Origin of the sequence: Streptomyces sp. AM6-12 (genome assembly GCF_044327085.1) — a bacterium.
Taxonomy (GTDB): Bacteria; Actinomycetota; Actinomycetes; order Streptomycetales; family Streptomycetaceae; genus Streptomyces.
On the sequence record NZ_JBIQWN010000001.1, the window covers coordinates 1071390 to 1184382 of the forward strand.

Annotated in this window: 103 protein-coding genes, 1 tRNA gene and 5 pseudogenes (2 of these 109 only partly in view); 54 read left to right on the forward strand and 55 right to left on the reverse strand. The window is 72.3% G+C overall.

Annotated features, from left to right (window positions below):
• The 11 genes from hpnE to ACE4Q9_RS04840 all read right to left on the reverse strand — a co-directional run.
• On the reverse strand, positions 1–423 hold the start of the coding sequence (hpnE, locus tag ACE4Q9_RS04790) for a hydroxysqualene dehydroxylase HpnE (RefSeq protein WP_397982962.1). It extends 1002 nt beyond the left edge of the window; only the first 423 of its 1425 coding nucleotides appear in the window; its start codon is at positions 421–423; its stop codon lies beyond the left edge, outside the window.
• The gene (locus tag ACE4Q9_RS04795; protein WP_397982963.1) at positions 420–548 is read right to left on the reverse strand and encodes a DUF6380 family protein; all 129 of its coding nucleotides are present in this window, start codon (positions 546–548) and stop codon (positions 420–422) included. Before ACE4Q9_RS04795 ends, hpnE begins: the two co-directional genes overlap by 4 nt.
• Positions 548–1510 carry a presqualene diphosphate synthase HpnD gene (hpnD, locus tag ACE4Q9_RS04800; protein ID WP_397982964.1) on the reverse strand — a complete coding sequence of 321 codons (963 nt, stop codon included), beginning with the start codon at positions 1508–1510 and terminating at the stop codon, positions 548–550. The genes ACE4Q9_RS04795 and hpnD overlap by 1 nt, the downstream gene beginning before the upstream one ends.
• Positions 1507–2403: a squalene synthase HpnC gene (gene hpnC / locus ACE4Q9_RS04805; protein ID WP_397982965.1), complete on the reverse strand. Its 897-nt coding sequence runs from the start codon at positions 2401–2403 to the stop codon at positions 1507–1509. The genes hpnD and hpnC overlap by 4 nt, the downstream gene beginning before the upstream one ends.
• Positions 2404–2764: 361 nt before the next feature.
• On the reverse strand, positions 2765–3577 hold the full coding sequence (locus ACE4Q9_RS04810) for an ABC transporter ATP-binding protein (protein ID WP_397982966.1): 813 nt from the start codon (positions 3575–3577) through the stop codon (positions 2765–2767).
• Positions 3570–4499 (reverse strand): ABC transporter permease, encoded by a 930-nt coding sequence (locus tag ACE4Q9_RS04815; protein WP_397982967.1) that lies wholly within the window; start codon positions 4497–4499, stop codon positions 3570–3572. The genes ACE4Q9_RS04810 and ACE4Q9_RS04815 overlap by 8 nt, the downstream gene beginning before the upstream one ends.
• 55 nt (positions 4500–4554) lie before the next feature.
• Positions 4555–5439: a glycosyltransferase family 2 protein gene (locus tag ACE4Q9_RS04820; protein WP_397982968.1), complete on the reverse strand. Its 885-nt coding sequence runs from the start codon at positions 5437–5439 to the stop codon at positions 4555–4557.
• Entirely contained in the window at positions 5436–6215 is a 780-nt protein-coding gene (locus ACE4Q9_RS04825) for a CDP-alcohol phosphatidyltransferase family protein (RefSeq protein ID WP_397982969.1), read from the reverse strand. The genes ACE4Q9_RS04820 and ACE4Q9_RS04825 overlap by 4 nt, the downstream gene beginning before the upstream one ends.
• The gene (locus ACE4Q9_RS04830) at positions 6193–7254 is read right to left on the reverse strand and encodes an iron-containing alcohol dehydrogenase family protein (RefSeq protein ID WP_397982970.1); all 1062 of its coding nucleotides are present in this window, start codon (positions 7252–7254) and stop codon (positions 6193–6195) included. The genes ACE4Q9_RS04825 and ACE4Q9_RS04830 overlap by 23 nt, the downstream gene beginning before the upstream one ends.
• Positions 7242–7994, reverse strand: a complete 753-nt coding sequence (locus ACE4Q9_RS04835; protein ID WP_397982971.1) for a sugar phosphate nucleotidyltransferase — start codon at positions 7992–7994, stop codon at positions 7242–7244. The genes ACE4Q9_RS04830 and ACE4Q9_RS04835 overlap by 13 nt, the downstream gene beginning before the upstream one ends.
• Positions 7991–9793, reverse strand: a complete 1803-nt coding sequence (locus tag ACE4Q9_RS04840) for a DUF5941 domain-containing protein (RefSeq protein ID WP_397982972.1) — start codon at positions 9791–9793, stop codon at positions 7991–7993. Before ACE4Q9_RS04840 ends, ACE4Q9_RS04835 begins: the two co-directional genes overlap by 4 nt.
• 346 nt (positions 9794–10139) lie before the next feature.
• Between ACE4Q9_RS04840 and galE the strand changes: the two genes are divergently transcribed.
• From galE to idi, 3 genes are all read left to right on the forward strand, one after another.
• A complete protein-coding gene (galE, locus tag ACE4Q9_RS04845; RefSeq protein WP_397982973.1) occupies positions 10140–11111 on the forward strand; it encodes a UDP-glucose 4-epimerase GalE in 972 nt (323 codons plus the stop codon).
• A gap of 168 nt (positions 11112–11279) precedes the next feature.
• Positions 11280–12221, forward strand: a complete 942-nt coding sequence (locus ACE4Q9_RS04850) for a cation diffusion facilitator family transporter (RefSeq protein ID WP_397982974.1) — start codon at positions 11280–11282, stop codon at positions 12219–12221.
• A gap of 238 nt (positions 12222–12459) precedes the next feature.
• Entirely contained in the window at positions 12460–13053 is a 594-nt protein-coding gene (idi, locus tag ACE4Q9_RS04855; RefSeq protein ID WP_397982975.1) for an isopentenyl-diphosphate Delta-isomerase, read from the forward strand.
• Positions 13054–13098: 45 nt separating this feature from the next.
• Here the strand turns inward: idi and ACE4Q9_RS04860 are convergent, their stop codons facing one another.
• Both ACE4Q9_RS04860 and ACE4Q9_RS04865 read right to left on the reverse strand, forming a co-directional pair.
• A complete protein-coding gene (locus ACE4Q9_RS04860; protein ID WP_397987121.1) occupies positions 13099–13590 on the reverse strand; it encodes an ATP-binding protein in 492 nt (163 codons plus the stop codon).
• 172 nt (positions 13591–13762) lie between these two features.
• On the reverse strand, positions 13763–14344 hold the full coding sequence (locus tag ACE4Q9_RS04865) for an HdeD family acid-resistance protein (RefSeq protein WP_397982976.1): 582 nt from the start codon (positions 14342–14344) through the stop codon (positions 13763–13765).
• Positions 14345–14453: 109 nt separating this feature from the next.
• Between ACE4Q9_RS04865 and ACE4Q9_RS04870 the strand changes: the two genes are divergently transcribed.
• From ACE4Q9_RS04870 to ACE4Q9_RS04880, 3 genes and pseudogenes are all read left to right on the forward strand, one after another.
• The gene (locus tag ACE4Q9_RS04870) at positions 14454–15203 is read left to right on the forward strand and encodes an enoyl-CoA hydratase/isomerase family protein (RefSeq protein WP_397982977.1); all 750 of its coding nucleotides are present in this window, start codon (positions 14454–14456) and stop codon (positions 15201–15203) included.
• Between the two features lie 18 nt (positions 15204–15221).
• Positions 15222–15585, forward strand: a pseudogene (locus ACE4Q9_RS04875) (kinase); the annotation flags it as partial.
• Positions 15586–15810: 225 nt separating this feature from the next.
• Positions 15811–16101 (forward strand): hypothetical protein, encoded by a 291-nt coding sequence (locus ACE4Q9_RS04880; protein ID WP_397982978.1) that lies wholly within the window; start codon positions 15811–15813, stop codon positions 16099–16101.
• Between the two features lie 29 nt (positions 16102–16130).
• On the opposite strand, the gene ACE4Q9_RS04885 is transcribed toward ACE4Q9_RS04880, so the two are convergent.
• Both ACE4Q9_RS04885 and ACE4Q9_RS04890 read right to left on the reverse strand, forming a co-directional pair.
• Positions 16131–16766, reverse strand: a complete 636-nt coding sequence (locus ACE4Q9_RS04885; protein WP_397982979.1) for a DJ-1/PfpI family protein — start codon at positions 16764–16766, stop codon at positions 16131–16133.
• A gap of 548 nt (positions 16767–17314) precedes the next feature.
• Positions 17315–18274: a GlxA family transcriptional regulator gene (locus ACE4Q9_RS04890; RefSeq protein ID WP_397982980.1), complete on the reverse strand. Its 960-nt coding sequence runs from the start codon at positions 18272–18274 to the stop codon at positions 17315–17317.
• Between the two features lie 194 nt (positions 18275–18468).
• Between ACE4Q9_RS04890 and ACE4Q9_RS04895 the strand changes: the two genes are divergently transcribed.
• Positions 18469–20922: a Tex family protein gene (locus ACE4Q9_RS04895; protein ID WP_397982981.1), complete on the forward strand. Its 2454-nt coding sequence runs from the start codon at positions 18469–18471 to the stop codon at positions 20920–20922.
• A 220-nt stretch (positions 20923–21142) separates the two neighbouring features.
• On the forward strand, positions 21143–21814 hold the full coding sequence (locus ACE4Q9_RS04900; RefSeq protein ID WP_397982982.1) for a hypothetical protein: 672 nt from the start codon (positions 21143–21145) through the stop codon (positions 21812–21814).
• 56 nt (positions 21815–21870) lie between these two features.
• Here ACE4Q9_RS04900 and ACE4Q9_RS04905 read toward each other — a convergent pair whose 3' ends face one another.
• On the reverse strand, positions 21871–23511 hold the full coding sequence (locus ACE4Q9_RS04905) for an ABC-F family ATP-binding cassette domain-containing protein (protein ID WP_397982983.1): 1641 nt from the start codon (positions 23509–23511) through the stop codon (positions 21871–21873).
• 185 nt (positions 23512–23696) lie between these two features.
• Here ACE4Q9_RS04905 and ACE4Q9_RS04910 point away from each other — a divergent pair, with 185 nt between their 5' ends.
• The gene (locus tag ACE4Q9_RS04910; RefSeq protein WP_397987122.1) at positions 23697–24614 is read left to right on the forward strand and encodes an FAD-dependent oxidoreductase; all 918 of its coding nucleotides are present in this window, start codon (positions 23697–23699) and stop codon (positions 24612–24614) included.
• Between the two features lie 28 nt (positions 24615–24642).
• Here ACE4Q9_RS04910 and ACE4Q9_RS04915 read toward each other — a convergent pair whose 3' ends face one another.
• Positions 24643–26619, reverse strand: coding sequence for a Xaa-Pro dipeptidyl-peptidase (locus ACE4Q9_RS04915; protein ID WP_397982984.1), 1977 nt, complete (start codon positions 26617–26619; stop codon positions 24643–24645).
• 241 nt (positions 26620–26860) lie between these two features.
• On the opposite strand from ACE4Q9_RS04915, the gene ACE4Q9_RS04920 reads away from it, so the two are divergent.
• Positions 26861–28366, forward strand: a complete 1506-nt coding sequence (locus ACE4Q9_RS04920; RefSeq protein WP_397982985.1) for a M1 family metallopeptidase — start codon at positions 26861–26863, stop codon at positions 28364–28366.
• Positions 28367–28487: 121 nt separating this feature from the next.
• On the opposite strand, the gene ACE4Q9_RS04925 is transcribed toward ACE4Q9_RS04920, so the two are convergent.
• Complete coding sequence (locus ACE4Q9_RS04925) at positions 28488–29954, reverse strand: amino acid permease (protein WP_397982986.1); 1467 nt, start codon at positions 29952–29954, stop codon at positions 28488–28490.
• A gap of 255 nt (positions 29955–30209) precedes the next feature.
• Between ACE4Q9_RS04925 and ACE4Q9_RS04930 the strand changes: the two genes are divergently transcribed.
• Positions 30210–30941, forward strand: a complete 732-nt coding sequence (locus ACE4Q9_RS04930) for a MerR family transcriptional regulator (protein WP_397987123.1) — start codon at positions 30210–30212, stop codon at positions 30939–30941.
• Here ACE4Q9_RS04930 and ACE4Q9_RS04935 read toward each other — a convergent pair.
• The 3 genes from ACE4Q9_RS04935 to ACE4Q9_RS04945 form a co-directional block, all read right to left on the reverse strand.
• Positions 30930–33122 carry a 3-hydroxyacyl-CoA dehydrogenase NAD-binding domain-containing protein gene (locus tag ACE4Q9_RS04935; protein WP_397982987.1) on the reverse strand — a complete coding sequence of 731 codons (2193 nt, stop codon included), beginning with the start codon at positions 33120–33122 and terminating at the stop codon, positions 30930–30932. The genes ACE4Q9_RS04930 and ACE4Q9_RS04935 overlap by 12 nt on opposite strands.
• A 41-nt stretch (positions 33123–33163) precedes the next feature.
• Entirely contained in the window at positions 33164–34378 is a 1215-nt protein-coding gene (locus ACE4Q9_RS04940; protein WP_397982988.1) for an acetyl-CoA C-acetyltransferase, read from the reverse strand.
• 63 nt (positions 34379–34441) lie between these two features.
• Positions 34442–35593 (reverse strand): CaiB/BaiF CoA transferase family protein, encoded by a 1152-nt coding sequence (locus ACE4Q9_RS04945; RefSeq protein WP_397982989.1) that lies wholly within the window; start codon positions 35591–35593, stop codon positions 34442–34444.
• A gap of 265 nt (positions 35594–35858) precedes the next feature.
• Here ACE4Q9_RS04945 and ACE4Q9_RS04950 point away from each other — a divergent pair, with 265 nt between their 5' ends.
• Together ACE4Q9_RS04950 and ACE4Q9_RS04955 are read left to right on the forward strand one after the other, a co-directional pair.
• The gene (locus ACE4Q9_RS04950; protein ID WP_397982990.1) at positions 35859–37028 is read left to right on the forward strand and encodes a saccharopine dehydrogenase family protein; all 1170 of its coding nucleotides are present in this window, start codon (positions 35859–35861) and stop codon (positions 37026–37028) included.
• A gap of 82 nt (positions 37029–37110) precedes the next feature.
• Complete coding sequence (locus ACE4Q9_RS04955; RefSeq protein WP_397982991.1) at positions 37111–37299, forward strand: hypothetical protein; 189 nt, start codon at positions 37111–37113, stop codon at positions 37297–37299.
• Here the strand turns inward: ACE4Q9_RS04955 and ACE4Q9_RS04960 are convergent.
• The 3 genes from ACE4Q9_RS04960 to ACE4Q9_RS04970 all read right to left on the reverse strand — a co-directional run bounded on the left by ACE4Q9_RS04960 (position 37248) and on the right by ACE4Q9_RS04970 (position 39587).
• Positions 37248–37997, reverse strand: coding sequence for an endonuclease V (locus ACE4Q9_RS04960; RefSeq protein WP_397982992.1), 750 nt, complete (start codon positions 37995–37997; stop codon positions 37248–37250). The two genes, ACE4Q9_RS04955 and ACE4Q9_RS04960, sit on opposite strands and share 52 nt — an antisense overlap.
• A 68-nt stretch (positions 37998–38065) precedes the next feature.
• Entirely contained in the window at positions 38066–38404 is a 339-nt protein-coding gene (locus ACE4Q9_RS04965; protein ID WP_397982993.1) for a plasmid stabilization protein, read from the reverse strand.
• 73 nt (positions 38405–38477) lie between these two features.
• Positions 38478–39587, reverse strand: coding sequence for a WD40/YVTN/BNR-like repeat-containing protein (locus ACE4Q9_RS04970; protein ID WP_397982994.1), 1110 nt, complete (start codon positions 39585–39587; stop codon positions 38478–38480).
• 205 nt (positions 39588–39792) lie between these two features.
• On the opposite strand from ACE4Q9_RS04970, the gene ACE4Q9_RS04975 reads away from it, so the two are divergent.
• The 4 genes from ACE4Q9_RS04975 (at position 39793) to ACE4Q9_RS04990 (ending at position 44190) form a co-directional block, all read left to right on the forward strand.
• The gene (locus tag ACE4Q9_RS04975; RefSeq protein ID WP_397982995.1) at positions 39793–40206 is read left to right on the forward strand and encodes an SsgA family sporulation/cell division regulator; all 414 of its coding nucleotides are present in this window, start codon (positions 39793–39795) and stop codon (positions 40204–40206) included.
• A gap of 346 nt (positions 40207–40552) precedes the next feature.
• Positions 40553–42172: an ABC-F family ATP-binding cassette domain-containing protein gene (locus tag ACE4Q9_RS04980; protein ID WP_397982996.1), complete on the forward strand. Its 1620-nt coding sequence runs from the start codon at positions 40553–40555 to the stop codon at positions 42170–42172.
• Between the two features lie 126 nt (positions 42173–42298).
• Positions 42299–43075, forward strand: coding sequence for a dimethylargininase (gene ddaH, locus ACE4Q9_RS04985; RefSeq protein WP_397982997.1), 777 nt, complete (start codon positions 42299–42301; stop codon positions 43073–43075).
• A 137-nt stretch (positions 43076–43212) separates the two neighbouring features.
• Positions 43213–44190, forward strand: a complete 978-nt coding sequence (locus ACE4Q9_RS04990) for an acyl-ACP desaturase (protein ID WP_397982998.1) — start codon at positions 43213–43215, stop codon at positions 44188–44190.
• 67 nt (positions 44191–44257) lie between these two features.
• Here the strand turns inward: ACE4Q9_RS04990 and ACE4Q9_RS04995 are convergent, their stop codons facing one another.
• A complete protein-coding gene (locus ACE4Q9_RS04995; RefSeq protein ID WP_397982999.1) occupies positions 44258–44503 on the reverse strand; it encodes a WhiB family transcriptional regulator in 246 nt (81 codons plus the stop codon).
• A gap of 256 nt (positions 44504–44759) precedes the next feature.
• Between ACE4Q9_RS04995 and ACE4Q9_RS05000 the strand changes: the two are divergent.
• A pseudogene (locus tag ACE4Q9_RS05000) lies at positions 44760–45514 on the forward strand (VOC family protein).
• Positions 45515–45554: 40 nt separating this feature from the next.
• Here ACE4Q9_RS05000 and ACE4Q9_RS05005 read toward each other — a convergent pair.
• Positions 45555–46682, reverse strand: a complete 1128-nt coding sequence (locus ACE4Q9_RS05005; protein WP_397983000.1) for a LacI family DNA-binding transcriptional regulator — start codon at positions 46680–46682, stop codon at positions 45555–45557.
• A gap of 72 nt (positions 46683–46754) precedes the next feature.
• Positions 46755–47774 carry a non-homologous end-joining DNA ligase gene (gene ligD / locus ACE4Q9_RS05010; protein ID WP_397983001.1) on the reverse strand — a complete coding sequence of 340 codons (1020 nt, stop codon included), beginning with the start codon at positions 47772–47774 and terminating at the stop codon, positions 46755–46757.
• A 97-nt stretch (positions 47775–47871) separates the two neighbouring features.
• Here ligD and ACE4Q9_RS05015 point away from each other — a divergent pair, with 97 nt between their 5' ends.
• The gene (locus ACE4Q9_RS05015) at positions 47872–48942 is read left to right on the forward strand and encodes an ATP-dependent DNA ligase (RefSeq protein WP_397983002.1); all 1071 of its coding nucleotides are present in this window, start codon (positions 47872–47874) and stop codon (positions 48940–48942) included.
• Positions 48943–48983: 41 nt separating this feature from the next.
• On the opposite strand, the gene ACE4Q9_RS05020 is transcribed toward ACE4Q9_RS05015, so the two are convergent.
• A complete protein-coding gene (locus tag ACE4Q9_RS05020) occupies positions 48984–50174 on the reverse strand; it encodes a zinc-dependent alcohol dehydrogenase (protein WP_397983003.1) in 1191 nt (396 codons plus the stop codon).
• A gap of 219 nt (positions 50175–50393) precedes the next feature.
• Between ACE4Q9_RS05020 and ACE4Q9_RS05025 the strand changes: the two genes are divergently transcribed.
• The gene (locus tag ACE4Q9_RS05025; protein WP_397983004.1) at positions 50394–51317 is read left to right on the forward strand and encodes a DUF3048 domain-containing protein; all 924 of its coding nucleotides are present in this window, start codon (positions 50394–50396) and stop codon (positions 51315–51317) included.
• 22 nt (positions 51318–51339) lie between these two features.
• Here the strand turns inward: ACE4Q9_RS05025 and ACE4Q9_RS05030 are convergent, their stop codons facing one another.
• Positions 51340–54018 (reverse strand): ATP-binding protein, encoded by a 2679-nt coding sequence (locus ACE4Q9_RS05030; protein WP_397983005.1) that lies wholly within the window; start codon positions 54016–54018, stop codon positions 51340–51342.
• Positions 54019–54255: 237 nt separating this feature from the next.
• Here ACE4Q9_RS05030 and ACE4Q9_RS05035 point away from each other — a divergent pair, with 237 nt between their 5' ends.
• From ACE4Q9_RS05035 to ACE4Q9_RS05050, 4 genes and pseudogenes are all read left to right on the forward strand, one after another.
• Positions 54256–55533, forward strand: a complete 1278-nt coding sequence (locus ACE4Q9_RS05035; protein ID WP_397983006.1) for an MFS transporter — start codon at positions 54256–54258, stop codon at positions 55531–55533.
• Positions 55524–56732, forward strand: a complete 1209-nt coding sequence (locus ACE4Q9_RS05040) for an anhydro-N-acetylmuramic acid kinase (RefSeq protein WP_397987124.1) — start codon at positions 55524–55526, stop codon at positions 56730–56732. The genes ACE4Q9_RS05035 and ACE4Q9_RS05040 overlap by 10 nt, the downstream gene beginning before the upstream one ends.
• A gap of 72 nt (positions 56733–56804) precedes the next feature.
• Positions 56805–56921 (forward strand): annotated as a pseudogene (locus tag ACE4Q9_RS05045) (DUF2510 domain-containing protein); the annotation flags it as partial.
• Between the two features lie 309 nt (positions 56922–57230).
• Positions 57231–58472 carry a hypothetical protein gene (locus ACE4Q9_RS05050; RefSeq protein WP_397987125.1) on the forward strand — a complete coding sequence of 414 codons (1242 nt, stop codon included), beginning with the start codon at positions 57231–57233 and terminating at the stop codon, positions 58470–58472.
• 170 nt (positions 58473–58642) lie between these two features.
• Here ACE4Q9_RS05050 and ACE4Q9_RS05055 read toward each other — a convergent pair whose 3' ends face one another.
• Positions 58643–59257, reverse strand: coding sequence for a TetR/AcrR family transcriptional regulator (locus ACE4Q9_RS05055; RefSeq protein WP_397983007.1), 615 nt, complete (start codon positions 59255–59257; stop codon positions 58643–58645).
• A 219-nt stretch (positions 59258–59476) separates the two neighbouring features.
• Between ACE4Q9_RS05055 and ACE4Q9_RS05060 the strand changes: the two genes are divergently transcribed.
• The gene (locus ACE4Q9_RS05060) at positions 59477–60286 is read left to right on the forward strand and encodes a phosphatase PAP2 family protein (protein WP_397983008.1); all 810 of its coding nucleotides are present in this window, start codon (positions 59477–59479) and stop codon (positions 60284–60286) included.
• Positions 60283–61278 (forward strand): hypothetical protein, encoded by a 996-nt coding sequence (locus tag ACE4Q9_RS05065; protein WP_397983009.1) that lies wholly within the window; start codon positions 60283–60285, stop codon positions 61276–61278. The genes ACE4Q9_RS05060 and ACE4Q9_RS05065 overlap by 4 nt, the downstream gene beginning before the upstream one ends.
• Positions 61279–61401: 123 nt before the next feature.
• Here ACE4Q9_RS05065 and ACE4Q9_RS05070 read toward each other — a convergent pair whose 3' ends face one another.
• The 3 genes from ACE4Q9_RS05070 to ACE4Q9_RS05080 form a co-directional block, all read right to left on the reverse strand.
• A complete protein-coding gene (locus ACE4Q9_RS05070) occupies positions 61402–62280 on the reverse strand; it encodes a phospholipid scramblase-related protein (RefSeq protein ID WP_397983010.1) in 879 nt (292 codons plus the stop codon).
• Between the two features lie 66 nt (positions 62281–62346).
• The gene (locus ACE4Q9_RS05075; protein ID WP_397983011.1) at positions 62347–64395 is read right to left on the reverse strand and encodes a phosphocholine-specific phospholipase C; all 2049 of its coding nucleotides are present in this window, start codon (positions 64393–64395) and stop codon (positions 62347–62349) included.
• Positions 64396–64545: 150 nt separating this feature from the next.
• Positions 64546–65217, reverse strand: a complete 672-nt coding sequence (locus ACE4Q9_RS05080; RefSeq protein ID WP_397983012.1) for a hypothetical protein — start codon at positions 65215–65217, stop codon at positions 64546–64548.
• A gap of 261 nt (positions 65218–65478) precedes the next feature.
• Between ACE4Q9_RS05080 and ACE4Q9_RS05085 the strand changes: the two genes are divergently transcribed.
• Both ACE4Q9_RS05085 and ACE4Q9_RS05090 read left to right on the forward strand, forming a co-directional pair.
• A complete protein-coding gene (locus ACE4Q9_RS05085) occupies positions 65479–66135 on the forward strand; it encodes a helix-turn-helix domain-containing protein (protein ID WP_397983013.1) in 657 nt (218 codons plus the stop codon).
• A 120-nt stretch (positions 66136–66255) separates the two neighbouring features.
• Entirely contained in the window at positions 66256–66486 is a 231-nt protein-coding gene (locus tag ACE4Q9_RS05090) for a hypothetical protein (RefSeq protein ID WP_397983014.1), read from the forward strand.
• Positions 66487–66566: 80 nt separating this feature from the next.
• On the opposite strand, the gene ACE4Q9_RS05095 is transcribed toward ACE4Q9_RS05090, so the two are convergent.
• From ACE4Q9_RS05095 to ACE4Q9_RS05105, 3 genes are all read right to left on the reverse strand, one after another.
• Positions 66567–67250, reverse strand: a complete 684-nt coding sequence (locus ACE4Q9_RS05095; RefSeq protein ID WP_397983015.1) for a 4'-phosphopantetheinyl transferase — start codon at positions 67248–67250, stop codon at positions 66567–66569.
• A complete protein-coding gene (locus tag ACE4Q9_RS05100; RefSeq protein ID WP_397983016.1) occupies positions 67198–68103 on the reverse strand; it encodes a metallophosphoesterase family protein in 906 nt (301 codons plus the stop codon). Before ACE4Q9_RS05100 ends, ACE4Q9_RS05095 begins: the two co-directional genes overlap by 53 nt.
• 83 nt (positions 68104–68186) lie before the next feature.
• A complete protein-coding gene (locus ACE4Q9_RS05105) occupies positions 68187–69524 on the reverse strand; it encodes a 6-phospho-beta-glucosidase (RefSeq protein WP_397983017.1) in 1338 nt (445 codons plus the stop codon).
• 233 nt (positions 69525–69757) lie between these two features.
• Between ACE4Q9_RS05105 and ACE4Q9_RS05110 the strand changes: the two genes are divergently transcribed.
• On the forward strand, positions 69758–70600 hold the full coding sequence (locus ACE4Q9_RS05110; protein ID WP_397983018.1) for a hypothetical protein: 843 nt from the start codon (positions 69758–69760) through the stop codon (positions 70598–70600).
• A gap of 137 nt (positions 70601–70737) precedes the next feature.
• Here ACE4Q9_RS05110 and ACE4Q9_RS05115 read toward each other — a convergent pair whose 3' ends face one another.
• Positions 70738–71640 (reverse strand): helix-turn-helix domain-containing protein, encoded by a 903-nt coding sequence (locus ACE4Q9_RS05115; protein WP_397983019.1) that lies wholly within the window; start codon positions 71638–71640, stop codon positions 70738–70740.
• 146 nt (positions 71641–71786) lie between these two features.
• Here ACE4Q9_RS05115 and tkt point away from each other — a divergent pair, with 146 nt between their 5' ends.
• The 8 genes from tkt (at position 71787) to ACE4Q9_RS05155 (ending at position 81477) form a co-directional block, all read left to right on the forward strand.
• On the forward strand, positions 71787–73862 hold the full coding sequence (gene tkt, locus ACE4Q9_RS05120) for a transketolase (protein WP_397983020.1): 2076 nt from the start codon (positions 71787–71789) through the stop codon (positions 73860–73862).
• A 19-nt stretch (positions 73863–73881) separates the two neighbouring features.
• On the forward strand, positions 73882–75027 hold the full coding sequence (gene tal / locus ACE4Q9_RS05125) for a transaldolase (protein ID WP_397983021.1): 1146 nt from the start codon (positions 73882–73884) through the stop codon (positions 75025–75027).
• Positions 75024–76610 (forward strand): glucose-6-phosphate dehydrogenase, encoded by a 1587-nt coding sequence (gene zwf / locus ACE4Q9_RS05130; RefSeq protein WP_397983022.1) that lies wholly within the window; start codon positions 75024–75026, stop codon positions 76608–76610. The genes tal and zwf overlap by 4 nt, the downstream gene beginning before the upstream one ends.
• On the forward strand, positions 76607–77533 hold the full coding sequence (opcA, locus tag ACE4Q9_RS05135) for a glucose-6-phosphate dehydrogenase assembly protein OpcA (RefSeq protein ID WP_397983023.1): 927 nt from the start codon (positions 76607–76609) through the stop codon (positions 77531–77533). Before zwf ends, opcA begins: the two co-directional genes overlap by 4 nt.
• A 1-nt stretch (position 77534) precedes the next feature.
• Positions 77535–79193, forward strand: coding sequence for a glucose-6-phosphate isomerase (gene pgi / locus ACE4Q9_RS05140; protein WP_397983024.1), 1659 nt, complete (start codon positions 77535–77537; stop codon positions 79191–79193).
• Between the two features lie 2 nt (positions 79194–79195).
• Positions 79196–80074, forward strand: coding sequence for a phosphogluconate dehydrogenase (NAD(+)-dependent, decarboxylating) (gnd, locus tag ACE4Q9_RS05145; RefSeq protein ID WP_397983025.1), 879 nt, complete (start codon positions 79196–79198; stop codon positions 80072–80074).
• A gap of 2 nt (positions 80075–80076) precedes the next feature.
• Complete coding sequence (locus tag ACE4Q9_RS05150; RefSeq protein WP_397983026.1) at positions 80077–80670, forward strand: histidine phosphatase family protein; 594 nt, start codon at positions 80077–80079, stop codon at positions 80668–80670.
• Positions 80671–80802: 132 nt separating this feature from the next.
• Complete coding sequence (locus ACE4Q9_RS05155) at positions 80803–81477, forward strand: TetR/AcrR family transcriptional regulator (RefSeq protein ID WP_397983027.1); 675 nt, start codon at positions 80803–80805, stop codon at positions 81475–81477.
• Between the two features lie 13 nt (positions 81478–81490).
• Here the strand turns inward: ACE4Q9_RS05155 and ACE4Q9_RS05160 are convergent, their stop codons facing one another.
• Complete coding sequence (locus ACE4Q9_RS05160) at positions 81491–82087, reverse strand: TetR/AcrR family transcriptional regulator (RefSeq protein WP_397983028.1); 597 nt, start codon at positions 82085–82087, stop codon at positions 81491–81493.
• 113 nt (positions 82088–82200) lie between these two features.
• Between ACE4Q9_RS05160 and ACE4Q9_RS05165 the strand changes: the two genes are divergently transcribed.
• Positions 82201–83097 (forward strand): NAD(P)-dependent oxidoreductase, encoded by an 897-nt coding sequence (locus tag ACE4Q9_RS05165; protein WP_397983029.1) that lies wholly within the window; start codon positions 82201–82203, stop codon positions 83095–83097.
• 20 nt (positions 83098–83117) lie between these two features.
• Here the strand turns inward: ACE4Q9_RS05165 and ACE4Q9_RS05170 are convergent, their stop codons facing one another.
• Complete coding sequence (locus ACE4Q9_RS05170; RefSeq protein ID WP_397983030.1) at positions 83118–83432, reverse strand: DUF6980 family protein; 315 nt, start codon at positions 83430–83432, stop codon at positions 83118–83120.
• Between the two features lie 127 nt (positions 83433–83559).
• On the reverse strand, positions 83560–83994 hold the full coding sequence (locus ACE4Q9_RS05175) for a winged helix-turn-helix transcriptional regulator (protein WP_397983031.1): 435 nt from the start codon (positions 83992–83994) through the stop codon (positions 83560–83562).
• A 103-nt stretch (positions 83995–84097) separates the two neighbouring features.
• On the opposite strand from ACE4Q9_RS05175, the gene ACE4Q9_RS05180 reads away from it, so the two are divergent.
• Positions 84098–84949: an alpha/beta fold hydrolase gene (locus tag ACE4Q9_RS05180; RefSeq protein ID WP_397983032.1), complete on the forward strand. Its 852-nt coding sequence runs from the start codon at positions 84098–84100 to the stop codon at positions 84947–84949.
• Positions 84950–84985: 36 nt separating this feature from the next.
• Here the strand turns inward: ACE4Q9_RS05180 and ACE4Q9_RS05185 are convergent, their stop codons facing one another.
• The gene (locus tag ACE4Q9_RS05185) at positions 84986–85423 is read right to left on the reverse strand and encodes a PPOX class F420-dependent oxidoreductase (RefSeq protein WP_397983033.1); all 438 of its coding nucleotides are present in this window, start codon (positions 85421–85423) and stop codon (positions 84986–84988) included.
• Positions 85424–85533: 110 nt separating this feature from the next.
• Here ACE4Q9_RS05185 and ACE4Q9_RS05190 point away from each other — a divergent pair.
• Positions 85534–85749 (forward strand): annotated as a pseudogene (locus ACE4Q9_RS05190) (TetR/AcrR family transcriptional regulator); the annotation flags it as partial.
• 83 nt (positions 85750–85832) lie between these two features.
• Positions 85833–86432, forward strand: a complete 600-nt coding sequence (locus tag ACE4Q9_RS05195; protein ID WP_397983034.1) for a hypothetical protein — start codon at positions 85833–85835, stop codon at positions 86430–86432.
• A gap of 9 nt (positions 86433–86441) precedes the next feature.
• Here ACE4Q9_RS05195 and ACE4Q9_RS05200 read toward each other — a convergent pair whose 3' ends face one another.
• The 7 genes from ACE4Q9_RS05200 to ACE4Q9_RS05230 all read right to left on the reverse strand — a co-directional run bounded on the left by ACE4Q9_RS05200 (position 86442) and on the right by ACE4Q9_RS05230 (position 93567).
• Positions 86442–87152, reverse strand: a complete 711-nt coding sequence (locus ACE4Q9_RS05200; RefSeq protein ID WP_397983035.1) for a YcnI family protein — start codon at positions 87150–87152, stop codon at positions 86442–86444.
• Between the two features lie 42 nt (positions 87153–87194).
• The gene (locus ACE4Q9_RS05205; protein WP_397983036.1) at positions 87195–87818 is read right to left on the reverse strand and encodes a hypothetical protein; all 624 of its coding nucleotides are present in this window, start codon (positions 87816–87818) and stop codon (positions 87195–87197) included.
• Between the two features lie 197 nt (positions 87819–88015).
• On the reverse strand, positions 88016–89416 hold the full coding sequence (locus tag ACE4Q9_RS05210; RefSeq protein ID WP_397983037.1) for a GH1 family beta-glucosidase: 1401 nt from the start codon (positions 89414–89416) through the stop codon (positions 88016–88018).
• Entirely contained in the window at positions 89413–90252 is an 840-nt protein-coding gene (locus tag ACE4Q9_RS05215; RefSeq protein WP_397987126.1) for a carbohydrate ABC transporter permease, read from the reverse strand. Before ACE4Q9_RS05215 ends, ACE4Q9_RS05210 begins: the two co-directional genes overlap by 4 nt.
• A 7-nt stretch (positions 90253–90259) precedes the next feature.
• A complete protein-coding gene (locus ACE4Q9_RS05220; RefSeq protein ID WP_397983038.1) occupies positions 90260–91249 on the reverse strand; it encodes a carbohydrate ABC transporter permease in 990 nt (329 codons plus the stop codon).
• 5 nt (positions 91250–91254) lie between these two features.
• Positions 91255–92565 carry an ABC transporter substrate-binding protein gene (locus tag ACE4Q9_RS05225; protein ID WP_397983039.1) on the reverse strand — a complete coding sequence of 437 codons (1311 nt, stop codon included), beginning with the start codon at positions 92563–92565 and terminating at the stop codon, positions 91255–91257.
• A 390-nt stretch (positions 92566–92955) separates the two neighbouring features.
• Positions 92956–93567, reverse strand: coding sequence for a TetR/AcrR family transcriptional regulator (locus tag ACE4Q9_RS05230; protein ID WP_397983040.1), 612 nt, complete (start codon positions 93565–93567; stop codon positions 92956–92958).
• Positions 93568–93689: 122 nt separating this feature from the next.
• Here ACE4Q9_RS05230 and ACE4Q9_RS05235 point away from each other — a divergent pair, with 122 nt between their 5' ends.
• Entirely contained in the window at positions 93690–94703 is a 1014-nt protein-coding gene (locus ACE4Q9_RS05235) for a zinc-binding dehydrogenase (RefSeq protein ID WP_397983041.1), read from the forward strand.
• 122 nt (positions 94704–94825) lie between these two features.
• On the opposite strand, the gene ACE4Q9_RS05240 is transcribed toward ACE4Q9_RS05235, so the two are convergent.
• Complete coding sequence (locus ACE4Q9_RS05240; protein WP_397983042.1) at positions 94826–95308, reverse strand: hypothetical protein; 483 nt, start codon at positions 95306–95308, stop codon at positions 94826–94828.
• A 73-nt stretch (positions 95309–95381) separates the two neighbouring features.
• Positions 95382–95633 (reverse strand): TrmB family transcriptional regulator, encoded by a 252-nt coding sequence (locus ACE4Q9_RS05245; protein WP_397983043.1) that lies wholly within the window; start codon positions 95631–95633, stop codon positions 95382–95384.
• Positions 95634–95953: 320 nt separating this feature from the next.
• On the opposite strand from ACE4Q9_RS05245, the gene ACE4Q9_RS05250 reads away from it, so the two are divergent.
• The 6 genes and pseudogenes from ACE4Q9_RS05250 to ACE4Q9_RS05275 all read left to right on the forward strand — a co-directional run bounded on the left by ACE4Q9_RS05250 (position 95954) and on the right by ACE4Q9_RS05275 (position 101345).
• On the forward strand, positions 95954–97138 hold the full coding sequence (locus ACE4Q9_RS05250; RefSeq protein WP_397983044.1) for a S8 family serine peptidase: 1185 nt from the start codon (positions 95954–95956) through the stop codon (positions 97136–97138).
• A gap of 146 nt (positions 97139–97284) precedes the next feature.
• On the forward strand, positions 97285–97704 hold the full coding sequence (locus ACE4Q9_RS05255; RefSeq protein WP_397983045.1) for an ASCH domain-containing protein: 420 nt from the start codon (positions 97285–97287) through the stop codon (positions 97702–97704).
• Between the two features lie 259 nt (positions 97705–97963).
• Complete coding sequence (locus ACE4Q9_RS05260) at positions 97964–98851, forward strand: squalene/phytoene synthase family protein (protein ID WP_397983046.1); 888 nt, start codon at positions 97964–97966, stop codon at positions 98849–98851.
• Between the two features lie 984 nt (positions 98852–99835).
• Positions 99836–100678: pseudogene (locus ACE4Q9_RS05265) on the forward strand (sensor histidine kinase); the annotation flags it as partial.
• 182 nt (positions 100679–100860) lie between these two features.
• On the forward strand, positions 100861–101043 hold the full coding sequence (locus ACE4Q9_RS05270; protein ID WP_397983047.1) for a hypothetical protein: 183 nt from the start codon (positions 100861–100863) through the stop codon (positions 101041–101043).
• A gap of 101 nt (positions 101044–101144) precedes the next feature.
• Positions 101145–101345: a hypothetical protein gene (locus ACE4Q9_RS05275; RefSeq protein WP_397983048.1), complete on the forward strand. Its 201-nt coding sequence runs from the start codon at positions 101145–101147 to the stop codon at positions 101343–101345.
• Positions 101346–101480: 135 nt separating this feature from the next.
• Here the strand turns inward: ACE4Q9_RS05275 and ACE4Q9_RS05280 are convergent.
• Positions 101481–101568, reverse strand: a tRNA-Leu gene (locus ACE4Q9_RS05280).
• Between the two features lie 159 nt (positions 101569–101727).
• Positions 101728–102675 (reverse strand): beta-ketoacyl-ACP synthase III, encoded by a 948-nt coding sequence (locus tag ACE4Q9_RS05285; protein WP_397983049.1) that lies wholly within the window; start codon positions 102673–102675, stop codon positions 101728–101730.
• Between the two features lie 252 nt (positions 102676–102927).
• On the opposite strand from ACE4Q9_RS05285, the gene fdhD reads away from it, so the two are divergent.
• Entirely contained in the window at positions 102928–103782 is an 855-nt protein-coding gene (gene fdhD, locus ACE4Q9_RS05290) for a formate dehydrogenase accessory sulfurtransferase FdhD (protein WP_397983050.1), read from the forward strand.
• A 32-nt stretch (positions 103783–103814) separates the two neighbouring features.
• On the opposite strand, the gene ACE4Q9_RS05295 is transcribed toward fdhD, so the two are convergent.
• On the reverse strand, positions 103815–104702 hold the full coding sequence (locus ACE4Q9_RS05295) for a LysR family transcriptional regulator (protein WP_397987127.1): 888 nt from the start codon (positions 104700–104702) through the stop codon (positions 103815–103817).
• Positions 104703–104849: 147 nt separating this feature from the next.
• Between ACE4Q9_RS05295 and ACE4Q9_RS05300 the strand changes: the two genes are divergently transcribed.
• Positions 104850–105569, forward strand: a complete 720-nt coding sequence (locus tag ACE4Q9_RS05300; RefSeq protein WP_397983051.1) for an SDR family oxidoreductase — start codon at positions 104850–104852, stop codon at positions 105567–105569.
• Between the two features lie 24 nt (positions 105570–105593).
• Here the strand turns inward: ACE4Q9_RS05300 and ACE4Q9_RS05305 are convergent, their stop codons facing one another.
• Positions 105594–106034 carry a MarR family winged helix-turn-helix transcriptional regulator gene (locus ACE4Q9_RS05305; protein WP_397983052.1) on the reverse strand — a complete coding sequence of 147 codons (441 nt, stop codon included), beginning with the start codon at positions 106032–106034 and terminating at the stop codon, positions 105594–105596.
• A gap of 138 nt (positions 106035–106172) precedes the next feature.
• Between ACE4Q9_RS05305 and ACE4Q9_RS05310 the strand changes: the two genes are divergently transcribed.
• Together ACE4Q9_RS05310 and ACE4Q9_RS05315 are read left to right on the forward strand one after the other, a co-directional pair.
• Positions 106173–107090, forward strand: coding sequence for a zinc-binding alcohol dehydrogenase family protein (locus tag ACE4Q9_RS05310; RefSeq protein WP_397983053.1), 918 nt, complete (start codon positions 106173–106175; stop codon positions 107088–107090).
• 249 nt (positions 107091–107339) lie between these two features.
• On the forward strand, positions 107340–109199 hold the full coding sequence (locus ACE4Q9_RS05315) for an exo-alpha-sialidase (protein WP_397983054.1): 1860 nt from the start codon (positions 107340–107342) through the stop codon (positions 109197–109199).
• Here ACE4Q9_RS05315 and ACE4Q9_RS05320 read toward each other — a convergent pair.
• Positions 109149–110285, reverse strand: coding sequence for a bile acid:sodium symporter family protein (locus ACE4Q9_RS05320; protein WP_397987128.1), 1137 nt, complete (start codon positions 110283–110285; stop codon positions 109149–109151). The two genes, ACE4Q9_RS05315 and ACE4Q9_RS05320, sit on opposite strands and share 51 nt — an antisense overlap.
• Positions 110286–110471: 186 nt before the next feature.
• On the opposite strand from ACE4Q9_RS05320, the gene ACE4Q9_RS05325 reads away from it, so the two are divergent.
• Positions 110472–111341, forward strand: a complete 870-nt coding sequence (locus ACE4Q9_RS05325; protein WP_397983055.1) for a LysR substrate-binding domain-containing protein — start codon at positions 110472–110474, stop codon at positions 111339–111341.
• A gap of 318 nt (positions 111342–111659) precedes the next feature.
• Positions 111660–112993: the 5' portion of an AMP-dependent synthetase/ligase gene (locus ACE4Q9_RS05330; RefSeq protein WP_397983056.1), read on the forward strand. It continues 493 nt past the right edge of the window; 1334 of the gene's 1827 nt are visible here — the first part of the coding sequence; it begins with the start codon at positions 111660–111662; the stop codon falls past the right edge of the window.

Genomic DNA, 112993 nt, shown 5'->3' on the forward strand with positions numbered 1-112993 from the left:
GAGCGAGAGGTGCGGATAGGCGGCCAGGCTGCGCCCCAGGTGCAGGGGGACGGGCAGCGGGTCGCGCCGCAGCCGGCCGAGCCGCCTGCCCTCGGGCTTGGCGAGGTCCACGACGGGCACGTCCAGGCGGTCCTGAAGCGGTGCCAGCGCCGCGCCCTCGATCCGGTCGAGGAACCAGCGGTAGGCGGTGCAGCAGCGCAGGTACACGTGCTGGCCGTTGTCGACGGTCAGTTCGCCGCGCTGGAAGGAGAAGGCGAGGCCGCCCAGCCTGGGCCTGCCTTCGAGCAGGGTGACGCGGACACCCGCGTCGGCCAGGGCGAGTGCCGCGGTGATGCCGGCGAGGCCGCCGCCGATCACGACGGCGCCCCGGGGTGCGCTGTCGGGGGTGCGGCGGCCCGGTGCGGGGCGTGCGCCGTCGCTCATGGTGCGTCCTTCCGTGCGTGCCGGCCGTGCTGGTTGAACGGTGCACGTACGGTCGTCGCAGTCAGGGACGCCACGCCGGGGCGCGGGGTTGCCCGGTGGAAGTCCCCTGGTTCGGTGAGGTCCATCAGGCGCGCCTCCCGACGGGCCGCCCGGCGCCGTGACGGGTGACCTGCCGGGTGTCGAGGCCGGACAGGCCGCGCACCGCGACGTACGCCTTCTCGTGTCCGGGCAGCGAGACCCGGCCGCGCAGGACGGCCTCGGGGTCCCGCGCGATGCGGTCGAGGAGGCGGCGGTAGATGCCGGCCATGGCGGCCACGCAGGCGCCGCTGCGCCGGTCGAGCATGGGCAGTAGCTGGTAGCCCTCGGCGAAAAGGGCGCGGGCGCGGCGGACCTCGAAGTGCACGAGGCCCGCGAAGTCGGAGCCCTCCGGAGGCGTCGGCCGCTCGAACCCGGCCGAGCAGCCGAACTTGGCCAGGTCGTCGGCGGGCAGATAGGTACGGCCGTCCTGGGCGTCCTCGCGGACGTCCCGGAGGATGTTGGTGAGCTGGAGCGCGAGGCCGAGCGTGTCGGCGTACTCGGCGGCGCGCTCGGCGCCGCGGGCGCCCGGTTCGGTGCCGAACACGCCGAGCGAGAGGCGGCCGATGGCACCGGCGACACACCGGCAGTAGACCTTCAGGTCGTCCCAGGTCTCGTAGGTCTCCCCGCGCGTGTCCATCTCGACGCCGTCGATCAGCTCGTCCAGGCCGCCGAGCGGGATCGGGAAGGCGTCGGCGGCGTGCGCGAGGGCGACGGCCACCGGGTCGGTGTGGTCCTCCTCGATGCGGCCCTCGCGGATCCGGGCGAGCAGGGCGCGGGTCTCCTGGAGCCGTGCCACCTTCACGTCGTCGGCCAGGTCGCCGTCGCCGATGTCGTCGACACGCCGTGAGAACGCGTACAGCGCCGACATGGCGCGCCGCTTCGGTGTGGGCAGCAGCCGGATGCCGTACGCGAAGTTACGGGCCTGCTGGCCGGTCACCGTCTCGCAGTAGCGGTAGGCGGCGAGCACCGGTGCGGACACGTGCGACGCAGACTCCACGGTCCGGATCACCCCTCTCCTCGCAGAATCACGCCCGCCTCACGCAGCAACTGGACCTTGCCTGGCTTGGGCGGGCCGGGAAGTACGTCGTATTCGGCGGCGGCGATCGCGCGGACCGCCGCCCTTCCCCCCGCCACGAACCCTGCGAGCAGCAGCTTCAACCTGCCGTGGACGCTACCCACCAGGGGGGCGCCTTCATTCAGCAGATCGCGGGCGCGTTGTGCTTCGTATGCAACCAGGGCGCGCGCCGATGCGCCCGCGGTTTTCGCGGAAAGATCGGTTTCCGTGACATGGAAGCGTTTCATGTCCTCGGCCGGAAGGTAGATCCGGTCGCGGCGGAGGTCCTCGGCGACGTCCTGGAGGTGCTCCACGATCTGGAGCGCGGTGCAGATCGCGTCGGAGAGCCGGATCCGCTCGGGGGTCGAGGTGCCGGTGACGGCGAGGACGAGGCGGCCGACGGGGTTGGCGGACAGTTCGCAGTAGGCGAGGAGGTCGTCGTACGTCTCGTACCGGGAGACGAGCTGGTCCTGGCGGTTGGCGGCGATCAGGCCGAGGAACGGCTCGGGGGTGAGCCCCCGGCGGCGTACGACGGGCTGGAGGCGGCGCAGCAGGGGATGGCGCGGGGTGGCGTCGAAGACCCGGCGCAGATCGGCCTCGAAGGCGTCGAGCAGGAGCAGCCGGTCACCGGCCTCGGTGGCCGACACGCCGAGCAGTTCCGCGTCGGCCCCGCCGGGGGCGAGGTCGCCGTCGCCGATGTCGTCGACCAGACGGGCGAAGCCGTAGACCGCCATGAGGTCGTCGCGCCAGTCGCGGGGCAGGAAGAAGGGGGCCACGGGAAAGTTCTCGCTCGCGGCCTTGTCGAGGGTGGCGCGTTCCAGGTCCGGCGCCGCTTGAGTGGCCGTCATCGGGCGGCGCCCGGAGCGGCGACGGCACATGCTGCGTTGAGCTGGGGAGTTTCCGTAGCCATTGCCGTCACATCTCCCGTTCTACACTGCCGATCCAATACACACTATTTCGGACACGCCGCCCGGCAATTCACGGGGCGTGGCCTGGCGCAGGGTGTCGCGCATTATCGCCCCACTTGCCGCTTTCCGGCACCGGTACAGCTTACGTTGTACAACGCATCTAGCTTCCGGGGGGTGTCCCGCAGATCACAACAACACACCGATCGGCGTCAAGATTCCTGGCAGCCTTCGGAGTTGACGCTTCCTTTGCAGACGCGGAGCCCCGCCGGAAGGTTGCCGGCGGGGCTCTGGCCGAAACAGTTCACTTGCCGGTGAACTTCTCGTACTCCTTGAGCACCTCTTCGGTCGGCCCGTCCATGCGCAGCTCACCGCGTTCCAGCCACAGCACGCGGTTGCAGGTGTCGCGGATGGACTTGTTGTTGTGACTGACCAGAAAGACCGTGCCCGCCTCCTTGCGCAGTTCCCGGATGCGTTCCTCGGAGCGCTTCTGGAACTTGCGGTCACCGGTGGCGAGGGCCTCGTCAATCATGAGGACATCGTGGTCCTTCGCGGCGGCGATGGAGAAACGCAGCCGCGCGGCCATACCGGAGGAGTAGGTGCGCATCGGCAGCGTGATGAAGTCGCCCTTCTCGTTGATTCCCGAGAAGTCGACGATGTCCTGATAGCGCTCCTTGATCTGCTCGCGCGACATGCCCATGGCGAGGCCGCCCAGGATGACGTTGCGCTCGCCGGTCAGGTCGTTCATCAGGGCCGCGTTCACGCCCAGCAGGGAGGGCTGGCCGTCGGTGTAGACCTTGCCCCGCTCCGCGGGCAGCAGCCCGGCGATGGCACGCAGCAGGGTGGACTTGCCGGAGCCGTTGGAGCCGATCAGACCGATGGCCTCACCGCGGTAGGCGACGAAGGAGACCCCGCGCACGGCGTGCACCTTGCGCACGCCCCGCTCCTCGCCGCGCCGCAGGATCCGGCTGAGGGCGGCCGTCGCGCTGCCCTTGCCGGTCTTGGCGCCGTTGACCCGGTAGACGATGTGCAGGTCGTCCGCGATGACCGTCGGGCGGCGCTCGCCGGTGCCCGTGGCGCCCTGCTGGGGGTTCCGCTCGGCGTTCTGCTCAGCCACGGCCGTACCGCTCCTCCGCCTTCCAGAAGTACACGAAGCCGCCCGCGAAGACCGCCACGGCCCAGAACGCCGCGATCGCCCACACGTGCGGGGGCAGGTTCGAGGCGCCGTAGCCGTCGATCAGCGCGAAGCGCATCAGGTCCATGTAGATCGCGGCCGGGTTGACCTGGAGCAGCCGCACCGCCCACTCCGGGCGGTCCGCCATCATCGTGCTGATGGAGAACATCACGCCGGAGGTGTACATCCAGGTGCGCAGCACGAACGGCATCAGCTGCGCCATGTCCGGCGTCTTGGCGCCCATCCGGGCCACGATCAGCGCGAGGCCGGTGTTGAACAGGAACTGGAGCGCCAGCACCGGCACGATCAGCAGCCAGGACATGCCCGGATAGCTGCCGAAGCCGATCGCCACGATGAACAGCACGATCATCGAGAACAGCAGCTGCTGGAGCTGCTGGAGCGAGAAGGAGACGGGCAGCGAGGCGCGCGGGAAGTGCAGGGCGCGCACCAGCCCGAGGTTGCCGGAGATGGCACGCACGCCCGACATGACCGAGCTCTGCGTGAAGGTGAACACGAAGACGCCGGTGACCAGGAACGGGATGTACACGTCATGCGACATGCCGCGGCTGGCGTGCAGGATGACGCCGAAGATGAAGTAGTACACGGCCGCGTTCAGCAGCGGGGTGGCGACCTGCCACAGCTGGCCCAGCTTGGCCTGGCTGTACTGCGCCGTCAGCTTCGCCTGCGAGAAGGCGAGGATGAAGTGGCGCCGGCTCCACAGCTGACGGACGTACTCCACCAGCGAGGGACGGGCGCCGCTGACGGCGAGCCCGTACCGGGCGGCCAGCTCGGCCGGCGTCAGCCCCTCGTCGGGCACCGGTATCGCGCCCACCGCGACACCGGCGTCATGCGTTGTGTGACTCACGAGTAAGAACCCGGACTCTCTCGGTAAGAAGCTTGCTGTTCAAGTAAGAAGCTTCTCAGATGACCGGAGGACGGCCCAGCCGGGTGAGCCGCCAGACCGTGCGCCAGCGCATCGGACGGCGCGGACCGCAGGACGTGGTCCAGCCCTCCTTGAACCCGCCGAACCAGGCCTTCAGGGCCGGCCGCGAGGGGCGGCGGGCCAGCGTCAGCAGCAGCCAGACCCCCAGGTAAACGGGGATCAGCGGGGCGGGGAGGTTGCGCCGGGCGAGCCAGACGCGGTTGCGGGCCACCATGCGGTGGTAGACGGCGTGCCGGGAGGGCGCGGTCGTCGGGTGGTACAGCACCATGTCGGAGCGGTAGTCGATCAGCCAGCCGGCGTCCAGCGCCCGCCAGGCCAGATCGGTCTCCTCGTGGGCGTAGAAGAACTCGTCGGGCAGCCCGCCGACCTCGGCGAACACCTTGGTGCGCACAGCGTTGGCGCCGCCCAGGAAGGTGGTCACGCGCGAGGAGCGCATCGGGTCCGAGGCGCGCAGCCGGGGCACATGGCGGCGCTGCGTCTCGCCGGTCTCGGGGTCGGCGATGCGGAAGCTGATGATGCCCAGCTCCGGGTCGGCGGCGAAGGCCTCGCGGCACAGCTCGGCGGTGTCGTGCCGGGCGAGCAGGCCGTCGTCGTCCAGGAAAAGCAGGATGTCGACGTCCTGGCCGCCGGGGCCGAACGCCTCTATGCCGACATTGCGGCCACCCGGAATGCCGAGGTTCTCCGGCAGTTCGACGGTGCGCACGCCCTCGGGCACCTCGGGCACCGGGGAGCCGTTGCCGACGACGACCACCTCGACCCGGTCCCCGTCCTGCCCGGCGACCGAGTCGAGCAGGGCGCGCAGTTCCCCGGGCCGGTTGCCCATGGTGATGATGACGGCGCCGACCCGCATGGCCGCGCTCACTTCAGCCTGCTGGAGGCGAGGATGGACACCAGGTGCAGCAGCGTCTGGAGCAGGGCGATGCCGGCGAGGACGGCGGTGCCGAGCCGGGTGAAGAACAGGTCGCCGTGGATGTGGTCCGCGATGGCGAGGAGCACGATCAGCAGCGAGGCCTCGATGCCGAGGATGAGCCGGTGGAACTTCAGCGCCGAGGCGGCCCGGCGGGCCAGCGCCATCCCGGAGGAACGCGGCTCGGCGGCGGCCTCCTGCACCGGCGGCCTGCCGGTCTGGTGCCGGGCCACGCCGACCAGGTCGGTCTCCGCCTTGATCAGGATCGCGCCGAGCGCGGCCAGGGTGCCGAGGAAGGCCCACAGCCAGTCGATACGGCCGCCGCCCCACAGGTCGGCGGCGCGCAGCCCGAGGCCGACCAGCACGGCCGCGTCGGTGAGGTAGGCGCCGACGCGGTCCAGGTAGACACCGGCGAGCGAGTACTGCTTGCGCCAGCGGGCGATCTCGCCGTCGACGCAGTCCAGCAGCAGGTAGAGCTGGGTGGCGACGACGCCGAGGATCGCGCCCCAGATCCCCGGCACCAGCAGGGCCGGAGCCGCGAGCACACCGCACAGGGTCATCAGGTACGTGAGCTGATTGGGCGTGACCCTGGTGTTCACCAGGTAGCGGTCGATGCGCAGGGAGACCTCGCGCATGTAGAGGCGTCCCGCCCAGTGCTCACCGCTGCGCCGGTCCTTCACCCCTGCGGGGTGGACGACCGGACGGAGTTCAGCTACCGATGGCCTTGACATAGTCGGCGTAGATGTCCTTGATCTGGGTCGGCTTGAGGTCGAGGTGTTCGAGGATGGTGTAGCGGCCCGGCCGGGTCTCCGGCGCGAACTCCACGGCGCGGACGAACTCGTCCACGGTGAAGCCGATCTCCTCCGGCAGCACCGGAAGTCCGTGCCGGCGCAGCACCCCGGCGGTGTGCGCGGCCTCCTCGTGGGCCCCGCGCAGATACATGGCGAAGGCCGCGCCGAGCCCGCACTGCTCGCCATGGGCGGCGGCGCGCTTCGGGAACAGCAGGTCGAAGGCGTGGTTGATCTCGTGGCAGGAGCCGGAGGAGGGCCGGGAGTCACCGGAGATCGACATCGAGATGCCGCTGAGCACCAGCGCCTCGGCGAGCACCTGGAGGAAGCCGTTGTCGCCGATGCCGCCGGGGTGCCGCAGCACCGCCTCGCCGGCCTGACGGGCCATGGCCGCGGCGAGACCGTCGATCTTCTCGCCGTTGACCCGGTGGGACAGCTCCCAGTCCGCGATCGCGTTGATGTTGGAGATGGCGTCGCCGATGCCGGCCCGGACGAAGCGGGCCGGGGCCGCGCGGATCACGTCCAGGTCGATGACGACCGCGATCGGGTTGGGCACGCCGTAGGAGCCGCGTCCCGCGTCGTTGTCCAGGGTGGCGACCGGCGAGCACAGGCCGTCGTGCGCGAGGTTGGTGGGCACGGCGACCAGGGGCAGGCCGATGCGGGCCGCGGCGAACTTGGCGCAGTCGATGATCTTCCCGCCGCCGAGCCCGACCACCGCGTCGTAGTGGCCGGACTTCATCTCGCCGGCCAGCCGGATCGCGTCGTCCAGGGTGCCGCCGCCCACCTCGTACCAGGACGCGCCGGGCAGCGAGGGGGCGAGGCGTTCGCGCAGCTGGGCGCCGGAGCCGCCGCTGACGGCGACGGCGAGGCGTCCCGACTGGGAGATGCGCTCGTCGGCGAGGACACCGGCCAGGTCGTCCAGGGCACCCGGACGGATGTCCACGACGACCGGCGAGGGGATCAGCCGGGTCAGTAGCGGCACGCGATCTCCCGCCCCTTGGCCAGGTCGTCGTGGTTGTCGATCTCGACCCAGTCGACGTCGCCGATGGGCGCCACGTCGATCCGGAAGCCGCGGTCGACCAGTTCCTGGTAGCCGTGCTCGTAGAACTGCTGCGGGTCGGTCTCCCAGACCGTCTTCAGCGCGTCGCCCAGCGCCTCGGCCGCGTCGCCCTCGATCAGCGTCACACCGATGTACTCGCCGGTCGCCTCGGCCGGGTCCATCAGCTTGGTGATCCTCGTCATCCCCTTCTCGGGGTCGACGACGACCTTCATCTCCTCGTCCGCCAGCGACTTCACGGTGTCGAGCGCGAGGATGATCTTCTTGCCGTCACCGCGCGCGGCCAGCAGCGTCTCCTCGACGGAGACCGGGTGCACGGTGTCGCCGTTGGCGAGGATCACGCCGTCCTTGAGCGCGTCCCGGCCGCACCACAGGGAGTAGGCGTTGTTCCACTCCTCGGCCTTGTCGTTGTCGATCAGCGTCAGCTTCAGGCCGTACTTCTCCTCCAGGGCGGCCTGGCGGGCGTAGACGGCCTCCTTGCGGTAGCCGACGATGATCGCGACCTCGGTGAGGCCGATCCGGGCGAAATTGCCGAGGGTGAGGTCGAGAACCGTGGGCTCGCCCTCTATGCCCGCGGGCCCCACCGGCACCAGCGCCTTGGGCAGGGTGTCCGTGTAGGGGCGCAGACGCCGTCCGGCGCCGGCCGCCAGCACGAGGCCGATCATGCGGTTTCTCCTTCATCGTGTACGGCGGGCGCCCCTGCGGACACCCAGAACCGGATGCTCTCCGCGAGCACCACCAGGGCGACGACCACGGCGAGTACCGTGAGCGCGGCCGTGAACTGCGCGGCGGTGAGCGCCGCGGCCAGGACGGTGACGAGCAGGGTGCGCCCGTCGTGCCCCCCTATGGAGCGCACCAGCCAGGCCGGCGGCGCTCCGGCGTTGCCGCGGATGCGGTACACCGTGTCGTAGTGATGGTAGGCGACCGCCGCCACCAGCCCGAAAGCCGCGGGAAGCGCTCCGTTCACGTCCGCTTTGCACGCGAGCGCGAGGACGGTGCCGTACTCGGCGGCGCGGAAGAACGGCGGGACCAGCCAGTCGAGGGCGCCCTTGAGCGGGCGGGCGACGGCGAGGGCCGAGGTGAGGACGTAGACCAGGGCGCCGATCACCGGCAGCGCCGAACCGTGGCCGCAGAAGGCCGAGCAGGCGACGACCGCGGCGCCGCCGAGCAGGGCGACGACGGGCACCGCGAGACCGGGCAGTCCGCGCCGGGCGAGGCGCCGGACCGCCTCGGTGAGCGGGCCGCAGTCGGCGAGGTCGGCCAGCGCCTGTGCGGCGCGGTCGGTGCGGTGCGCCCTGCGGGTCAGCGAGCGCAGCACCCGGCCGGCGGTGGTGTACGCGGCGGCGAAGGCGCAGCCGACGAGCAGCGCGTAGAAGGTGATCCGGGGGGTGGTGAACGCGGTCAGGACCGCGATCATCGCCCAGCGCTCGCCGATCGGCAGCACGATCATCCGGCGCACCCACACCGTCCAGCCGACGCTGTCCAGCTTGTCGGAGAGGGCGGCGGTGGGGCTGGTGTTGGCGGTGGCGTCGTGGTTGGCCTCGTTGAAGGAGAAGTCGACCACGTGCCGGCAGGTCTGGAGGACCATGGCGCCGAGCGCGAGCGCCCAGACGTCGTCATGGCCGCCGCGGGCTGCGCCGAGGGCGAGTCCGGCGTAGTAGGCGTACTCCTTGGCCCGGTCGAAGGTGGCGTCGAGCCAGGCGCCGAGCGTGGAGTACTTCAGGGCGTAGCGGGCGAGCTGGCCGTCGGTGCAGTCCAGGGCGAAGGAGGCGATCAGCAGCACGCCGGCGGCTATGAAACCGCCGCGGCTGCCGGTGGCCGCGCAGCCGGCCGCGATCAGCGCGGTGAGCAGCGAGGCGGTGGTGACCTGGTTCGGGGTCAGGCCGCGGCGCGCGCACCAGCGGGCGATGTAGCGCGAGTACGGGCTGACGCAGTACGTGGTGAAGAAGCCGTCGCGGGACTTCACGGCCGACTTCAGACGTACGGCCTCGTCGTCCACGGCGGCGACGGCCTGCCGCGCCTCGTTGCGGGCCTGCGGGTCGGCGGGTACGACGGCGACGAGGCTGCCCAGCTCGGGGCGGTGGACCTCGCTGCCGTCGGCGTCCAGCTCGGTGACGATCCGGTCGGCGAGGCTGCCGACGGTGACCGCGGTGCCGCCGCCCGAGGAGGTCTCGCGGGCCACGGCGCGGGTCAGCGCCTGCCGGGCGGCGGGCTGGGCGGTGACGGCGCCGGGTACGGCGGCGAGCGGGAAACGGGGGTCGGTCAGGCCGAGCCGCAGGGCGTGCACATGACCGACGAAGCCGGCGTCGACCACGGCCACGCGGTCACCGGCGGGGGCGGCGGCCAGCAGGGCCTCGGTCTCGGCGGTGCTCTCCGCCATCCGGACGTCGAAGCCGAGGAACCGCAGATCGCTTTCGAGCGACGATCCGGGGACCGGCTGACCGGTGACGATGGCGGTCGGCAACCGTACTCACTCCCTGGGTGCCGGCGCGTCGGCGCCGGTCTTCTGCATGGTGGGGCGCCCCTTGCCTGCGGCAGCCGGGCGGCATGTCGGCAGAGGGTATCGGATGAACCGAAGCCCGTGTTCACCGGCCGTTCACGGCCTGTCCCGCGTCCGGGGACCGGCCCTTTGCCGCGATCATCATGGGCGATCCGGCCCCGCCGCCACAAACCGCGGCCGCAGATTCGGGCATCCGGGACAGGGGCGTCGACGTGGGGTACGCGAACGGTCGCCGAGGGCTACCGGGCCGGCCGCCGATCACCCGCACGGCCACGAGCGGCCGACCCCGCGGAGCATAAGGTGGGGAAGCATGACCTGGCTGATCACCGGCGGTGCCGGATATATCGGGGCGCACGTGGCACGCGCCATGGCCGGCGCCGGCGAGAAGGTCGTCGTACTGGACGACCTCTCCACCGCCGTCCCCTCCCGGCTCCCCTCCGGCATCCCGCTCGTCACCGGCTCCACCCTCGACGCGCCCCGCCTGCGCGAGGTCTTCGCGGCGCACGGGGTCACCGGCGTCGTCCACCTCGCCGCCCGCAAGCAGGTCGCCGAGTCCGTCGCCGAGCCCACCCGCTACTACCGGGAGAACGTCGGCGGCCTCGCCACCCTCCTGGACGCCATGGCCGCCTCGGACGTGCGCCGGCTGCTGTTCTCCTCATCCGCCGCGGTGTACGGCAACCCGGACGTGGACCTGATCACCGAGGACACCCCCTGCGCCCCGGTCAACCCCTACGGGGAGACCAAGCTGGCCGGCGAGTGGCTGGTCCGGGCGGCCGGGCGGGCGTACGGCATCTCGACCGTGTGCCTGCGCTACTTCAACGTGGCGGGCGCGGCGGCGCCGGAACTCGCGGACACCGGGGTGTTCAACATCGTGCCGATGGTCTTCGACCGGCTCACCCGCGGCGAGGCCCCCCGGATCTTCGGCGACGACTACCCGACGCCGGACGGCACCTGCGTACGGGACTACATCCATGTGGCCGATCTCGCCGAGGCCCACCTCGCCGCGGCGCGCCGCCTCGCCGGTGCCGGTCCGGCCGGTGATCTGACGCTGAACATCGGCCGCGGCGAGGGCGTTTCGGTGCGGGAGCTGATCACGGTCATCGGCGAGGTCTCCGGCGACCGCCGGGAACCGGTCGTGGAGCCCCGCAGGCCCGGCGACGCGCCCCGCGCGGTCGCCTCGGCCGAACGCGCCGCCCGGGAACTGGGCTGGCGCGCCCGCCGGGACGTCCACGAGATGGTGCGCTCGGCCTGGGAGGGCTGGCGACTGCACCACGCGAAGTAGCCCGCGAGGAGTCTCCCAGGCGACCCGCACCGCCCTGACCAGGCCCTGACCAGCGGATCGTTTCCGCAGGTCAGAGCACATGACAACGGTGTTCAGTGCCGCGTTGCCCCATACCCCCCGCCCGTAGTTGACTGGGCTCCCGGACGACCACGGAAGGACGGTTCCGCCATGGGGGCTGGGCACGATCACGGGCACGCACACACCCACGCACCGCCCACGGGCACGGCCGCGGCCGCCTACCGCGGCAGGCTGCGGATCGCCCTCGGCATCACGCTGACGATCATGGTGGTGGAGATCGCCGGCGGTCTCCTCTCGGACTCCCTCGCGCTGATCGCGGACGCCGCGCACATGGCGACCGACGCGGTGGGCCTCGGCATGGCGCTGCTGGCGATCCACTTCGCCAACCGCCCGGCGAGCGCCAACCGCACCTTCGGCTACGCCCGCGCCGAGATCCTCGCCGCCCTGGCCAACTGCCTGCTGCTGCTCGGCGTCGGCGGCTATGTGCTGTACGAGGCGGTCCAGCGGTTCGTCACCCCCGCGGACACCCACGGCGGTCTGATGATCCTGTTCGGCGCGATCGGCCTGGTGGCGAACTCCGTCTCGCTCGTCCTGCTGATGCGCGGACAGCAGGAGAGCCTGAATGTGCGCGGCGCCTTCCTGGAGGTCGCCGCCGACGCGCTGGGCTCGGTCGCGGTGATGATCTCGGCCGCGGTGATCCTGCTCACCGGCTTCAGGGCCGCCGACCCGATCGCCTCGCTGGTCATCGGTCTGATGATCGTGCCGCGCACGCTGAAGCTGCTGCGGGAGACGCTGGACGTGCTGCTGGAGGCGGCGCCGAAGGACGTCGACATGGCGGAGGTCCGGGCGCACATCCTGGCGCTGGACGGCGTGGAGGACGTACACGACCTGCACGCCTGGACGATCACCTCCGGGATGCCGGTGCTCTCCGCGCACGTGGTGGTCAGCTCGGAGGCGCTCAGCGCCATCGGGCACGAGAAGATGCTGCACGAGCTCCAGGGCTGCATCGGCACGCACTTCGACGTCGAGCACTGCACCTTCCAGCTGGAGCCGGGCGGACACGCGGAGCACGAGGCGCGGCTCTGCCACTGAGCCGGAGCCGCGGGCGCCGGGCGGCGGGCGGGATCGGCAGGGCCGTGCGACCCGGAAGCCGTTCATCCGTTCGACGGCACCCGGACGGTTCCCTTCCGCGAGGTGGGGGCACGATGATCTACCGGGTCCCCCTTCCGGCGCCGTCGCACGCTCTGACATGCGGGTGTGCCGGGAAGTGCCGGGAGTGCCGGATTCGTACGGCAGACTTGGGGGGCGAAGACCGAGGCGAAGGATGGGTATGCCGATCACACCTGCCACCGAGACGCACAGCTCGACGAACGGCGCCGCTCAGGCGATCCTGCTGGAACTCGTCGACGAAAAGGGCGTGACCATCGGCACCGCGGAGAAGCTCGCCGCCCATCAGGCTCCGGGGCAGTTGCACCGCGCGTTCTCGGTGTTCCTCTTCGACGAGCAGGGCCGGCTGCTGCTCCAGCAGCGGGCGCTCGGCAAGTACCACTCCCCCGGCGTGTGGTCCAACACCTGCTGCGGCCACCCCTACCCCGGTGAGGCGCCGTTCGCCGCCGCCGCCCGGCGGACGTACGAGGAGCTGGGCGTGTCGCCCTCGCTGCTGGCCGAGGCGGGCACCGTGCGCTACAACCACCCGGACCCGGCCTCGGGCCTGGTGGAGCAGGAGTTCAACCACCTGTTCGTCGGCCTGGTGCAGACGCCGCTCGCGCCGGACGCGGAGGAGGTCGCCGCGACCGCCTTCGTGACCGCGCAGGAGCTGGCCGAGCGGCATGCCCGCGACACGTTCTCGGCCTGGTTCATGACGGTGCTGGACGCGGCCCGCCCCGCGGTCCGGGAGCTGACGGGCCCGGCCGCGGGCTGGTGACGCCTTCCCGGCGCCCGCGGCCTCGGCGGTGTCCGCGGCGTCGGTCTAAGGGGACGCGGGCTTGAGCGGCAGGGCGGCCCAGATCACCTTGCCGCCGCTCGCCGTGTGCTCCACCTCGACCACCCCGCCCGCCTCTCGGGCCACCTCGCGCACCAGGAGCAGCCCCCGCCCGCCGGTCCGGCCGTGGTCGGCCTCCAGGGCCGTCGGACGGTAGGGGTGGTTGTCCTCCACGGCCACCCGCACCCACTCGGCGCCGACCGCGACCTCCACCGCCAGCACGGGCGACAGCAGGGCCGCGTGCTTGACCGCGTTCGTCACCAGCTCCGAGACGATCAGCAGCAGGCCCTGCACCAGGTCCTCGGAGACCGGCACGCCCTGGCGCAGCAGCAGGTCCCGCACCGCGTGCCGGGCCTGCGGAACCGAGGCGTCCACCGCGGCCGCGGTGAACCGCCAGACGCCCTCGTACGGCAGTGGGCGGGGCGCCCGCTCGGCGCCTCCCGCTGGGCGCGGACCGTCCTCGCGCCCGTGGTTGTCCATCGTCTGGTCGCCACCCTCGCGCTCGATTGTCACCACGCACCGAGTGTTGGCAACGACCGGCTCCGCCCCGGACACCTGAACAGAAGTCGCCGGGTATCGAGCGCTTTCCGACCGACTGCTACCGACTGTTTATGACAACGTCACGTGTCGGACTGCTTTTCACGCCTGCTTCTCACGGCTGCCGCTGCTCGCTGACGAGGCCGACGATCCGGCGGCCGCCGTAGCCGGTGGCGACCAGGCCGAGGCCGTCGAACAGCAGGGCGAGCGAGAAGAAGGCACCGATGACGTACTGGCTGCTGCCGGGCCAGTGGGCGAGGACCAGGATGCCGAGCAGCAGGTCGAAGACGCCGAGCAGGAGGGTCCAGCCGAACTGGGGGCCGCGCACGACCATGCTGCCGACCATCCGGAAGAGGCCGGCGGACAGGAACAGCAGCGCGGCGAACATGGTGAGCGCGGCGGCGGCCGCGTGCGGCAGCCGGATGACGACGACGCCGGCCGCGATGTTCAGGGCGGCCACGATCACGCCGAGCCAGAAGTAGCTGGTGCCACGGGCCTGGATCGCGTGCAGCAGGCCGACGATCCCGCCGATCAGCAGCAGCCAGCCGAACAGCAGCATCGAGGTGAGCGTGGCGACCCCGGTGTAGACGAGCCCGACGATTCCGGCGAGGACGAGGATCACGCCGAGCACCGCGAGCAGGCCGAACCCCTGGCGCATCGATGCCGCCCTGTCCTTGGGCTTTCGCGCCCTGGCCATCGCCACCTCCTCGGCAATCCCCCAGGCCCCCGCTACGGGCATTCTCCCCCTTTGTCCCCCTCCCCGGCGGGGTCGTAACTCCGGGAGGCGGGCGGATAGCATCCCGCGCATGGAGCCCCAGCTGTCCCACCAGGTCACCGACTCCGTCGCCACGGTCGTGATCGCCCATCCGGCCAAGCGCAACGCCATGACGGCCGGCATGTGGCGGGCGCTGCCGCCGCTGCTGGCCCGGCTCGCCCGCGATCCCGCGGTACGGGCGCTGGTGCTGACCGGCGAGGGCGGCACCTTCTGCGCGGGCGCGGACATCTCCACGCTGCGGGGGTCGGCCGGACCGGCGCAGGGGCTCGCGGTGGCGGCGGAGGAGGCGCTGGCCGCGTTCCCGAAGCCGACCGTGGCCGCGGTGCGCGGGTACTGCGTGGGTGGCGGGGTGCAGCTCGCGGCGGCCTGCGATCTCCGGCTGGCCGAGGAGGGCGCCCTGTTCGGGGTGACCCCGGCGCGGCTCGGCATCGTCTACCCCTCCTCCTCGACCCGCCGTCTGGTGTCCCTGGTGGGCCCAGCGACCGCCAAGTACCTGTTGTTCACGGCCGAGTTGATCGACACGGAGCGCGCGCTGCGCACGGGTCTGGTGGACGAGGTGCTGCCCGAGGGCGAACTGGACAAGCGGGTCGCCGAGTTGACGCGGACGCTGGTCGCCCGTTCGGGGCTCACCCAGGCCGCCGCCAAGGAGTTCGCGGACGGCCGCGAGGACCGGGACGCCCACTGGACGGAGCAGGCCCGCACCGCGGGTGACACCGCGGAGGGCGTGAGCGCCTTCCTGGAACGCCGCTCCCCGCACTTCACCTGGACCCCGCCCGCGTGAGGCGGCCGCGCCGCTCATCTGGCCGGCGTGCGGGTGGGGAACGAGCGGACACGGCTGATCGTGCTGCGCGGCAACAGCGCCTCGGGCAAGTCGTCGGTGGCGGCGGGCGTGCGCCGGACCGTGCTGCGGGAACGGGACCCGGCCGGGGGCGGCGAACATCGGGCTGATCGAGCTGACCGCCCGGTACGCCCTGGACGCCGGGCACCACGTCGTCGTGGAGGGCATCCTGGACGCCGGCCGGTACGGCGCGATGCTCGCCCGGCTGCGCGCCGACCACCGCGGGCCGACGTACGGCTACTACCTGGACCTGTCCTTCGCCGAGACCCTGGCGCGCCACGCGACCAGGCCGATCGCCGGGGAGTTCGGCGAGGAGCAGTGGCGCACGGCCGTTACTCACTTTCGGGTGAGCGCGGGGGCGCGCAGGGGCGCGAAACCGCAGGAAGAGGGCGCATTCAGGGCATAAATGGTTGCTACAGGCGACTGTTACGGAAGTCCCTTATATACGTAATGCCACCCGCGTGTCCCCCGTGTCGGCAGGGCGCGGGTCGCAGGGTGTGGTCGTGCGGCCGACCGGTCGCACGACCACACCCTTGTGAAGGGGGACCTCGTGTCCGTTCTCGCCTCTGTCCGCAGACTGACCGCCGCCGGTGTCCTGGCCGCCGCCGTCGTGGGCACGGCCGCCCTGCCGGCCGCCGCCGCACAGCCGGTGGCCCGCCCGCACCAGGCCGCCGCCACCGACGCGCGGCACTTCCCGTACCCCGGCGACCGCTGGGGCCGCGACCACCGGCGCGGCGGGGACCACCGCGGCGACGGCCGGCGGTTCGGCCACCGGCACGGCGGCGACGGCCGCTTCGGCGACCACGACCACCGAGGGCATCGCGAGCACCGCGGGTACTGATCCTCCGCGTGTGCGGAGCCCCTTGGCGGCTATGAAAGGTTGAAACGCCCGCCCGCCCGCAGTTCCTCGACGAGATGGGCGGGCGCCTTCTCGGGAGACCCGGCGTCGTAGGGCGGCTGCGGGTCGTACTCGGTCCACAGCTGGACGGCCTGGGCGTGTTCGTCGCCCGCGATCCGGCCGACCAGGGTGAGCGCCATGTCGATGCCGGAGGAGACCCCGGCCGCGGTGACGTACTTGCCCTCGGTCACCACCCGCTCGCCGGTGGGCCGGGCGCCGTACTTCTCCAGCATCGGCAGCACGGTCCAGTGGCTGGTGGCGCGGCGGCCCGCCAGCAGCCCGGCGGCGGCGAGCAGCAGCGAGCCCGAGCACACCGAGGTCGTCCACGTGCTCGTGGTGTCGGCGGTGCGCAGCCAGCCCAGCAGGACCGGGTTCTCCAGCTGGGCCAGGGTGCCGAGGCCGCCGGAGACGACGACGATGTCCGGGTCCGGCAGCTCGTGCAGGGCCCGGTCCGCGGTGAGGGCGAGGAAACCGGTCTCGGTGCGGACGGGCCCGGCCTGCTCGGCGACGAAGGTGAGGCGCACGTCCGGAAGGCGGCTGAGGATCTCGTAGGGCCCCACGACATCGAGGGCGGTGAAGCGGTCGTAGACGACGACGGCGATCTGCACGGTGAGTCCTTTCGTGGTCCGGCCGACAAGAGTGGCGGTCGGCCGACGGTGATCGGCGGTGACGGTCGGCCGACGGTGATCGGCGGTGACGGTCGGCCGACGGTGATCGGCGGTGACGGTCGGCCGACGGTGATCGGCGGTGGGTGGTGGCGCTCGGCCTGCGGTGGTCCGCGGTCGACGGCGATGATCTCCGGCCGTCGGTGGCGGTCCCCGGCCGATTGGTGGCCCCCGGTCGGTGGTGGTCTCTGGGCGTCGTTGGTGGCCCCGGGACGGTGGTGGTGATCCCCAGTTGTCGGCGGTGGTCTCTGCGCGTCGTTGGTGGCCCCCGGTCGGTGGTGGGGATCTGCGGCCGGTGGTGGCGATCCCCAGCCGGTGGTCTCTGGCCGTCGGTGGCGGTCCCCAGCCGGTGGTGGCGATCCCCAGTTGCCGGCGGTGGTCTCTGGCCGTCGGTGGTGGCCCCCGGCCGGTTGGTGATCCCCAGTTGTCGGTGGCGGTCCCCGGCCGATTGGCGGTCCGCGGTCGGTGGTGGTCCCCGTCGACGTCGGTGTTCAGTCGACGGCGGCCGGGCGGAAGCGGCGGCGGTATTCGGCCGGGGCGGTGCCGAAGGCCTTGAGGAAGGCGCGGCGCATGGCCTCGGGGGTGCCGTAGCCGCTGGACCGGGAGATCTCCTCGATGCCGTCGGGGGTGTCCTCCAGCAGCCGGCGGGCGTGTTCCAGGCGGACCCGGTCGACGTAGCGGCCCGGTGTCACGCCGGTCTCGTCGCGGAAGGCGCGGGCGAAGTGGCGCGGGGAGAGCGCGGCGCGGGCGGCCAGGGCGTCGACGCTCAGATCGCCGTCCGGGTGCTCGGCGATCCACCGCTGCACGTCCCGCAGCGGCGCGCGCAGCGCGGTCTGGGCGGCCAGCTGGACGCTGAACTGGGCCTGGTTGCCGGGGCGGCGCAGGAAGACCACGAGATGCCGGGCGAGGCAGAGCGCGACGTCCCGGTCCAGGTCCTCCTCCACCAGCGCGAGCGCCAGGTCGATGCCCGCGGTCACCCCCGCCGAGGTGGCGACGCGGCCGTCGCGGACGTAGATGGGCTCGGGCTCCACGCGCACGGCCGGATGCTCGCGCGCGAGCCGCTCGCAGTAGGCCCAGTGGGTCGTGGCCCGGCGGCCGTCGAGCAGGGACGCGGCGGCGAGCAGGAACGCGCCGGTGCACACCGAGACCAGCCGTGCGGGGCGCGGGCCGTGGACGCGCAGCCAGTCGACCAGCCTCGGGTCGGGAGCGCGGGTGCCCTCGCCGCCGGGGACCAGCAGGGTGTGCGGGTCCGCCGCCGCGGTGAGCGCCTCGTCCGGTACGAGCGTCAGCCCGCTGGACGTGCGCACCGGGCCGCCGTCCAGCGAGGCCGTGCGGATCCGGTAGGTGCCGGGGGTGTGCGCCTCGGCACCGGCGAACACTTCGAGCGGCCCGGTGACGTCCAGGCTCTGGACCCCGTCGAAGACGGCGAAGAGAAGGGTGCGCTGCGGCATGCCCCCGATTCTTCGGGCGCGGCCGGATGGCCGCAATGACGAATTTCCCACCTTTTCCGCCATGGCCCGCGCGTGCGGCGCGTCGGGCCCGGCGCCGCGGCCCGCGCCCCGCCGGAAGCCGCCCTGATCCACGGTTGTCGGTGTCACCTGCCACAATTGCCGCGCAACCTCAGTGGAGAAGGCGGTACGGGATCGTGACGACACCCGGGTCCATCGAAGCAGGATCCATCGAAGGCAGGATCGCCGAGGAACTCGGCGTACGGGAGCGGCAGGTGAAGGCCGCGGTGGAACTGCTGGACGGCGGTTCGACCGTGCCCTTCATCGCCCGCTACCGCAAGGAAGCGACCGAGATGCTCGACGACGCGCAGCTGCGCACGATCGAGGAGCGGCTGCGCTATCTGCGGGAGCTGGAGGAGCGGCGGACCGCGATCCTGGAGTCGGTGCGCGAGCAGGGCAAGCTGACCGAGGAGTTGGCGGTCCGGATCCGCGGCGCCGAGACCAAGGCGCGCCTGGAGGACATCTACCTCCCGTACAAGCCGAAGCGGCGCACCAAGGCGCAGATCGCCCGCGAGGCGGGCCTGGAGCCGCTGGCCGAGGGCCTGCTCGGCGACCCGTCGGTGGAACCGCTGTCGGCGGCCGCCGCGTTCGTGGACGCGGACAAGGGCGTCGCCGATCCGGCGGCCGCCCTGGAGGGGGCGCGGGCGATCCTCACCGAGCGCTTCTCCGAGGACGCCGACCTGATCGGCGAGTTGCGCGAGCGCATGTGGGTGCGCGGGCGGCTCGCCGCGAAGGTGCGGGAGGGCAAGGAGGAGGCGGGCGCCAAGTTCGCCGACTACTTCGACTTCGCCGAGCCGTTCACCGAACTCCCCTCGCACCGCGTCCTGGCGATGCTGCGCGGCGAGAAGGAGGAGGTGCTGGACCTCGTCCTGGAGCCCGAGGAGGCCACCGAGGGCCCGTCCTCGTACGAGGGGATCATCGCCCACCGCTTCGGCATCGCCGACCGCGGCCGCCCGGCCGATAAGTGGCTGACGGACACCGTCCGCTGGGCCTGGCGCACCCGCATCCTGGTGCACCTCGGCATCGATCTGCGGCTGCGGCTGCGCACGGCCGCCGAGGACGAGGCGGTGAACGTGTTCGCGGCCAACCTGCGCGACCTGCTGCTCGCCGCCCCGGCCGGCACCCGCGCCACGCTGGGCCTGGACCCCGGTTTCCGCACCGGGGTGAAGGTTGCCGTGGTCGACGGCACGGGCAAGGTCGTCGCCACGGACGTGATCTACCCGCACGTCCCGGCCAACAAGTGGGACGAGGCGCTCGCCAAGCTGGCCCGGCTCGCCAAGGAGCACGCGGTCGAACTGGTCGCGATCGGCAATGGCACCGCCTCCCGCGAGACCGACAAGCTCGCCGCCGAACTCATCGCGAAACACCCGGAGTTGAACCTCACCAAGGTGATGGTCTCGGAGGCCGGCGCCTCGGTGTACTCGGCGTCCGCGTACGCCTCCCAGGAGCTGCCCGGCATGGACGTGTCGCTGCGCGGCGCCGTGTCCATTGCCCGGCGCCTCCAGGACCCGCTGGCCGAGCTGGTGAAGATCGACCCGAAGTCCATCGGCGTCGGGCAGTACCAGCACGACCTGTCCGAGACGAAGCTCTCCCGCTCGCTGGACGCGGTGGTCGAGGACTGTGTGAACGGCGTCGGCGTGGACGTCAACACCGCGTCCGTGCCGCTGCTGGCCCGCGTGTCGGGCGTCTCGGCCGGGCTGGCGGAGAACATCGTGGCGCACCGGGACGCGAACGGCCCCTTCACTTCGCGCTCGGAACTGAAGAAGGTGCCGCGGCTCGGCCCGAAGGCGTTCGAGCAGTGCGCGGGCTTCCTGCGCATCCGCGGCGGCGCTGACCCGCTGGACGCCTCCAGCGTGCACCCGGAGTCGTACCCCGTGGTGCGGCGCATGGTGAAGACCTCCGGCCAGGAGGTGGCCTCCCTCGTCGGCAACACGGGCGTGCTGCGCTCGCTGCGTCCCGCCGACTTCGTGGACGACACCTTCGGTCTGCCGACCGTCACGGACATCCTCAAGGAGCTGGAGAAGCCGGGCCGCGACCCGCGTCCGGCCTTCAAGACGGCCACCTTCAAGGAGGGCGTGGAGAAGATCTCCGACCTCTCCGCCGGGATGGTCCTGGAGGGCGTGGTGACGAACGTGGCGGCCTTCGGCGCGTTCGTGGACATCGGCGTCCACCAGGACGGCCTGGTCCATGTGTCGGCGATGTCCAAGACGTTCGTCAAGGACCCGCGGGACGTGGTGAAGCCGGGTGACATCGTCAAGGTGAAGGTCCTGGACGTGGACATTCCGCGCAAGCGGATCGGACTGACCCTGCGCCTGGACGACGAGGCGGCGCCGGCGGACCGGTCCGGCGGCGGCAAGCGCCAGCGCGGCGGCGCGCGCCCGCCCCAGCAGCGGCAGGGCGGTCAGGCCGGCCAAGGACAGAGCCAGGGGCAGGGCCAGCGGCAGGGCGGCCAAGGCCAGCGGCAGGGCGGTCAGGGGCAGCGGCAGGGCCGCGGCGGCGACCGGGGCGGGCGGCAGGCGCCGGCCCCCGCGAACAGCGCCATGGCCGACGCGCTGCGCCGCGCGGGCCTGCTGGACCCCGGAAAGCGCTGACCCGCGCGGAGCCAATCCGCTGTCGGAGAAGGGCCGGAGCCCCCGTGGCTCCGGCCCTTCGGCGTCTTGCGTACCAGTGGGCACCGGCGGAAACAGACTTTTCCCCGTATCGGGGGGTTTGGATCAACGAAAGACACGAAGCGGGCACAGCGCCCACCTACCCCCTCCACACTCGCTTCTGTGCACGTGTCCCTGCGTGCGAAGCAATGGGGAGGACTCTGTGTTCCGCACCACCAAGCAGCGCCTGGCGGCTTGCACGGCCGCCGCCGCCGTCGCCGCCGCGGCGGCCTCGTTCGCCGCTCCGACGGCCGCCACCGGCGCCGCGGCCCGAGGCGAGCTGACCTACGGCAGCATCATCCTGCTCCAGAACCAGTACGGCGGTGACGGCGGCTACCTCGATACCAACGGCCTCTCCCGCCAGTCCGGTGCCACCTACGACGTGAGCACCAACCACCGGCCCGACAGCCGCGGTCCGGCCACCTCCCGGTGGCGGGTCGTCTCCGCCACCGGCAAGGCCACCGGCGCGCGGGTGCTCAGCGGTGACGTCGTGTACCTGATCAACCAGTACGGCAGCCACCACGCCTACCTCGACACCAACGGTGTCTCCTCCCAGGCGGGCGCCAAGTACAAGGTCTCCGCCACCACGACCAAGGACCGGGGTCCGGGCACCGGCAAGTGGCACATCTTCGGCGTACGGTCCTCGCCGAACGACGGCCACATCCGCAGCGGCGACATCGTGCATCTGCTCAACGACTACGGCTCCGCCAACGGCGGCTTCCTCGACACCAACGGTGTCTCCTCGCAGGGCGGCGGCGCCAAGTACGGCGTCTCCACCAGCCCCTACGCCGACCGCGGCACCGGCACCGGTTCCTGGAAGGTGCTGCCTTCCTGACCTGACGCCTCGACCGCCGGGCCCCCGAGGATGCCGTTCCCCGGGGCCCGGCGCCGTCAGTGTTCGGTCACCTTGCCCGCCACGACCTCCCAGCGCCTGCTCACCCGCACCGCGTCGAGCATCCGGCGGTCGTGGGTGACCAGCAGCAGGGTGCCCGTGTAGGCGTCCAGGGCGGACTCCAGCTGCTCGATGGCGGGCAGGTCGAGGTGGTTGGTCGGCTCGTCCAGGACGAGGAGGTTGACGCCCCGGCCCTGGAGCAGGGCGAGGGCGGCGCGGGTGCGCTCGCCCGGCGAGAGGGTCGCGGCCGGGCGCAGCACATGGTCCGACTTGAGGCCGAACTTGGCGAGCAGGGTGCGGACCTCCGCCGGTTCGGTGTCGGGGACGGCCGCGCAGAAGGCGTCCAGCAGCGCCTCCGGACCGTGGAAGAGGCCACGGGCCTGGTCGACCTCGCCGACGAGCACGCCCGAGCCGAGGGCCGCGTGTCCCCGGTCCAGCGGGAGGCGGCCGAGCAGGGCGGCCAGCAGGGTCGACTTGCCGGCGCCGTTGGCCCCGGTGACCGCGATCCGGTCGGCCCAGTCGATCTGGAGGCTGACCGGCCCGAAGCCGAACTCGCCACGCCGCACCTCGGCGTCCCGCAGCGTGGCCACCACGGCGCCCGAGCGCGGGGCGGACGCGATCTCCATCCGCAGCTCCCACTCCTTGCGCGGCTCCTCGACCACCTCCAGGCGCTCGATCATGCGCTGGGTCTGCCGGGCCTTGGCGGCCTGCTTCTCGCTGGCCTCGGTACGGAACTTGCGGCCGATCTTGTCGTTGTCGTTGCCCACCTTGCGCCGGGCGTTCCTGACGCCCTTGTCCATCCAGGCGCGCTGCGTCTGCGCCCGCTCCTGGAGCGCGGCCTTCTTGTCGGCGAACTCCTCGTACTCCTCGCGGGCGTGCCGACGGCCCGTCTCGCGCTCCTCCAGGTAGGCCTCGTAGCCGCCGCCGTAGAGGTTCACCCGCCCCTGGGCCAGGTCGAGTTCGAGGACCTTGGTGACCGTGCGGGTGAGGAACTCGCGGTCGTGGCTGACGAGGACGGTGCCCGCGCGCAGCCCGGTGACGAACCGCTCCAGGCGCTCCAGGCCGTCGAGGTCGAGGTCGTTGGTGGGCTCGTCCAGGAGGAAGACGTCGTAGCGGGACAGCAGCAGGGAGGCGAGCCCGGCGCGGGCCGCCTGGCCGCCGGAGAGGGAGGTCATCGGCTGGTCCAGGCCGACGGCGAGGCCGAGCGAGTCGGCGACCTCCGCCGCGCGCTCGTCCAGGTCGGCGCCGCCGAGGTCGAGCCAGCGCTCCAGGCTTACCGCGTAGGCGTCGTCCGCGCCCGGCGCGCCGTCGACCAGTGCCTGGGTGGCCTCGTCCATGAGCCGCTGCGCCTCGGCGACACCGGTGCGGCGGGCCAGGAACTCCCGCACGCTCTCCCCGGCCCTGCGCTCGGGCTCCTGCGGCAGATGGCCGACGGTCGCGGTGGGCGGGGACAGGCGCAGTTCGCCCTCCTCGGGCGCGAGGAGTCCGGCGAGCATCCGCAGCAGGGTGGACTTCCCAGCGCCGTTGGCGCCGACCAGCCCGATCACATCGCCGGGCGCCACGACGAGGTCGAGCCCGGAAAAGAGCGAGCGGTCGCCGTGCCCGGCGGCGAGGTTCTTGGCGACGAGGGTGGCAGTCATCAGGAGGCCGATCCTAGTGCGCCCCGCCGCCCGGACCGGTCCCACCGGGGGCTTGCCGGTCCCGGCGGCTGTGAGCATCCCCACGTCAGCCGATCCGCGCCGGGCCCTGACGGGGGCGGCGGGGCAGGGCCTATGGTCCACCCGTGAGCAGCGTGAGCGGCGTGGACCGTGAGACGGATGACGAAGTGATCGTGGTCGGCGGCGGGGTCGTCGGCCTCACCACGGCCGTCGTGCTGGCCGAGGCCGGGCGCCGGGTGAGCGTATGGACGCGGGAGCCCGCCGAGGAGACCACGTCGGCGGTCGCGGGTGGCCTGTGGTGGCCGTACCGCATCGAACCGGAGCGGCTCGTCGGCGCCTGGGCGCTGGAGACCCTCGAGGTCTACGAGGAGCTGGCCACCGCCCCCGGGGAGACGGGCGTACGGCTGGTCGACGGCGTCCATGAGGGGGCGCGCCTGGATCAACTGGGCGACTGGGCGGGCCGGGTGCCGGGGCTGCGGGCGGTGCCGGACGGGCTGGCGGCTCGGCTGCCGGTGATCGACATGCCGGCGCATCTGGCGTGGCTGCGGCGGCGGCTGGTGCGGGCCGGGGGCACGGTGGCGCGGCGCGAGGTGACCGACCTCGCCGGGGTGCCCGCCGAGGTGGTGGTCAACTGCTCGGGGCTCGGGGCGCGTTCGCTCGCCGGGGACGACGGGGTGCGGCCGGTGCGCGGACAGCTGGTGCTGGTGGAGAACCCCGGAATCGACACGTACTACACGTCCGTCGACCATTCCTCGCCGGTCGCCGCGTACTTCATCCCGCAGCCGTACGGGCTGATCCTCGGCGGCACCGCGCAGGAGGACGACTGGTCGCTGGAGCCGGACCCGGCCACGGCCGAGGAGATCATCGCCGGGTGCGCGCGGGTGCGGCCGGAGATCGCGGGGGCGCGGGTGCTGGCCCACAGGGTGGGGCTGCGGCCGTACCGGGACGCGGTACGGCTGGAGCGGGAGCCGCTGCCCGGCGGCCGGACCGTGGTGCACTCCTACGGCCATGGCGGTGCCGGGGTGACGGTGGCGTGGGGCTGTGCGCGCGAGGCGGCCGGGTTGGTGCTGGACCCGGCCGCGTAGGCGCGGCTGAGGGAACTCCCGTCAGTCGTCAGTCACCGGGCACGCGGCCCGGCCTGCGCGGGGTGCTCAGGCCCCGCAGCCGCTGGGCTGCCGGGGCCTTCGCCGTCGTACCGGAGGTCGCGCGGGTGAACGCCTGGGCGCCGCCCACCAATGGCAACTGGGCCGAGGTGGCGCCCAGTCGCACCGTCACGGTCGGCTTCGTGGACGGCGGGTCGATGAGGTCGCGGTCGGTGCCCGCGATGATCAGGGCGAGGCGGTGGCCCTTGGGGACGACGTGGTCGGTGGCGGCCAGGGTGAGGGTCATCGTGTAGGACCTGCCCGGCGTGAGCGGGACGCCCTTGGCGAGGGAGGCGTAGTGGCCGAGGTCGGCCCAGCCTCGGCTGAAGACGGTGTAGTCGACCTTGGTGGTCTTCGCGGCGGTCTCCAGGTAGCAGGCGCTGTCGCCGGCCGTGCTCGCGCCCCAGCAGGTGCGGTTCTTCAGGGTGGTGATGCCCTCGGCCTCGTCGGAGTAGTCGCGGATGGTGTCCGGGCCGACGTCCACGAGCACGGCGGACAGATGGGCCGAACTGGTGGTCGGGGTCGCGGTGATCGTCACCCGGGACATGCCGGACAGGCGCAGGTCGTGGGTGAGGGGCCCGGTGAGGAAGCCGGTCTTCTCGGGTGTGGACGTGGTCAGGCTGGCCGCCCAGTCGCTCTCGCCGAGCTTGGGGTCGTCGGTGAAGGTCTCGGTGCCGGTGGCGCGGCGCAGGCCGAGCACCCCGACGCCGGGCGCGGTGCCGGGGGCCGGGCGCAGGGTGGTGGCGCGGGTGCCGGCGGGCGGCCAGGTGGCGGAGGTGACCCACTGGTCGGGGTGGCGTTCGATGTCGGCCACCGGCTCGCGGTCGATGCCGTTGTCGTAGTCGAGGAGTTGATGGTCGAACCAGCGGTGCAGGGTGTCGACCCAGGCGCCGCGCCGGTAGTCGAAGGGGTCGACATGCCCGGTCTGGGACAGCCAGAGCTTGCGCTCGACGCCGTTCCGGGCGAGGGCGTCCCACCACTGGCCGAAGTGCTTGGTGCGGACGTTGAGGTCCTGCATGCCCTGCGCCACGAACACGCTGGCGCGCACCTTCGCCGCGTCCTTGACGTAGTCCCGTTCGGTCCACAGCGGGGTCCAGTCGCCGCTGCGGGGGCTGCCGTCGGCGAGTTTCTTCTGCTCGGCCGCGCAGTGCGCCTGGGCCGCGTCGCTCTCGACGTATCCGGCGAGGTCATCGGGACCGCCGTCGTAGAGCGGGGCGCCCTGGGCGAAGTAGTAGTCGTACCAGGAGGAGATGGCGCTGATCGGGACGATGGTCTTCAGGCCCTTGACGCCGGTGGCGGCGACGCCGTTGGCGATGGTGCCGTCCCAGCTCTTGCCGATCATGCCGGTTCTGCCGTTGGTCCACGTGGCCTTGACGGTCTGTGTGCCGGTGCGGCTCGTGTAGGCGGTGGCGCGGCCGTTGAGCCAGTCGATCACGGCCTTCGCGGACTGCACGTCGGAGCGCCCGCCGACGTCGACGCAGCCGTCGGAGCGGTCGGTGCCGGCCAGGTCGACGCCGACGACGGCGTAGCCGCGGGGCACGAAGTAGTTGTCGTAGAACAGCGGCATCTGGACGATGTGGCCGCTCGCGTCGTACGTCTTGACCTGGCTCTCGTTGCCGCGCCCGCAGCAGGAGTAGTACGGGCTGGCGTCCATGATGACCGGCACCTTGCGGCCCTCGCGGGCCGGTTCGGCGGGGCGGACGATGTCGGCGGCGACCCGGTCGGGCCTGCCGTCGCCGTCCTCGTCGAGGCCGGTGTCCACCCACACGGACTCGCGGACGGCGTGGGCGTAGGAGTAGACGGGGGCGCTCTCGCGGGGCGGCGCGGCCTGGGCGGCGGCCGGGGTGAGGAAGGCGGCCAGCAGGGCGGCGACGGCCGCCGTCGCGAGCGCTCTCCACAGGACGAGGCGCGTGCGCAGCGGCGCTCGGACAGATGTGCTCTTGGGCATGCGCGGACGATAGTCCCGTCAACTCCCGTACAGAAGAGTGCGTTACGGCACGCGGGTGGCTCATTGCGGCCGAATGGCGATCGTGTGACAGCAGGGGTCATGGACAGGGCAAGGGGCACAGGGGGTGAATAGGCTCCGGACAGAGACTTCCGGGCGGGGTACTCCGAACGAGTGCTCGGCACAGGGTGTTCCGCGCGGAGTCTCGTGAACGGACCCGCAGTCCCGACGACTTGGAGCTGACGTGTACCGCAGAATCATCGCGCCGGGCGCACTGGCGGCGGCCTCCCTCCTGCTGGCGATCCCGGCATCGGCCGCGAGCTACTCCCCCGGCGCGCCGGGCATCGGCGACCCCTACTACCCGTACTACGGCAACGGCGGCTACGACGTCTCGCACTACGGTCTGCGGCTGCGCTACCAGCCGAAGACGGACGAGTTGCAGGGCACCGCGACGATCCGGGCGCGGACCACCCAGGACCTGTCCAGCTTCGACCTGGACTTCCTGCTCGACGTGAGCGAGGTGCGGGTCAACGGCGTCAAGGCGTCCTTCACCCACGCCGAACAGCACGAGCTGGTGATCACGCCGAAGAAGCCGCTGGCGAAGGGCACGCCGATCACGGTGGTGGTCCGCTACAGCGGGGTGCCCTCCACCAAGAGCGCCTACGGCTTCACCACCTGGCACCGCACACCTGACGGCGCGGTCGCGGCGGACGAGCCCGAGTCGGCGTGGTGGTGGTTCCCGAGCAACGACCACCCGAGCGACAAGGCGACGTACGACGTGTCGGTCGCCGTGCCGCAGGGCACACAGGCGATCTCCAACGGCGCGCTGGAATCGGCCGTCTCGAAGCGGGGCTGGACCAGCTACTCCTGGCGGCAGGACAAGCCGCAGGCGACCTATCTGGCCACGCTCGCGATCGGCAGGTTCGACGTCACCCGGAGCCGCTCGAAGCACGGGGTGCCGGTGATCAACGCGTACAGCAAGGACCTGGGCGCCACGGACACGGCCGCGCGGGCGAGTGTGGAGCGCACCGGGGAGATCGTCGACTGGCTGAGCAACTATTTCGGGCCGTATCCGTTCGCCACGGCGGGCGGGTACGTCCCGAACACGACCACCGGGTACGCGCTGGAGACCCAGACCCGTGTCTACTACAGCCCCAAGCAGTTCGCGAAGGGCGCCAACCCCTCGGTGGTGGTGCACGAGCTGGCCCACCAGTGGTACGGCGACGACGTGTCGCTCGACGGCTGGAAGGACATCTGGCTGAACGAGGGCTTCGCGACCTACGCGCAGTGGCTGTGGTCGGAGCACGAGGGCCAGGGCACCACCCGGCAGCTCGCCGAGCAGGTGTACTCCTCGCATCCGGCTGACGACCCCTTCTGGACCGTCAAGCCGGGCGACCCCGGTCCGGACGACCAGTTCGCCGACGCCGTCTACGACCGGGGCGCCGCCGCGATCCAGGCGCTGCGCGAGGCGGTGGGCGACCGGGCCTTCTTCCGCATATTGAAGGGCTGGCCGAAGGCGCACGCCTACGGCAACGCGTCGGTGGCCGACTTCGAGAAGTACGCCGAACAGGTCTCCGGCAAACCGCTGGCGGGCCTCTTCGACACCTGGCTGTACCAGCCGGTGAAGCCGGCAGCGTCGGCGGCGCGCGGGTTCGCAGCCGCGGGGGCGGCGGTCTCGCCGCCGAAGTCCTGGAAGCAGATCGAGGCCGCGCACCAGGGGCACGCGGCCCAGGGGGCGCACCGGGGCTGATCCCGGCCCAGGCCCATGCCCTCCCGGCTCGTCGCGTGCGCGTGGTGAGCCGGGAGGGCGGCAGGCCGCGAGATGTCCGCGGGCCGTGCGGGGCGGCCCCGCTCCCTCTGGAGGGGCGCGGCTACTTCGCCGGGGCGGCCTGTTCCTGGTCGCCGGCGGCGGTCACCCGGCGGCGGACGCCGAACCAGCCGGCCACCAGCATGACGGCGATCACCGGGATCAGCAGCAAGGTCTTGCGGCCGACCTCGTGGTCGTCCCACATCATGCCGAGGCAGACCAGCAGGAAGACGATCGTGACGATCTCGGTGACCGGGGAGAACTTCAGCTGGAAGTGCGGCCGGGTCACCAGGCCCGCGCGGGCGCGGCGGACGAAGATCGCGTGGCAGACCATGATGATCACCCAGGTGCTGATGATCCCGAGCGAGGCGACGTTCAGCACGATCTCGAAGGCCTGGCTCGGCACCAGGTAGTTCAGGCCGACACCGAGGATGCAGATGCCGCAGGTCAGCAGGATGCCGCCGTAGGGCACCTGGCTGCGGCTCATCACGCGGGTGAACTTGGGCGCGGAGCCCGCCATCGCCATGGAGCGCAGGATGCGGCCGGTGGAGTAGAGGCCGGAGTTCAGCGAGGACATGGCGGCGGTGAGGACCACGAGGTTCATCACGTCGCCGGCCGCGGGGATGCCGATCTTGGACAGCACGGTCACGAACGGACTCTGGTCGGCGGAGTACACCGAGCCGGGCAGCAGCAGCGCGAGCAGTACCACCGAGCCGACGTAGAACAGGCCCACGCGCCACATGATCGAGTTCACCGCGCGCGGGACGACCTTCTCCGGCTGCTCGGTCTCGCCCGCGGCGACGCCGACCAGCTCCAGGGCCGCGTACGCGAAGATCACGCCCTGCATGACGAGGACGACCGGCATCAGGCCGTGCGGGAAGACGCCGCCGTGGTCGCTGATGAGGTTCAGTCCCGGCGTGTAGCCGTCGACATGGTGCTGGGTGGCCAGCAGGAAGATGCCGATGAACATGAAGGCCACCAGGGTGGCGACCTTGATGATCGCGAACCAGAACTCCATCTCGCCGAAGATCTTCACCGAGATCAGGTTCACGGTGAGCACCACGGCGAGCGCGATCAGCGCCAGCACCCACTGCGGGATGGGCGTGAAGAAGCTCCAGTAGTGGGTGTAGAGCGCGATCGCGGTGATGTCCGCGATGCCCGTGGTCGACCAGTTCAGGAAGTACATCCACCCGGCGACGTAGGCACCCTTCTCGCCGAGGAACTCACGCGCGTACGACACGAAGGACCCGGAGGAGGGCCGGTACAGGACCAGCTCGCCCAGGGCGCGCACGACGAAGAAGGCGAAGATGCCGCAGACCAGGTAGGCCAGGGCGAGCGCGGGGCCCGCGTTGTGCAGGCGCCCTCCGGCGCCGAGGAAGAGGCCGGTGCCGATGGCGCCACCGATGGCGATCATGTTGACGTGGCGGGCCTTGAGGTCCTTGCTGTAGCCGGCGTCGCCCGCGTCGGCGGGCGTCTGCGCCGTCTGCGTAGGGGCGGCGGCCTGTGCCGATTCCACGGCGTCCTTGCTCACGGGTGGTACCACTTCCTGGTGCGCCCGGACCTTCGGGTCCGGGGGTCGTGCAGGGCTCGGCCCGCACCACCCCGGTGAGTCGCGGTACAGACCAAGCCAGCAGCTTCTCAGACACGCCGGGCCTTACGCGGTGGCCTACGTCACAGAGCGTTGCTTCTCACACGATCTTCTCAGCGTCCACATGATGTTCACCACGTGGCGTCCGGGGCGGTCGGCAGGTTTCACAGTACTGGTGTGACAGCGATACTGCTGCGCATGACGACCGATGCCGGGGAGATGAGCCTCACCGTCGACGAACTGGCCGCGCGGGCGGGTGTGACGGTGCGGACCGTGCGCTTCTACGGGAGCCGGGGACTCCTGCCGCCGCCGGTGATCGGACCCCGGCGGGTGGGCCGGTACGGGGCGGAGCACGTGGCGCGGCTGGCGTTGATCGAGGAGTTGCAGCGGCAGGGGATGACGCTGGCGGCGATCGAGCGGTACCTGCGGCAGCTGCCGTCCGACCTGTCCGCCTACGACCTGGCCATCCACCGGGCCGTGGTCGCCTCCTGGGCGCCGGACTCCGTGGAGACGCTCTCGCGCGCCGAGCTGGAGCGGCGGGCGGGACGGGCGCTGGCCGACGAGGAGCTGGAGCGGCTGGCGGCCTCCGGGGTGCTCGTCCCGTGCGACGCGGGTGGCGGGAGCGAAGAGGGCGGCTTCCGGGTCGACTCCGGGCTGCTGCGGCTCGGGCTCGAACTGCTGGACGTGCCGTTGTCGCAGGGCACGATCCTCGCGGCGCGCGAGGTACTCCTGGAGCACTCGCGCGCCGCGGCCCGTGAGCTCGCCCGGCTCTTCCGCGGCGAGGTGGCCGAGCGGGACACCCGCGATGTGCGGGACCTGTCGGCGCACATCCACCCGCTGGTGGTGCAGGCGCTGCTGACCACGTTCCAGCGTTCGCTGCGCGAAGAACTGAGCGAGCTGCTCAGCGGGGAGGGACGGTCAGGCGGCTGAGTCCGTGAAGGTCTCGCCCCGCTCCGCCTTCTCCACCAGCAGCGCGGGCGGCTCGAACCGCTCGCCGTAGGTCCCGGCGAGTTCCCGCGCGCGGGCCACGAAGCCGGGCAGGCCGACACCGGCCCCGCCCTCGTAGCCGTTGATGTACTGGAGCACGCCGCCGGTCCAGGCCGGGAAGCCGATGCCGAGGATGGAGCCGATGTTGGCGTCGGCCACGGAGGTCAGCACGCCCTCCTCCAGCAGGCGCACGGTGTCCAGCGCCTCGGCGAACAGCATCCGCTCCTGCATGTCCTTGAACGGGATCTCGTACCCGGCCTTGGTGAAGTGCTCGCGCAGGCCCGGCCAGAGCCCGGCGCGCTTGCCGTCCTCCGCGTAGTCGTAGAAGCCGGCGCCGCCGCTGCGGCCGGGGCGTCCGAACTCGTCGACCATGCGGTCGATGACGGCCTCCGCCGGGTGCGCGCTCCAGGTGCCGCCGGCCTCCTCCACGGCCCGCTTCGTCTCGTTGCGGATCTTGCGCGGGAGGGTGAGGGTCAGTTCGTCCATCAGGGAGAGGACCTTGGCCGGGTAGCCGGCCTGGGCGGCGGCCTGCTCGACGGAGGCGGGCTCGATGCCCTCGCCGACCATGGCGACGCCCTCGTTGATGAAGTGGCCGATCACCCGCGAGGTGAAGAAGCCGCGCGAGTCGTTGACGACGATCGGCGTCTTGCTGATCTGGCGGACCAGGTCGAAGGCGCGGGCGAGGGCCTCGTCGCCGGTGCGCTCGCCCTTGATGATCTCGACCAGCGGCATCTTGTCGACCGGCGAGAAGAAGTGCAGACCGACGAAGTCCGCCTGGCGCTGCACGCCCTCGGCGAGGGTGGTGATGGGCAGCGTGGAGGTGTTGGAGCACAGCAGCGCGTCGGGCGCGACCACGGACTCGATCTCCTGGAAAACCTTGTGCTTGAGCGCGGTGTCCTCGAAGACGGCCTCGATCACCGCGTCGCAGCCGGCCACGTCGGCGGCGTCCCCGGTGGGCGTGATCCGGGCGAGCAGCGCGTCCGCCTTCTCCTGGCTGGTACGGCCGCGGGAGACGGCCTTGGCGCACAGCTTCTCGGAGTAGCCCTTGCCCTTGAGCGCGGCCTCCAGGGACACGTCCTTGAGGACGACCTCGATGCCGGCGCGGGCGCAGGAGTAGGCGATGCCCGCGCCCATCATGCCGGCGCCGAGCACGGCCACCTTGCGGACCTGGCGGGAGGCGATGTCCTTGGGCCGGTTGGCGCCGGAGTTGACCGCCTGGAGGTCGAAGAAGAACGCCTGGATCATGTTCTTCGCGGTCTGCCCGGTGACCAGCTCGGTGAAGTAGCGGGTCTCGATGGTGCTCGCGGTCTCGAAGTCGACCTGGGAGCCCTCGACCGCCGCGGCCATGATGTTGCGCGGCGCCGGGTAGGGCGCGCCGCCCGTCTGCTTGCGCAGGTTGGCCGGGAAGGCGGGCAGGTTGGCGGCGAACTTCGGGTGGGCCGGGGTGCCGCCGGGGATCCGGTAGCCCGGCACGTCCCAGGGCTGCTGGGACTCGGGGTGCTCGTCGATGAAGGCGCGGGCCTTGGCCAGCATCTCCTCGGGCGTCTCGGCCACCTCGTGGACCAGCCCGTTCTCCAGGGCGCGCCGCGGGTTGTACTGGGTGCCCTGGAGCAGCACCTTGAGCAGCGCGTCGGTGATGCCCATCAGGCGCACGGTACGGGTGACGCCGCCGCCCGCGGGCAGCAGACCGAGGGTGACCTCGGGCAGGCCGATCTTGGAGCCGGGGGCGTCCAGGGCGATGCGGTGGTGGGAGGCGAGCGCGATCTCGTAGCCGCCGCCGAGGGCCGCGCCGTTGACGGCGGCGACGACCGGTTTGCCGAGGGTCTCGATGCGGCGCAGCGCGTTCTTGATCGCGGTCGCGGTGTCGAAGACGGCCTGCGCGTCCTCGGGGCCGGCCTGGATCATCTCCTTGAGGTCGCCGCCCGCGAAGAAGGTCTTCTTGGCGGAGGTGTAGATGATGCCCCGGATGGAGTCCTTCTCGGCCACCGCGCGGTCCGCGATCGCCTCGATGGAGGCCTTGAAGGCCTGGTTCATCGTGTTCGCGGACTGGTTGGGGTCGTCCAGGACCAGGGTGACGACTCCGGTGTCGTCCTGCTCCCAGCGGATGGTGGTGCTCTCGGTCATGACAGTCGTCTCCGTTGAAGTCGCTTGGTTCCGCGGGGAGTTCAGATGCGCTCGATGATGGTGGCGATGCCCATGCCACCACCCACGCACAGGGTGACCAGGCCGTAGCGCTTGTCCTGGCGCTCCAGTTCGTCCACGAGCGTGCCGACGAGCATGGCGCCGGTCGCGCCGAGCGGGTGGCCGAGCGCGATGGCGCCGCCGTTGACGTTGACCTTCTCCAGCGGCAGGCCCATCTCCTCGACGAAGCGCAGCACGACGGCGGCGAACGCCTCGTTGATCTCGACCAGGTCGATGTCGTCGATGGTCAGGCCGGCCTTGGCGAGCGCCTTGCGGGTGGCGGGGGCGGGTCCGGTGAGCATGATGGTGGGCTCGGAGCCGGAGACGGCGGCGGAGACGATCCGGGCGCGCGGGGTGAGGCCGTAGCGCTCGCCGACCTCCCTGGAGCCGATGGCGACGAGCGCGGCGCCGTCCACGATGCCGGAGGAGTTGCCCGCGTGGTGGACGTGGTCGATCTTCTCCACCCAGTGGTACTTCTGGAGCGCCACGGCGTCGAAGCCGCCGAGTTCGCCGATGTCCGCGAAGGACGGCTTGAGCTTGGCGAGGGAGTCGGCGGTGGTACCGGGGCGCGGGTGCTCGTCGCGGTCGAGGACGACCAGGCCGGCGCGGTCCCTGACCGGGACCACGGAGCGGTCGAATCGGCCCTCCTTCCAGGCGTTGACCGCGCGCTCCTGGGACAGCGCCGCGAACTCGTCCACGTCCCGGCGACTGAAGCCGCCCAGGGTGGCGATGAGGTCGGCGCCGATGCCCTGCGGCACGAAGTTGACGGCGAGGTTGGTCATCGGGTCGTTGAACCAGGCGCCGCCGTCGGAGGCCATCGGAACGCGGGACATCGACTCCACGCCGCCCGCGAGGACCAGGTCCTCCCAGCCGGAGCGGACCTTCACCGCGGCCAGGTTGACGGCCTCCAGGCCCGAGGCACAGAAGCGGTTCTCCTGCACGCCCGCGACGGTGTCCGGCAGTCCGGCGGCGATGGCGGCGATGCGGGCGATGTCGGAGCCCTGGTCGCCGACGGGGCCGACGACGCCGAGCACGATGTCGTCGATGGCGGCCGGGTCGAGGTCCGGGAAGCGGTCGCGGATCTCGTGGATGAGGCCGACGACCAGGTCGATGGGCTTGGTGCCGTGCAGGGCGCCGTTCGACTTGCCGCGGCCGCGCGGGGTGCGGATCGCGTCGTACACGTACGCTTCGGTGCTCACTGGGGTGCCTTTCGGGAGGGTCGGCCGAGCGGGTTCGGGTCGCGCAGCTAGGGAGCGGTGGGCTCAGTCGGCGCGCGCGTCCGGCTGGTCGCGCGCGCGTGCGGGCAGGCCCCAGTCCCGTGTCACGGCCTCGGTGTCGGCGCCGGGCAGCGCGGGTCCGGTGCGGACGGCGGTCGGGGTGGCGGAGAAGCGGGGCGCGGGGCCGGGCTGGGTGATGCCGCCGTGGTCGGTGAAGGTGGAACGGGCGGCTAGGTGCGGGTGGTGCGGGGCCTCGCCCAGCGACAGTACGGGGGCCACGCAGGCGTCGGAGTCCGCGAACAGGGCGGTCCACTGCTCGCGGGTGCCTTCCCGGAAGCGGGCGGTGATCGCTTCGCGCAGTTCCGGCCAGCGGGTGAGGTCGGTGCGGGCGTCCTGGAGGTGGTCCAGGCCGAGCAGGCGCAGGAACTCGGCCGAGAACCGCTCCTCCAGGGCGCCGACCGCCATGTATCCGCCGTCGGCGGTCTCGTAGGTGCCGTAGTAGGGGCAGCCGCCGTCCAGCAGGTTGGCGCCACGCCGGTCCTGCCAGGCGCCGGCGGACAGCATGCCGTGGATCATCGCGGACAGGTGGGCGGTGCCGTCCACGATGGCGGCGTCCACGACCTGGCCGGTGCCGGTGGCGCGCGCGTGGTGCAGGGCGGCGAGGACGCCGACGGCCAGGTAGAGCGAGCCGCCCGCGTAGTCGCCCAGGAGGTTGGCGGGGACGGCCGGGGGCTCGCCGGGGCGGCCGATCATGCCGAGGGCGCCGGTGAGGGCAATGTACGACACGTCGTGACCCGCGCGCCGGGCGAGGGGGCCGTCCTGGCCCCAGCCGGTCATCCGGCCGTAGACCAAACGGGGGTTGCGGGCGTGGCAGTCGGCGGGGCCGACGCCGAGGCGCTCGGCGACGCCCGGCCGGTAGCCCTCGACGAGGATGTCGGCGCGTTCGGCGAGGTCCAGGACGCGGGCGGCGCCGTCCGGGGACTTGAGGTCGACCACGATCGAGCGCTTGTTGCGGTTGGTGATGTCGTGGGCGGGGTCGATGCCGAGGCCGGGGCCGCCGGGGCGGTCCACCCGGACCACGTCGGCGCCGAGGTCGGCGAGCAGCATGGCGGCGAACGGGCCCGGCCCGATGCCGGCCAGCTCCACCACGCGCACGCCGCCGAGCGGGCCCCGCTCTGCCGCTGCCGCCGTGCTCATGCCGTCCCCCAAGCGTGTGACACAACTGATGTAACACCGGTGATGCTATGAACGCCGTCCATCCGGCACAAGACCTGAACGAGCAAGCGCTTAGCCAAGTGCCCGTACCGGCTGAACATCACCCGGCCGCCCGCGGCACCCGGTTCTCACGCTAGCCTCGGCCACCGACAGCGGCGCGGGCTGCGCGACCGAGGGGTTGTCATGGCGTGACCGAGGGGTGGGTCATGACGCGATCGAGGGGTGTCATGGACAGGCGAGGTGGGTCATGAGCGGGCTGGACCGTCCCTACGACGTGGTGCTCTACGGGGCGACGGGCTTCGTCGGCGCGCTCACCGCGCACTACCTGGCGGCGCACGCGCCACGGGGGCTGCGCTGGGCGATCGCCGGGCGCGACGAGGTGAAGCTGCGGCGGCTGCGGGACGGGTTGCCCGCGGGCGCGGACCCCGGCGTGCTGCGCGCCGACGCGGCCGATCCCGCCTCGCTGCGCGCCCTTGCCGGGCGGGCGCGGGTGGTGGCCACGACCGTCGGGCCGTACCTGCGCCACGGCGAGGGACTCGTCGCCGCCTGCGCGGACGCCGGGACGGACTATCTGGACCTCACCGGCGAGCCGGAGTTCGTGGACCTGATGTACGTACGGCACGACGCACGCGCGCGGGAGACCGGCGCGCGCCTGGTGCACGCCTGCGGCTTCGACTCCGTGCCGCACGACCTCGGCGTGTACTTCACGGTGCGGCAGCTCCCGGAGGGCGTGCCGCTGCGGGTGGACGGCTATGTGACGGCCGACGCGGCGTTCTCCGGCGGCACGCTGGCCTCGGCCCTCGACCAGTTCGCGCGCGGCCGGGAGATGCTGGCCGCCGCGCGTGACCGGGCCCGGCACGAGCCGCGGCGCCACGGGCGCCGGGTGAGCGCGCCGGTGGGGGCGCCGCGGTTCGCCCCGGAGGTCGGCGCGTGGGCGCTGCCGCTGCCCACCATCGACCCCCGGATCGTGAGCCGTTCGGCACGCGCCCTCGACCGGTACGGGCCCGACTTCCGCTACCGGCACTTCGCGGCGGTCCGCCGGCTGCCCGTCGCGCTCGGCGGGACGGCCGCGGTCGGCGCGGCGGTGGCCGCCGCCCAGTTGCCGCCCTTGCGCCACTGGCTGTCCGGGCGGCTCCGTCCGGGTGAGGGGCCCAGTGCCGAGAAGCGGGCCAGGAGCTGGTTCTCGGTCCGCTTCGTCGGCGAGGGCGGCGGCCGGCGTGTCTACACCGAGGTCGCGGGCGGCGACCCCGGCTACGACGAGACCGCCAAGATGTTCGCCGAGGCCGCGCTCTGCCTGGCCCTCGACGACCTGCCGAAGACGTCCGGCCAGGTGACGACGGCCGAGGCGATGGGCGACGCGCTGACGCGGCGGCTGCGGGCGGCGGGGATCACGTTCCGGGTGGCGGCCCGGCGGTAGCGGCCGGAACCAAGCGGTGCGCGGGCGCCCCCGTGCGACGATCGGCGCTCCGACCGGATGAGCCCAAGGAGGCGCGAGAACCGTGAAGTTCGTGCTCGAAGTGACCGTGGACGAGAACGCGACGGCGCAGGAGCGGGCCACCGAGCTGGGCCGGATCCTGCGCTACTGGGGCGGCAATCTGCACCACTACGCGCTGGAGCCCGGCGACGGCTCGCCCGTCTACGACTCCGAGTACAAGGAGGTCGGTGTCTGGCGGCTCGCCGCCGACTGAGCGGCCGTTTCCCGCGCCGCCTCCTTGAGCGCCCTGCGGCACAACCCGTCCGCGTGCCGGGTGGTCTCGGGGAGGCGGTAGGCCGGGGTGAGGGCCAGCGTGTGGGCGAGGGCGTTGGACAGCGACACGCGGTGGCCGACGGAGACGAAGACGGGTTTGACGGCGTCGCGCGTGCGAAGGGCGCGGCCGACCTCCTCGGCGCCGGCGAGCAACGGGGCGGAGCTGCCGCGGGCGGTGGCGGGGTCGTCGTAGGTGAAGGTGAACGGGTTCTTGGCGACGCCGATGGCGGGCAGGCCGGTGAGCACGCCCAAGTGGCTCGCCAGGCCGAAGCGGCGGGGGTGGGCGAGGCCGTAGCCGTCGCACACGACCAAGCCGGGCGCGCAGGGCAGGGAGTCGAGCGCGGCCAGGACCGCGGGCAGTTCGCGGAAGGCGAGCAGACCGGGTACATACGGGAAGGAGACCCGGCCGACGGCGGTCGACTCGGCGACGACGCCGAGCGTGGCGGCGTCCAGGACGACGGCCGCGGCGGCGACCAGGTCCCGCTCGTCGTCGTAGGCCACGTCGACCCCGGTCACATGGCCCTCGCCGGGCGGCGGGCCCGGCTCGTCGAGCACCACCCGGCCGCGCAGTTCGTCCTGGACCGCGCGGGCCTCTTCCTCGCTGGCGGGCCAGCCCGCCGGTACGCCTACGGTCGTCATGACGGCCGACTGTACGTGCCCGCGCCGGACCGTCCCGCCGCCGGGGTCGCTGCGTTCTCCGCGCCGGCTCAGCCCTTCTTGGCGTTGAGCGCGCGCTGCAACTGGTCCTTGTTCATGTTCGAGCGGCCCTCGATGCCGCGCTGCCTCGCCTCGTTGTACAACTGGTCGCGGGTCGGGCCCTGCGGGCCGGTGCGGTTGCCCGACCGCTGCCCGCCGCGCCTGCTGGACGACATGTCCTGGGTGGAGGTGCGGCTCGCGGTCTTGGACTCGCCGGACCGTGCGCGCTCCTTGTTGACGGTCCGCGCGGCGATCTCCTTGGCGCGTCCCGCGCTCTCGCCCCGCTCCTGCGCGCTCTCCTTGATGTGCTCGTACTGGCGTTCGCGCTTGGGCCTGGAACCGGCTGGCATGATCGCTCCTTTCACCTCGAAGGCTCGTACGACGCCTTCGGGGCGCGAGTACCCGGCTCCCGGCGCGCCTACCTCACCGTTCCAGCCGGGCCACCCTGCCCTGCTCACCGGCCGCCCAGCAGCCGAGGTCGGGGGTGCAGGAGACGGTGTCGTACGAGCCGGAGTCGATCGTGCGCCAGGTGCGGCCGCCGTCCGTGGTCAGATCGGTGCCGGTGGGCCCGACGGCGAGCGCCGCGGCGCGGCTGTGCGGCAGCCAGGCGACGCCGGAACGGTAGGCCGGCGGGGGTGTGGCGGCGGGCTGCCAGGTGCGTCCGCCGTCACGGGTGACGGCCGCGGCCCGCGGCGAGGGCTCGCCGGCGCGGTAGTCGCCGCCGACGGCGAGGCCGTGGACGCGGTCGCGGAAGGCGAGCGCGAACACCCCGCGGGCCGGGTCACCGGCCGGGACCGGGGTGTCGGCGGCGGTCCAGGTCAGCCCGCGGTCGGCGGAGTGCAGCACGCGCGCGCGGGCGCCGCCGCCGGTGGCCAGCCAGACGTCCTTCGGGCCGGCGGTGACCAGGCACTGCCCGCTCGCCGCGAAGCCCGCCTCGCCGTCCAGGGCGGCCGGCATGCCGGCCGCGGGCAGCACCCGCCAGGAGCGGCCGCCGTCGCTCGTGGACAGGAGGCGGAACTTCCCGTCGACGGGGTCGCCCATCGCGAGGCCGTGGCGGCGGTCGAAGAAGGCCAGGCAGTCGTAGAACGCGTCCGGGTCGGTGTTGCGGAAGGACTCCGTCCAGCTCGCCCCGCCGTCGTCGGTGCGGTAGATCCGGGACGCCTCGCCCTCGCCGATGGCCAGGACCACGGCGTGCCGCGCGTCGGACGCCTCGACGTCCCGGAACTCCAGGCCGGACGCGCCGGGCGGGGAGACATCGCGCCAGGAGGTGCCGCCGTCGCGGGTGAGCAGGACGGTGCCGCCGGTGCCGGCCAGCCAGGCGGTGTGCCGGTCGACGGCGGCCAGGCCCCGGAAGCGGACCTGGGGGGTGCCGGGGTCCTTCGCCGCCCAGTGCACGTCCTGGGGGCGGGCGGGTGCCGCGGCCGACGGGACGGTCAGCGCGGCCAGCGCCGCGCCGCACGCGACTCCCGCCGCCGTCAGCCTGCCCGTCCGCCGGACGCCCCTTGTGTCCCTCTTGTCCCTCGCGTTCCCCATGCGCCTCATGGCGGGCGAAGCTAGCCCACGGCCGGGGCGCCGTCCAGAGGGCCAACTGCCGTACGTAGCAGGGGCGGCCGCGGGGGCATGAACGCGGTGACCGAGGTCACTCGTCTCCCAGGTGCACGCCCCGGCCCGTTCCGTCGTCTCCTCCAGTGCCGGGAGTCACTTGGCCGCAGTCCAGCCGTCACGAGGGAGCAAGGCGTTGTCCACCGTCATCGAGCAGCCCGTAGAAGCCCGCCTCGTCGCCGCCGCACCGCGCATGCCGAGCATTCCCGCCACCCTGTGCTACGACCGCCGCGACCCGTTCGCCGTGCGGATGACCTTCCCGGCCCCGGCCACCCTGGAAGGCGTCGAGGTCTGCTGGACCTTCGCCCGCGAACTGCTCGCCGCCGGGCTGCTCGCGCCCGAGGGCCACGGTGACGTACGGGTGCGGCCGTACGGCTACGACCGCGTCGTGCTGGAGTTCCACGCCCCGGAGGGCACCGCCGTCGTCCATGTGCGCGCGGGCGAGATACGGCGCTTCCTGGAGGCGACCGGCGAACTGGTGCCGGTCGGCCTCGAACACCTCCAGCTCGACCTGGACCACCACCTCGCGGAACTGATGCGGGACGCCTGACGGCGGGAGATCGGGAGAGCGTGGCCCGCGTCCGGGCGGTCGGCAATCCCGGCTGGGGCACGCGCACACCGCGCCGGTAAATGCTTTGACTCCCGTCGGCGCTGCCCCTACCGTTGGTCCTGGTTCTGTTGCCGTCGATTGGAGAAGGACGTTGCTCGTCTGAGGTTCGAAGACACCGCGTCGCACCGGTGAGGTGTGCGTGGCGTACGACCCTCGGCGTTCGAGCCGTCCTCCGGCACAGGCCCTTTTTTCTTTCCGTACGGCCTCCGGGTGACCCTTCGGTTCCCGCCCCGCGGTGTCTTCAGACGCGTCCGCGAAACCGCACCCACTCCCCCGCGAGGCCCGCATGTCATCTTCCTCCCTCACCTGTACGTCCCTGTCCTTCGCCTGGCCCGACGGCACCACCGTGTTCGAGGGGCTCGACCTCTCCTTCGGCCCCGGCAGGACCGGGCTCGTCGGCGTCAACGGGTCCGGTAAATCGACCCTGTTGAAACTGCTCGCCGGTGAACTCACCCCGACCGACGGCACGGTCAAGGTCACCGGAGACGTCGGCTACCTCCCGCAGAACGTCACTCTGGACACCACGCTCCGCGTCGACGCGACCCTCGGCATCGCCGAGCGGCGGGCCGCGCTGCACGCCATCGAGGCGGGCGACGCGGCCGAACGGCACTTCGAGACGGTCGGCGACGACTGGGACGTCGAGGAGCGCGCCCTGGTCACCCTGGGCGAACTCGGTCTGGGCCACATCGACTTGGACCGGACCGTCGGCGAAGTGTCCGGCGGCGAGTCGGTGCTGCTCCGGCTCGCCGCACTGCTGCTGCGCCGCCCGGACGTGCTGCTCCTGGACGAACCCACCAACAACCTCGACCTGTACGCGCGCCGCCGTCTCCACCAGGCCGTGGCCGCCTGGTCCGGCGTGCTCGTGGTGGTCAGCCACGACCGCGAACTCCTCGACTCGGTCGACCAGATCGCGGACCTGCGCTCCGGCGAGGTCGCCTGGTACGGCGGCAACTTCTCGGCCTACGAGCAGGCACTGGCCGTCGAACAGGAGGCGGCCGAGCGGATGGTGCGGGCCGCCGAGGCCGATGTGCGCAAGCAGCAGCGCGAACTGTCCGACGCACAGGTCAAGTTGGCCCGCCGCAAGCGGTACGGGCAGAAGATGTGGGACTCCAAGCGCGAGCCGAAGATCGTGATGGGCGCCCGTAAACGCGCCGCCCAGGTGTCGGCGGGCAAGCACCGCATCCTGCACGAGGAGCGCCTCGCCGAGGCAAGGGAGCGCCTGGACGACGCGGTGGACGCGGTGCGCGACGAGGACGAGATCCGCGTCGACCTGCCGTTCACCGCCGTACCGCCGGGCCGGCAGGTGCTCACCCTGGAGAACCTGGCGATGGCCTACGGGGCGCGGGTCGAGGGGATCCTCGATCTGCGCGGCCCGGAGCGGATCGCGCTGGTCGGGCGCAACGGCGCGGGCAAGACGACGCTGCTGCGCACCATCGCCGGACAGCTGGCTCCCGTAGCGGGCACGGCCACCGCGCACGTCCCGCTGCGGTTCCTGCCGCAGCGGCTCGACGTGCTGGACGACGAGCTGACCGTCGCCCAGAACGTGGCCCGGTTCGCACCCGGCGCCACCAACAACCGGGTCCGGGCGCGGCTGGCCCGCTTCCTGTTCCGGGGCGCGCGCGCCGACCAGCGGGCGGCCACCCTGTCCGGCGGCGAGCGCTTCCGGGCCACGCTGGCCGCGCTGATGCTGGCCGAACCGGCGCCCCAACTGCTCCTGCTGGACGAGCCGACCAACAACCTCGATCTGGCGAGCGTCCGGCAGCTCACCTCGGCCCTGGCGTCGTATCAAGGCGCACTGCTGGTGAGCAGCCACGACCTGCCCTTCCTGGAGTCGATCGGCATCACCCGCTGGCTGCTGCTGGCGGACGGGGAGCTGACGGAGATCGCGCCGGAGGAGGTGAGCTAGATGTTCTGTCCGGGGCGCGGCGGACCGGGGGCGGGGGTTTTGTGCCGGACGCGCCGGGCTGCATGATGGCGGACCAGTGCCGCACCCGCGGCGCAGGCACCCCGTCCCCGACCGGAAAGGCCCGTCGTGCCCAGCAAGAAGGCCCTCGTCCGCCGCCCGAGCCCGCGTCTCGCCGAGGGCCTGGTGACGCATATCGAGCGGCAGCAGGTCGACGTCGAACTCGCCACCGAGCAGTGGGAGGCGTACGTCGGGGCGCTGCGGGCGCACGGCTGGGAGACGTTCGAGGTCGAGCCGGCCGACGACTGCCCGGACTCGGTGTTCGTGGAGGACACCGTCGTCCTGTTCCGCAACGTCGCGCTGATCACCCGGCCGGGCAGTGCGTCCCGCCGCCCGGAGACCGCCGGTGTGGAGGAGGCGGTGGCCGCCCTCGGCTGCTCGGTGAACTGGATATGGGATCCGGGCACCCTGGACGGCGGCGACGTACTGAAGGTCGGCGACACGGTCTACGTGGGCCGCAGCGGGCGCACCGACGCGGCCGGAGTGCAGCAGCTGCGGGCCGCGTTCGAGCCGCTGGGCGCGCGGGTGGTGGCCGTGCCGGTGAGCAAGGTGCTGCATCTGAAGTCGGCCGTGACCGCGCTGCCGGACGGCACCGTCATCGGGCACATCCCGAGGGTGGACCGGCCCTCGCTGTTCCCCGGCTTCCTCTCGGTGCCCGAGGAGTCCGGCGCGCACGTGGTGCTGCTCGGCGGGCACAAGCTGCTGATGGCGGCGAGCGCCCCGAAGACCGCCGAGCTGCTGACCGACCTCGGCTACGAGGTGGTCACCGTCGACATCGGCGAGTTCGAGAAGCTGGAGGGCTCGGTGACCTGTCTGTCCGTACGGCTGCGGGAGCTGTACGCCTGACCGGGACTCTCTTACGGCGCCTTAACCTACGGTTTCGTAACCTACGGATTCGTAGCTTACGATCTCGTAGGTTTCCCGGCCCCGCTCGCCGGTACCCCCCGCTCGTGCTCCCTGTTCGGCGTCCCCCTGGAGTTCCCGTGACGATCACCTCCCCCCATCTCGCCGGCCCGACCGCCGCCTGGACCGACGCCCGGCTGCTGTACGCGCTGGAGGAAGTGGTCGAGGGGGAGCTGAACCGGCATCTGAAGGTCGCCAAGGACTGGATGCCGCACGAGTACGTGCCCTGGGGCGACGGGCGCAACTTCCCGGCCCTGTTCGAGGACGGGGAGGCCTGGGCGAAGGACCAGTCCAAGGTGACCGACATCGGCCGCACCGCCCTGGTCGTCAACCTGCTGACCGAGGACAACCTGCCCAGCTACCACCACGAGATCGCCAGCCTGTTCGGCCGCGACGGCGCCTGGGGCACCTGGGTGCACCGCTGGACGGCCGAGGAGGGCCGGCACGGCATCGTGATGCGCGACTATCTGCTCGCCTCGCGCGCGGTGGACCCGGACCAGCTGGAGCGGTTCCGCATGGCACACATGAGCGAGGGCTTCGAGTCCGACAACCGGCACTCGATGCTGCACTCGGTCGCCTATGTCGCCTTCCAGGAGCTGGCCACCCGCGTCTCGCACCGCAACACCGGCCATCAGTCCGGTGATCCGGTGTGCGACCGGATGCTCGCCCGGATCGCGACCGACGAGAACCTGCACATGGTGTTCTACCGCAACCTGCTCAAGGCCGCGTTCGAGCTGGCGCCCGATCTGACGATGCGGGCGGTCCGGGACGTCGTCGTCAACTTCCGGATGCCCGGACACGGCATCCCCGGTTTCGAGCGGGCCGCCGCGCAGATGGCGATCGGCGAGGTCTACAACCTGCGCATCCACCACGACGACGTGCTCCAGCCGGTGCTGCGCTTCCTGAAGGTCATGGGGATCGACGGCCTCGGGCCCGAGGGGCGCCGGGCGCAGGAGGAACTCGGCCTGTTCATGGGCGGCCTGGACCTGGAGGCCTCACGGTTCGACGAGAAGCTGGCGGCACGCAAGGCGCGGATGGCGGCGCGAGCCGCGGGCTGAGCGAGACGCCCGCCGGGGCAGCAGCGGTTCTGGTCAAGGACGGCGGCCGGTCGTATGCGGCGGCCGGTCAGCCGGAGGTGCGGCGCAGGGCGAGGCGTTCCTTCTCGGACAGCCCGCCCCAGACGCCGAAGCGCTCGTCGTGGGCGAGGGCGTACTCCAGGCAGGCCGGGCGCAGCTCGCACATCCCGCAGATGCGCTTCGCCTCGCGGACCGAGCTGCCCGGCTCGGGGAAGAAGAAGTCCGGCCCCGTCTGCGCGCACAGGGCCTGCGCCTGCCAGGTCGGGTCGGCCGGGGTGAGGGTGTCGAGGTGCATGACCAGGAGCATGCCGACCGGCGAAAAACGTTCGATCAACGTGCGCTCAACGCCGGCGCCGGGGCCCCCGGCCGCATCGATGATGCGCTGCGGTGCTGTCCGGTTGCACGGCGGCGCGCGGAATTTCCGGGAACCCGATCGGGCCTGCGGGGTCACCGAGGGTGAGGGCGCGCCCGGCGGTGCTCCGGCGGCGAGCGCCGGTGGGCGGTGCCAGACTCGGCAGTGCACGGCACGGCACCCCGCGAGGAGGGCGGCCATGCTGACCACCGATTTCGCCGAGGGCGCCCCGAACTGGCTCGATGCCGGCACGCCGGACATCGACGGCGCGCGGTCCTTCTACGGCTCCCTGTTCGGCTGGCGCTTCGAGTCGGCGGGCCCGGAGGCCGGGGGGTACGGCTTCTTCCGGCTGGACGGGAAGACCGTCGCCGGTGGTATGCGGTGCGAGCCCGGGCAGGGGCCGCCGGCCTCGACGCTGTACTTCCGGACCCAGGACGCGGCGGCGACCGCCCGAGCGGCCGAACAGGCCCATGCAGGTGCTGTTCGGGCCGGTCGACGTGATGGGCCAGGGACACATGGCCGTGCTGCGCGACCAGGCCGGTGTGCGGTTCGGGGTCTGGGGGCCCGGCCGGATCAGGGGCGTGGACCTGGCGAACGTGCCGGGCGCGCTGTGCTGGGCCGAGCTGCACACCCCGGACATCGCGGCGGCGGCCGCCTTCTACCACCGGGTGCTCCTTCCCGGACGGCGTGTACACGTGCGTCCATCCGGCGGGCGCCGGGGAGGACGCGATGTTCGGCGGGATGGTGCCGCTGGACCGGGCGGGGGACGAGCCGTACTGGCTGCCGTACTTCGCGGTGGAGGACACCGACGCGGTCGCGGCCGGGGTGGGGCGGCTCGGCGGGTCGGTGAGCGCCCCGCCGGTGACGGTCGAGGGCGTGGGGCGCATCACCGGGCTGGCCGATCCGTACGGGGCACGGTTCGCGGTGCTCAGGAGCGAGCGGGCGCGGGGGTGAGGCGGTAAGGCGGGTGGCAAGAAGGCGGCCGGGGGGCGGCTCAGGCGGATGCCCGGCGTACCAGCGTGGTCGGCAGGATCACGCCGGGCCCCGGAGTCAGCCCCACCGGATCGGCGCCGTCGAGGACGGAGGTCACGTCCAGGGCGGCGGCGCCAGGCGAGCCGAAGGCGCCGTGCGCGGCGGAGGTGCCGCGCAAGCCGGAGGTACCGCGCAGCAGCAGGCGGGCCATCAGGCGGCCCATCTGCTCGATGTCCTGACGGACCGTGGTCAGCGGCGGGTCGGACTGCTCGGCCAGCGGCAGCATGTCGTCGAAGCCGACCACCGCCACGTCCTCGGGCACCCGCAGCCCCCGCTCCCGCAGCACCCGCAGCGCGCCCAGCGCGGTGAGGTCGTTCGCGGCGAACACGGCGTCCACATCGGGGCGGCGGTCGAGGAGTTCGCGCATGGCCCGTTCCCCGCCCGCCGGGGTGAAGTCGCTCTCCACGACCAGCAAGGGATCGCCGTCCCGGCCGGCCGTCTCCGCCATGACGTCCCGGTAGCCGTCGAGCCGGTCCACGGCCGAGGTCTGGTCCAGGGCGCCGGTGATGTGCGCGATCCGGGTCCGGCCGAGCCCGGCGAGATGGCGCACGGCGGTGCGCGCGCCGCCCCGGTTGTCGGTGTCCACGTACACCGGCGTGCCGGTACGGTCCCGCCAGCCCGGCCGGCCGCCGAACACGGTGGGCACCCCGGCGTCGTGGATGAGTCCGGGCAGCGGGTCGTCCAGGTGCAGGGAGAAGACCAGCGCGCCGTCGACATGGCCCCCGGCGAGATACCGGGCGACTCGGGTGTGGTCGTCCCGGCCCTCGGTGAGCAGCAGCACCAACTGGTTGTCGTGGGCGGTCAGTTCCTTGCTGATACCGCGCAACTGGAGGGCGAAGAAGGGGTCGGTGAAGACGCGGGTCTCGGGTTCGGCGATGACGACGGCGACGGCGTCGTGCCGCTTCGTGACGAGGCTGCGCGCCGCCTGGTTGGGCACGTAGCCGAGTTCGGCCACGGCCCGCCGGACCCGCTCGGCCAGCGGCTGCCGCACGCCGTACCCGCCGTTGACCACCCGTGACACGGTGGCTCTGGACACCCCGGCGCGGGTGGCCACGGCCTCCAGGGTGGGACGCGACACTGCCTCGGGCACCACGGGACTCCTCATCGGCCGGTTACCGCCAGGATAACGAGCGTTCGGCGTCCGGCGGGGTGCCGTACGCGATCAGGGCGCCGGGTTCTCGCGGGCCCGGCTCGGCTGGACGCGTTTGGGCTCGCCGGGCATCTTCGGGTACTCCGGGGGGTACGGCAGGTCGCCGAGCCCGTGGTCGTGCTCGTCGCGGCGGGCGAGTTCCAGGAGGGCGTCCAGGGAGTAGGCATGGTCGTCCATGTCGGCGTGCACGTCGCCGAGTTCGGCGAACCGGGCCGGCATGCTGGTCAGATCGAAGTCGCGGGGGCGGGCGGAGCCGACCTCCGTCCAGCGCAGCGGCGCGGAGACGGTGGCCTCCGGGCGGGGCCGTACCGAGTAGGCGGAGGCGATGGTGCGGTCACGGGCGGTCTGGTTGTAGTCGAGGAAGATGCGGGCGCCGCGCTCCTCCTTCCACCACTTGATGGTGACGTGCTCGGGCATCCGGCGTTCCATCTCCCGGCCGACGGCGATGGCCGCGCGCCGCACCTGGGTGAAGGTCCAGCGGGGTTCGATGGGCACGAAGACGTGCAGTCCCCGGCCGCCGGAGGTCTTCGGCCAGCCGCGCAGCCCGCCGAACTCGTCGAGGACGGCGCGCAGTTCATGGGCGGCGCGGACGGCGTCCGTGTAGTCGGTGCCGGGCTGCGGGTCGAGGTCGATGCGGAGTTCGTCGGGGTGGTCGACATCGCCCGCGCGCACCGGCCAGGGGTGGAAGGTGAGCGTGCCGTACTGCGCGGCCCACACCACCGCGGCTTCCTCGGTGGGGCACATCTCGTCGGCGCTGCGGCCGCTGGGGAAGGTGATGTGGGCGGTCGGGATCCAGCCGGGCATGCCCTTGGGGGCACGTTTCTGGAAGAACCACTCCCCCTCGATGCCGTCCGGGTAGCGCTCCAGGGTGGTGGGGCGGTCGCGCAGGGCGCGCAGGATGCCGGGGCCGACCGCGACGTAGTACCGGGCGAGGTCCAGCTTGGTGAAGCCCCGCTCGGGGAAGAACACCTTGTCCGGGCTGGACAGCCGTACGGTCCGCCCGGCCACCTCCAGTTCCACCGCTTCGGCCATGCGGCCACCGTAGGCGCCCCCCGCGCGGCTCGCACACCGGGCGCGCATGGGTGCGCACGCCGGGCGCGCGCGACCGAGCGCGCGCAGAATCGGAGCCATGGAGCTGCCCGTCATGCCACCCGTGAAGCCGATGCTCGCCAAGTCGGTGGCGAGGATCCCGCCGGGCATGCACTACGAGGCTAAGTGGGACGGCTTCCGGTCGATCGTGTTCCGCGACGGCGCCGAGCTCGAGCTGGGCAGCCGCACCGGCAAGCCCCTGACCAGGTACTTTCCCGAACTGGTCGAGGCGCTTCGGCAGCGGGTGCCCGAGCGGTGCGTGCTCGACGGGGAGATCGTGATCGCGCGGGACGGGCACCTGGACTTCGACGCGCTGACCGAGCGGATCCATCCGGCGGCCTCGCGGGTGCGAACGCTGGCGGAGCGCATCCCGGCCTCCTTCGTCGCCTTCGACCTGCTGGCGCTGGACGACCACGCCCTGCTGGACGTGCCGCTGACCGACCGGCGCACGCTGCTGGAGCGGGCCCTCGCGGACGTCACGCCGCCGGTGCACGTGGCGCCCGCGACGACGGATCTCGCGGTGGCCGGGCAGTGGTTCGAGCGGTTCGAGGGCGCCGGGCTGGACGGGATCGTGGCCAAGCCGCTCGACCTGCGCTACCGGCAGGACGAGCGGGCCATGTTCAAGATCAAGCACGAACGCACGGCGGACGTCGTGGTGGCCGGTTACCGGCTGCACAAGAGCGGCCCGGTGGTCGGCTCGCTGCTGCTCGGGCTGTACGACGGGGAGGGCAGGCTCCAGCATGTGGGCGTGTCGGCCGCGTTCCCGATGCAGCGGCGCGCCGAACTGGTGGAGGAACTGGCGCCGCTGCGGATGGACGACGTCACCGGTCATCCCTGGGCGGCCTGGGCCGAGGAGGCGGCGCACGAGAGCGCCCGGCTGCCGGGCGCGCCGAGCCGCTGGTCAGGCAAGAAGGATCTGTCCTGGGTGCCGCTGCGGCCCGAGCGGGTGGCCGAGGTCGCCTACGACCACATGGAGAACGGGCAGCGCTTCCGGCACACCGCCCGCTTCCGCCGCTGGCGCCCCGACCGGACGCCCGAGAGCTGCACGTACGCCCAGCTGGACGAGCCGGTGCGGTACGACCTCGCGGAGATCCTCGGGGAGAAGGGCTGAGCCCTCCCCCGCCGGGGATCTCCGGAACTCACGAGGTGCCGTTACGGCTTCATGAGGATCTTGATCGCGCCCTCCTCCTTGCGCTGGAACATCTCGTAGGCGTGCGGCGCCTCGGACAGCGGCACGCGGTGCGTGGCGAAGTCCTCGACGCCGAGCGGGTCCTCGTCGGTGAGGTACGGCATGATCTGGTCGCTCCAGCGGCGCACGTTGGCCTGGCCCATCCGCATCTGGATCTGCTTGTCGAACAGGGTGAGCAGCGGGAGCGGGTCGGCCATGCCGCCGTAGACGCCGCTGAGGGAGATGGTGCCGCCGCGTCGCACCAGGTCGATCGCCATGTACAGGGCGCCGAGCCGGTCGACGCTGAAACGTTCCGCGAAGGGTGCGGCGACCGCGCGCGGCATCAGGGCGGTGGCCTGCTGGGCGAGCCGCGCCGCCGCGCTGCCGTGGGCCTCGGTGCCGACGGCGTCGATCACCGCGTCCGGGCCCCGGCCGCCGGTCTCGTCCTTGATGGCGTGGATCAGCGCCTTCTCGTCGTCGAAGGCCCGGAGGTCGTACGTCTTCACACCCCGCCGGTTCGCCCGTGCGAGCCGCTCGGGCACGAGGTCGATGCCGAAGACCCGTTCGGCGCCGCGCGCCATGGCGATGCGGCAGGCCATGTCGCCGATCGGGCCGAGGCCGAGGACCGCGACGCTGCCGCCGGGCGGGATCGCGGCGTACTCGACGGCCTGCCAGGCGGTGGGCAGCACGTCGGAGAGGTAGACGAAGCGGTCGTCCGGCGGGCCGTCGGGCACCTTCATCGGGCCGAACTGCGCCTGCGGCACCCGCAGATACTCGGCCTGGGCGCCCGGCACGGCGCCGTACAGCCGGGTGTAGCCGAACAGGGCCGCGCCCATCCCCTCGCCGGTGACCTGGGTGGTCTCGCACTGGGTGGTGAGCCCGGAGTCGCACATGAAGCAGTGGCCGCAGGAGATCTGGAACGGCACCACGACCCGGTCGCCGGGCTTCAGTTTGGTGACCTCCGAGCCGACCTCCTCCACGATGCCCATGGGTTCGTGGCCGAGGATGTCGCCCGGTGTCATGAACGGGGTGAGTACTTCGTACAGATGCAGGTCCGAGCCGCACAGCCCGCTGGAGGTGATGCGGATGACGGCGTCGGTGGGTTCCTCGATCTTCGGGTCGGGTACGTCCTCCACCCGCACGTCCCGCTTGCCCTGCCAGGTGACTGCCTTCATGAGGTCGCGCTCCCTTGGTCGCGTACGTCCGTTTTGCGGTAGCGGCCGGGTACCCGTGTGTCCGGGGGCCGAACGTCCTGGTGGGCGCGGTGCGGGTGCCGGTCGGGGCGGCGGCGGGTATGACCCGTGTGGGCGCCCGCCCGGACGCGGGACGGCGGACGCCCGACGACGGACGGGGTGGCGAGGGTGGGCGGGAGACGCGGTGCCCGAAGGGGCCGGGTGGCGGCGGGTGTGCTGGTCGCCGTCCTGGCGTCGGGCTGCGGCGGGCCCGGCGGACGGCAGGACGAGCACCCGGTGCCGACCCCGCCCCCGGCTTCCACCACCGCGGGCGGCTCGCCGCTCGCGGTGAAGATCGACAATGTGCCCGCGGCCCGCCCGCAGACCGGTCTCGACGCCGCCGACGTGGTCTACGCGGAGCAGGTCGAGGGCGGTCTGAGCCGGCTGATGGCGGTGTACGCGAGCCGGCTGCCGGGCGCCGTCGGGCCGGTGCGCAGCGCCCGCGAGTCCGATCTGGAGCTGCTCGCCCAGTTCGACCGGCCGTATCTGGCCTTCTCCGGCGCCCAGCGCAAGCTGCTGCCGCTGATCGGGCGGGCACCGGTGCGGCCCGAGTCGCCCGGCGAGGCGCCCGGCGCCTACGAACGGGACGGCTCGCGGGCCGCGCCGCACAACCTCTATCTGCGCCCCGTGCGCCTGCTGCGTTCCGCTCCGGGCCGGGGCGCGCTGACCACGGGCTTCCGCTACGGCCCGGCCCCCGCCGGGGGCACCCCGGTGGCCTCGCGCACCGTGCGCTACCCGTCGGCCCGCTTCACCTTCACCTGGTCACCGGCCCGGCACGGCTGGCTGATCGCGATGGACGGCACCCCCACGACCGACACGGACGGCCCCCGGCCCGCGCCACCGACGGTCGTCGTGCAGTACGTCGGCATCCGCGACTCGCGGTACCACGACGTGCTCGGCAACCCCACCCCCTACACCGAGACGGTCGGCTCCGGGCGGGCGGAGGTGCTGCGCGACGGGCGCTCCTTCGCCGCCACCTGGTCACGGCCGGCGGCGCCCGACGGTACGACGTTCACCGCGGCGGACGGCCGGCCGCTGGACTTCGCCGCCGGCCAGGTGTGGGTGGTGTTCGCGCGGGCGAGCTGAACCGCCGTACCGCGCCCAGGAGTCAACGCATCCCTCCCTCGTCGAGCGCCGCCCGCGCCTGTGCCACCAGGCCGTCCGCGCCGCAGGAGCGGGCCAGGTCGAGGCCCCGGTTCAGGTCGGCGGCGGAGCGGGCGAGGATGCCGTACTCGACGCGGGCCGCCGCGTGTTCGTACTGGGAGGGCGATGCCTCCAGATAGGTGACGGCGCGGCGGGCGAGCTGGAGTGCTCGGCCGCCGGTCTCCAGGGCGGCGGCGCAGCGCAGGGCTTCGCCGATGGCGGTGTCGGTGCCGAAGCGCTCGGCCTGCCGGCGGGCGTCGGCGGCGAGCCGCTTGCTGCGGGCCGGGTCCTGTCCGGCGAGGGCCCTGGCGAGGTCGACCGACCAGGGTGCGAGGACCGGGTTGTGGCCGCCGCGGGAGACGGCGGTCTTCTCGGCGGCCTCCAGCTCGTTGACGCCCTCCTCGGTACGGCCGACGGCGAGCAGCAGCCGGCCGCGCACCGAACGGACGTCGGGCAGCACGATGGTGGACGGGTACGGCGGGGCGAAGCCGTACTGCTCGGCGACCGACCACGCGTCCTGGACCCGGCCGCGGGCCAGCAGGGTGTCGACCAGACCACAGGTGGCCGACCAGTGCAACGGCAGGCGTCGGCCCACCCGTTCGGCCAGCACGAGGGCCTCGCGCAGGGTGGTCTCGGCGTCCCTCAGGCGGCCCTGCCTGCGGTAGGCGAGACCCAGGTAGGCGTTGGCCAGGGAGAGGTGGCCGCCGTGCCAGCCGGCGCCGGTGTACACGCGCAGGGCCTCGGCGAACAGGCTCTCGGCGCGGTCGAGCCGGTCGGTGTAGACGTAGGCGCTGCCGAGCATCATCAGCAGCTCGATGCCCCACTCCCGGTCGGTCCAGCCGAGGCCGGGCGCGAGCCGTCCGTTGACGAGGGCCCGGTCGCACAGTTCGACGATCTCGGCCGCGCTCTCGCCGTGCGTCATGGCGTCGAAGCCGCGCAGGATCAGCAGCGCGCGCTCGGTGTTGTCGCGGCCGGTGCAGGTGGCGGCGAGTTCGGCGAGGCTGCGGGAGCGGGCCGGTGCGGCGCTCTCGCCGTGGATGCCCTCCCACATGTACTGGAACGCCTGCAACCGCATCCGCACGGGCCCCGGTTCGTGCCGGGCGGCCTCGGCCTCGACGGTGCGGACGGCCTCCTCCAACTGGTCGTTGTGGAGCAGGGCCTGGGAGAGGCGGACCACGGCGTCGACGCGTTCGCCACCGTCGAGCCCGCGCATGCCGAGGGCGCTGCGCAGATGGCCGATGGTGACGGCGGGCGCGGTCAGCAGGGTGGCGCAGCCCAGTTCGTACAGGACATGGGCGTGGATGTCGGGGCGGGGCGGCTCCTGGAGGGCGCGTTCGAGACAGACGCGGGCGGCGTCGGGCGCGCCGACGGCGAGGTGTTCGCGGGCGGCCTCGCGCAGCCGCTCGACCAGTCTCTCGTCGGCCTCCGGATGGACCAGCAGCAGGTGCCGGGCCGCTTCGGCGGCGCCCCGGCCCAGCTCGGTGACGATCTCGGCGGCGACGCCGTGCATGGCGGTGCGCACGCCCGCCGGGATGGAGTTGTAGACGGCGGAGGCGATCAGCGGGTGCACGAACTCCAGGTCGGCGCGGCGGTGTTCAGCGGCCGTGGGGGCGGGCGTGGTGAGGATACGGGCGGTGCGCAGCAGTTCGGCGCAGTGCCGGGCGTCCTCCTCGTCCATGGTGGCGAGGCGGGCGGCCGAGCCGAGGGTGATGCCGGTGCCGAGGACGGCGGCGGCCCAGGCGAACTGGGTGGCCTGGAAGCCGAGTTCCCTGATCCGGTCGACCAGTCCGCCGCCGCGGGCCGCGCGGTTGAGGGCGCGCAGCTCCCCGGCGCGGGCCTCCACCGGTGACACTTCGCTCTCCTGCACCTTGGCGAGGAGTTCGACGGCGTCGTACGGGTTGCCCGCGGTGACGGCCCAGACCTCGCGGCAGAACGCGTCGTCGGCGTGCCGGCCGAGGGCGGCGCGGGTGAGTCCGGCCGCGGCGTCCGGGGTGAGCGCGCGCAGGTTGTTCACGGGGCGGCCCGCGGCCTCGGCGACCGCGTCGAGGTGGCGGGCGCTCTCCCCGCTGACCTCGCCGGGCCTCCGGGCCACCACGACGAGGACGGACAGGTCGTCCAGGCGTTCGGCGAAGGCGGCGAGCCAGCGCAGGGTCTCCTGGTCGGCCCAGTGCGCGTCGTCGATCAGCAGCACGAGCGGCCATTCGCGGCGGGCGAGCCGGCGGACGGCGGCGACGAGACCGTCGCACACGTACTGCGGGTCGGCGCTCTCCTCCTGCGGTTCGGCTATGCCGAGGGCGGGACCGGCGATGTCGTACCAGTCGCCGAGGTACTCGCGGGCCTCCTCGGGCAGCAGCGACAGCAGCGCGGGCTGGAGCAGCTGCCGTACGACGTTGAAGGGCACGGATCTCAGGGTCTCGGCGCCGCGTGCGTACCACACGGTGCAGCCGCGGCCCTCGGCCATACGGCGGATCTCGGCCAGCAGCGCGGTCTTGCCGAGGCCCGCCTCGCCGCGGAAGACCAGCAGGCCGCCCGCGGAGGACCTGTCGGCGCGCAGCTCCTCGATGGCCCGCGCGACGGTGCCGATCTCCGCGTCCCGCTCCCACAGGGGAGCCGAAGCGGCCGCCGCCGGCCGTCCCTCCGTCATCCCGTTCCCTCCCCAAGGTCGCCCGAATGACGTACAGACCCCGAGCGTAGCCGTCCGGTGGGATATGTGGTGGACGGTCGGGGCAGCTGTTGCACAGCCGAGTGAAAGTCCGGGCGGCCGGGCGACGCGGACCCGCCCCGATCAGCGGTGTAGTCGGCGGACGGAGTGTCAGCAGTGACTCGTACGGGGCGCGTTGCGCGCGGGAGTACGACACGAGGGGCTCCCGGAGCGCGGGCGGTGGCAGCGGGATCGGCCGGGAACTTCGTGGAGTGGTACGAGTTCGCGGTCTACGGCTTCCTCGCGACCGTGCTCGCCGAGCGCTTCTTCACCCCGGCGGGCGGCGGTGCGGTACAGGGCCTGGTGCGGACGTACGCCTCCTTCGCGCTCGCGTTCTTCTTCCGGCCGCTCGGCGCGGTCCTGTTCGGCAGGCTGGGCGACCGGTACGGGCGGCGGCCGGTGCTGATCGGGGTGGTGGCGCTGATGTCGGGCGCGACGGCACTGATCGGGGCGCTGCCGACGTACGGCGCGGTGGGCGCCCTCGCGCCCTGGCTGCTCACGCTGCTGCGGATCGTCCAAGGGCTGGCCGCAGGCGGGGAGTTCGGCGGCGCGGTGGCGGTGCTGACGGAGTTCGCCCCGCCGGGGCGGCGCGGGGTGTACGGGGCGTGGCAGTCCTTCACGGTGGCGCTGGGGCTACTGGGCGGCGCGGGGGTCACTGCGGTGACGGCGGCGGTGCTGGGCATGGAGCGGCTCACCGCGTGGGGGTGGCGACTGCCGTTCCTGCTCGCCGTGCCGCTGGGCCTGCTGGCGCTGTGGCTGCGCACCGGCCTCACGGAGACGCCGGAGTTCCTGGAGCGTCCCAAGTCGCCTGTTGTGAGGCTCGGTTGGGGCGCGATCGGGCTGGCCGCGGCGCGGGTGACGGGCTGGTCGGCGGCCGGGTACACCTTCCTCGTGGTACTCCCCTCCTACCTCCAGAGCGCGCTGCACGCGGGGTTCGCGCAGGCGCTGGTGGCCGCGGCGGTGGCCAACGCGGGGTTCGCCGCGGCGATCCTGCCCGCGGGGGCGCTCAGCGACCGGGTGGGCCGGCGGCCGGTGCTGCTCGCGGGCGCGCTGCTGGTGGTGGCGGGCGCGCTGCCGGTGCTCGACCTGCTCCAGGATCCGGGCGCCCCGGTCCTGGCGAAGGCCCTCGCGCTGGCCGGCGCCGGCGCGGTGGTGGGCCTGCTGGCGGGCCCCGGCCCGGCCCTGCTCGCCGAGATGTTCCCCGCCCACGTCCGCTGGACCGGCCTGGGCCTCGCCTACGCGCTGTCCAACGCGGTGTTCTCCGGCTGCGCGGGCCTGATCATCACGGAGGCGGTGCGCCGGACCGGCAACCCGGACGTGCCGGGCTATTACGCGGCGGCGGCGTGCGCGGTGAGCGGGCTCGCACTGCTGAAGGGGACGCCACAGGAGCGGAGTCGGCGGGACCCGTCACCGAACAGGACTTTCCGGAACGCTGGTTGGAGGAAGCGGTGCGGGTGATCGGGCTGATGTCCGGGACGTCGTACGACGCCGTGGACGCGGCGGCCGGTGAACTGCGGCTGGTCGGCGACACGTTGACGCTGCGGCCGCTCGGTATGGTCAGCGCGCCGTACGAGGAGCCGCTGCGCACGACGCTCGCGCGGGCAATGCCGCCCGCGGCGTGCGGGTTCGACGCGGTGTGCCGCCTGGACACCGGGATCGGGCAGGCGTTCGCGGCGGCAGCGATGCGGGCGAACAGGGAACTGTGCGCGGGCCAGGCCGAGTTGGTGGCCTCGCACGGGCAGACGGTCTACCACTGGGTGGCGGACGGACGGGTGCGCGGCACCCTTCAGCTCGGGCAGCCCGCGTGGATCGCGGAGGCGACCGGGCTGCCCGTGGTCGCCGACTTCCGGGCGCGGGACGTCGCGGCGGGCGGCCAGGGGGCGCCCCTGGTCAGCCTGTTCGACCTGCTGTGGCTGCGGGGCCGGCCGGGGCGCCCGGTGGCGCTGAACATCGGCGGCATCGCCAACCTGACCGCACCGGACGGCACCGCCTTCGACACCGGGCCCGGCTGTGCGCTGCTGGACGCGGCGGTGCGGGAGTTCAGCGGCGGACGGCTGGCCTACGACGCGGACGGCGCCCTCGCCGCGCGCGGCCGCCCCGACCCCCGGCTGCTGGCACGGCTGCTCGCGGAGCCGTACTACGCGCGGCAGGCGCCGCGCACCACCGGCAAGGAGCTGTTCCACGCCGGGTATCTGCGGGCCGCCGGCGCCTTCGACGGGGCCCGCCCGCAGGACGTCCTCGCCACGCTCGCCCTGCTGACCGCGCGGACGGTCGCGGACGCGGTGCGGTCCGTCGGCGCGAGCGAGGTCATCGCGTCCGGCGGGGGCGTGCGCAACCCGGTGCTGGTGCGTCTGCTGCGGGAGCTGCTCGGCCGGGTCCCGCTGCGCTCCTCGGACGAACTCGGGCTGCCTGCCGCCGCGAAGGAGGCGTACGCCTTCGCCGTCCTCGGCTTCCTCACCGTGCACGGCCTCGCGGGCACCGATCCGCGCAGCACGGGGGCGCGGCGGCCGAGCGTGCTGGGGTCGGTGACACCGGGGCGGGACGGGTTCCGGATGCCGGAGCGCGCGGCGTGCGCGCCGGTGCGGCTGGTGGTGGAGGGCATGGAGGGGGGCAGGGCGGGAGACCGGACCGGGGCGGCCGAAGAAATCGAGAGGTGAAATGTCCGGGGACGAGGGATTGGCGGCAGATCCTCTCATCGCACTTTCACGGTTGCCTCATACGGTGGGGCCATGACGCAGGTGACTCCTCCCGGGTGGTACCCCGACCCCGGGCAGACGCATGACGGTCCGCCCACCGAGCGCTGGTGGGACGGCAGGGCATGGACGGACCGGATCCGCCCCGCCGGGACGGCCGCGACGTGGGGTCCCCCGACAGCGGCAGCGCCCGGCGACGAGCCCGCCCCGCCCGTGGACACGGCCGCGACCACGGGCCCGGCCGCCCAGGCTCCGGCCGCCGGCAAAGCGTCGGAGCCCGGTCAGGCGCCGGACGGCCAGGCGGCGGAGGGCGGCCGGGCACCGGGGACCGGCGAGGCGGCACGGGCCGACACGGCGGCGGGTTCGGGCCCGGCGACGCAGACCGCCCCGACGGCACAGGCAGACCCGGCCGCTCAGAACGGCGACCCGACGGCACCGGCAGGCCCCGTGCCGCCCGAGCCCGTGGACACGGCCGCGACCACGGGCCCGGCTACGCGGGCCGCCCAGGCTCCGGCCGCCGGCAAAGCGTCGGAGCCCGGTCAGGCGCCGGACGGTCAGGCGGCGGAGGGCGGCCCGACGGCACAGACGGGCCCGGCCGCTCAGAACGGCGACCCGACGGCACCGGCAGGCCCCGTGCCGCCCGCCGGCCAAGCCCCCTTCGCCGGTCCGGCGCCGGGGGCCACTCCCCCGCCGCCCGCCGGTCAGGCGCCCTCCACCGCCCACGGCCACGGCTATGGCTATGGCTATGGCTATGGCTATGGCTACGGCGCCTACCCCGGCCATCAGCCCCCTCCCGGCCAGCCCGGCTACCCCGCGTACACCGGCTACCCCTCTTACCCCGCCCCGCCACCGTCCTCCTCCCGGAGCGGGCTGCGCACCGGCATCGCCGTCGCCGCGGCGGTCGCGGTGCTGGCCTGCATCGGGGTCGGGGTGTACGCGCTCACCGACGACGGCAGCGGCCAGGGCGGCGACCGCGCCGGGGCGCAGCACAGCGCGGGCGGCGGGCAGAACGGCGGCGGGTTCGGCGGCCCGGAAGGCCCCGGCGGGTCCGACGGCTCCGGCGGTTCCTCCGGCGGGCAGGACGGCTCGGGCGGCCTCGGCGGACCGGGTGGTTCCAACGGCTCGGGCGGCTCCGGCGGTTCCTCGCCTTCACCCGCGCCCAAGATCAAGGGCGGCGGGTCCGTGCCCGACGCGGTCGACGGCGTCAGCCTGCCCGTGCCGAAGGGCTGGACCGGGCAGGCGATCAGCGTCGGCGCGCAGGTCACCTCGGACGACTCCTACAAGTGCCCCGGCAACAGCTCCCAGACCTGCACCGCGGGCGGCGCCTACACCGCGCCCGCCGTGGCCCTGGGCACGGACGGCGACACCGCGGAGCAGGTCGCGAAGGCGGACATCGCGGCGAACGCGAAGGAGTCGTACGGCGGCAGCACCTACGGCAGCATCACCTCGCACCAGCAGCTTGCCGCCCAGGCGGTGACGGTGGCCGGGCAGAAGGGCTACATGGTGCGCTGGAAGGCCGTGACCAGCAAGGGCTCCGACGGTCTGGTCGAGTCGGTCGCCTTCCCCTCCCCGAACGACTCCCGGCAGATGGTCGTCGTGCGCTTCGGCATCGACGTCGGCCAGGACACCGGGGTCATCGACGAGATCCTGAAGGGCATCAAGGTCTCCTCCTCCGGCGGCGGCAGCAGCGGCCAGAACGTCTGACCCCTCTCCGGCGCCCGGAATCCCCACCGGGTGCCGAAGAGTTCGGCCGGGCGGGATCCCCCTCCGCTCAAGGGGAACCCCACCCGGCCGGGGGTGCGCGCCGCCCCCGTCCCCACGGTGCGGCGCGGGCAGGCCGCCGTTCAGTCATCCCGTGAACGGCGGCCTGGGTCTCATCTCAGTCCGAGCGCGGGCAGCACGGTGGCCTCCACGAACCGGAGCAGGTAACCGGCGTCGGCGTACTGGCCGCTGAGCACGGGCCGCACGCGCAGCACGCCGAACATCATGGCGGGGATGAACTCCAGCGCGGGGTGGTCCCCGGGGATCTCGCCGCGCGCCACGCCGCGGTCGAGGATCTCCTGGAGCGCGGCGATCTCCGGGTGCACCAGCGCCTCGCGCAGCGCCTGGGCCAGCTCCTGGTCCTGGGTGACCGCGGAGCCGAGCGCCTGGAGCAGCTTGGTGTCCTTGCCGGACCAGTCGCCCGCGGCCCGCGCGGCCTGCCGCAGGTCCTCGGCGAGCGAGCCGGTGTCGATGCCGGCGAAGCGCACCCGTCCGCGGGCCCGCAGCGCGGCGGCCACGAACTGGGGTTTGTTCTTCCACTGCCGGTAAAGCGTGGACTTGCTGCACCGGGTGCTGGAGGCGATGCCCTCCATGGTCACGGACTCGTAGCCGCACTCCCGGATCTGTTCCAGCACGGCGTCGAAGAACTCCCGCTCACGCTCCGGCGTGATCTTGGAGCGGCGCGAGGCGACGACCGTCTCCGGTCCCTCCGCGGCCTGCGACGTCATGTTCGCGCTTCCCCTCACTCAAGGGCGCCCTCCGCGGGCGCCCTGTGCCCGGATTCCAGTGTGTCGCACTTCAATCGATACGCCAGTGTACCGGTACCCAATCGTATCGGTACACTGGCGTATCGGTACACCAACGTACCGGTACGGACACGTACCAAAGAGGTGCCACACCGTACCGAAGCGTTGCCACACACGATCGTCAGCGAAGGGGGCCGGGAGATGACTGCGCTCACCGAGCCTGCCGGGGCGAGAACGGGCCCGGACGCCTCCGCGCGGCCGGGTCTCCTGCGCGAGTTGCTGCTCGTCGCGGGACTCTTCCTCGTCTACAAGCTCGGCCGGCAGCTGGCCACCGGCCACACCCTGCGCGCCTTCCACAACGCCCATCACGTCTGGCACCTGGAGCGGGCCCTGCACCTGCCGCGCGAGACCGCCGTCCAGTCGGCGCTGCTCCACGGCGACGTGCTCGTGCGGGTGGCCAACACCTACTACGCGACGGTCCACTTCCCGGCCACGCTCGCCTTCCTGGTCTGGCTCTACCTCCGGCGGCCCGCCCACTACGTCTGGGCCCGCCGGGTCCTCGCGGCGGTCACCGCGGCGGCCCTGGTACTGCCCTTCACGTTCCCACTGGCCCCGCCGCGCATGCTGGCCGGGACCGGCCTCGTGGACACCGCCCGGATCTACGGCCCCTCCGTGTACGGACCGCCGGCCCACGACCATCTCTCCAACCAGTTCGCCGCGATGCCCTCGCTGCACTTCGGCTGGGCGCTGATGGTGGCGATCGGCCTGATCACGGCCACCCGCTCCCGGTGGCGCCGGCTGTGGCTGCTGCACCCGCTGGTCACGCTGCTGGTGATCGTGGGCACGGCGAACCACTACTGGCTCGACGCGCTCGCCGCGACCGCCATGCTGGGCATCGCCCTCGCGCTGCTCCGTCCCCCGCACCGCGCCACCACCACGGCGTCGGGCCACGGCACCGGCCGGATCGTCCCGCGCCAGCGCCAGCGGGTCCTGGCGGGAGCGGGCCGATGAGCGCCGCCGAGCTGCTCGCCGTCGCGCTGTCCCTGGTCTCGGCGGTGGCCTACGCGCTCGCCGCGGTCGCCCAGGAGCGGCTGGCCGCCCGTGCCCCCGGGGCCGGGCTGCTGCGGCTGCTCGGCACCGGCGCCTGGTGGTCGGCGGTCGGGCTGAACGCGGCGGCCGCGCTGCTGCACGTGGTGTCCCTGAAGTACGGCCCGCTGACCGTCGTACAGCCGCTCGGCGCCCTCACCCTGGTGGCGGCCGTGCCACTGGGCGCGCGGGCGGCCGGGCGGCGGGTCAGCGCGGTGGAGTGGCGCGGTACGGCGCTCACCCTGCTCGGTCTCGGCGCGGTCCTGGTCACCGCGTCCGGGCCCGCGCCCGCGCGGGTGCTGAGCCTGCCGGAGGCGGTGGCGGTGGCCGGTACGACGGCCGCGCTGATCGGCGCCCTGTCCTGGCCCGGCGCCCGGCCGGGGCTGCGGCACGCGACCGCGTCCGGGTTCGCCTCGGGGGTGGCCTCCGCGCTCACCCAGACCGTGACCGTGGCCGCGACCGACCGCTCGGGGCCGGTGCTGAGCACCGAGGTGATCGTGGTCGCGGTGCTGGTCGCGGCGTTCGCCGTGGGCGGGCTGCTGCTGTCGCAGACCGCCTACCGCGGGGGCCTGGGCGCCCCGCTGGCGGTCGTCACGCTGGCCAACCCGGTGGCCGCCGCCCTGATCGGGCTCACCCTGCTCGGACAGGGTCTGACCGGGGGCGCGGGCGGGGTGCTGCTGGCGCTCGCCGGGGCAGTGCTCGCCGCCCGTGGGGTGGTGCTGCTCACCCGCGTCACCGAGCCGCGGGACACCGGGAAGAACGGGGAGAGCGCGGACGGCGGGGAGCCGGGCGACCATCCGGTGGCCGCGGTGCTCGCCCTGCGACCGGGGACCGCGGCGGCCGAACCGGCCCTGCGCCCGCGGCTGCCGGAGCAGCCCGGACGGCCCGACCAGCCGGGGCATCTCACGGCGCTGTGACCGTGACGCGGACAGACGTCGGCGGCCGGTGCGCGCGTTTCCGCGTGTCCCGGCCGCCATCGCCGTATCCGGCGTTCCGCCGTGCTGTGTGCGCTGTGCCGCGTGCCCCCGTACGGGAGGGGGTCAGTTCCAGCCTCGCGAGTCCTGCTTGAGCGCGGTGTCGACGGTCAGGGCCGTGGCGACCACCAGGCTCAGCAGCGGCTCGGGCAGCTGGTAGTGGATCTGGAGGACGTAGTTGTCCGCGGAGGTGAACAGCGTCTTGGCGAGGCCCTCCCAGGTCTTGGTGATCCGGGCGACCTCGTTGTCCGCGTGGTCGACGATCGCGAAGTTCCACGCCCGCCAGTTCTCCGCCTTGATCGCGCCGACCTGCTGGCCGTTCACGTTCATCGCGAAGTTGATCTTGCCGATCATGTTCTGCTGGACGATCTCGCCGACCTGCGAGCCGTCCGGGCGGGACACGATCACCCGCGACTTGAAGATCTTCGCGGGCCGGGTCAGCAGCAGCTGCGGCTGGCCGTAGGCGTCGCGGATCTCCAGCTTGTGGGTCAGGAACTGGTCCCAGCTGGAGACGAAGCGAAGGATCTTGCGCAGCGCGCCCTGCCCGACCTCGGTGACCGAGCCGAGCTCGCGGCCGTTCTGATCCATGACCTTGTACTCGTTGGTCAGCTCGATCAGCTTGGCCTTCTGGTTCACCACCAGCACCGGCTCGGTGAACAGGGTGCCGCCGCCGGGGCCGCCGGCCACGACGCCCGCCTGCTGCTGCACCTGGCGCTGCACCCGGGCGTCGGGAGCGGCCTGCTGCTGCGGGAACTGCTGCTGCGGCACGGCCTGCTGGGCCTGCTGCTGCGGTATGCCCGGCTGGGCACCCGCGGCCTGCTGGCCCTGCTGGGTCTGGTTGTTCGTGTGCTCGGTCCACTGGCTTCCGTCCCAGTAACGGAGCGTCTGCGGCGCGCCGTGCGGGTCCGGGTACCAGCCTGCCGGGGTGTTTGATTGCGTGGTCACCGGGGCACACTACCCTGCTCTGACCGGTACCTGACCAGCTCGGCGGCGGCGGTGTTCATCGCCCGATCACTGCGTCCCGAGCGCCGGGTCGCTGACGCCGGGCCGTCCGTTCTCCACGTGCCCGGCGAAGCCGCGCAGGAAGGCCGGGTCGTCCGCCGAGGTCACCGTCAGGTCGTACCAGAGGTGGCTGTGCGTGAGGTCCACGGTGTGCCGGACGCTCGCGCCGGGGCGTACGGACACGGTGACCGGAGCGCCGCCGTAGCCGTCGGCTATCTTCAGCCGGGCCGTGCCGGACCCCCGGTTGGTGAGGGTGAGTTCGACGTGGTCGCCGGTGTGCCGGGCGGTCACCTCGGGGCCCGCCGCCTTGTTGCGGCCCTTGAAGACGCGCAGGAAGCCGTTGGGACCGTGCACGGCGAGGTCGTAGGAGCCACCGGAGTAGGCCGAGTTCCAGGTGTCGGAGAGCGTCTTGCCGGCCTCGGTGGTGTAGGACCAGGGGCCGTCGGTGCGGTTGCCGGAGGTGACCAGGAAGACCGCGCCCGCCTGCGCGCCCGAGGCGAAGGTGAGGGTGAAGGTGCCGGCCGAGGTGTCCGCCGCACCGTCCACGAGGGGCGCGTACTTCAGCGGGCGGGTGGGCCGGCTGCCGCGCTCCTGCCGGGGCAGCGAGGGGTTCGCGGGCGGCTTGGGCACGTAGTCGGGGTGCCGGTCGTGGTCCGGCGGCAGGTAGCCGGCGGTCGAGGGCAGCGAGACGGGCCCGGTGTCCTTGCGGGAGAAGTCGAAGGCGCTGGTGAGGTCACCGCACACGGCGCGCCGCCAGGGCGAGATGTTCGGCTCGCGCACCCCGAAGCGCTGCTCGATGAAGCGGATGATCGAGGTGTGGTCGAAGGTCTCGGAGCAGACGTAACCGCCCTTGCTCCAGGGCGAGATCACCAGCATCGGCACCCGCTGGCCGAGACCGTACGGTCCCGCCGTGTATCCGGCGCCGCCCTGGTACAGGTCGGCCGAGGCGTCGACCGTCGACTTGCCCTGGGCCCCGGAGGCGGCCGGGAAGGGCGGCAGGACGTGGTCGAAGAAGCCGTCGTTCTCGTCGTAGGTCAGGAACAGGGCGGTCTTCGCCCACACCTCGGGGTTGGAGGTGAGCGCGTCCAGGACCTGGGAGACGTACCAGGCGCCGTAATTGGCGGGCCAGTTGGGGTGCTCGGTGAACGCCTCGGGGGCGGCGATCCAGGAGACCTGCGGGAGCGTCCCGGCCTTGACGTCCGCCTTCAGCCGGTCGAAGAAGCCCTCGCCCGCCTTGGCGTTCGTGCCGGTGCGGGCCTTGTCGTACAGCGCGTCGCCGGGCCGGGCGTTGCGGTACGCGTCGAAGTAGAGCAGCGAGTTGTCGCCGTAGTTGCCCCGGTAGGCGTCGTCTATCCAGCCCCAGCCGCCGTTCGCGTCCAGGCCGTCGCCGATGTCCTGGTAGATCTTCCAGGACACGCCCGCCTGCTCCAGGCGCTCGGGGTACGTCGTCCAGCCGTAGCCCTTCTCGTCGTTGCCGAGGACCGGGCCGCCGCCTTTGCCGTCGTTCCCGGTGTAACCCGTCCACATGTAGTAGCGGTTGGGGTCGGTGGAGCCGATGAGGGAGCAGTGGTAGGCGTCGCACACGGTGAAGGCGTCCGCGAGCGCGTAGTGGAAGGGGATGTCCGCGCGGGTGAGGTACGCCATCGTCGTCGCGGACTTGGCCGGTACCCACTTGTCGTACTTACCGCCGTTGAACGCGGTGTGCCCGTCGTTCCAGCCGTGCGGCAGGTCCTGGATGAAGGCGAGACCGAGGTCGTCGGCGTCCGGGTGGAAGGGCAGGATGTCGCGGGTGCCGTCCGACTGCTGCCAGACGGAGCGGCCGTTCTGGCTGACCGGGCGCGGGTCGCCGAAGCCGCGCACGCCCCTCAGCGAACCGAAGTAGTGGTCGAAAGAACGGTTCTCCTGCATCAGGACGACGATGTGCTCGACGTCCTCCACCGATCCGGTGCGGTGGTTCGCGGGCAGGGCGGCCGCGCGCTGGATGCTGCTCGACAACGCCGTGAACGCCGTCGTGGCGCCCGCGATCTGGAGGAAGCGCCGGCGGTTGACTCCGGTCATGGGGGGTTGGGTCCTCTCGTCCTGACGTCCGTGACTGCCGCGCCGAGTGTGCCAAGCGCGGCGAACGTCAGGGAAGGGTGAGGTGTCACCTGTGTGAAAGGTGCGGGGCCCGCGAACGGTGGCCGGACCCCGGGTGCCGCTCCTGTGGCCTCAGTCCTCGGGCGGCGGTACGACCGTCAGGTGCGCCGGCGTGGCGCGTTGCCTGCGCGGGCGGCGCACCGGGGCGGCGGCCCGGCGGGCATCGCGCGGGACCAGGGTCAGGCGCCGGCAGCCCAGTTCGCGCAGGGCCTGCGGGGTCTCGTCCACGATCCGGCACTCGCTGGGGCCCCGGCGCGGGTCGGGGTGCAGCAGCAGCCGTACGGCACCGTCGAGCCGGGTGCCGCGCTCGCCGACGGCACGGATCCAGTGCGGCAGACCCTGCCGGTAGGCGGCCTCCATGAGCGGGTCCTGGCCGATGTCCCGGCGGATGGCCTGGAGTTCGGGATCGTGGCCGTACGCGTCCATGGCGACCTTGAGCTGGGCCAGCATGGGCAGGCACCAGCCCGCCTCGTGGTCGCCGAGGACGAGCCCGGCGTCCGGGTGGAACAGCACGAACCGCAGGAAGTTGTCCCCCGGCATGGCCGTGGGGTGCGGGCGCGCCCCGCCGAACAGCGTGGCGTAGGCGTAGTTGGCCAGCACCACGTCCCAGCGGTGGTCCACCACCAGGGACGGGAAGGGCACGGCGTCCAGCAGCACGCCGTAGTCCTGTAGGTACGAATGGGTCTCGGAGGTCTCGGGGACGGGCCGCGGCGCCGGCCGCTGCCCTCCTGCCTGATGTGCCATCGGGAGGTCACCCCTCTTGCCTCTGCGGCCTTCACGCGGCGATGTGATCCTGCTTCCCCGCGAGGAGTGATGTCAACTATCGTGGCATTCCAGGCCGGTTGACGGCTGAAATTCGCCACAGTTGTGGCGACACCTGGATGTGGGTTCACGGCACCGGCTAATCTCCGGGAAGTTCACGGCGACCGCCGGTCCCGGTACCGGGCATGCCCTATGCACGGACGCACCTGTTGCCCTTGCTCGAGAGACGTAGGAGTTCTGTCGGTGACGGATGGCTACGAGGATCCGGGCGCCGCGGCGACCGCCCAGCTGCCGGCCGTCGTCGCCCGCGTCACCGCGCTCGCCGAGCGGCTCGGGGTGTCCCAGGCCGAGGTCTTCGACGTCGCGCGGCTCTCGGTCGCCTGCGGGGTGCCCGAGCCGGTGGTCAAGGCCCTGCTCAGCGGGCGCCCGGCGGGCGAACCCGATGTCCAGGCACGGTTTTTGCAGCGCCTCGGGCTGCTGCGGCGCACCCGGCTGAAGCCGAACGGCCGCAAGTACACCCAGCAGGAGATCGCCGACGGCGCGGGCATGTCCCGGCAGCAGGCCGGCGCCCTGATCAACGGCGACCGGCGGCCCACCATGGAGCACTGCGACGCGTTGCAGCGCTTCTTCCGGGTGCACGCCGGGTTCCTGACGGCGGAGGACCCGGAGGCGCTGGCGGGCGCGCTCCAGCGCACCGAGCAGGAGCTGCTCCAGAAGCTGGCCGACCGGGAGCGGGCCGCGGCCGGGCCCGCCGAGGATCCGCTGGAGCGGCTGCTCCAGGACCACGGGGTGCGCGGAATAGCCTGGCGGGCCGCGCAGTTGCCGACCGACCAGCACCGGGACAAGGTCGCGGAATGGCTGGACATGCTCCTGGAGAGCGTGAAGCGGCCGGAGTCCTGAGGGCGGTCCGGGGCGCGGCGCCGGGGGCGGTTTCGCCCGATTGTCAGTGGTGGGCGGCAAGCTGGTATGCGTGCGCCGTAGCGCGCGTGACCGTGACGCCTATCCGGGGAGAGCCGACCGATGCCGACCGCCGTCCTGACCGACCATGAGCGCACCGCCGTCCAGGCCTACTTGCGGCTGTTGCACACGGTGCGCGCCGCCTTCGACGGTCCACCGCAGGGAGCGCCGCCCGCCCTGGTGCCGCCCTCGGTGCTCGCCGAGGCGGAGACGGCCCTCGCGAAGGCGGGTCTCGCGGGCAATGAGGCGGAGTTCTTCCGGATGCTGGGCGAGTGGTGCCCGTCGGCAGGCTGAACGGACGCAGGGCGGTGGCCGCCGTCGCCGGGATCCGGCCGCGGTGACGGCGGCCGCCGGGGCGCGGGTGCCGAGGCTCGTCAGGCGGGGTGCGGGATGACGATCGTGGTGGTCACCAGCGCGTTTCCGGCGGCCCAGCGGCCGTCGAGGACCTGGAGGCGGCGGCCGCCCACGAGCGGTCCGGGGACCAGGAGTTCGGCGTGCAGGGTGCCGTGCGGGGCGCCGTCGGGGGACGGGCGCAGGGTGATGTCGGCCTCGGAGAAGTCCAGCCAGGCGCGGGTGAGCGGGAACCACGCCTTGTACACGGACTCCTTGGCGCTGAACAGGATGCGGTCCCAGTGCACGGCGGGGTCCTGTTCGGCGAGCCGCCGCAGGCGTTCCGTCTCGGCGGGCAGGAAGACGGAGGCGCCCACGCCGTCGGGCAGCGGGCCGTGCGGTTCGGCGTCGATGCCCAGCGAGACGAGGTCGGTGGCGTGGACCAGCGCGGCGGCGCAGTAGCCCGCGCAGTGGGTCATGCTGCCGACGATGCCCGCGGGCCACCGCGGGGCGCCGCGCTCGCCGCTGACCACGGGCGCCGCCGGGACGCCGAGCTTCTCCATGGCGCGCCGGGCGCAGCCGCGCACGGCGGCGAACTCGCGGCGCCGCTTGCCCACGGCGCGGGCGACGAGCACCTCCTCCTCCGGGTGGAGCGGGGAGTCCCACAGCGGGTCGTCAGGGAGTGCCTCCACGGCCACGACCGACTCCGGGAGCAGCTGCTCGATCACCGGTTTCCACCTCCATCGGCAGGATGCGGCGCGCCGTGCCCGGCGTCGCCGTGCGCTTGCGCCACTCGCGGGGGTAGCCCACGGAGACCTCGGTGAAGCGGACTCCGTCGTGCCAGGTGGTGCGGGGGATGTGCAGATGGCCGTAGACCATGGTGGCGACGCGGAACCGGCGGTGCCAGTCGGCGGTCAGCTCGGTGCCGCACCACATGGCGAACTCGGGGTGCCACAGCACCTCGGTGGGGTGCCGGTGCAGCGGGTAGTGGTTGGCCAGCACGGTCGGCAGGTCGCCGGGCAGCGCGGCGAGCCGCTCCTCGGTCCACGCCACCCGGTCCCGGCACCACGCCTCGCGGCTCGGGTAGGGGTCCGGATGTAGCAGGTACTCGTCGTTGCAGATGATGCCGGTGCCCTCGGCGTAGGCGAGGCCCTCGGCCTTGGTGGTGCAGCCGGCGGGCAGGAAGCTGTAGTCGTAGCCGAGGAACAGCGGGGCGACGGCGGCCGGGCCGCCGGGACCGTGCCACACCGGGTAGGGGTCCTCGGGGGTGAGGACGCCGAGTTCGCGGCAGACCTGGACCAGGTGCTCGTAGCGGGCGACGCCGCGCAGCTGTACGGAGTCCTTGGGGTGGGTCCACAGGTCGTGGTTGCCGGGGGTCCACAGGACCTTGCGGAACCGGGCCGCGAGGGTGGCGAGGGTCCAGCGGATGTCCGCCACGGTCTCCGCGATGTCGCCGGCGACGATCAGCCAGTCCTCGTCGCCCGTCGGGTGCAGCTGCTCCACCAGCGCACGGTTCTCCGGGTAGGAGATGTGCAGGTCGCTGATGGCCAGCAACTGGCCGGGACCGGCCGTCGGCTCCACCCCGTGTCCCCCTTCCGATCAGCGCATTGTCTGGTCCACAAGAACATAATCACGTGCGCCGTTCAAGAGCCTTTCGGGTCGGCCTATTTGAGGTAGGCCAGCCCTGGATGGGCGGCGAGGTAGCCGTCCGTCAGCCGGCGGGCCACGGCCACGGAGTCGATCAGAGGGTGCAGGGCGAAGGCCTTGACCGCGGTGGCCCGTGAGGCGGTCTCGGCGGCGGCGAGCACCTCGCGCTCCACCGCCTTGACCGAGGCGACCAGGCCGGCCGCGTGGGCGGGCAGCGGGGCGGCGGCCAGCGGGTGGGCGCCGTTCGCGTCCACCAGGCAGGGCACCTCGACGACCGCGTCGGCGTCGAGGTCCGGGAGGGCGCCCTGGTTGCGGACGTTGAGGATGAGGGTCGTACGGGCGTCGCGGGCGATGGCGCGCATCAGGGCGAGGGCCACCTTCTCGTAGCCGCCGGAGAGGTCCTCCTCCTCGCGTTCGCCGGCGCCCGCGGTCTCGCGGTTCTCCGCCATGTACGTCGCCTCGCGCTCGGCGCGGGTGCGGTTCCAGGCGCGCAGCGCGGAGACGTCCGGGCGCCCGGCCTCCGCGTAGAAGCGGGCCTGCTGGTCGCGCAGGAAGGCGCCGCGGGTCAGGTCCGCGTCCTGGTAGGCGCGGACGGTCTCCCGGTTGAAGTAGTAGTAGTGCAGGTACTCGTTGGGGATCGCGCCGAGCGAGCGCAGCCAGTCCGGGCCGAAAAGCCTGCCCTCCTCGAAGGAGCCGAGCAGTGCGGGGTCGGCGAGCAGCCTCGGCAGTTCGTCGCGTCCGTCGATGCGCAGGCCGCGGACCCAGCCGAGGTGGTTGAGGCCAGCGTAGTCCACGAAGGCGTCCTCCGGGTCGGCGCCGAGGACGCGGGCGAGCCGCCTGCCGAGGCCGACCGGGGAGTCGCAGATGCCGATCACGCGGTCGCCGAGGTGCCGGGACATCGCCTCGGTGACCAGTCCGGCCGGGTTGGTGAAGTTGATCACCCAGGCATCAGGGGCGAGGCGGGCCACACGGCGGGCGATGTCCGTGGCGACGGGCACGGTGCGCAGCCCGTAGGCGATGCCGCCCGCGCCGACCGTCTCCTGCCCGAGCACGCCCTCGGCCAGCGCGATCCGCTCGTCGTCCGCACGGCCGTCGAGGCCGCCGACGCGGATCGCGGAGAACACGAAGCCGGCGCCGCGCAGGGCCTCGTCGAGGTCCGTGGTGGTGCTCACGCGGGGTGCGTCGGTGGTCCCGGCGGCCTGCTCGGCGAGGACGCGGGAGACCGCGTGCAGCCGGCCGGCGTCCAGGTCGTGCAGGACGACCTCGGTGACCCGGCCCTCGGCACGGTCGGTCAGCAGCGCGCCGTACACGAGGGGCACGCGGAAGCCGCCACCGCCCAGAATCGTCAGCCTCACGTCCCACGCACCTTTCCCGAGTCCCGTAAGCCCTGCCAGGGCACATCATCCCCGCCCGCCACCTCCCGGCGCACGCTCCCGCCCCTTCCTGTCCCGGAAAGCACGGGGACAGCGGACCGGAATACGCCCCGTCGTCGACCGGAACCGGCGCACCGGACGCACCCCCGTCACCCGGTGGCCGCCGATCCGTGGTTGCATGCGGTTTCCGACCGCACGCAAGTGACAGGAGCCTGATGAAGCGTCAACTCGCCGCGCTCACCGCCTTGGTGGGCGCCCTCGTGTGTGCCGCCCCGAGCGCGTCGGCGTCCGAGCCGGCCCGGTGGACGGCGGCCGGGACGTCGTACACCGACACCCTGGGCGGCGGCCAGGGCCTCGCCAGCCGGGCCGACGGCTCGCTGCTGCACCGCGGACTGCTCGACATCCCGCTGGATCTGCGGGTCAAGGGCTGGAACCACGTGGGTGATCCGGACATCGCGCGCGGCTATGTCTTCGACGCCTACCAGGGCGCGGACACGGCCACGTCGAAGATGTACGAGGTGACCACGCCGGACGGCAAGCGGTACGACTACGTGCACCCGCTGGACGCGGGCGAGAAGGTGAACAACTCCTTCGCCGCCGTCTCGCCCGACGGGCAGTGGCTGGTCTCCGGCGAGTGGGAGGACCAGGACCGGCTCCAGGTGTTCCCCGCGCCGCTGCTCAACCCGGCCACCCCGCGCACCGGCGGGACGCTGGCCCAAGCCGGGCAGATCAGCCTGGACAAGCCGGTCCGCGACATCCAGGGCTGCGACTTCGTGACCGCCACCCGGCTGGTGTGCGCGTCCGACGACGCCTCGGGCGAGCTGTTCCCGCAGAGCAGGCCGCTCCTCCAGGTCGATCTGCCGCACCCGCTGGACGGCAGGCCGGTCACCGGCCACGTCTCCAGCCTCTTCGGGCTCCCCCAGCACAGCGTGTGCAAGGGCACGTTCGAGGCCGAGGGCGTCGACTACGACCCCGCGACGCGCACCCTGCGCGCCGAGGTGGTCGCACCGGGCGTGTGCGCGGTGGCGACGACCGTGTACGCGTACCACCTGGATTAGGACCACGCGGTGGCGGGCGGCAGCCGCCCGCCCGTCCCCGACGCGCGGGCGGCGCAGGCTCCCTCCGACGCCCGCGCGGATGTTCATGCGGCCCGTGCTCGGATCCGGAGCGCGCTCCAGGTCAAGAGCCCTGGCGGTTACCGCAGTTCGGCGCGGAAGGCCGCCGGCGTTCTCCCGGTGTGCAGTTGGAAGAACTTGGAGAAGTTCGCCGCGTCCGGGAAGCCGACGGCCGCGCCGACCCGGCCGATGGGCAGCTCGGTGTGGGCGAGGAGGCGCTTGGCCTCCAGGACGACGCGTTTGTCGATGAAGCCCTTGGGGGTCTCGCCGGTGGCCGCGCGCACGGCCCGCACCAGGGTGCGGCGGGAGTAACCGAGGGCGTCGGCGTAGGCGCTGACGCTGTGGTTGGTGGCGAAGCCCTGCTCGACCGCGTCCCGGAACAGCGTGAAGGTGTTGTCCGACTGCTGCCGTGAGCCGGGCGCGGAGCTGGCGGCGAGGTGGGCGAGGCGCAGCAGGAACGCGGTCAGGTCGTGCCGCAGGACGGCCGTGTGCAGGCTGGGCGGGAGGGTCGTCGTGTCCTCGTACTCGCGGCGCAGCTGCTCCAGGGCCGCCCGCAGCGCTTCGAGCTGGGCCGCGTCGGGGTGCAGCAGCGGCGGCAGGTCGTAGCGGTACAGCCCGGTCGCCTCGACGGTGGCGCGGGGCAGGAAGCCGGGTTGCATGGTCAGCACGGTTCCGCGGTACACGCACTCGCGGGAGAAGCGGTGGACCTGTCCGGGTCGTATCCACAGCAGGTCGCCGGCCGCGGCCTCGTACTCGGTGAAGTCGACCATGTGGCGGACGGGGCCCTCGGCGAACAGCAGGACGACGTGGAAGTCGATGCGGTGGACACGGTCCAGCGGGATGTCGGTCCGCCAGGAGCGGTCGGCCCCCATCCGGCCGATCCGCATGCCGACACCGCCGACGGCCAGCTCGGTCGGGAAGGGGAGGGTTCTGATGCCGTCGTCGCCCGCCGCGCCGCCCTCTTGGGGCGTTGTGTCAGCCATGTCCTTTTCGTGCCGTCCCTGCTCCGCGATCACTGTCCCAGATTCACCACAGGGTGACACATCCCGCCCTTCCGTCGAAAAAGTCAGACTTTTAAGTTTGAACGCGTCCGGCCAGCCCTTCCGTACTGAACGAGGACTTCTTGAAGATGAGCACGCACACTTCCAGTGGCTTCGAGTGGACCGATCTCGACCGGCGGGCCGTGGACACCGCCCGTCTGCTGGCGGCCGACGCGGTGCAGAAGGTGGGCAACGGCCATCCGGGCACCGCGATGAGCCTGGCGCCTGCCGCGTACACGATCTTTCAGAAGGTGATGCGTCACGACCCGGCGGACCCGGAGTGGACCGGCCGTGACCGGTTCGTCCTCTCCCCCGGCCACACCTCGCTGACCCTGTACACCCAGCTGTTCCTGGCCGGGTACGAGCTGGAGCTGGACGACCTGAAGGCGTTCCGCACCCACGGCTCGCGGACCCCCGGCCACCCGGAGTACGGGCACACCGCGGGCGTGGAGACCACCACCGGGCCGCTCGGCCAGGGCGTCGCCAACGCGGTGGGCATGGCGATGGCCGCCCGCTACGAGCGCGGCCTGTTCGACCCCGAGGCCCCCGCGGGCACCTCCCCCTTCGACCACACCGTCTGGGCGATCGTCTCCGACGGCGACCTGGAGGAGGGCGTCTCCGCCGAGGCGTCCTCGCTCGCCGGCCACCAGAAGCTCGGCAACCTGGTCTTCCTCTACGACGACAACCACATCTCCATCGAGGGCGACACCGCGACCGCCTTCTCCGAGGAGGTGCTGAAGCGGTACGAGGCATACGGCTGGCACACCCAGCGCGTCGAGCCCACCGCCGACGGCGACGTGGACGTGGCCGCCCTGTACGCGGCCCTCGATGCGGCGCGGAACGAGACCGGGCGGCCCTCGATCATCGCGATGCGCACGATCATCGCGTGGCCGGCCCCGAACGCCCGCAACACCGAGGCATCCCACGGCTCGGCGCTCGGCGCGGAGGAGATCGCGGCCACCAAGAGCCTCCTCGGCTTCGACCCGGAGCGGTCCTTCCAGGTCGAGGACGAGGTCCTGAAGCACGCCCGGCGGGCCCTGGACCGGGGTGCCGAGGCGCACGCGGCCTGGGACAAGCGGATCGCCGAGTGGCGCACCGCGGAGCCGGCGCGGGCCGCCCTGTTCGACCGGATCAGCCGGGGCGAGCTGCCCGCGGGCTGGGAGGACGCCCTGCCGGTGTTCGAGGAGGGCAAGTCGGTCGCCACCCGCGCCGCCTCCGGCAAGGTGCTCCAGTCGCTCGGCCCGGTGCTGCCGGAGCTGTGGGGCGGCTCCGCCGACCTCGCCGGCTCCAACAACACCGACATCGACAAGTCCAGCTCGTTCCTCCCCGAGGGCAACCCGCTGCCGACCGCCGACCCCTATGGCCGTACCGTGCACTTCGGCATCCGCGAGTTCTCCATGGCGGCGGAGATGAACGGCATCGCCCTGCACGGCAACACCCGCGTCTACGGCGGCACCTTCCTGGTGTTCTCCGACTACATGCGCAACGCGGTGCGGATGTCCGCGCTGATGCAGCTGCCGGTGACGTACATCTGGACGCACGACTCCATCGGCCTCGGCGAGGACGGCCCGACCCATCAGCCGGTCGAGCACCTGGCCTCGCTGCGCGCCATTCCGGGCCTGAACGTCGTCCGCCCGGCGGACGCCAACGAGACCGTGATCGCCTGGGCCGAGATCCTGAAGAGGCACGCCACCAGCCCTGCCCCGCACGGGCTCGCGCTCACCCGCCAGGGCGTGCCGGTGTACGCGCCGAACGAGGACGCGGCCAAGGGCGGCTATGTGCTGTGCGAGTCCTCGACGGAGGTCCCGGAGGTGATCGTCATCGCGACCGGCTCCGAGGTGCAGCTCGCCGTGGCCGCGCGCGAGCGGCTGGAGGCCGAGGGCATCGGCACGCGGGTGGTCTCGATGCCGTCCGTGGAGTGGTTCGAGGAGCAGCCGCGCACCTACCGCGAGCGGGTGCTGCCGCCGGCCGTGAAGGCGCGGGTGGCGGTGGAGGCCGGCATCGGGCTGACCTGGTACCGCTATGTGGGTGACGCGGGCCGGATCGTATCCCTGGAGCACTTCGGCGCCTCCGCCGACGCCGGGACCCTGTTCACCGAGTTCGGCTTCACCCCCGAGAACGTCGCCGCGGCGGCCCGCGAATCGCTCGCCGCCGCGCGCGCCTGACACCGACACACAAGGAAAGATGATCACTGTGACCGAAGCAATCGCGACTCCGGGAGCCCTCAAGCGCCTTGCCGACGAGGGTGTGTCCGTCTGGCTGGACGACCTGTCGCGGGGGCGGATCACCTCGGGCAGCCTCGCCGACCTGGTGGCGAGCGGCAGCGCCGTCGGTGTCACCACCAACCCGTCGATCTTCCAGGCGGCCATAGGCTCCGGTGAGGGGTACGAGGAGCAGCTCACCGAGCTGGCCGTGCGCGGCGTGACGGTCGACGAGGCCGTACGCATGATGACCACCGCCGATGTGCGGGACGCCGCCGACATCCTCGACTCCGTGTACCGGGCGACGGACGGCCGCGACGGCCGGGTCTCCATCGAGGTCGACCCCCGGCTGGCCCACCGCACGGCGGCGACCGTCGCCGAGGCCAAGCAGCTGTTCTGGCTGGTCGACCGCCCGAACGTGATGATCAAAATCCCGGCGACCAAGGCGGGGCTGCCGGCGATCACCGAGGTCGTCGGGCTCGGCATCAGCGTCAACGTGACCCTGATCTTCTCCCTGGAGCGCTACCGCGAGGTCATGGCCGCCTACCTGGCCGGCCTGGAGAAGGCCCGCGAGCGCGGCATCGATCTGTCCACCATCCACTCGGTGGCCTCGTTCTTCGTCTCCCGCGTGGACTCCGAGATCGACAAGCGGCTGACCGCGCTCGGCACCGACGAGGCCCTCGCGCTCAAGGGCCGCGCGGCCCTGGCCAACGCGCGGCTGGCCTACGAGGCGTACGAGGAGGTCTTCGCGTCGGACCGCTGGCTGGCGCTCGCCGGGGACAAGGCGAACAAGCAGCGTCCGCTGTGGGCGTCCACCGGTGTGAAGGATCCCGCGTACAAGGACACCCTGTATGTGGACGACCTCGTCGCGCCGGGCACGGTCAACACCATGCCGGAGGCCACCTTGCTCGCCGTCGCCGACCACGGCGAGATCACCGGCGACACGGTGACCGGCGGCTACGCGCAGGCCCGTGCCGACCTCGGCGCGATCGAGCGGCTCGGCATCTCCTACGACGAGGTCGTCCAGCAGCTGGAGGACGAAGGCGTCGCCAAGTTCGAGACGGCCTGGCAGGACCTGCTGGACGCGGTGACGAAGTCCCTGGAGAGCAAGGGAGTTGACGCGCGATGACCGAGAAAGCGAGCCCGGCCCCGGCACCCGAGGAGGTCCGGGTGCCCATCGCCCCGGCCGCCGACTGGGTGAACCCGCTGCGGGACACCCGCGACCGGCGTCTGCCGCGCATCGCGGGTCCGTCGGGTCTGGTCATCTTCGGGGTGACCGGTGACCTGTCCCGCAAGAAGCTGATGCCGGCCGTGTACGACCTGGCCAACCGCGGTCTGCTGCCGCCGGGCTTCTCCCTGGTGGGCTTCGCCCGCCGCGAGTGGGAGGACCAGGACTTCGCGCAGGTCGTCCACGACTCGGTGCGCGAGCACTCGCGCACCCCGTTCCGCGAGGAGGTGTGGCAGCAGCTCGCCGAGGGCATGCGCTTCATCCCCGGCGACTTCGACGACGACACCGCGTTCAAGCAGCTCAAGGACGCCGTGGAGGAGCTGGACGCCTCCCGCGGCACCGGCGGCAACTTCGCGTTCTACCTCTCGGTGCCGCCGAAGTTCTTCCCGAAGGTCGTGCAGCAGCTGAAGAAGCACGGCCTGGCGAGCCCGCCCGAGGGCTCCTGGCGGCGCGCGGTCATCGAAAAGCCGTTCGGCCACGACCTGGCCAGCGCCCGGGAGCTGAACGCGATCGTGCACGACGTGTTCGAGCCGGACCAGGTGTTCCGCATCGACCACTACCTGGGCAAGGAGACGGTCCAGAACATCCTGGCGCTGCGCTTCGCGAACCAGATGTACGAGCCGATCTGGAACCGCAGTTACGTCGACCACGTCCAGATCACCATGGCCGAGGACATCGGCATCGGCGGCCGGGCCGGCTACTACGACGGCATCGGCGCCGCCCGTGACGTCATCCAGAACCACCTGCTCCAGCTGATGGCGCTCACCGCCATGGAGGAGCCCATCGCGTTCGACGCGGAGGCGCTGCTCACCGAGAAGCTGAAGGTGCTCAAGTCGGTGCGGCTCCCGGAGGACCTGGGCCGGCACACCGTGCGGGCCCAGTACGCGGGCGGCTGGCAGGGCGGCGAGAAGGTCGTCGGCTATCTGGAGGAGGACGGCATCGACCCCCAGTCGAAGACCGACACCTTCGCCGCGATCAAGATCGGCATCGACAACCGGCGCTGGGCGGGCGTCCCGTTCTACCTGCGCACCGGCAAGCGGCTCGGCCGCCGGGTGACGGAGATCGCGGTGGTCTTCAAGCGGGCCCCGCACTCCCCCTTCGACTCCACCGCCACCGAGGAGCTGGGCCAGAACGCGATCGTGATCCGCGTCCAGCCGGACGAGGGCATGACGGTCCGCTTCGGCTCCAAGGTGCCGGGCACCTCGATGGAGATCCGGGACGTGTCCATGGACTTCGCCTACGGCGAGTCGTTCACGGAGTCCAGCCCGGAGGCGTACGAGCGGCTCATCCTGGACGTGCTCCTGGGCGACGCCAACCTGTTCCCGCGTCACCAGGAAGTGGAAGAGTCCTGGAAGATCCTCGACCCGATCGAGCAGTACTGGGCGGCGCACGGCCGTCCGGCACAGTACGCGTCGGGCAGCTGGGGACCGCGGGAAGCCGACGAGATGCTCGCACGAGACGGACGGAGCTGGCGCAGGCCATGAAGATCGACCTGACCGACACCACGGCAAGCAAGATCAACAAGGCGCTGGTGCAGGGCCGCCGAGCGATCGGCACCCCGGCCGTGGGCATGGTCCTGACGATGGTCATCGTCACGGACGAGGAGAACGCCTACGACTCGATGCGGGCCGCCGAGGAGGCCTCGCACGAGCATCCCTCGCGCACCCTGGTCGTCATCAAGCGGCACCCGCGCACCCTGCGCGACCGCACCCACTCGCGCCTGGACGCCGAGGTCCGGGTCGGCTCGGAGGCCGGCACCGGCGAGACGGTGGTGCTGCGCACCTACGGCGACGTGTCCGACCACGCCGACTCGGTGGTGCTGCCGCTGCTGCTGCCGGACGCCCCGGTGGTCGTGTGGTGGCCGGTGGACGCGCCCGACAACCCGTCCAAGGACCCGCTCGGCGCGCTCGCCCAGCGCCGGATCACCGATCTGTACGCGGTGGAGCGACCGATGGAGGTCCTGGAGGCCCGCGCCCGCAACTACGCGCCCGGCGACACCGACCTCGCCTGGACCCGGCTGACGCTGTGGCGCTCGATGCTGGCCGCCGCGCTCGACCAGGCGCGGGCGAAGGTGACGTCGGCGGCCGTGGAGGCCGAGGCGGACAACCCGAGCGCCGAGCTGCTGGCCCGCTGGCTGGAGGCGCGGCTCGGGGTGAGCGTGGACCGGGTGGTCACCGAGGGCCCGGTGGTCACGGCCGTACGGCTGGGTACCCGCGACGGCGAGATCGTCGTGGACCGCCCCGAGGGCCCGCTCGCGACGCTCACCCTGCCGGGCCAGCCGCCGCGCACCCTCGCCCTGAAGGTCCGCCCCACCTCCGAACTCATCGCCGAGGAGCTGCGCCGCCTCGACGCCGACGAGATGTACGCCATCGCCCTGCGGGGCGAGGCCGCCAAGGAGAACGCCTGAGATGGCCGACGTCCATTATCCCAACCTCACCCACCGGCCGGAGTGGACGGCGCTCGCCGCCCACCGCGCCGAGGGGCCGCTGCACCTGCGCGAGCTGTTCGCGTCGGATCCGGGCCGCGCCGAGCGGTACGTGGTCCGGGCCGGTGATCTGTACATCGACTACAGCAAGCACCTGATCACGGACGAGACCCTGTCCCTGCTGCGGGAACTCGCCGCCGCCACCGATGTATGCGGGCTGCGGGACGCCATGTTCCGCGGCGAGAAGATCAACGTCACGGAGGACCGGGCGGTGCTGCACACCGCGCTGCGCGCGCCGCGGGACGCGGTGATCGAGGTGGACGGCGAGAACGTGGTGCCCAAGGTGCACGCCGTCCTCGACAAGATGAGCGACTTCGCGGAGCGGGTGCGCTCGGGCGCCTGGACGGGTCACACCGGCAAGCGCATTCGCAATGTAGTCAACATCGGTATCGGCGGCTCCGACCTCGGGCCCGCGATGGCGTACGAGGCGCTGCGCAGCTTCACCGACCGGGACCTGACCGTCCGCTTCGTGTCGAACGTGGACGGCGCCGACCTGCACGAGGCCACCCGCGACCTGGACCCGGCCGAAACGCTGTTCATCATCGCGTCCAAGACGTTCACGACGATCGAGACGATCACCAACGCGACCTCCGCGCGATCGTGGCTGCTCGAAGCGTTCGACGGGGACGAGAAGGCCGTGGCGAAGCACTTCGTGGCGCTGTCCACCAACGCGGAGAAGGTGACCGAGTTCGGCATCGACCCCGACAACATGTTCGAGTTCTGGGACTGGGTCGGCGGCCGCTACTCGTACGACTCCGCGATCGGCCTCTCCCTGATGATCGCCATCGGCCCGGACCGGTTCCGGGAGATGCTGGACGGCTTCCGGCTGATGGACGAGCACTTCCGCACCGCGCCCGCCGAGGCCAACGCCCCGCTGCTGCTGGGCCTGCTGGGCATCTGGTACGGCAACTTCCACGACGCCCAGTCGCACGCCGTACTGCCGTACAGCCACTACCTGTCCAAGTTCACCGCCTACCTCCAGCAGCTCGACATGGAGTCCAACGGCAAGTCGGTGGACCGGCACGGACGCCGGGTGGAGTGGCAGACGGGTCCCGTGGTCTGGGGCACGCCGGGCACCAACGGGCAGCACGCGTACTACCAGTTGATCCACCAGGGCACCAAGCTCATCCCCGCCGACTTCATCGGCTTCGCCGAGCCGGTGGCCGAGCTGAGCGGTGAACTCAAGGCGCAGCACGACCTGTTGATGGCCAACTTCTTCGCCCAGACCCAGGCGCTGGCCTTCGGCAAGAGTGCCGAGGAGGTCCGCGCGGAGGGCGTGCCCGAGGAACTGGTGCCGCACAAGACCTTCCAGGGCAACCGGCCCACCACCACCATCCTGGCGAGGGCACTCACCCCGTCCGTGCTGGGCCAGCTGATCGCGCTGTACGAGCACAAGGTGTTCGTGCAGGGCGCGGTGTGGGACATCGACTCCTTCGACCAGTGGGGCGTGGAGCTGGGCAAGGTCCTCGCCAAGCGCGTCGAACCCGCCCTCACCGAAGGCGCCGAGGTGCCCGGCCTCGATCCCTCCACCACGGCCCTCGTCGCCGCCTACCGCACTCTCAAGAACGCATCGGAGAACTGATCATGCAGCTCGGTCTCATCGGTCTCGGCAAGATGGGCGGCAACATGCGCGAGCGGATCCGCCGCGCCGGCCACACCGTCATCGGCTACGACCGCAACCCTGAGGTCTCCGACGTCAAGAGCCTCGCCGAACTGGTCCAGAAGCTGGACGCGCCCCGCCATGTGTGGGTGATGGTCCCGGCCGGCACCGCCACCCAGACCGTCGTGGACGAGCTGGGCGACCTGCTGGAGCCCGGCGACACGGTGATCGACGGCGGCAACTCCCGCTGGACGGACGACGAGAAGCACGCCGCGGCGCTCGGCATCAAGGGCATCGGCTTCGTGGACGCCGGCGTCTCCGGCGGTGTGTGGGGCCTCCAGAACGGCTACGCGCTCATGGTCGGCGGCGAGAAGGAGAACGTGGACCGGCTCCAGCCGATCTTCGACGCGCTCAAGCCGGAGGGCCCGTACGGCTATGTGCACGCGGGCCGGGTCGGCGCCGGGCACTTCTCCAAGATGGTCCACAACGGCATCGAGTACGCGATGATGCAGGCGTACGCCGAGGGCTGGGAGCTGCTGGAGAAGGTGCACTCCGTGGAGAACGTCCGCGAGGTGTTCCGCTCCTGGCAGGAGGGCACGGTCATCCGCTCCTGGCTGCTCGACCTCGCGGTCAACGCGCTGGACGAGGACGAGCACCTGGAGAAGCTGCGCGGCTACGCGGAGGACTCCGGCGAGGGCCGCTGGACCGTCGAGGCGGCCATCGACAACGCGGTGCCGCTCCCGGCGATCACCGCCTCGCTGTTCGCCCGGTTCGCCTCCCGGCAGGACGACTCGCCGCAGATGAAGATGGTCGCGGCGCTGCGCAACCAGTTCGGCGGCCACGCGGTCGAGAAGAAGGGCTGACCGTGGCGGACCTTCTGCTGGTCCGCCACGGGGAGACGGAGTGGAGCAGGTCGGGACAGCACACCAGCTACACCGACCTGCCCCTGACCGACCACGGCGAGGAACAGGCCAAGTCCCTCGCCCCGCTCCTGTCCGGCCGGACCTACTCGCTCGTACTGAGCAGCCCGCTCGGCCGCGCCCAGCGCACCGCCGCCCTCGCGGGCCTGACCGGCGTCGAGCCCGAACCCGCCCTGCGTGAATGGGATTACGGCGGCTACGAGGGCATCACCACCGCCGAGATCCACCGCACCCGCCCCGACTGGGACCTGTGGACCGACGGGGTGGTGCCGGGGCCCGAGGGGCATCCGGGCGAGTCGCCTGCCGAGGTCGGCGCCCGCGCCGACCGGGTGCTGGCCCGCGTGGAGAGCGCGCTCGCCGGGGACGGCGGCGATGTGGTGCTCGTCGCCCACGCCCACGTCCTGCGGGTCCTGACGGCCCGCCGGCTGGGCCTCGCGCCCGCGGAGGGCCGGCTGTTCCAGCTGGCCACCGGCACCGTCAGCCGGCTGTCCACCGAGCACGGGCACCCCGTGATCACCGAGTGGAACCGGCGGCCGTAGCACCGCACGCACCGTGGTCCGGGTCACCCCGTGTGACCCGGACCGCGGCATTCGCGCTGTCATGTTCGCGTCTTAGAATCGGGTGCACCGAGCGCACCACCGCGGCGGTCCGAGGCCCTGAGGAAACCCCCGATGACCAGCGTCGAAGAACCAGTACGACCCGGCGGGCGGGTGCGGGACGCCGCGCGCACCAGGGCCGAGATCCTCGACGTGGCCACCCGCGAGTTCGCGCGGGCCGGTTACGAGGGCGCCCGGGTGGAGGAGATAGCCGCCCGCACCCGCGCCACCAAGCGGATGATCTACTACTACTTCGGCGGCAAGGAGCAGTTGTTCACCGCCGTCCTCGAACGGGCCTACGGCGCCCTGCGCAACGCCGGGCACCGGCTGGACGTCGCCCACCTCGACCCGGTCGCGGCGGTCCGGCACCTGGCCGAGACGGTCTTCGACCACCACGAGCAACACCCGGACTACGTTCGCCTGTTGAGCACCGAGAACATCCAGGGCGCGGAACACGTCAGGGCCTTACGGAGACTCGGCGCGACCGGCTCCCCCGCGCTCGACGCGCTGCGGGAGATCCTCGCCGCCGGGCAGGGCTCGGGGGTGTTCAGGACGGACGTGGACGCGGTCGACGTACACGCGGTGATCAGCTCGTTCTGCTTCTTCCGGATGGTCGGCCGGCGTACGTTCGGCGCGCTGTTCGGGCGGGACCTGACCGATCCGGAGCGGCGGGGGCACTACCGCAGGATGGCCGGGGACATGGTGATCGGGTACCTCACGGCCGACGGGACGGAACCGGTCGGCCGCTGACGGCCGGACCGGCTCACTCGGGCCGGGTGACCGCGGCGTCGAGCAGCGGGCCCAGTTCGCGCACCACCGTGGTCAGCGGCCGTACGTCCTGCTCGGCCCGTGCCATCAGGATCGCGCCCTCCAGGGTGCTGATCATCAGCGTGGCCAGGGCCGCGGAGCGGTCCGCCGGTACGCCCAGGGCGGTGAGGGCCCCGGCGAGCGGGGTCCGCCAGGCGGTGAAGGCGGCGGCCACGGCGGTGCGGGTCGCCTCGTCGCAGGCGGCGCGGTCGACGGTGGCGGCGGCGACCGGGCAGCCCGCGGCGAAGCCGTCCCTGTCGTACTCGTCCGTCCACTGCGCGGCCATCGCCGCGAACAGGGCGCTCGGCACCGGCTCGGGCAGCTGCTCGACGAAGCGCGCGATCCGCTTGCCGGCGTACCGTCCGGCCCAGGCGACGGCCTCACCGACCAGTTGCTCCTTGCCGCCAGGGAAGTAGTGCTGGAGGGAGCCGCGCGGGGCCCCGGCGTGCGCGGCGACCTCGCGCATGCCGGTCGCGGTCACCCCGTCGCGCCGGATGAGCTGGGCCGCGCTGAACACCATCCGCTCCCGCGGGCCGCGCTCCCGCTCGCTCATGTCCCGCCTCCGTGTCTCTCTGACATCCCCTCGGACAACTCTATGACCGGCGTCATAACGCCCGCTACTATGACGACCGTCATAATCGGTCGGCACAGTGAAGGACGGCTCCCGTGCGCGTCGGATTCATCGGTCTCGGAGTGATGGGCGGGCCCATGGCCCTGCGCCTGGTGGCCGCCGGCACACCGCTGGTGGTCTGGAACCGCACCCCGCACCGCGCCGAACCGCTGCGCGCGGCCGGTGCCGAGGTCGCCGCGGACGCCGCCGGGGTGTTCGCGCGGGCCGAGGTGGTGCTGCTGATGCTCGCCGACGAGCCGGCCCTCGACGCGGTCCTCGGCCGCGGCACCCCGGATCTGGCCGCGCGGGTCGCGGGGCGGACCGTGGTGCACATGGGCACGACGTCCCCCGAGTACTCGCGCGCCCTGGAGGCCGACATCCGCGCCGCCGGTGGCCGCTATGTCGAGGCGCCGGTGTCCGGGTCGCGGGTCCCCGCGGAACAGGGGCGGCTGGTGGCCATGCTCGCGGGCGAACAGGCCGCCGTGGACACGGTACGGCCGCTGCTCGCAACGCTGTGCGGCGAGGCGTTCGGGTGCGGGGCGGTGCCCGGCGCGCTGCTGATGAAGCTGTCGGTCAACCTGTTCCTGATCACCCTGGTGACCGGGCTGGCCGAGGCCTTCCACTTCGCCGAGCGGCAGGGCCTGGACCCCCGCCTGTTCCTGGACGTCCTCGACGCGGGTCCGATGGCCAGCCCGGTCTCCCGGATGAAGGCGCCCAAGCTGCGCGAGCGGGACTTCGCGGTGCAGGCGGCCGCGCTCGACGTGCTGAAGAACAACCGGCTCGTCGCCGAGGCCGCCCGCACGGCCCGCCTGGCGTCCCCGCTCCTCGACGTCTGCCACGCCCTCTTCCAGGAGACGGTGACCCAGGGGCACGGCAAAGAAGACATGATCGCCGTACTCAGGGCGATCGAGGCACGGACGGAGAGCGCGGCCCAGGTCGTGGAGCGGAAGTGACTCGAGAGGCTGGGGGTCGGTCAGTCCCGTGGCAGGCCGGCGAGCCAGCGGTCGTCCTGGAACTCGGTGGGGACTTCGTCCTCCCACGGATCGATCCCGCGGCGTTCGAGTTCGTCGAACCATCGGTCCCGCTGCGACTCGGGGAGGCGCCGTCCGCACCAGGGACAGAAGTGGATGGTGATGCTCGATGTGCCGCCGTCGTGGATGATCAGCCCGTACTCCTGGAACGTGGCGCTGAAGTCGATCAGCGCGTCCGGGCAGGCGAAGGGGTCGTCGTGCTCGTCGCAGCGCACGTCCACGTGGCGGCTCATCGCCTCGCAGCAGTGGTTGGTCATGACCTCGGCTTCTCATTCATCGGCACCAGGCTCCGATGTTCTTCGCGGTTTGTGAGGATGCCCCATCCGCTGCACCATCCCGGACGAGGCGGCCGTCCTCGTCGCGGCCATCAGCGAGTGGCTGTGATCAACGCACCCGATCCGTGGCCTCGTCGGGGGCCGACTCGTCGGTGAGTCGGTTGTTGCGGTCGATCTCCGGCATGTGTGTCTCGGCCCAGACCCGCAGGGCGGAGAGCGGTTCTTCGAGGGACAGGCCGAGCCCGGTGAGCCGGTAGTGGACGGCGGGCGGCACGGTGGGTTCCACCCGGCGCGCGACCAGACCGTCGCGGACCAGGCTCCGCAGGGTGACGGACAGCATCTTCTGCGAGATGCCGGGGATACGACGCCGCAGTTCCGCGAAACGGAGTTCGTCCGGAGCCTCCTCGGCCAGCACCTTGACCGCCATGGACGTCCACTTGGTGCCGATACGGTCGAGCAACTGACGGGTCGGGCAGCGCGGATCCAGCAGATCGCCCCGCGCACCGGGCCGCCTACCGGGCTCGCCGCGCCTCGATGTGGTCACTTTGGGCTCACCACCTGAAGGGATAGTGCCGTCTTGGACGGACCAGAGTAGTTCCCTAACGTGACCTGGTCACCATCTCTCACCACACATCTGGAGCCTCTCCATGCCCGAACTGCGGCGCGTCCCCGTCAACGGTGTCGAACTGAATGTCGCGCTCGCCGGATCGGGCCCGGCCGTACTGCTGCTGCACGGTTTCCCGCACACCTGGGAGCTGTGGACGGACGTCATGGCCGACCTGTCCGGCCGCTACCGCGTCATCGCGCCGGACCTGCGCGGGTTCGGCGCGAGCAGCCCGGCCGCCGCCGGGTACGACGCGGGCACCCTGGCCGAGGACGCCACGGCGCTTCTCACCACGCTCGGTGTGTCCTCGGCCGCGGTGGCGGGCATCGACGCGGGTGCCGCGCCGGCCTTCCTCCTCGCCCTGCGCCGCCCCGGTCTCGTCCGGCGCCTGGTCCTCATGGAGTCCCTTCTGGGCAGGCTGCCCGGCGCCGGGGACTTCCTCACCGACGGGCCGCCGTGGTGGTTCGGCTTCCATGCCGCCGCGCCCGGCCTCGCCGAAACCGTGCTGGAGGGCCACGAGGCCGCCTACGTCGACTGGTTCCTGCGCGCCGGCACACTCGGCGACGGGGTGCGCCCCGCCCTCCGGGACGCCTTCGTCCGCGCGTACACCGGCCGCCCGGCGCTGAGCCGCGCGTTCTCGTACTACCGGGCGCTGCCCGAGAGCGCCGTACAGATCGAGCGGGCGGTCGCCACCGCCCGCCTGACGGTGCCGACGATGGCATTGGGCGCCCGGACCGTCGGTGCCGCGCTGGAACGCCAGCTCCGCCCGATCACCGACCGTCTCACCGGACACGTCATCGAAGACTGCGGCCACATCATCCCGCTGCACCGCCCGCGCGCCCTGCTCACGCTGCTGCACCCCTTCCTGGCCGGTGAGGACACGAAAGCAGCGTGAGCAGGGGCCGATTTTCGATGCGGGCCCCGGTTCGCCTCAGCGCTTGGGGATGCCGTACACCCGTGCGACGTGCAGCCGGACGACCAGCCGGCGGTCGCGGACCATCGCGGCGCGGTACTCGTCCCAGTCCGGGTGCTCGCCGAGCACCGCGCGGTAGAGCCGGATCAGCTCCTCCACGGTCTCGTCGTGGGGGTCCTGCGCGACCGGGGACAGCTCGGCCATGCCCTCCGCGACGGTGTACGCCCAGCGGTCGTCGCTGGTGACGTGGTAGGAGGCGCGGGGATCGCGGCGCAGATTGCGGGTCTTGGCGCGGTCGTCGGTGACGGAGATGCGGATGATCCGCTCGTCCGGGTCGTAGGCGTGGCTGACGTTGGACAGCTGGGGGCGGCCGTCGCGGCGGAGGGTGACGAGTACGCCGCCGTGTCCTTCGGAGAGCAGCGGGAGGAGCGCGTCCTGCGTGGAGTCCTGGGTCATGCAGGGGTCAACCGCGCGTGGTCCGGACCGCATTCCCCGGCCGTCCGCGGTCCGAGGGCGCTGGGCAGCGGCGGTAGACAGTGTCTACGGCGCCCAGGTAGACACTGTCTATGGCTGAGTCGGACAAGAGCCTGCGGGAGCGTCTCGTGGACGCGGGCGCGCAGTTGCTGGCCGCCGAGGGGGTACAGGCGCTGACCCTGCGGGAGATCGCCCGGCGCGCGGGCGTCTCGCACGGGGCGCCGCGCCGCCACTTCCCCACCCATCGGGAACTGCTGTCGGCCATCGCCCGGCGCGGCTTCGGCGAACTGGCCGGGCGGGTGGAGACGACGAGACCGAGACAGCACACCTGTTCGACCTGGCGCGTGCCGCCGCCGCGGCGAAGGCCGGCCAGGGCCGGGGGCGGCGCCGGGTGGCCGCCCGGCAGGCGCCCGTCCCCGTCCCGCCCGGCGTGCAGGCCCTGATGGACGCGCTGGTCGAGGCGCCCGCGGTGGTCCAGAACGGGCGGCTGGACATCCTCGGCGGCAACGCCCTGGGCCGCGCCCTGTACGCCCCGGTCTTCGAACGGGCCGGCGACGCGCCGCCCAACCTGGCCCGGTTCCTCTTCCTGGACGAGCGGGCCGGGGAGACGTTCCCCGAGCGGGAGGACGCGGCCGATGTCGCCGTCGCCCTCCTCCAGGTGGCGGCCGCGCGCTCGCCCTGTTCCAGGGCGGTCACCGGCCTCGTCGGCGAACTGGCCACCCGCAGCACGGAGTTCCGCACCCGGTGGGCCGCGCACGACATACGGGCCCACCGGCGCGGCAGCAAACGGTTCCGGCATCCCGCGGTCGGCGATCTCACGCTCGACTTCGAGGCCCTGGAGATCGCCGGCGGCGACGGACTCACCCTCTTCGGCTACACCGCGCTCCCGGACACCCCCGCCCGCGAGGCCCTGCGGCTGCTGGCGAGCTGGGCGGCGACGGAGCAGCGGGCGCCGGGCGCGCCAGGGGTGTCCGCCGCCGCCGAGCGGTAACGGCGGCTGTTACGACCGCGCCGCCGACCTGCTCCGGACCAGCGCGAACGCGGCGGTGGCCAGGCCCAGGACGCCGACCACCAGGCCGGCGACGCCGAGGTCGCGGGCGGTGGAGTCGCTCGCCTTCGCGGTGGTCGTACCGGCCGGCTTGGCCGGGGCGGCGGCGGGCGAGGCGTCGTCCGCGGTGAGCTTCAGCGCCGGGGCCGGGTTCTCCGGCTCGTCGTCGCCGGAGGCTGGCTGCTCGATCCACCGGACGACCTTGCCGTCCGAGTAGGTCTGGAGCGTCTTGAACACCAACTGGTCGGTGTCCTCAGGCAGTTCACCGAAGGCGACGTTGAAGTCCTCGTACTGCCCCGGTTCGATCCTGCCCCCGGTGAAGGTGATCTCGGAGGCGGCCTCGGCGATGGTGCCGTCGTCGGTCTTGACCGGCGTCTTCAGCTTGGTGGTGGTCACCTTGGCGGTCCAGCCGTCCTCCGGGTGGACCAGGACGCCGAGGACGGGGTGGTCGGTGGGCAGGAAGACCTGGACCTTGCTGGTGTAGGCGTGGTCTTCCTCGTTGGGCACGCGGAAGGTCAGCACACCGTCGGTGGCGCCCTTGGCGTAGCTCTCCGGGTGGACGGTGACGTGCGCGGACGCGGCACCGGCGGCGAGCAGGACCGAGGCGGCCGTAAGGGCGGTGACGGCGCCGGCGCGGCGCAGGGTGATGCGTGATGCGGACATGGTGAGTCGATCTCCGTACGGTGACGAGTGACAGGGTCAGGGTCAGAGCGGGTACGGGATCGGGGCGGGCGGTCCGCGCCGGGTGACCGCGTGCCGCAGCGGGGCCCGGCGGGACGGGGCGCCGGCGGACCGGTCGCGCGGGACCGGCTCGGCACAGGCGGGCAGCGGGGCGGGCCGCCAGCGGACGAGGAGGGCGGGGACCAGCGCGGCGGTGCGCCGCAGCAGCGTCCACAGCGCGGCCTCGCCCCGCCGTAGCCACCAGGAGGCGGCGAGGGCGGCGAGGAGGTGGGCGGCCGTGGCGTGGGCCATGGTGTGCGCGGCCGCCGCGTGCGCGGCCGTCCCGGACATACCGGCCGCACCATTCATGCCCGGCATGTCCGCCATGCGGGAGCCGGTGCGGGCGGAGGGGGTGCCGCTCCGGGCCGCGTCGAAGCCCAGGTGCAGCCCTGCCTGGGTGAGCAGCATCGCCGCGCCGATCCCCGGCCCCGACCGCTCCCGTCCGCCCAGCGCCCAGCCGAGCGCGAGGACCGCGAGGAAACCGGCCGCGTCGCAGCGGAGCGACGGCATCTCCCCCATGGCCAGCCCGTGGCCGACGGCGGCGAGCAGCACGCACACCGCGGCGAACACCGCGGCCCGCAGGCCTCTCACTACCGGGGATGCACTCACAGCGCCTGATCCTCCCACGGCGGGCAGGGGCGCGCGCGGTGCCCGTGGCATTCGGCCGAGACGGGTGGGGAGGCGGGTACGGCGGGGCGTGCGCCCGGCGCGGCTACGGCGGGACGCGTGCCGGGCGCGGCTACGGCCGGGCGCGTCGGCCGATGCCGCCGGGCGCCGATCAGCGGCCGGGCGCCCGGCGGTCGCGGTCAGGCGGCGCTGCGGCCCCGCTCCCGGTGCGCGCGCACGATCTCCGCGTACCGGTGGCCGCTGCCCTTGATGGTCCGGGTCTGGGTGGGATAGTCGACGTGGACCAGGCCGAAGCGCTTGTCGTAGCCGTACGCCCATTCGAAGTTGTCCAGCAGGGACCAGGCGAAGTACCCGGCCAGCGGGACGCCCCGGCGGGCGGCGGAGGCGCAGGCGGCGAGGTGGGCTTCGAGGTAGTCCTGGCGTTCGGGGTCGTGGACGGTGCCGTCGGGGCGGACCGTGTCGGGGAAGGCGGAGCCGTTCTCGGTCACGTACAGGGTGCGGGCGCCGTACTCCTCGGTGAGCCGGAGCAGCAGGGTCTCGATGCCGCCGGGGTCGATCTCCCAGTCCATGGCAGTGCGCGGCACGCCCTCGCGGCGGACAGCGCGGGCGTACGGCGCGGGGCCCTCGGGGTCGTCGGTGACATGGGCCGGGAAGTAGTAGTTCAGGCCCAGCCAGTCCAGCGGCGCCGCGATCGTCGCCAAATCACCCTCGCGCAGCGGCAGTTCGATGCCGTAGGTCTCCACCATGTCGGCCGGGAAGCCGCGGCCGTGCACGGGGTCGAGCCACCAGCGGTTGACATGGCCGTCGTGCCTGCGGGCGGCCGCGATGTCCTCGGGTCGGTCGGTGGCGGGGTGCACGGTGGAGAGGTTGTTGACGATGCCGATCCGGGCGCCCGGGACGGCGGCGCGCACGGCCTCGGTGGCGAGACCGTGGCCGAGGAGCAGATGGCAGGAGGCGCGGACCGCGGCGGTCAGGTCGGTCCAGCCGGGGGCCATCGTGCCCTCGTAGTGGCCGATCCAGGCCGAGCAGGACGGCTCGTTGAGGGTCGTCCAGAGCTTGACGCGGTCGCCGAGGCGCCGGGCCACGGCGTCGGCGTACGCGGCGAACGCGTGGGCGGTGTCCCGCTCCGGCCAGCCGCCGCGGTCCTGGAGCGTCTGCGGCAGGTCCCAGTGGTAGAGGGTGACGCAGGGGGTGATGCCCGCCGCGAGCAGGTCGTCCACCAGCGCGTCGTAGAAGGCGAGGCCCCTGGGGTTCACCTCGCCGGTGCCGCCGGGGACGACGCGCGGCCAGGCGACGGAGAGGCGGTAGGCGTTGAGGCCGAGGCGGCGCATAAGGGCGATGTCCTCGCCCCGGCGGTGGTAGTGGTCGCAGGCGACATCGCCGTTGTCGCCGCCCGCGGTCTTCCCCGGCGTGTGGGAGAAGGTGTCCCAGATGGAGGGTGTCCGGCCGTCCTCGGCGACGGCTCCCTCGATCTGGTACGCCGAGGTGGCCGTGCCCCACAGGAAGCCGTCCGGGAGTGCGGCGAGGTCGATGCGTTCGGACACGGAAGTCCCTTCGGAATACGGGGTGTTACCGGTCATTTGACGGCCCCCGCCGTCAGCCCGGCCACGAGGTAGCGCTGGAGCAGCAGGAAGCCGGCCACCACGGGCACGCTGACGACCAGCGAGGCGGCCATGATCTGGTTCCAGTAGACGTCGTTGAGCGTGGAATAGCCCTGGAGGCCGACGGCGAGGGTGCGGGTGGTGTCGTTCGTCATCACCGACGCGAACAGCACCTCGCCCCACGCGGTCATGAACGCGTACACGGCGACGGCCACGATGCCGGGGATCGCCGCCGGTACGACGATCCGGAACAGCGCGCCGAGCGGACCGCAGCCGTCGACCAGTGCCGCCTCGTCCAGGTCGCGCGGCACCGAGTCGAGGTATCCGATGAGCATCCAGATGGAGAACGGCAGGGAGAAGGTGAGGTAGGTGAGGATCAGGCCGCCGCGGGAGCCGAACAGGGCGATGCCGGTGGCGTTGCCGATGTTGACGTAGAGGAGGAACAGCGGGAGCAGGAAGAGGATGCCGGGGAACATCTGCGTGGACAGCACGGTGACGGTGAAGACGCGCTTGCCCCGGAAGTCGTAGCGGCTGACCGCGTAGGCGGAGAACACCGCGACGACGACGGACAGTACGGTCGCGGAGCCCGCCACGATCAGGGAGTTCACGAAGTAGCGGGCGAGCGGCACCGTGGACCACATGTCGATGTACGGGCGGATCGTCAGCCCGCTCGGCAGCCAGCGGAACTTCCCGGAGACGTCCGCGAGCGGTTTCAGCGAGCTGGACACCATCACGTACACCGGGAGCAGGACGAAGCCGGTGAGCAGGGTGAGGAAGACGCGCCGGGTCCACAGGAACGAACGCGGCGGCGCCAGCGGTGAGTTACGCATCGGTGGTCCTCCGTCCCCGCGAGGTCGCCAGCAGATAGGCGCCCGTCACCACGAGCAGGAAGACCAGCAGCAGGACGGACATGGCGGAGCCGGTGCCGAAGTTCCAGGTCACGAACGAGGCTTGGTAGATGTGCACGGAGACGAGGTCGGCGGCGGCGGGGGCGGACTTGCCGAACAGCACGTAGGGCGTGTTGAAGTCGTTGAACGTCCACAGGAACAGCACCAGGACCAGTACCTGGTTGACCGGGCGCAGGGAGGGCAGCGTGATGCGGCGGATCCGCTGCCACGTCCCGGCGCCGTCCAGCGCGGCCGCCTCGTACAACTCCCCCGGAATGTTCTGGAGTCCGGCCGTCACCACGAGGAAGGCGAACGGCCAGCCCTTCCACACCGACACGGTCAGCAGGGCGTAGAAGCTGTTGTCGCCGATGAGCCAGAAGGCGGCCCTGGCACCGATGTGCAGCTGGTCGTGCAGGACGTGGTTCACCAGGCCGTTGTCGTGCTGGAACATGAACACCCAGGTGATGACGGCCGCGTAGACGGGCAGCGCGTACGGCACCAGGAACAGGGCGCGCAGCAGGCCCCGGCCGCGGAAGCCGTCCTGGAGGAAGAGGGCCGCGGCGGTGCCGATCAGCCAGCACAGGGCGACGGACAGCAGGGTGAAGCCGACGGTGACGAGGAAGGAGTGCAGCAGGGCCTCGCCGACGGGGGCGTGGAAGTCCACCGACAGGCGGTAGTTGCCCATGCCCGACCAGGGGGCGGTGCCCCAGTCGCGGATGTAGAACTGGGTGAGTTCCTTGAAGCTCATCACGATGCCGATGCCCATCGGCACCAGATGGACGAGGAGTTCGAGGACGAAGGCGGGCAGGAGCAGCAGGTACGGCAGCCCGGCGCGGCGCAACCTCCCGGTACGGCGGCGGGCCGGGGCCGCCGCCGTACCGGGAGGCGACTTCGCCACCGACTCCTCAAGGGTGTGGGTGGTCATGGCCGTCACGCCGCCGGCATCTGCTGCTGGGCCTTTAGGAGCGCGGCCCTGACCGATGCGGTGGTCACGGCGCGCCCGGCGGCGGCGTCGGCGAACAGGTCCTTGACGGCGGTGCCGACCGTCGTCTCGAACTGCGATTCGTCGGGCACCTGCGGCAGGGCGGCGGCGCTGGTGGCGAGGGTGTTCTTCAGCACCGTGTTGGCGGTGGTGTTGAACGCGGGATCGTCCTGCGCGCTGGTGACCGGCGGGATGGAGCTGTAGGCCTTGTTGAGGATCTTCTGCTCGGCGTCGGAGGTCATGAACTTCACGAACCGCGTCGCCCCGTCGAGGTTGTGGGTGTTGCGGAAGACCGCGATGTTGATACCGGCGGCCATCGAGTCGATCTGGGTGCCGGGGGCGCCGGAGCGCACCGGCACGGGCGCGACGCCGTACTGGCTGTCCTTCATGCCCTGGGAGGCGAGGTTGGCGGAGGCCGACTGCCACAGCAGCATGGCCTGCCGGCCCTTGGCGAAGTCGCTGACGGACTGGTTCTGCGCGTATTCCGCGTCCCCGGCGGGGATGATCTGGTCCTTGGCCATCAGATCGACATAGCTCTGGACGGCGTCGACCACCTTGGGGTCGGTGAAGTCCGGCTTGCCGTCGGCGGTGAAGAAGTCGGCGCCGCGCTGCTTGGCGAAGACGAAGACGTGGTGGATGTTCTCCGACACGTTGGAGCCCTCGGCGCCCAGCGGGGAGATGCCCTTCGCCTTGATCTTCTTGCCGTCGGCGATCAACTGGTCCCAGGTGGCAGGTGGTTGGGAGATGCCGGCGTCGGCGAAGATCTTCTTGTTGTAGTAGAGCGCGTACGCCAGCGCGTACAGGGGTACGGCGGCCGGGTCCTTGCCCTTGACGCCGGTCGAGGCGAGCGCGGACGGCAGGAAGCGGCTCTTGCCGCCGATCTTGTCGAAGTTCTTGGCGTCCCAGGGCAGCAGCGCGCCGCTCGCCTGGAGGGAGGCGCTCCAGGAGTTGCCGATGTTCAGCACGTCCGGGCCCTGGCCCGAGGTGGTCGCGGTCAGGATGCGGTTGAGCAGGTCGGGCCAGGGCACGACCTCCAGCTTCACCTTGATGCCCGTCTGCTTCTGGAACTTGTCGAGTTCGGGCTGGAGGACCTGCTTGTCGACGGCGACGCTGGCGCCCTGGTTGGAGGCCCAGTAAGTCAGCTTCTTCGGCGCGTCGTTGGACCCGCCCCCCGTGGACGAACCGCCTCCGCAGGCTGTCGCCGTGAGGGCGAGAGAGAGGGTGACGGCACCGACGGCCGCGGCTCGGATGCTGCGCATGTCTCCAGGTGTCCCTTCCCGGCGTCGAGAACCTTCGGGATCGCGCCCCGGTACCGGCCGGTCCGGCCGGTACCCTCCGAAGACCCTCACGTCTTAATTTAGGACGTGAGTTAATCGGCGCGGACGCGCCCCGTCAAGGGATGCGGCAGAGGTTCCTCGCGTTCTTCGCACCCTCGGCTCCTGCGGGAATGGGGGCGGGTCAGAGGCCGGGAGGGGTGCGCGGGAGGGCGCCGGAGAGGGTCAGGGGCCGGGCGGGGTGCGCGGGAGGACGCCGGAGAGAGCCAGAGGACCGGGCCGCATGCGCGGAAGGGCACCGGCGAAGGTCAGAGGACCGGGCCGGACGCACGGGAGGACACCGGAGAAGGCCAGACGCCAGGCAGGGCGCGGAGGTCACTGGAGAGGGTCAGGGCCAGGCGGGATGCACGGGAGGGCGCCGGAGAGGGTCAGGGCGACGAGGCGCGCGGCGAATTCCTCGTCGAGCGGGGCGCCGCTGACGAGGGCGCGGGTGAACAGGGCGCCGCTGATGGCCTCGATGACGAGAGCGGGGTCCGTGTCCGGCGCGAGTTCGCCGCGTTCGACGCCCCGGCGGACCATGACGGCGCCGCGTTCGAGGCGCTCGGTCCAGTAGGGCAGCCGGCGGTCCGGCAGGGTGTCGTCGCGTTCGACGCTCAGCCGGAGCAGCGCCTCGCCCTGTGCCGTGGCGAGCAACCGGGCCAGCGTGCCGAAGTAGGCGGTGAGGTCGTCGCGGACGCGTCCGGTGTCCGGCACCGGCATCGTCGCGTCGAGTTGTTCGGTCAGCGCTTCCAGGATCAGGTTCTCGCGGGTCCCCCAGCGCCGGTAGACGGAGGTCTCGTGCACGCCGGCGGCGCGGGCGACGGCACCGACGGTGGTACCGGCGAGCCCGTACGCGGTCAGGACGTCCACGGTGGCGGCGAGCACGGCGGAGCGCATCCGGGCCCCGCGGCGGCGCAGAGGCGGTGCGTTCCGGTCGGACGAGGGCATGCCCCACCTTAACGCAAGGCCACTTGCTTTACCCCTCAGGCGGGCGTAGGTTCATCGCAAGGCGACTTGCGTTAAGGGGCTCGCGGTCCACGGGGTCGCCGCCGCGCCAAGGAGGCCATGTCATGGAGCAGATGCTCGCCGCCCGGCTGCACATCCCCAGCCGCACCCTGCGGATCCAGGAGGTGGCGAGGCCGGAACCCGGTCCCGGCCAGGTCCTGGTGAAGGTGGAGGCCGCGGGCGTCTGCCTGTCGGACGTCCATCTGATCGACGGCACCCTCACCCCGCTGCTGCTGCGCGGCGACACGGTCACCCTGGGCCACGAGGTGTCCGGCACCATCGCGGAGACCGGCCCCGGCGTCACCCGCTGGACGCCGGGTCAGCGGGTGGTGCTGTACGCAGGCGAGATCCGCGACGGCGTGACGTACACCCGCGGCGTGGACTACGACGGCGGCTGGGCCGAGTACGCGCTCTCCGCCGAGCACACGCTGACCGAGCTGCCCGCGGGCATCCCCTTCGACCAGGGCGCGATCATCCCGGACGCGGTCTCCACGCCGTGGGGCGCGATCACCGTCACGGGCGCCGTGCGGCCCGCCGAGGCGGTCGGCGTCTGGGGCGTGGGCGGACTCGGCGTGCACGCCGTCCAGTTGCTGCGGGCGATCGGCGCCTGCCCCGTCATCGCGGTCGACCCCAACCCCACCGCCCGTGAGCGCGCCCTCGACCGGGGCGCGGACCTGGCACTGGACTCCGCCGATCCGGCGCTGCGCGAGCGGATCCGCGAGGCGACCGGCGGTGCCGGGCTCGCCGCCGCCTTCGACTTCGCCGGCGTCCCGGCCGTCCGCGCACAGGCGCTGTCGGCGCTCGCGCCCAGGGGCCGGCTGGTCCTGGTGGGCCTGACCGACCAACCGCTGACCGTGGCCGACGGCACCCGCTTCAGCTACCTCCAGCAGCAGATCCTCGGCCACTACGGCTCCGACATGCCGGTCGCGCTGCCGCAGCTGCTCTCCCTGGTCCGTGGCGGCCGGCTGGACTTCTCCGCCTCCATCAGCGGCGAACTGCCGCTGGCGCGGGCCGCGGAGGCGGTGGAGCGGCTGGAGAAGAAGACCGGCGACCCGATCCGGCTGATCCTGCGTCCCTGACCGGACGCCCGGAAGGACGCGCGGTGGCGGGATCACCCTGGCAGGGGGACCCCGCCACCGCTTTCACGTACCGCACCGCTTCTTCACACACCGCCGCCAACTCGACCTATGGACGCGGGATTTCACGTCCCCGGCACCGACCGCGCCGACTCCCACACCGTGTGGAACGCCAGCCGCAGGCACGCCGCCAGGGCCGGGTGTTCGATGAACAGGGTCGTCGTGGTCCCCGCCCCCGCCACCGGGTCCGGCATGTCGCACAGGACGAGGGAGGCGTCGGCGACGACGAGTTTGAGGGGCAGGTCGGGGGCGAAGCGGGCCTCCTCCCCCTCGGCGGCGAAGCGCCGGACGTGCGCCACCGTCTCGGGGTCGGCCAGGGCCTCGGAGAGGTAGATCGCGCGGATCGTGCCGCCGCCCCGGCGCAGGCGGCGCACGGCGGTGATGCCCGCCGCGTTCTCCGCCGGTGCGACGAAGGGGGGTTTGCAAAAGGTGAGGAGTTCGTGACGAGCCTGGGACTGAATGTCGGCGAAACGTTCACCGATGGCCCTCGGGTCGCGCAGGATCTCGATGTAGTCCAGCGGGTCCGTGTGCCGCCGGCCCTGGCCCACAGCGGGCCGAGCAGACCGGCGAGTTCACGGGAGGCGCGTTCCAGCCGCTCGACGGTCTCCCGCTGGGCGGACATCAGCCGGGCGAGGGCCGCTTCGGGGGCTCCGCGGAGTACGTCGTCACACGTCCGGGGCGTGCGGTGGCCAACTGCCGCCGCACCAGGGCGTCCAGGACGTCGTACACGCGCTGGCGCGGAACGTCCGCCTCGCGGGCCACCTCGGCGGCCGTATAGGAGCCGCGCCTGAGCAGCGACAGATAGATCCGCGCCTCGTAGCGGGCGAGTCCGAGGGACATCAGGCGGTTGACGGTGGTGTCGTCCAGCTCCATGAACGCAGAAGATATCGGCCAACCCGGAAGCTCGGGCCAAGGTTTTGCCAACTCCCCTTGTTTTCAACGGCAAACAGTCAATAACCTCAACCCCAGCCACCACTGACCGGGGTGGCACATCCATCCACATGCCCGGAAGCAGACTCCGACCGGCCACCCCCAACGCGATTTGTCATGCCTATGACATGCCCGCAGGCCGTCGTACCGGAGTCGACCATCCCCCCACGGAGGGCAGTTTTTTGCATTCCCACCGCAGAAGGAACCGCATACGCCGCAGCGCTCCCGCACTGCTGGGCGCGGCGGCTCTGATCACCGGCGGCGTGGCCGTCGCCACTCAGACCTCGGCCTTCGCCACCACCCCCGCCGCCCACGCGGCGACCACCTCCGCGGCCGCGCCGGTGCACACCCACCGGCTGTGTTCGCAGCCGAGCAAGCCCGGTTACATGGCCTGCCAGTCGGTCGAGCGCACCGACATCGTCCAGCACAAGTCCCTCGGTCCGCACGACACCCCGCAGGGCTTCGGGCCGTCCGACCTGGCAGCCGCGTACAACCTCCCCAAGGACGGCGGCAAGGGCCAGACGGTCGCGATCGTCGACGCCAACGACGACCCGAACGCCGAGAAGGACCTGGCGGCCTACCGCTCCCAGTACAACCTGCCCGAGTGCTCCACGGCGAACGGCTGCTTCAAGAAGATCGACCAGGACGGCGGCAGCAACTACCCCGCGCCGGACGCGGGTTGGGCCGGGGAGATCTCCCTCGACGTCGACATGGTCAGCGCGGCCTGCCCGCAGTGCAAGATCCTGCTGGTCGAGGCCAAGTCGGCGAACATGGACGACCTGGGCGCGGCCGTGAACCAGGCCGTCAAGCAGGGCGCCAAGTTCGTGTCCAACAGCTACGGCGGCAGCGAGGGGTCCGACGACACCTCCGCGGACGACCAGTACTTCAAGCACCCCGGCGTCGCCATCACCGTCAGTTCCGGTGACAGCGGCTACGGCGTCGAGTACCCGGCGGCCTCGCCGTACGTGACGGCGGTCGGCGGCACCTCGCTGAAGAAGGACAGCAGCACCCGCGGCTACTCCGAGACCGTCTGGGGCAGCTCGTCCGGCGGCGACGGCGCGGGCTCGGGCTGCTCGCAGTACGAGGCCAAGCCGTCCTGGCAGAAGGACACCGACTGCGCCAAGCGCGCGGTGGCCGACGTCGCGTCCGTGGCCGACCCGGCCACCGGTCTCGCCGTCTACGACACCTACCAGGCCAGCGGCTGGAACGTGTACGGCGGCACCAGCGCCGCCGCGCCGTTCATCGCCGGTGTCTACGCCCTCGCGGGCGCTCCGGGCTCGGGTGACACCCCGGCGTCGTACCCCTACTCCCACCCGGACCAGCTGAACGATGTGACCAGCGGTGCGAACGGGTCCTGCGACGTGGCCTACCTGTGCCAGGCGGGCAAGGGCTACGACGGCCCGACGGGCCTCGGCACCCCGAACGGGACCGGTGCCTTCACCAAGTAGTCCGGGATTGATCCGGACCGGGTGAGCGCCGCACGCCGGTCCGTCCGACCCCCCGCCGCGGGCCGGACGGACCGGCGTCGCGCGTGCCCGCCAACTCTCGCTGTTGCCTGGCGAGTTCATCCGTGCCGTCGGTTACGCTCAGCCGCATGACTGCGGACGACATCCCCCCGCTCGCCCTCGCCTTCCCCGGCCCGGAGCGCGACAGCGGGGTCGAGGCCATCATCAGCGGCCGCAAGACGGCCATGACGGCGCTGGCCGAGATCCTGGAGAAGGCCGGCGAGCCCCTGCCCCGGGCGGGCCAGCGGTACGCGGTGCTCGACTCGGACGACCGCCCGGCCGTCGTGATCGAGCTGACCGAGGTCCGGGTGATCCCCTTCCGTGAAGTGGACGACCGGTACGCGCTGGACGAGGGCCGCGGCTACGCCGACGCGCGAGAGTGGGCCGCCGCCCACCGGGACTTCTTCACCGGCGAGCAGATGACCGAACTGCTCGGCTACACGCCCGCCGTGGACGACGACGCCCTGATCGTGGCCGAACGCTTCCGCGTGGTCGGCGCGGAGGACTAACCGAGGAGCAGCGAAGGGACCCCGCCGTACACGGCTCGTGCATCATTCGGCGGCGGTGGAGGCCGAGTTGACACCGGCGGCCGTTCGGGCAGCGGCCCTGCCCGCTTGTTGCCCCAGGTAGGCATCGGATGGCCCGGCGGACAACGGACGGCCGGGTAGGCATCGGACGGCCGGGCGGACCTCGGGCGTAGGCCGCGGACAGCGGGCGGGGGACAGAGGGCGGTTCGAGAGCGCGCCGCCCTCCCCCTACGATCAACCCATGCGAGGGTGGACGAAAAGCCTGGTGGCCGCCGGTGTCCGGGAGCCGGGGCTGCGCGCGGACTACGACCGACAGCGGGCATCGGTACGACGCTTCCGGCGCACGGCATATCTCGCGGCCAGGCTGCTGCTGCCCCGCCCGCTGCTGCCGCACGTGGTGGCGGCGACCGCCCTGATGCACCACGGCGACAACCTCCTGGACACCGGCCCCCTGCCACAGCGCGAGGCGGCATGGGCCACCTGGGAACGCCAGGTGCGCGACGCCCTGCGCACGGGTACGAGCGACAGCCCGCTCCTGCGCACGCTCGTCCACACCGCGTCCGCCCACCCACGCCTGGGCCCCCTCGTGGAGACCTACCTGGCGACCGCCACCGCAGAACTGCGCTTCACGGGCTTCGCCACCGAGGCCGACTACCAGGCATACGTGGACGCCTACTCGTACCCCGCCTTCATGCTCGTCGCGGGACTGCTCGCACCGGAGGGCGACGACCTGCCGTACCGCGCCGCCTGCCGCACCTTCATCGAGGGCAGTCAGCGGCTCGACTTCGTCAACGACCTCGCCGAGGACCTCCGGGAGGGCCGCGTGGGCATCCCGGCCGAGGCGATGGCTCGTTCCGGGGTCACCATGGGCGACCTGAGGGCCGGCACCGGAGGCGCACCCCTGTCAGATCTGATCGCCGATCAGATAGCTGTGGCACAAGCCGCGTTGTCGGCCGCGAGCACCCTCCCTGCCCTGGCCTGTCCCGACGGCCGGCGCCTCGCGGGCGCGTTGGTGCAGATCGAACTCCTCACGGCAGAAGCCGTACTCACACGCGGCACCGCAATCCTCCACGGCTCCACGAACCCACCCCTGCCCAAGACCCTGCGCGTCCTCACCCGCAGATACTGACCGCCGCACCCTCTACTCCGGTTGGAGTACAGGTGCGGGTTCGTCATCAACGGCTTCGACTCGCCCGTAGAACAGGCGGCACAGGCCCCGTCGAAGGAGGAAAATACCCCGGTGGACACAGGCAACGCGTTACGAACGTGGGGGTTCGAGGACAGCGGGGAAGTCCCCGGGCTCAAGCCGCTCCCCGAGGGATTACCGCCTGAACTGCGGGAGTTCGTTGTCGCTCTGCGCGGTCTGTTTCGGGCGGCCGGCAAGTCATTGCGGCAGTTCTCGGTGTATCACCATGTCAGCGCACCATCTGTTTCGCGTTACCTGTCCGGTGTGCGCATCCCCGACAAGGCGTTCCTCGACGCTCTGTTGAAGTCCGCGTGCCGTACCTGCGGTCCAGAGGCGACCCTTGAGGTGCAGAAACACATATACCGCCTGCACCGCGACTCCCTTCTGACGCAGGACCCGCAGCGCTACCGAGCCCAGTTGGCCAGCGACCGGCTGGAAGTGGCCGTACTGGAGAAGGAACAGGCCGAGCTGACGATCACGGAACTGCGGCGCGGTGTTTCCGACCAGAAACGCCAGCTACGTGAGCTGGAGTTGCGTCTGCGGCAGGTCCAGAACGCACGCAGCCGGGAGAGCGTCCGGCATGGTGAGCAGATGGCGCTGCAACAGGAGCAAGAAGAGGCGTGGCGAGCGCAGTGCGGGCAGCTCAAGTCGGAGATCGAGCGCCTTGAGGCGGCAGTCCACCGTGCCGAGTCGGAGCGCGACGTAGCCTGGGAGCTCTGCCGCGAACTGGAAGAGGAACTGGCGCGGATCGAGACCGACGTCGAGCGGGCCCGGCAGGAACGGGCGGAGCAGGAGGAGCATCTTCGGCGGGCCTTCCTTCAGGGTGCGCCGGAGAACCTCCAGGATGAACTGGCCCGCGCTTACCGCCTGGTCGATGCGCTGCGCCTGACTGCCGCACAGGACGCGGCGGCGCTGGAACATCTGCGGGAGGTCGCCCAGGACGTCGCCCGCCGACGCCTGCCCGAGATCGTCGCCCAGCTGTCCGGGTCCGACCCGCTCGACGTCGACACGTCCGTTGCCTCGCTGGGCGTCCATGACCGTGCCGAGATCAATCAAGTGGCCCGTGCGTTTGACGAGGTGCAGCAGGAAGCCGTGCGCCTGGCCTCCGATCAGGCTCTGCTGCGCGGCAACATCAACGCGATGTTCACCGGCCTTTCCCGGCGCACACTGGCGCTGGTGCGGCAGCAACTTTCCTTGATCGCCCAACTGGAGGCACGAGAAGCCGACCCGGACCAACTGGCGGCCCTGTTCCGGCTGGACCATCTGACCACCAGAATGCGCCGCAACGGTGAGAACCTGCTGGTACTGGGCGGCGAGGACCCGCATCGCCACTGGAGCCACCCGGTCCCTCTGGTGGACGTGGTGCGCGCGGCCGCCTCCGAGGTGGAGCAATACGAGCGGATCGAGCTCGCCCAGATCCCGGCGGCTGATGTGACGAGCGCCGTCATCAACGACCTTGTCCACCTGCTTGCCGAACTGCTGGAGAACGCCACCTCCTTCTCCTCCCCACAGACCAAGGTCCAGATCGCCGCGCACATGCTGCCCGACGGCCGCGTCCTCATGGGATTCCATGACACGGGGATCGGCCTGCCCCCCGAGGACCTCACGCTCATCAACGAGCGCCTCGCAGCGCCACCCGCCATCGACGTCGCCGTCTCCCGGCGCATGGGCCTGTATGTCGTCGGTCAGCTTGCACAGCGTCACGGCATCCGCGTCCAGCTGCGCCCCTCGGACTCCGGCGGCACCACCGCTCTCGTCATGCTCCCGCTCCGCGCACTGAACCGGGCGGCGTGTCCGTAACGCCTCGCCCCCCACAAAAGTGTTCCCACCTGCGGAAACACCCCCGTTCCCGCTGCCCAACGTCCCCACGGTCACGCCATCCTGTCCATCACCCCGGAAGTGCGGTCCACGACCGCTCCGGGGTCGCACCACACCGACCGGAGGATGACCCCGTGGACCCTTCTTTGATCACTCTGCGCACCGCCTTGATCCTGCTCCTGGCCATCCTGACCGGCATCGGCGCCGCCGTACTGTCCTGTCTTGCCGCAGCCCCCCTGCCCTACGCCGTCCTCACGGGAATCGCCGCCTCCGCCGCCGCGATCCCCTACTTCAACAACCTCATCGAACGCCGCTGAGCAACCGGGCAGCCGGGCACGAGCACCGCTCCCGCGCGGGGCGAGCTGACAACTGCCGGCCCGCTCATCCCGGCTCGGGGACGGCTGCGTCCACGACCGGCTTGAACGAGGCACCGCTGGCGTACCCCTACGCCGTGCAGGGAGTGGGCTACACCATCACCGCCTCCGCCTCCGCGGCCGTTCTCTCCGGCTCGACCTCGGTCGCCGCCATCGTCGGCGGGGTGGCCATCACCGTGGACAGCCGCACGGCCCCGCTCTCGTGGCGACGCTGGTCCTACCTCGACCACCTGCGCATCGGCTGACCGCGCGCCGGAAGGGGCGAACCGGGACGGCACACCGGGACGCCCGCCGGAACGGCGCACCGGCACGTTGGTCACGCGGCCGGTCACACCACAGCCCGAGAAACAGAAAGACCCCAGATCAACTGGGGTCTCTGCTGGTGTCCGAGGGGGGACTTGAACCCCCACGCCCGATAAAGGGCACTAGCACCTCAAGCTAGCGCGTCTGCCATTCCGCCACCCGGACCAGGTGTCTGCCGCCTTGCGGAGGGCTTCCCCCGCAGCGACATGGACAACAATACCAAGGTTTCGGAGTGCGTTTCACCTGCGTATTTCGCTGGGGCGGGCACGTAGGCGGACCGTGTACGCGGTGCGAGAAGCCGTGCGCGCAGAGCGAGCGGGCGCGCTACGGGCAGCGGACGACCTGACCGCCGTACGACAGGTTCCCGCCGAAGCCGAAGAGGAGGACCGGGGCCCCGGTGGTCAGGGCGCCCCGCTCGATGAGTTTGGAGAGGGCGAGGGGAATGCTCGCGGCGGAGGTGTTGCCGGATTCCGTCACATCCCGGGCGATCACCGCGTTGACGGCGCCGAGCTTCTCCGCGAGGGGCTCGATGATGCGCAGGTTGGCCTGGTGGAGGACGACACCGGCGAGTTCCTCGGGGGCGATACCGGCGCGCTCGCAGGTCTGGCGGGCGATGGCGGGCAGCCGGGTGGTGGCCCAGCGGTAGACGCTCTGGCCCTCCTGCGCGAACCGCGGCGGCGTGCCCTCGATCCGCACCGCGTGCCCCATCTCCGGCACCGATCCCCACAGCACGGGCCCGATCCCCGGCTCCTGCCCCGGCGCGCACGCCTCCACCACCGCGGCTCCCGCGCCGTCGCCGACGAGGACGCACGTGCTGCGGTCGGTCCAGTCGGTGATGTCGGTCATCTTGTCGGCGCCGATGACCAGGGCGCGGATGGCCGCGCCGGCGCGGATCGTGTGATCGGCGGTGGCCAGGGCGTGGGTGAAGCCGGCGCACACCACGTTGACGTCCATCGCGGCGGGTCCGGGGATGCCGATCCGGGCCGCGACGCGGGCGGCGGTGTTCGGGGAGCGGTCGATCGCGGTGGAGGTGGCCACGAGGACGAGGTCGATGTCGGCGGGAGCGAGCCCCGCGGCGGCGAGGGCCTTGGCGGCGGCGTGCGCGGCCAGTTCGTCCACGGGCTCGTCGGGGCCGGCGATGTGCCGGGTGCGGATGCCGACCCGCGTGCGGATCCACTCGTCGCTGGTGTCGACCATGCCGGCCAGGTCCTCGTTGGTGAGCACCCGCGCGGGCTGGTAGTGACCGAGGGCGGCGATGCGAGAGCCGTGCATGACGGAGATCCCCTTGTTGCCGTGGGTGGTGAACGGGACCCACAGTCTGGCCAGTGACTCGCCAGTACGACGGCACGTGAAGCCACAGGAAACGGGCAGGCGAATTGTCGGCTCCCCTCAGCCGCCGGGCCCCGAGCGGAGCGGGCGCGGCGTCGTCCTCCATGTGCAGGACAATGCGTAAGCAGGACAATGAGATCTCCGCACCAGGGCCGCCACGGCCACCCGCACGACAGAACCGGGGCTGATCAGCACATGGGACGAGTCACGGACCGACGCAAGGTCCTCCGCATCCGGGACGGCGCGGTCTCCACCCGGCCGGACACGCTCGTCACCGAGGAACCCCTGGAGATCCGGCTGAACGGCAAACCGCTGGCGATCACCATGCGCACTCCGGGCGACGACTTCGCGCTCGCGGCGGGATTCCTGGTGAGCGAGGGCGTGCTGGCCACCGCGTCCGACCTCCAGAACATCGTCTACTGCGCCGGGGCGACCGCGGACGGTTCGAACACCTACAACGTGGTCGACGCCCGGACCGCTCCGGGCGTCCCGCTCCCCGATTTCACCCTGGAGCGGAACGTCTACACCTCGTCCTCCTGCGGACTGTGCGGCAAGGCCAGCCTGGACGCCGTACGCACGACCACCCGCTGGCCGATCGCCGACAGTCCCCGGCTCCGCGTCACGCCCGGGCTGCTGGCCGAGCTGCCCGACCGGCTGCGGGAGGCGCAGCGGGTCTTCGACCGCACGGGGGGTCTGCACGCGGCCGCCCTGTTCACCGAGGACGGGGAACTGCTCGACGTCAAGGAGGACGTCGGCCGGCACAACGCGGTCGACAAGCTGGTGGGCCGGGCCCTCCAGGACGGCGGGCTGCCCCTGTCCAGGACGGTACTGCTGGTCTCTGGCCGCGCCTCGTTCGAGCTCGCGCAAAAAGCCGTGATGGCCGGCATCCCCGTACTGGCCGCGGTGTCCGCGCCATCGTCCCTGGCAGTGGACCTGGCGACGGAGACCGGCCTGACGCTCGTCGGATTCCTGCGCGGCAGCTCGATGAACGTGTACGCGGGGGACGACCGGATCGCCCTGGAGGAACAACCGGAAACCACCAAACACTGACCGCCGGCCGCCCCCTTACGGGCTTTGGCCCCCTATGCGGACTCCGGCCCCTCCTGAGGGGCCCAGTTGCCCCTAAGGGACTCCCCCGGCCTCCCCCGCACCCCCGCCACGATCTCCGCCGCGATCTCCACGAAGGACGCCACCAGCGCGGAGCCGTGCCCCTGTGGCCACGCCAGCAGCACCTCGTCGGGCTCGGCGTCGGTGACGGGCACGTAGCTGATGTCGGGGCGTGAGTACTGCTCGGCGACCGAGCGCGGTACGAGGGTGATGGCGGTGCCCGCCGCGATGCACTCGAACTTCTCCTCGATCGTGCGGATCGGCAGGTCCCCCGGCCGGGTGTCGGAGTAGCGCAGCCACCTCTCGCCGTCGAGGTCGGCGAGGCTCAACTCCTCTTTTCCTGCGAGCCGATGGTCCTCCCGGAGCATCGCCACTCGGGGCTCTCGGTACAGCGGCCTCAGCTCAAGGCCCGCCACGCGCACCGGCCGTCGTACGTACGCGACGTCGACCGTGGCGTCGAGGAGCAGCCGCTCCTGGTCGTCCCACTCGACCCGGCGGGCGTTGCCCTGCACATCCGGGTGCGCCGCGGCGAAGGCGCGCAGCGCGGGGGCGACGACGACGCCGGCGCGGAAGCCGACGACGAGCCGCCGGGGCCCGCGCGCGGCACGCAGCACCCGGCGACGCGTCCCGTCGGCCGAGTTCAGCAACTGGCGGCCATCCTCAAGAAGTTGACGTCCGGCGTCGGTCAACCGCACGCCGTGGCTGTCGCGTACGAGCAGTTCGGCGCGCAAGTCCTTCTCCAGCGCGCGGACCTGACGACTCAGCACGGGCTGGGCGATGTGCAGCCGCTCGGCGGCGCGGCCGAAGTGGAGCAGTTCGGCGACCGCCACGAAATAGCGGACCTTGCGCAGATCCAGGTCGATGGCCGCCCCCTTACTCGAACGCGTGACGATGCCCTCAGGGTATCGCCACGGCCGGAAGAGGTCTTGGACGAACCCGCCCCCCGAACCGCAGGCTTGGAGACGTCCGGAAGACGGAGCGCGAAGCGAGAAGACGGAAGAGGTAGTTCCATGGATCTGCGGGGACAGCGTGTGGTGGTGCTCGGCGGTACGTCGGGCATCGGGTTCGCGGTGGCCGAGGGTGCGGCGCGGGAGGGCTCCGAGGTGGTGGTCGCCTCCCGGCGGCAGGAGAGCGTGGACGCGGCGGTGAAGCGACTGCCGGAGGGGGCGCGCGGGGAGGTGCTGGACACGACCGACGAGGCGGCGGTGCGCGGGTTCTTCGAGCGACTGGGCGCCTTCGACCACCTGGTGTACACGGCGGGCGGGACGCTACTGCTGGAGAGCATGGCGGAGACCGAACTGGCGCGGGCGCGGCGGTTCCTGGACACCAGGCTGTGGGGCGCGTACACGGCGGTGAAGTACGGCGCCGGGTCGATCCGGGCGGGCGGGTCGGTCGTACTGACCACGGGTACGGCGGGGACGCGGCCGCTGCCGGGATCGAGCGTGGTGTCGGCGCTGTGCGGGGCGATGGAGTCGCTGACGCGGTCCCTGGCCGTGGAGTTGGCGCCGCTGCGGGTCAACGTGGTCGCGCCCGGTGTCGTACGCACCGGTCTGTGGCGGGAGTTGCCGGAGGCGGAGCGCGAGGGGCTGTACACCGCGGCGGCCGGATCGCTGCCGGTGGGGCGGGTGGGCGAACCCGCGGAGGTGGCGGAGGCGTATCTGTATCTGATGCGCGGGGGTTACAGCACCGGCTCGGTGGTGGTCGTGGACGGTGGCGGAACACTGGTCTGAGGACCGGCCCCGCCCCCGCCTCCCTCATCCCTTTGCGCCGGAAATCCTCGTCAACAGCAGCAGGAACAGCTCGCGTTCGCCTGCCGAGAGCGGTGCCAGCAGTTCCTCGTTGGCCGTACGGGCGGCCCGCTCGCAGCGTTCCAGGAGCAGGCCGCCCTCCTCGGTGAGGGACACGGCGTTCTTGCGGCGGTCGCCGGGATCCGGCGCACGGACGGTCAGGCCGGCGCTCTGGAGGTCGTTCAGGATGCCGACGAGGTCCTTGGGATCGAGCGCGATCCCCCGCGCGAGATCGGCCTGGGCCACGGGGGCGAGGTCGCGGACGGCGGAGAGCACCACGTGATGCCACATCTTCAGGCCCTCCGCGGCGAGGGCGTCGGCCACGAGGGCGCGTCCCCGCGCGGCGGCCCGGCCGAGGAGCCAACTGGGCAGCGCGCGGATCGCGGTGAGGGGAGGTTCGGCGGCCATGCCGGCAGTCTATCCAAAAAATCGTTGGACTTCCCCATGAAATTCCGCATATCGTTGGGACTCCCAATGATTACGCGGGTCCGGACTCCTCCGTCCCCGCACCCGATCACGCCGGCCCGGCCGGCCAAGGAGGCTGCGATGCGCCGTGTCCGGTACGACTCCCCCGGTGGTCCCCTGCTCACGGAGAAGGCCGGCATCCCCGAGCCGGGACCCGGACAGCTGCTGGTGCGCTGCGCCGCGATCGGCGTCACGCTGCCGGTCGTCCGCAAGGTCCGCGAGGCCGCCGACCCGATACCGCTGGGCGGCGAACTGGCGGGCGAGGTGGTGGCGGTCGGCGCGGGGGCGACCCGGTTCCGGACCGGCGACCGGGTGACCGGCCTGTGCTTCGGGCACGGGTACGCCGATTACGCGGTGCTGGACGAGGCCATGGCCTCACCCGTGCCCGAGGGCGCCACCGAGGTGGAGGCGGTCGCACTGGTGCGCAGCGGGCTGGTGGCGCTGGGCGCCCTGTCGGCGGCCCGGCCGGAGCCGGGCGAGTCGGTGCTGGTGACGGCGGCGGCGAGCGGCGTCGGACACCTGGCGGTGCAGTTGGCGCGGGCGCGGGGCGCGGGGCGGGTGGTGGGCGCCGTGTCCGACCCCGCGAAGACGGAGTTCGTGCGCTCCCTCGGCGCGGACGACTGCGTCCGGTACGCCGACGGCAGCTGGGGAGACCCGGTGGACTGCGTCCTGGACGCGGTCGGCGGCGATCTGCTCACCCCCGCCGTCGCCGCCCTCGCCCCGTACGGCCGGCTGGTCGCCTACAGCTCGGGCGGCGGCACCGTCCGGGCGTACGACCTGCTCGTGGGCGCCAAGTCGGTGATCGGCTTCCAGATGGCACTGATCGCCCGCGGTCGGCCCGAGCTGTACGAGCGGTGGCGCCGGGAGCTGTGGCGGCTCTTCGCCGAGGGAAGCGTACGACCCGTGGTGCACGCGGAGTTCGCACTGGAGGACGCGGCGCGGGCGCACGAGGTCATCGAGACGCGGTCCAACCTGGGCAAGGTCGTGCTGCGCCCATGAACCCCGCGCGCTTGCTCCGGTTAACCCCCGGGCGGTTCCGGTGGCGGGCTCCATCGCTTCCGGCGGTGGGTCCCGGCACACTTCTTGTATGACACCAAAGGCCCAACTACCTTCGAGGGGGTGCACCTTGGACATGGGATGTCCGGACGTCCAGATGTCCGGCCGACGAGAGGCAGGCCGCCCGTGCCGTCGAGACGACCGTCATGTCTTCGCTCCCGGCTCAGATCCGCACTCGCCACGGCCGCCGTCATGACGACCGCCCTCCTCGCGCCCCTGCTGCCCGCCCAACCGGCCCATGCCCGCACGACTTCGCCGCCCCAACCGCTCCAGCGCGCCCAACAGGTCACGTTGGGTCCCGAGTTCGAGCAGCAGGTGCTCTTCCGGGCGTCCCAGGATCCGGGGTACGCCTGCTTCCGCATCCCGGCCGTCGTCAGGACGAAGGAGGGCACACTGCTGGCCTTCGCCGAGGGCCGGGTGCTGAACTGCGGGGACGCCGCCGACATCGACATCGTGGTCAAACGCTCCACCGACGACGGCCGCACCTGGAGCCCGCTGCGGGTCGTCAACGAGGGCGCGGGCGACACCCACGGCAATCCGGCGCCGATCGTGGACCGGTCGACCGGCCGCGTCTGGCTCGCCGAGACGTACAACACGGGGCGTACGGACAGCGCAAGTTGCTCGGTCCCCTGCGACCGCACCCCGCATCTCCAGTACAGCGACGACGACGGCCTGACCTGGTCCGCGCCACGCGATCTGAGCCCCGAGATCCTGCCCGCCGACTGGAACTCCTGGTACGCGACCGGACCGGTGCACGGCATACAGCTGACCAGGGGGCGGTACGCGGGCCGGCTGGTGTTCGGTGTCAACGCCGAGACCTGGGACGGCAGCCGGGTCACCGCCAACCACGCGGCACTCATCGTCAGTGACGACCACGGCGGCCACTGGCGGATCGGCGCCACCGACACCTGGCCCATCGCGGACGACGGCGTCTTCCGGCAGAAGCCGTCCGAACTGACTCTCGCCGAACTCGGGGACGGCTCGATCCTGGTCAGCGGCCGGGAGACGGACGGCACCGACCTCGGCCAGCGGACCCAGACCACCAGCCGCGACGGCGGGAACAGCTTCATCGCGCCCTTCCGCACCCAGCCCGACCTGTACACCCCGCAGGTGCAGGGGTCGATACTGCGCCTGGGCGACCGCGTCCTGCTGGCCTGCCCCGCCGACCCCGACCGGCGCCGCACCATGATGATCCGCTCCTCCTACGACGGCGGCCGCACCTGGGACAGCGTGGACCGGGGCACGGTCGTCACCACCGACTGGTCCGGCTACTCCGACCTGGTGCGCCTCACCGGGGACACCGTGGGCCTGCTCTACGAGGGCGGGGCGGTGGACGCGCGGGACGAGATCCGCTTCGCGCGCTTCACCGAGGACTGGCTCACCCCGCGCCGGGGCCCCGACCCGGTCACCCCGGACCTGGCCCCGCAGGCCCGCCCGGCCGCGGTGCTCGGCGGCGCGCAGGAGACGGACGGCGTCTTCGGGGGCGCGCTCGCCTTCGACGGCACGGACGACGCCGTACGGCTGCCGTACCGCGCGAGCCTTCCCCTGGGGGCGAAGGACTTCACGGCGTCGCTGTGGTTCAGGTACACGGCGGTGACCGGGGAGCAGCCGCTGCTGTGGATGGGCGGGATCGGGACCAGCGAGCCGCAGGTGTGGCTCCGCGGGGAGCCGGCGAACCACCGGATACAGGGGCTGATCACCGCCCGGGCCGGCGCGGCAGCACCACGGACGGTGTCCGTGCGCACGGACACCGCGTACAACGACGGGCAGTGGCACCACGCGGTGCTGCGCCGGGGCGGCGGAGCGCTGTCGCTGTTCGTCGACGGCACGAAGGTTTCGGTGGCCGATGTGCCGGGTTCGGTGAGCCGTGACTCGCCCTTCGGTGTGCACATAGGTCAGCGCATGGACAGCAGGGCCTTCTTCACCGGCGCGATCGACGAGGTGCACGTCTGGGACCGGGCGCTGACCGACCAGGAGCTGGCGGACCCGAAGGCGCTGCGGTCACCGAAGGGCACGGTGCTGTGGCTGCCCCTGGACCGGACGAGCGGCTGACCCACCGGCGCCACCGCTCTCCCCGCCCGCGGCGTGGCCACCGTCTCCGGACCCGGCCGCGCCACCACCTTCGGACCCGGCCGCGCCGCCGCCCTCGGACCGGGCCGCGTCACCGTCCTCCGTCCCGGCGTCCCTGTCCTCGACCCCCGGATCGTGGGCCCGGCGCTTGGCGATGACCGCGCACACCATCAGCTGCATCTGGTGGAAAAGCATCAGCGGGAGCACGGCCAGGGATGCGTGGGCACCGAAGAGGACGCTCGCCATGGGCAGGCCCGAGGCGAGGGACTTCTTGGAGCCGGCGAACTGGATGGCGATCCGGTCCTCCCGGCCGAAGCCCAGCGCCCGGCCGCCGTACCAGGTCCCCAGCAGCATCACGGCGAGCACCGCGGCCTCGACCAGAAGGAGCGCGCCGAGCCGGGCGGGGCTGACCTGGTGCCAGATGCCCTGGATCATGCCCTCGCTGAACGCGGTGTAGACGACGAGGAGGATGGAGCCGCGGTCGACCAGCCCGAGGACCTTCTTGTGCCGGGTGATGAAGGGGCCGATCCAGCGCCGCAGCAGCTGCCCGGCGAGGAACGGCACCAGCAGCTGGAGCACGATCTTGACGAGTGAGTCGGCGGAGAACCCGCCACCGCTGTTGCCGAGCAGTACCGCCGCCAGCAGCGGGGTGAGGACGATGCCGACCAGGGAGGAGAAGGAGCCCGCGCAGATGGCGGCGGGCACGTTTCCGCGGGCGATGGAGGTGAAGGCGATGGAGGACTGGATCGTGGACGGCACCAGCGTCAGGAAGAGGAGGCCCTGGTAGAGCGGCTGGGTCAGCAGCACCGGCACGGCGGCGCGGGCGGCCAGACCGAGCGCGGGGAAGACGAGGAAGGTGCAGGCGAGCACCGTGACATGGAGCCGCCAGTGGCGCAGTCCGTCGAGTGCCTCACGGGTGGAGAGGCGGGCGCCGTAGAGGAAGAAGAGGAACGCGATCGCGGCGGTCGAGGCGCCGGAGGCCACGGTGGCGCCGGTGCCATGGGCCGGGAACAGGGCGGCGAGGCCCACCGTGCCGAGGAGCAGCACGATGTACGGGTCGATCGGCATCCAGCTCGGCCAGCGCAGGCGTGTCACGGTGCTCCGATGGGTGTGCGACGGCAAGGGGGTGTGACGGCGTTCCGGTCGGGCCCTGGGGGGCCTGCTCTCATGATCCTCCGCCCCGCCTCGATCGGGAAACCCGTACACCACTCTCACTGTCATCACGTTCCGCGATAAGCGGCGTACGCTGGGGTGGTGTACGACCCGACGCAGTTGCGGACCTTTCTCGCGGTCGCCCAGACGCTGAGCTTCACCCAGGCGGCCCGGCGGCTCGGGCTGCGCCAGTCCACGGTGAGCCAGCACGTGCGCAGGCTGGAGGACGCGGCGGGACGTCCGCTGTTCGCGCGGGACACCCACTCCGTGGAGCTGACCGAGGACGGTGAGGCGATGCTGGGCTTCGCGCGCCGGATCCTCCAGGTGCACGAGCAGGCGACGGCGTTCTTCACCGGGGCGCGGGTGCGCGGGCGGCTGCGGTTCGGCGCGTCGGAGGACTTCGTGCTGACCCGGCTGCCGGAGATCCTGGAGGGCTTCCGCTACGACCACCCCGAGGTCGACCTGGAGCTGTCGGTCGAGCTGTCCGGCACGCTGCACGAGCGGCTGGCCGCGGGGAAGCTCGACCTGGTGCTGGCCAAGCGGCGCCCGGAGGACCCGCGGGGGGCGCTGGTGTGGCGCGACGACCTGGTGTGGATCGGCGCCGAGCGGCTGCGCCTGGACGCCGACCGGCCGGTACCGCTGATCGTGTACCCGCCGCCCGGCATCACGCGGGCGCGCGCCCTGGAGGCGCTGGAGCGGCAGGGGCGCGGCTGGCGGATCGTCTGCACCAGCGGCAGCCTCAACGGGCTGATCGCCGCGGCCCGCGCGGGGCTCGGGGTGATGGCGCACTCGCGACGGCTGATCCCGCCGGGCCTGTTCCGGCTGCCGGAGCGCGCGGGGCTGCCGGAGCTCGGCAAGGTCGACTTCGTGCTGGTGCACGGCCGCCGCCGGCCCGGCACGCAGGAGGCGGCGGACGCCCTCGCGGCGGCCGTCCTCGCGGGCGGGGAGCGGCTGCGGCGGCACGGGGGCTGAGGGCGGTGTGGCACTGTTCACGCCGGGCGCGGCCGCGCCGTCCGCGCCCGGTGTGGTCATGGCCGTAATCGCCCTGTACAGAGCGGTAATCGGTGCGTACAGATTCGGTGGAGATTACGGCGCCGAAACTTACTGACCCGTCAGTATTGTGTCCGTCCCTTCCCCATGTGCGGGCATTTTCCGGACAACCCTCGGGCGGAAGGCACGGTTTGCTCGGTTTCCGCCCCCCTCCCCTCCGGTCAGGGTGTGAGGTAGCTTTCACGGCGCTGTGCCGCACATCACCGGCGCGTTCAGGCAGCGAGGATCGGGGAGCGAGGATTGCGCGAGTTCACCAACCCGCCTCTCACGTCGGCACCGCCGGTGGGTGGTCTGGCCGATGTCGTCTTCGAGCACGCCCTGACGGACCCGGAGCATGTCGCCCTCGGCCGCAAGGACGCCAGTGGGCAGTGGCGCGATGTGACCTCCGCCGAGTTCCGGGACGAGGTCCTCGCGCTGGCCAAGGGGCTGCTGGCGAGCGGGGTCAGGTTCGGCGACCGGGTCGCGATCATGTCCCGTACCCGCTACGAGTGGACCCTCTTCGACTTCGCCCTGTGGACCATCGGCGCCCAGGTGGTGCCGGTCTATCCCACGTCCTCGGCCGAGCAGTGCTTCTGGATGCTGTACGACGCCGAGGTCACCGCGGCGGTCGTGGAGCACGAGGACCACGCGATGACCATCGCCACGGTGATCGGCCGGCTCCCGCGGCTGCGCCGGCTGTGGCAGCTGGACGCGGGCTGCGTGCGGGAGCTGTACGACGCCGGCGCGCACCTGGACGACGAGGTGGTGCACCGGCACCGGCAGGCGGTCACCCCGGACTCGGTGGCCACCGTCATCTACACCTCGGGCACCACGGGCCGTCCCAAGGGCTGTGTGCTCTCGCACGGGAACTTCATGTTCGAGGCGGACAGCGTGACGGGCCGCTGGGAGCCGGTGTTCCACTCCAAGCGCGGGGACGAGGCCTCCACCCTGCTGTTCCTGCCGCTCGCCCATGTCTTCGGGCGCATGGTGGAGGTGGCCACCATCCGGGGCCGGGTGCGCCTCGGCCACCAGCCGCAGCTGAACGCCGCCGCGCTGCTGCCCGACCTCCAGGCGTTCAGACCGACGTTCATCCTGGCGGTGCCGTACATCTTCGAGAAGGTGTTCAACGCCTCCCGGCGCAAGGCGGAGAAGGAGGGCAAGGCGGGGCCGTTCGAGAAGGCGGTCGAGGTCGCGGTGCGGTACGCGGAGGCGATCGAGGCGAAGGCGTGGGGGGACGGGCCCGGCCCGTCGGCGGGGCTGCGGATGCAGCACCAGTTGTTCGACAAGCTGGTGTACGCGAAGGTCAGGGAGGCGATGGGCGGCCGGATCCGCAACGCCATGTCCGGCGGCTCGGGCATGGACCGCCGCCTCGGGCTGTTCTTCGCGGGCGCGGGCGTGCAGATCTACGAGGGCTACGGGCTGACCGAGTCGACGGCGGCGGCGACCGCGAACCCGCCCGAGCGCACCCGGTACGGCACCGTCGGCCAGGCGATCCCCGGAACGACCGTGCACATCGCGGACGACGGCGAGGTCTGGCTGTACGGCGGAAACGTCTTCCAGGGTTATCTGAACAATCCGAAGGCGACCGACGGCTC

Excerpts from the sequence above, each read along its gene's own strand:
- ACE4Q9_RS04795 (WP_397982963.1), bottom strand. The coding sequence starts at position 548 with ATGGACCTCACCGAACCAGGGGACTTCCACCGGGCAACCCCGCGCCCC.
- hpnC (WP_397982965.1), bottom strand. The coding sequence starts at position 2,403 with ATGACGGCCACTCAAGCGGCGCCGGACCTGGAACGCGCCACCCTCGAC.
- ACE4Q9_RS04825 (WP_397982969.1), bottom strand. The coding sequence starts at position 6,215 with ATGTCAAGGCCATCGGTAGCTGAACTCCGTCCGGTCGTCCACCCCGCA.
- ACE4Q9_RS04835 (WP_397982971.1), bottom strand. The coding sequence starts at position 7,994 with ATGATCGGCCTCGTGCTGGCGGCCGGCGCCGGACGGCGTCTGCGCCCC.
- galE (WP_397982973.1), top strand. The coding sequence starts at position 10,140 with ATGACCTGGCTGATCACCGGCGGTGCCGGATATATCGGGGCGCACGTG.
- ACE4Q9_RS04850 (WP_397982974.1), top strand. The coding sequence starts at position 11,280 with ATGGGGGCTGGGCACGATCACGGGCACGCACACACCCACGCACCGCCC.
- idi (WP_397982975.1), top strand. The coding sequence starts at position 12,460 with ATGCCGATCACACCTGCCACCGAGACGCACAGCTCGACGAACGGCGCC.
- ACE4Q9_RS04860 (WP_397987121.1), bottom strand. The coding sequence starts at position 13,590 with ATGGACAACCACGGGCGCGAGGACGGTCCGCGCCCAGCGGGAGGCGCC.
- ACE4Q9_RS04865 (WP_397982976.1), bottom strand. The coding sequence starts at position 14,344 with ATGGCCAGGGCGCGAAAGCCCAAGGACAGGGCGGCATCGATGCGCCAG.
- ACE4Q9_RS04870 (WP_397982977.1), top strand. The coding sequence starts at position 14,454 with ATGGAGCCCCAGCTGTCCCACCAGGTCACCGACTCCGTCGCCACGGTC.
- ACE4Q9_RS04890 (WP_397982980.1), bottom strand. The coding sequence starts at position 18,274 with ATGCCGCAGCGCACCCTTCTCTTCGCCGTCTTCGACGGGGTCCAGAGC.
- ACE4Q9_RS04905 (WP_397982983.1), bottom strand. The coding sequence starts at position 23,511 with ATGACTGCCACCCTCGTCGCCAAGAACCTCGCCGCCGGGCACGGCGAC.
- ACE4Q9_RS04915 (WP_397982984.1), bottom strand. The coding sequence starts at position 26,619 with ATGCCCAAGAGCACATCTGTCCGAGCGCCGCTGCGCACGCGCCTCGTC.
- ACE4Q9_RS04930 (WP_397987123.1), top strand. The coding sequence starts at position 30,210 with ATGACGACCGATGCCGGGGAGATGAGCCTCACCGTCGACGAACTGGCC.
- ACE4Q9_RS04935 (WP_397982987.1), bottom strand. The coding sequence starts at position 33,122 with ATGACCGAGAGCACCACCATCCGCTGGGAGCAGGACGACACCGGAGTC.
- ACE4Q9_RS04945 (WP_397982989.1), bottom strand. The coding sequence starts at position 35,593 with ATGAGCACGGCGGCAGCGGCAGAGCGGGGCCCGCTCGGCGGCGTGCGC.
- ACE4Q9_RS04950 (WP_397982990.1), top strand. The coding sequence starts at position 35,859 with ATGAGCGGGCTGGACCGTCCCTACGACGTGGTGCTCTACGGGGCGACG.
- ACE4Q9_RS04960 (WP_397982992.1), bottom strand. The coding sequence starts at position 37,997 with ATGACGACCGTAGGCGTACCGGCGGGCTGGCCCGCCAGCGAGGAAGAG.
- ACE4Q9_RS04965 (WP_397982993.1), bottom strand. The coding sequence starts at position 38,404 with ATGCCAGCCGGTTCCAGGCCCAAGCGCGAACGCCAGTACGAGCACATC.
- ACE4Q9_RS04970 (WP_397982994.1), bottom strand. The coding sequence starts at position 39,587 with ATGGGGAACGCGAGGGACAAGAGGGACACAAGGGGCGTCCGGCGGACG.
- ACE4Q9_RS04980 (WP_397982996.1), top strand. The coding sequence starts at position 40,553 with ATGTCATCTTCCTCCCTCACCTGTACGTCCCTGTCCTTCGCCTGGCCC.
- ACE4Q9_RS04995 (WP_397982999.1), bottom strand. The coding sequence starts at position 44,503 with ATGCACCTCGACACCCTCACCCCGGCCGACCCGACCTGGCAGGCGCAG.
- ligD (WP_397983001.1), bottom strand. The coding sequence starts at position 47,774 with ATGGCCGAAGCGGTGGAACTGGAGGTGGCCGGGCGGACCGTACGGCTG.
- ACE4Q9_RS05015 (WP_397983002.1), top strand. The coding sequence starts at position 47,872 with ATGGAGCTGCCCGTCATGCCACCCGTGAAGCCGATGCTCGCCAAGTCG.
- ACE4Q9_RS05020 (WP_397983003.1), bottom strand. The coding sequence starts at position 50,174 with ATGAAGGCAGTCACCTGGCAGGGCAAGCGGGACGTGCGGGTGGAGGAC.
- ACE4Q9_RS05030 (WP_397983005.1), bottom strand. The coding sequence starts at position 54,018 with ATGACGGAGGGACGGCCGGCGGCGGCCGCTTCGGCTCCCCTGTGGGAG.
- ACE4Q9_RS05055 (WP_397983007.1), bottom strand. The coding sequence starts at position 59,257 with ATGACGTCGCAGGCCGCGGAGGGACCGGAGACGGTCGTCGCCTCGCGC.
- ACE4Q9_RS05060 (WP_397983008.1), top strand. The coding sequence starts at position 59,477 with ATGACTGCGCTCACCGAGCCTGCCGGGGCGAGAACGGGCCCGGACGCC.
- ACE4Q9_RS05065 (WP_397983009.1), top strand. The coding sequence starts at position 60,283 with ATGAGCGCCGCCGAGCTGCTCGCCGTCGCGCTGTCCCTGGTCTCGGCG.
- ACE4Q9_RS05075 (WP_397983011.1), bottom strand. The coding sequence starts at position 64,395 with ATGACCGGAGTCAACCGCCGGCGCTTCCTCCAGATCGCGGGCGCCACG.
- ACE4Q9_RS05080 (WP_397983012.1), bottom strand. The coding sequence starts at position 65,217 with ATGGCACATCAGGCAGGAGGGCAGCGGCCGGCGCCGCGGCCCGTCCCC.
- ACE4Q9_RS05090 (WP_397983014.1), top strand. The coding sequence starts at position 66,256 with ATGCCGACCGCCGTCCTGACCGACCATGAGCGCACCGCCGTCCAGGCC.
- ACE4Q9_RS05110 (WP_397983018.1), top strand. The coding sequence starts at position 69,758 with ATGAAGCGTCAACTCGCCGCGCTCACCGCCTTGGTGGGCGCCCTCGTG.
- ACE4Q9_RS05115 (WP_397983019.1), bottom strand. The coding sequence starts at position 71,640 with ATGGCTGACACAACGCCCCAAGAGGGCGGCGCGGCGGGCGACGACGGC.
- tkt (WP_397983020.1), top strand. The coding sequence starts at position 71,787 with ATGAGCACGCACACTTCCAGTGGCTTCGAGTGGACCGATCTCGACCGG.
- tal (WP_397983021.1), top strand. The coding sequence starts at position 73,882 with ATGATCACTGTGACCGAAGCAATCGCGACTCCGGGAGCCCTCAAGCGC.
- zwf (WP_397983022.1), top strand. The coding sequence starts at position 75,024 with ATGACCGAGAAAGCGAGCCCGGCCCCGGCACCCGAGGAGGTCCGGGTG.
- opcA (WP_397983023.1), top strand. The coding sequence starts at position 76,607 with ATGAAGATCGACCTGACCGACACCACGGCAAGCAAGATCAACAAGGCG.
- pgi (WP_397983024.1), top strand. The coding sequence starts at position 77,535 with ATGGCCGACGTCCATTATCCCAACCTCACCCACCGGCCGGAGTGGACG.
- gnd (WP_397983025.1), top strand. The coding sequence starts at position 79,196 with ATGCAGCTCGGTCTCATCGGTCTCGGCAAGATGGGCGGCAACATGCGC.
- ACE4Q9_RS05155 (WP_397983027.1), top strand. The coding sequence starts at position 80,803 with ATGACCAGCGTCGAAGAACCAGTACGACCCGGCGGGCGGGTGCGGGAC.
- ACE4Q9_RS05160 (WP_397983028.1), bottom strand. The coding sequence starts at position 82,087 with ATGAGCGAGCGGGAGCGCGGCCCGCGGGAGCGGATGGTGTTCAGCGCG.
- ACE4Q9_RS05170 (WP_397983030.1), bottom strand. The coding sequence starts at position 83,432 with ATGACCAACCACTGCTGCGAGGCGATGAGCCGCCACGTGGACGTGCGC.
- ACE4Q9_RS05180 (WP_397983032.1), top strand. The coding sequence starts at position 84,098 with ATGCCCGAACTGCGGCGCGTCCCCGTCAACGGTGTCGAACTGAATGTC.
- ACE4Q9_RS05185 (WP_397983033.1), bottom strand. The coding sequence starts at position 85,423 with ATGACCCAGGACTCCACGCAGGACGCGCTCCTCCCGCTGCTCTCCGAA.
- ACE4Q9_RS05200 (WP_397983035.1), bottom strand. The coding sequence starts at position 87,152 with ATGTCCGCATCACGCATCACCCTGCGCCGCGCCGGCGCCGTCACCGCC.
- ACE4Q9_RS05210 (WP_397983037.1), bottom strand. The coding sequence starts at position 89,416 with ATGACCGGTAACACCCCGTATTCCGAAGGGACTTCCGTGTCCGAACGC.
- ACE4Q9_RS05220 (WP_397983038.1), bottom strand. The coding sequence starts at position 91,249 with ATGACCACCCACACCCTTGAGGAGTCGGTGGCGAAGTCGCCTCCCGGT.
- ACE4Q9_RS05225 (WP_397983039.1), bottom strand. The coding sequence starts at position 92,565 with ATGCGCAGCATCCGAGCCGCGGCCGTCGGTGCCGTCACCCTCTCTCTC.
- ACE4Q9_RS05230 (WP_397983040.1), bottom strand. The coding sequence starts at position 93,567 with ATGCCCTCGTCCGACCGGAACGCACCGCCTCTGCGCCGCCGCGGGGCC.
- ACE4Q9_RS05235 (WP_397983041.1), top strand. The coding sequence starts at position 93,690 with ATGGAGCAGATGCTCGCCGCCCGGCTGCACATCCCCAGCCGCACCCTG.
- ACE4Q9_RS05245 (WP_397983043.1), bottom strand. The coding sequence starts at position 95,633 with ATGGAGCTGGACGACACCACCGTCAACCGCCTGATGTCCCTCGGACTC.
- ACE4Q9_RS05255 (WP_397983045.1), top strand. The coding sequence starts at position 97,285 with ATGACTGCGGACGACATCCCCCCGCTCGCCCTCGCCTTCCCCGGCCCG.
- ACE4Q9_RS05260 (WP_397983046.1), top strand. The coding sequence starts at position 97,964 with ATGCGAGGGTGGACGAAAAGCCTGGTGGCCGCCGGTGTCCGGGAGCCG.
- ACE4Q9_RS05285 (WP_397983049.1), bottom strand. The coding sequence starts at position 102,675 with ATGCACGGCTCTCGCATCGCCGCCCTCGGTCACTACCAGCCCGCGCGG.
- fdhD (WP_397983050.1), top strand. The coding sequence starts at position 102,928 with ATGGGACGAGTCACGGACCGACGCAAGGTCCTCCGCATCCGGGACGGC.
- ACE4Q9_RS05300 (WP_397983051.1), top strand. The coding sequence starts at position 104,850 with ATGGATCTGCGGGGACAGCGTGTGGTGGTGCTCGGCGGTACGTCGGGC.
- ACE4Q9_RS05305 (WP_397983052.1), bottom strand. The coding sequence starts at position 106,034 with ATGGCCGCCGAACCTCCCCTCACCGCGATCCGCGCGCTGCCCAGTTGG.
- ACE4Q9_RS05310 (WP_397983053.1), top strand. The coding sequence starts at position 106,173 with ATGCGCCGTGTCCGGTACGACTCCCCCGGTGGTCCCCTGCTCACGGAG.
- ACE4Q9_RS05315 (WP_397983054.1), top strand. The coding sequence starts at position 107,340 with ATGACGACCGCCCTCCTCGCGCCCCTGCTGCCCGCCCAACCGGCCCAT.
- ACE4Q9_RS05320 (WP_397987128.1), bottom strand. The coding sequence starts at position 110,285 with ATGCCGATCGACCCGTACATCGTGCTGCTCCTCGGCACGGTGGGCCTC.